116 protein-coding genes, 1 tRNA gene and 1 pseudogene (1 of these 118 running past the window's edge) are annotated in these 111,484 nt (G+C 56.2%); 45 read left to right on the top strand and 73 right to left on the bottom strand.

What is annotated here, in order from left to right:
* Positions 1-253 precede the first annotated feature (253 nt).
* Both msrQ and msrP read right to left on the bottom strand, forming a co-directional pair.
* On the bottom strand, positions 254-868 hold the full coding sequence (gene msrQ / locus ACR0M3_RS11750) for a protein-methionine-sulfoxide reductase heme-binding subunit MsrQ (RefSeq protein ID WP_480587089.1): 615 nt from the start codon (positions 866-868) through the stop codon (positions 254-256).
* Positions 869-872: 4 nt separating this feature from the next.
* The gene (msrP, locus tag ACR0M3_RS11745; protein ID WP_480910864.1) at positions 873-1,775 is read right to left on the bottom strand and encodes a protein-methionine-sulfoxide reductase catalytic subunit MsrP; all 903 of its coding nucleotides are present in this window, start codon (positions 1,773-1,775) and stop codon (positions 873-875) included.
* Positions 1,776-2,154: 379 nt separating this feature from the next.
* On the opposite strand from msrP, the gene ACR0M3_RS11740 reads away from it, so the two are divergent.
* Together ACR0M3_RS11740 and ACR0M3_RS11735 are read left to right on the top strand one after the other, a co-directional pair.
* Positions 2,155-2,970, top strand: a complete 816-nt coding sequence (locus tag ACR0M3_RS11740) for a cyclase family protein (RefSeq protein ID WP_480910859.1) — start codon at positions 2,155-2,157, stop codon at positions 2,968-2,970.
* Between the two features lie 97 nt (positions 2,971-3,067).
* Positions 3,068-3,691 (top strand): class I SAM-dependent methyltransferase, encoded by a 624-nt coding sequence (locus ACR0M3_RS11735; RefSeq protein WP_480488071.1) that lies wholly within the window; start codon positions 3,068-3,070, stop codon positions 3,689-3,691.
* Between the two features lie 52 nt (positions 3,692-3,743).
* Here ACR0M3_RS11735 and clpB read toward each other — a convergent pair whose 3' ends face one another.
* Both clpB and ACR0M3_RS11725 read right to left on the bottom strand, forming a co-directional pair.
* Positions 3,744-6,362, bottom strand: coding sequence for an ATP-dependent chaperone ClpB (clpB, locus tag ACR0M3_RS11730; protein WP_480910856.1), 2,619 nt, complete (start codon positions 6,360-6,362; stop codon positions 3,744-3,746).
* 125 nt (positions 6,363-6,487) lie between these two features.
* Positions 6,488-6,805 carry a hypothetical protein gene (locus tag ACR0M3_RS11725; RefSeq protein ID WP_209599181.1) on the bottom strand — a complete coding sequence of 106 codons (318 nt, stop codon included), beginning with the start codon at positions 6,803-6,805 and terminating at the stop codon, positions 6,488-6,490.
* 140 nt (positions 6,806-6,945) lie between these two features.
* Here ACR0M3_RS11725 and pyrF point away from each other — a divergent pair, with 140 nt between their 5' ends.
* Both pyrF and ACR0M3_RS11715 read left to right on the top strand, forming a co-directional pair.
* Complete coding sequence (gene pyrF, locus ACR0M3_RS11720; RefSeq protein WP_480483957.1) at positions 6,946-7,650, top strand: orotidine-5'-phosphate decarboxylase; 705 nt, start codon at positions 6,946-6,948, stop codon at positions 7,648-7,650.
* Between the two features lie 350 nt (positions 7,651-8,000).
* On the top strand, positions 8,001-9,254 hold the full coding sequence (locus ACR0M3_RS11715; protein WP_480483956.1) for a DNA polymerase IV: 1,254 nt from the start codon (positions 8,001-8,003) through the stop codon (positions 9,252-9,254).
* Positions 9,255-9,256: 2 nt separating this feature from the next.
* Here ACR0M3_RS11715 and ACR0M3_RS11710 read toward each other — a convergent pair whose 3' ends face one another.
* A complete protein-coding gene (locus ACR0M3_RS11710) occupies positions 9,257-10,117 on the bottom strand; it encodes an N-formylglutamate amidohydrolase (RefSeq protein ID WP_267365028.1) in 861 nt (286 codons plus the stop codon).
* A 149-nt stretch (positions 10,118-10,266) separates the two neighbouring features.
* On the opposite strand from ACR0M3_RS11710, the gene ACR0M3_RS11705 reads away from it, so the two are divergent.
* Together ACR0M3_RS11705 and ykgO are read left to right on the top strand one after the other, a co-directional pair.
* Positions 10,267-10,341: transfer RNA gene (locus ACR0M3_RS11705), tRNA-Val, on the top strand.
* A 90-nt stretch (positions 10,342-10,431) separates the two neighbouring features.
* Entirely contained in the window at positions 10,432-10,557 is a 126-nt protein-coding gene (gene ykgO / locus ACR0M3_RS11700; protein ID WP_008755722.1) for a type B 50S ribosomal protein L36, read from the top strand.
* A 65-nt stretch (positions 10,558-10,622) separates the two neighbouring features.
* Here the strand turns inward: ykgO and ACR0M3_RS11695 are convergent, their stop codons facing one another.
* Complete coding sequence (locus ACR0M3_RS11695; protein ID WP_480474865.1) at positions 10,623-10,946, bottom strand: SemiSWEET transporter; 324 nt, start codon at positions 10,944-10,946, stop codon at positions 10,623-10,625.
* Between the two features lie 281 nt (positions 10,947-11,227).
* On the opposite strand from ACR0M3_RS11695, the gene ACR0M3_RS11690 reads away from it, so the two are divergent.
* From ACR0M3_RS11690 to ACR0M3_RS11680, 3 genes are all read left to right on the top strand, one after another.
* Positions 11,228-12,244, top strand: coding sequence for a Fe(3+) ABC transporter substrate-binding protein (locus tag ACR0M3_RS11690; RefSeq protein WP_480483955.1), 1,017 nt, complete (start codon positions 11,228-11,230; stop codon positions 12,242-12,244).
* Between the two features lie 117 nt (positions 12,245-12,361).
* Positions 12,362-12,916, top strand: coding sequence for a helix-turn-helix domain-containing protein (locus ACR0M3_RS11685; RefSeq protein ID WP_480474863.1), 555 nt, complete (start codon positions 12,362-12,364; stop codon positions 12,914-12,916).
* Positions 12,913-13,434, top strand: a complete 522-nt coding sequence (locus tag ACR0M3_RS11680) for an N-acetyltransferase family protein (RefSeq protein ID WP_480474862.1) — start codon at positions 12,913-12,915, stop codon at positions 13,432-13,434. Before ACR0M3_RS11685 ends, ACR0M3_RS11680 begins: the two co-directional genes overlap by 4 nt.
* 16 nt (positions 13,435-13,450) lie before the next feature.
* Here the strand turns inward: ACR0M3_RS11680 and ACR0M3_RS11675 are convergent, their stop codons facing one another.
* Positions 13,451-14,251, bottom strand: a complete 801-nt coding sequence (locus ACR0M3_RS11675) for a phenylalanine 4-monooxygenase (protein WP_480910852.1) — start codon at positions 14,249-14,251, stop codon at positions 13,451-13,453.
* Positions 14,252-14,370: 119 nt separating this feature from the next.
* Between ACR0M3_RS11675 and ACR0M3_RS11670 the strand changes: the two genes are divergently transcribed.
* The gene (locus tag ACR0M3_RS11670) at positions 14,371-14,829 is read left to right on the top strand and encodes an Lrp/AsnC family transcriptional regulator (protein ID WP_480494575.1); all 459 of its coding nucleotides are present in this window, start codon (positions 14,371-14,373) and stop codon (positions 14,827-14,829) included.
* A gap of 151 nt (positions 14,830-14,980) precedes the next feature.
* Here the strand turns inward: ACR0M3_RS11670 and ACR0M3_RS11665 are convergent, their stop codons facing one another.
* A complete protein-coding gene (locus tag ACR0M3_RS11665; RefSeq protein WP_480910849.1) occupies positions 14,981-17,773 on the bottom strand; it encodes a bifunctional aconitate hydratase 2/2-methylisocitrate dehydratase in 2,793 nt (930 codons plus the stop codon).
* A gap of 203 nt (positions 17,774-17,976) precedes the next feature.
* Positions 17,977-19,314 carry a serine hydrolase domain-containing protein gene (locus ACR0M3_RS11660; protein ID WP_480910847.1) on the bottom strand — a complete coding sequence of 446 codons (1,338 nt, stop codon included), beginning with the start codon at positions 19,312-19,314 and terminating at the stop codon, positions 17,977-17,979.
* Positions 19,315-20,116: 802 nt separating this feature from the next.
* Between ACR0M3_RS11660 and ACR0M3_RS11655 the strand changes: the two genes are divergently transcribed.
* Complete coding sequence (locus tag ACR0M3_RS11655) at positions 20,117-21,484, top strand: SNIPE associated domain-containing protein (protein ID WP_480910845.1); 1,368 nt, start codon at positions 20,117-20,119, stop codon at positions 21,482-21,484.
* 322 nt (positions 21,485-21,806) lie between these two features.
* Here ACR0M3_RS11655 and ACR0M3_RS11650 read toward each other — a convergent pair whose 3' ends face one another.
* The 3 genes from ACR0M3_RS11650 to ACR0M3_RS11640 all read right to left on the bottom strand — a co-directional run bounded on the left by ACR0M3_RS11650 (position 21,807) and on the right by ACR0M3_RS11640 (position 23,510).
* Positions 21,807-22,172 (bottom strand): hypothetical protein, encoded by a 366-nt coding sequence (locus ACR0M3_RS11650; protein ID WP_480910843.1) that lies wholly within the window; start codon positions 22,170-22,172, stop codon positions 21,807-21,809.
* Between the two features lie 448 nt (positions 22,173-22,620).
* Positions 22,621-22,926: a hypothetical protein gene (locus ACR0M3_RS11645; RefSeq protein WP_480910869.1), complete on the bottom strand. Its 306-nt coding sequence runs from the start codon at positions 22,924-22,926 to the stop codon at positions 22,621-22,623.
* A 320-nt stretch (positions 22,927-23,246) separates the two neighbouring features.
* Positions 23,247-23,510, bottom strand: coding sequence for a type II toxin-antitoxin system RelB/DinJ family antitoxin (locus tag ACR0M3_RS11640; RefSeq protein WP_480910842.1), 264 nt, complete (start codon positions 23,508-23,510; stop codon positions 23,247-23,249).
* Between the two features lie 375 nt (positions 23,511-23,885).
* Here ACR0M3_RS11640 and ACR0M3_RS11635 point away from each other — a divergent pair, with 375 nt between their 5' ends.
* Both ACR0M3_RS11635 and ACR0M3_RS11630 read left to right on the top strand, forming a co-directional pair.
* Positions 23,886-24,503: a hypothetical protein gene (locus ACR0M3_RS11635; RefSeq protein ID WP_480910840.1), complete on the top strand. Its 618-nt coding sequence runs from the start codon at positions 23,886-23,888 to the stop codon at positions 24,501-24,503.
* Positions 24,500-24,769, top strand: coding sequence for a type II toxin-antitoxin system YafQ family toxin (locus ACR0M3_RS11630; RefSeq protein ID WP_480910838.1), 270 nt, complete (start codon positions 24,500-24,502; stop codon positions 24,767-24,769). Before ACR0M3_RS11635 ends, ACR0M3_RS11630 begins: the two co-directional genes overlap by 4 nt.
* Positions 24,770-25,053: 284 nt before the next feature.
* Here ACR0M3_RS11630 and ACR0M3_RS11625 read toward each other — a convergent pair whose 3' ends face one another.
* The 6 genes from ACR0M3_RS11625 to ACR0M3_RS11600 all read right to left on the bottom strand — a co-directional run bounded on the left by ACR0M3_RS11625 (position 25,054) and on the right by ACR0M3_RS11600 (position 28,485).
* The gene (locus ACR0M3_RS11625) at positions 25,054-25,530 is read right to left on the bottom strand and encodes a DUF411 domain-containing protein (RefSeq protein ID WP_480910836.1); all 477 of its coding nucleotides are present in this window, start codon (positions 25,528-25,530) and stop codon (positions 25,054-25,056) included.
* 93 nt (positions 25,531-25,623) lie between these two features.
* A complete protein-coding gene (locus tag ACR0M3_RS11620) occupies positions 25,624-26,133 on the bottom strand; it encodes a c-type cytochrome (protein WP_480910834.1) in 510 nt (169 codons plus the stop codon).
* Complete coding sequence (locus ACR0M3_RS11615) at positions 26,120-27,019, bottom strand: c-type cytochrome (RefSeq protein ID WP_480910832.1); 900 nt, start codon at positions 27,017-27,019, stop codon at positions 26,120-26,122. Before ACR0M3_RS11615 ends, ACR0M3_RS11620 begins: the two co-directional genes overlap by 14 nt.
* A 9-nt stretch (positions 27,020-27,028) precedes the next feature.
* Entirely contained in the window at positions 27,029-27,622 is a 594-nt protein-coding gene (locus tag ACR0M3_RS11610; RefSeq protein WP_480910830.1) for a c-type cytochrome, read from the bottom strand.
* Positions 27,623-27,676: 54 nt separating this feature from the next.
* Positions 27,677-28,138 (bottom strand): hypothetical protein, encoded by a 462-nt coding sequence (locus tag ACR0M3_RS11605; RefSeq protein WP_480910828.1) that lies wholly within the window; start codon positions 28,136-28,138, stop codon positions 27,677-27,679.
* Positions 28,139-28,218: 80 nt separating this feature from the next.
* Complete coding sequence (locus ACR0M3_RS11600) at positions 28,219-28,485, bottom strand: helix-turn-helix domain-containing protein (RefSeq protein ID WP_170575216.1); 267 nt, start codon at positions 28,483-28,485, stop codon at positions 28,219-28,221.
* A 197-nt stretch (positions 28,486-28,682) separates the two neighbouring features.
* Here ACR0M3_RS11600 and ACR0M3_RS11595 point away from each other — a divergent pair, with 197 nt between their 5' ends.
* Positions 28,683-29,210: an RNA 2'-phosphotransferase gene (locus tag ACR0M3_RS11595; protein WP_480910826.1), complete on the top strand. Its 528-nt coding sequence runs from the start codon at positions 28,683-28,685 to the stop codon at positions 29,208-29,210.
* A gap of 207 nt (positions 29,211-29,417) precedes the next feature.
* Here the strand turns inward: ACR0M3_RS11595 and ACR0M3_RS11590 are convergent, their stop codons facing one another.
* Both ACR0M3_RS11590 and ACR0M3_RS11585 read right to left on the bottom strand, forming a co-directional pair.
* On the bottom strand, positions 29,418-29,744 hold the full coding sequence (locus ACR0M3_RS11590; protein ID WP_170575221.1) for a hypothetical protein: 327 nt from the start codon (positions 29,742-29,744) through the stop codon (positions 29,418-29,420).
* Positions 29,745-29,953: 209 nt separating this feature from the next.
* On the bottom strand, positions 29,954-30,256 hold the full coding sequence (locus ACR0M3_RS11585) for a YciI family protein (RefSeq protein ID WP_480910824.1): 303 nt from the start codon (positions 30,254-30,256) through the stop codon (positions 29,954-29,956).
* 88 nt (positions 30,257-30,344) lie between these two features.
* Here ACR0M3_RS11585 and ACR0M3_RS11580 point away from each other — a divergent pair, with 88 nt between their 5' ends.
* A complete protein-coding gene (locus ACR0M3_RS11580) occupies positions 30,345-31,220 on the top strand; it encodes a LysR family transcriptional regulator (RefSeq protein ID WP_480910822.1) in 876 nt (291 codons plus the stop codon).
* A 116-nt stretch (positions 31,221-31,336) separates the two neighbouring features.
* On the opposite strand, the gene ACR0M3_RS11575 is transcribed toward ACR0M3_RS11580, so the two are convergent.
* The 8 genes and pseudogenes from ACR0M3_RS11575 to ACR0M3_RS11540 form a co-directional block, all read right to left on the bottom strand.
* On the bottom strand, positions 31,337-32,134 hold the full coding sequence (locus tag ACR0M3_RS11575) for a hypothetical protein (protein WP_480910821.1): 798 nt from the start codon (positions 32,132-32,134) through the stop codon (positions 31,337-31,339).
* Positions 32,135-32,430: 296 nt separating this feature from the next.
* Positions 32,431-32,781, bottom strand: a complete 351-nt coding sequence (locus ACR0M3_RS11570) for a hypothetical protein (RefSeq protein ID WP_480910819.1) — start codon at positions 32,779-32,781, stop codon at positions 32,431-32,433.
* A gap of 236 nt (positions 32,782-33,017) precedes the next feature.
* On the bottom strand, positions 33,018-33,638 hold the full coding sequence (locus ACR0M3_RS11565; RefSeq protein WP_480910817.1) for a phosphoribosyltransferase: 621 nt from the start codon (positions 33,636-33,638) through the stop codon (positions 33,018-33,020).
* A 371-nt stretch (positions 33,639-34,009) separates the two neighbouring features.
* The gene (locus ACR0M3_RS11560) at positions 34,010-35,314 is read right to left on the bottom strand and encodes a hypothetical protein (RefSeq protein ID WP_480910866.1); all 1,305 of its coding nucleotides are present in this window, start codon (positions 35,312-35,314) and stop codon (positions 34,010-34,012) included.
* A 144-nt stretch (positions 35,315-35,458) separates the two neighbouring features.
* Positions 35,459-35,803 (bottom strand): annotated as a pseudogene (locus ACR0M3_RS11555) (TniQ family protein); the annotation flags it as partial.
* Complete coding sequence (locus ACR0M3_RS11550; RefSeq protein ID WP_480910815.1) at positions 35,804-36,781, bottom strand: TniB family NTP-binding protein; 978 nt, start codon at positions 36,779-36,781, stop codon at positions 35,804-35,806.
* Positions 36,778-38,739: a Mu transposase C-terminal domain-containing protein gene (locus ACR0M3_RS11545; RefSeq protein ID WP_480910813.1), complete on the bottom strand. Its 1,962-nt coding sequence runs from the start codon at positions 38,737-38,739 to the stop codon at positions 36,778-36,780. Before ACR0M3_RS11545 ends, ACR0M3_RS11550 begins: the two co-directional genes overlap by 4 nt.
* Positions 38,736-39,443, bottom strand: a complete 708-nt coding sequence (locus tag ACR0M3_RS11540) for a hypothetical protein (protein ID WP_480910812.1) — start codon at positions 39,441-39,443, stop codon at positions 38,736-38,738. Before ACR0M3_RS11540 ends, ACR0M3_RS11545 begins: the two co-directional genes overlap by 4 nt.
* A 477-nt stretch (positions 39,444-39,920) precedes the next feature.
* On the opposite strand from ACR0M3_RS11540, the gene hsdR reads away from it, so the two are divergent.
* The 4 genes from hsdR (at position 39,921) to ACR0M3_RS11520 (ending at position 47,009) form a co-directional block, all read left to right on the top strand.
* Positions 39,921-43,277: a type I restriction-modification system endonuclease gene (gene hsdR / locus ACR0M3_RS11535; protein WP_480910810.1), complete on the top strand. Its 3,357-nt coding sequence runs from the start codon at positions 39,921-39,923 to the stop codon at positions 43,275-43,277.
* Complete coding sequence (locus tag ACR0M3_RS11530; protein ID WP_480910809.1) at positions 43,274-44,779, top strand: class I SAM-dependent DNA methyltransferase; 1,506 nt, start codon at positions 43,274-43,276, stop codon at positions 44,777-44,779. The genes hsdR and ACR0M3_RS11530 overlap by 4 nt, the downstream gene beginning before the upstream one ends.
* Positions 44,776-46,272 (top strand): restriction endonuclease subunit S, encoded by a 1,497-nt coding sequence (locus tag ACR0M3_RS11525; protein WP_480910807.1) that lies wholly within the window; start codon positions 44,776-44,778, stop codon positions 46,270-46,272. The genes ACR0M3_RS11530 and ACR0M3_RS11525 overlap by 4 nt, the downstream gene beginning before the upstream one ends.
* Positions 46,273-46,673: 401 nt before the next feature.
* Positions 46,674-47,009: an HNH endonuclease gene (locus ACR0M3_RS11520; protein ID WP_480910805.1), complete on the top strand. Its 336-nt coding sequence runs from the start codon at positions 46,674-46,676 to the stop codon at positions 47,007-47,009.
* 180 nt (positions 47,010-47,189) lie between these two features.
* On the opposite strand, the gene gyrB is transcribed toward ACR0M3_RS11520, so the two are convergent.
* Both gyrB and ACR0M3_RS11510 read right to left on the bottom strand, forming a co-directional pair.
* Positions 47,190-49,607, bottom strand: a complete 2,418-nt coding sequence (gene gyrB, locus ACR0M3_RS11515; RefSeq protein WP_480539388.1) for a DNA topoisomerase (ATP-hydrolyzing) subunit B — start codon at positions 49,605-49,607, stop codon at positions 47,190-47,192.
* Positions 49,608-49,721: 114 nt separating this feature from the next.
* Positions 49,722-50,294: a TetR/AcrR family transcriptional regulator gene (locus ACR0M3_RS11510; RefSeq protein ID WP_480488096.1), complete on the bottom strand. Its 573-nt coding sequence runs from the start codon at positions 50,292-50,294 to the stop codon at positions 49,722-49,724.
* Between the two features lie 100 nt (positions 50,295-50,394).
* Here ACR0M3_RS11510 and ACR0M3_RS11505 point away from each other — a divergent pair, with 100 nt between their 5' ends.
* Positions 50,395-50,961: a carboxymuconolactone decarboxylase family protein gene (locus tag ACR0M3_RS11505; protein ID WP_480773996.1), complete on the top strand. Its 567-nt coding sequence runs from the start codon at positions 50,395-50,397 to the stop codon at positions 50,959-50,961.
* Here the strand turns inward: ACR0M3_RS11505 and recF are convergent.
* The 6 genes from recF to mutM form a co-directional block, all read right to left on the bottom strand.
* Complete coding sequence (gene recF / locus ACR0M3_RS11500; protein ID WP_480910862.1) at positions 50,958-52,055, bottom strand: DNA replication/repair protein RecF; 1,098 nt, start codon at positions 52,053-52,055, stop codon at positions 50,958-50,960. The two genes, ACR0M3_RS11505 and recF, sit on opposite strands and share 4 nt — an antisense overlap.
* Before the next feature lie 59 nt (positions 52,056-52,114).
* Positions 52,115-53,236, bottom strand: a complete 1,122-nt coding sequence (dnaN, locus tag ACR0M3_RS11495) for a DNA polymerase III subunit beta (protein WP_267363127.1) — start codon at positions 53,234-53,236, stop codon at positions 52,115-52,117.
* 224 nt (positions 53,237-53,460) lie between these two features.
* Positions 53,461-54,846: a chromosomal replication initiator protein DnaA gene (gene dnaA, locus ACR0M3_RS11490; RefSeq protein ID WP_209507181.1), complete on the bottom strand. Its 1,386-nt coding sequence runs from the start codon at positions 54,844-54,846 to the stop codon at positions 53,461-53,463.
* 554 nt (positions 54,847-55,400) lie between these two features.
* On the bottom strand, positions 55,401-55,664 hold the full coding sequence (gene rpsT, locus ACR0M3_RS11485; protein WP_039541017.1) for a 30S ribosomal protein S20: 264 nt from the start codon (positions 55,662-55,664) through the stop codon (positions 55,401-55,403).
* 225 nt (positions 55,665-55,889) lie between these two features.
* Positions 55,890-56,666: an enoyl-CoA hydratase gene (locus ACR0M3_RS11480; RefSeq protein WP_267363125.1), complete on the bottom strand. Its 777-nt coding sequence runs from the start codon at positions 56,664-56,666 to the stop codon at positions 55,890-55,892.
* A 66-nt stretch (positions 56,667-56,732) separates the two neighbouring features.
* Complete coding sequence (gene mutM / locus ACR0M3_RS11475) at positions 56,733-57,584, bottom strand: bifunctional DNA-formamidopyrimidine glycosylase/DNA-(apurinic or apyrimidinic site) lyase (RefSeq protein WP_480910803.1); 852 nt, start codon at positions 57,582-57,584, stop codon at positions 56,733-56,735.
* 86 nt (positions 57,585-57,670) lie between these two features.
* On the opposite strand from mutM, the gene ubiE reads away from it, so the two are divergent.
* Together ubiE and ubiB are read left to right on the top strand one after the other, a co-directional pair.
* Positions 57,671-58,423 (top strand): bifunctional demethylmenaquinone methyltransferase/2-methoxy-6-polyprenyl-1,4-benzoquinol methylase UbiE, encoded by a 753-nt coding sequence (gene ubiE / locus ACR0M3_RS11470; protein ID WP_480910801.1) that lies wholly within the window; start codon positions 57,671-57,673, stop codon positions 58,421-58,423.
* Between the two features lie 3 nt (positions 58,424-58,426).
* Entirely contained in the window at positions 58,427-59,956 is a 1,530-nt protein-coding gene (gene ubiB, locus ACR0M3_RS11465) for a 2-polyprenylphenol 6-hydroxylase (protein ID WP_480910800.1), read from the top strand.
* A 96-nt stretch (positions 59,957-60,052) separates the two neighbouring features.
* Here the strand turns inward: ubiB and ACR0M3_RS11460 are convergent, their stop codons facing one another.
* Positions 60,053-61,228: an acetyl-CoA C-acyltransferase family protein gene (locus tag ACR0M3_RS11460; RefSeq protein WP_480488107.1), complete on the bottom strand. Its 1,176-nt coding sequence runs from the start codon at positions 61,226-61,228 to the stop codon at positions 60,053-60,055.
* Between the two features lie 116 nt (positions 61,229-61,344).
* On the opposite strand from ACR0M3_RS11460, the gene ACR0M3_RS11455 reads away from it, so the two are divergent.
* The 5 genes from ACR0M3_RS11455 (at position 61,345) to ACR0M3_RS11435 (ending at position 66,026) form a co-directional block, all read left to right on the top strand.
* Entirely contained in the window at positions 61,345-61,908 is a 564-nt protein-coding gene (locus ACR0M3_RS11455; protein ID WP_480539398.1) for a helix-turn-helix domain-containing protein, read from the top strand.
* A gap of 110 nt (positions 61,909-62,018) precedes the next feature.
* Positions 62,019-63,203, top strand: a complete 1,185-nt coding sequence (locus ACR0M3_RS11450; protein WP_480483939.1) for a glycine C-acetyltransferase — start codon at positions 62,019-62,021, stop codon at positions 63,201-63,203.
* Positions 63,204-63,217: 14 nt separating this feature from the next.
* Complete coding sequence (gene tdh / locus ACR0M3_RS11445; RefSeq protein ID WP_480870617.1) at positions 63,218-64,246, top strand: L-threonine 3-dehydrogenase; 1,029 nt, start codon at positions 63,218-63,220, stop codon at positions 64,244-64,246.
* A 64-nt stretch (positions 64,247-64,310) separates the two neighbouring features.
* A complete protein-coding gene (locus ACR0M3_RS11440) occupies positions 64,311-65,195 on the top strand; it encodes a tryptophan 2,3-dioxygenase (RefSeq protein WP_480559414.1) in 885 nt (294 codons plus the stop codon).
* Positions 65,196-65,198: 3 nt separating this feature from the next.
* Positions 65,199-66,026 carry an alpha/beta hydrolase gene (locus tag ACR0M3_RS11435; RefSeq protein ID WP_480910798.1) on the top strand — a complete coding sequence of 276 codons (828 nt, stop codon included), beginning with the start codon at positions 65,199-65,201 and terminating at the stop codon, positions 66,024-66,026.
* A gap of 66 nt (positions 66,027-66,092) precedes the next feature.
* On the opposite strand, the gene infB is transcribed toward ACR0M3_RS11435, so the two are convergent.
* The 6 genes from infB to pip all read right to left on the bottom strand — a co-directional run bounded on the left by infB (position 66,093) and on the right by pip (position 73,399).
* Positions 66,093-68,579 carry a translation initiation factor IF-2 gene (gene infB, locus ACR0M3_RS11430; RefSeq protein WP_480488111.1) on the bottom strand — a complete coding sequence of 829 codons (2,487 nt, stop codon included), beginning with the start codon at positions 68,577-68,579 and terminating at the stop codon, positions 66,093-66,095.
* 8 nt (positions 68,580-68,587) lie between these two features.
* Positions 68,588-69,211, bottom strand: a complete 624-nt coding sequence (locus tag ACR0M3_RS11425) for an RNA-binding protein (RefSeq protein WP_480488113.1) — start codon at positions 69,209-69,211, stop codon at positions 68,588-68,590.
* Positions 69,212-69,233: 22 nt separating this feature from the next.
* The gene (gene nusA / locus ACR0M3_RS11420; protein ID WP_480488115.1) at positions 69,234-70,853 is read right to left on the bottom strand and encodes a transcription termination factor NusA; all 1,620 of its coding nucleotides are present in this window, start codon (positions 70,851-70,853) and stop codon (positions 69,234-69,236) included.
* Positions 70,853-71,443 (bottom strand): ribosome maturation factor RimP, encoded by a 591-nt coding sequence (gene rimP, locus ACR0M3_RS11415; protein ID WP_267363111.1) that lies wholly within the window; start codon positions 71,441-71,443, stop codon positions 70,853-70,855. Before rimP ends, nusA begins: the two co-directional genes overlap by 1 nt.
* Before the next feature lie 160 nt (positions 71,444-71,603).
* Positions 71,604-72,425, bottom strand: a complete 822-nt coding sequence (locus tag ACR0M3_RS11410; RefSeq protein ID WP_480910796.1) for an ABC transporter substrate-binding protein — start codon at positions 72,423-72,425, stop codon at positions 71,604-71,606.
* Positions 72,422-73,399, bottom strand: a complete 978-nt coding sequence (gene pip, locus ACR0M3_RS11405; RefSeq protein ID WP_480773988.1) for a prolyl aminopeptidase — start codon at positions 73,397-73,399, stop codon at positions 72,422-72,424. Before pip ends, ACR0M3_RS11410 begins: the two co-directional genes overlap by 4 nt.
* A gap of 48 nt (positions 73,400-73,447) precedes the next feature.
* On the opposite strand from pip, the gene ubiG reads away from it, so the two are divergent.
* Positions 73,448-74,194 carry a bifunctional 2-polyprenyl-6-hydroxyphenol methylase/3-demethylubiquinol 3-O-methyltransferase UbiG gene (gene ubiG, locus ACR0M3_RS11400; RefSeq protein WP_480773987.1) on the top strand — a complete coding sequence of 249 codons (747 nt, stop codon included), beginning with the start codon at positions 73,448-73,450 and terminating at the stop codon, positions 74,192-74,194.
* A 3-nt stretch (positions 74,195-74,197) separates the two neighbouring features.
* Here the strand turns inward: ubiG and ACR0M3_RS11395 are convergent, their stop codons facing one another.
* Genes ACR0M3_RS11395 through ACR0M3_RS11380 form a run of 4 tightly spaced genes read right to left on the bottom strand, consistent with a single transcriptional unit; the run spans position 74,198 to position 76,541 of the window.
* Positions 74,198-74,638 (bottom strand): MarR family winged helix-turn-helix transcriptional regulator, encoded by a 441-nt coding sequence (locus ACR0M3_RS11395; RefSeq protein WP_267363106.1) that lies wholly within the window; start codon positions 74,636-74,638, stop codon positions 74,198-74,200.
* 12 nt (positions 74,639-74,650) lie between these two features.
* Positions 74,651-75,481: a carbon-nitrogen hydrolase family protein gene (locus tag ACR0M3_RS11390; protein WP_480910794.1), complete on the bottom strand. Its 831-nt coding sequence runs from the start codon at positions 75,479-75,481 to the stop codon at positions 74,651-74,653.
* Positions 75,481-75,738, bottom strand: a complete 258-nt coding sequence (gene grxC / locus ACR0M3_RS11385) for a glutaredoxin 3 (protein ID WP_480546226.1) — start codon at positions 75,736-75,738, stop codon at positions 75,481-75,483. Before grxC ends, ACR0M3_RS11390 begins: the two co-directional genes overlap by 1 nt.
* A 38-nt stretch (positions 75,739-75,776) precedes the next feature.
* Positions 75,777-76,541: a double zinc ribbon domain-containing protein gene (locus ACR0M3_RS11380; protein ID WP_480910792.1), complete on the bottom strand. Its 765-nt coding sequence runs from the start codon at positions 76,539-76,541 to the stop codon at positions 75,777-75,779.
* Between ACR0M3_RS11380 and ACR0M3_RS11375 the strand changes: the two genes are divergently transcribed.
* Both ACR0M3_RS11375 and hemH read left to right on the top strand, forming a co-directional pair.
* Positions 76,522-77,352, top strand: a complete 831-nt coding sequence (locus ACR0M3_RS11375) for a methyltransferase domain-containing protein (RefSeq protein WP_480910790.1) — start codon at positions 76,522-76,524, stop codon at positions 77,350-77,352. The genes ACR0M3_RS11380 and ACR0M3_RS11375 overlap by 20 nt on opposite strands.
* A gap of 57 nt (positions 77,353-77,409) precedes the next feature.
* Positions 77,410-78,459 (top strand): ferrochelatase, encoded by a 1,050-nt coding sequence (hemH, locus tag ACR0M3_RS11370; protein WP_480910788.1) that lies wholly within the window; start codon positions 77,410-77,412, stop codon positions 78,457-78,459.
* A 160-nt stretch (positions 78,460-78,619) separates the two neighbouring features.
* On the opposite strand, the gene ACR0M3_RS11365 is transcribed toward hemH, so the two are convergent.
* Both ACR0M3_RS11365 and ACR0M3_RS11360 read right to left on the bottom strand, forming a co-directional pair.
* Positions 78,620-78,802, bottom strand: a complete 183-nt coding sequence (locus ACR0M3_RS11365; protein ID WP_117870963.1) for a hypothetical protein — start codon at positions 78,800-78,802, stop codon at positions 78,620-78,622.
* A 139-nt stretch (positions 78,803-78,941) separates the two neighbouring features.
* Positions 78,942-79,541 (bottom strand): L,D-transpeptidase, encoded by a 600-nt coding sequence (locus tag ACR0M3_RS11360; RefSeq protein ID WP_267363097.1) that lies wholly within the window; start codon positions 79,539-79,541, stop codon positions 78,942-78,944.
* Between the two features lie 169 nt (positions 79,542-79,710).
* Between ACR0M3_RS11360 and dalA the strand changes: the two genes are divergently transcribed.
* Positions 79,711-80,226 (top strand): divisome-associated lipoprotein DalA, encoded by a 516-nt coding sequence (gene dalA, locus ACR0M3_RS11355; protein WP_267363096.1) that lies wholly within the window; start codon positions 79,711-79,713, stop codon positions 80,224-80,226.
* Between the two features lie 55 nt (positions 80,227-80,281).
* Here the strand turns inward: dalA and ACR0M3_RS11350 are convergent, their stop codons facing one another.
* The 7 genes from ACR0M3_RS11350 to ACR0M3_RS11320 form a co-directional block, all read right to left on the bottom strand.
* Positions 80,282-80,746 carry a PTS sugar transporter subunit IIA gene (locus tag ACR0M3_RS11350; RefSeq protein WP_267363095.1) on the bottom strand — a complete coding sequence of 155 codons (465 nt, stop codon included), beginning with the start codon at positions 80,744-80,746 and terminating at the stop codon, positions 80,282-80,284.
* Between the two features lie 57 nt (positions 80,747-80,803).
* On the bottom strand, positions 80,804-81,367 hold the full coding sequence (hpf, locus tag ACR0M3_RS11345) for a ribosome hibernation-promoting factor, HPF/YfiA family (RefSeq protein WP_480474777.1): 564 nt from the start codon (positions 81,365-81,367) through the stop codon (positions 80,804-80,806).
* Positions 81,368-81,619: 252 nt separating this feature from the next.
* On the bottom strand, positions 81,620-82,378 hold the full coding sequence (gene lptB, locus ACR0M3_RS11340; RefSeq protein WP_480474775.1) for an LPS export ABC transporter ATP-binding protein: 759 nt from the start codon (positions 82,376-82,378) through the stop codon (positions 81,620-81,622).
* The gene (locus ACR0M3_RS11335; RefSeq protein WP_480483925.1) at positions 82,378-82,869 is read right to left on the bottom strand and encodes an LptA/OstA family protein; all 492 of its coding nucleotides are present in this window, start codon (positions 82,867-82,869) and stop codon (positions 82,378-82,380) included. Before ACR0M3_RS11335 ends, lptB begins: the two co-directional genes overlap by 1 nt.
* A 3-nt stretch (positions 82,870-82,872) precedes the next feature.
* Entirely contained in the window at positions 82,873-83,472 is a 600-nt protein-coding gene (gene lptC / locus ACR0M3_RS11330; protein ID WP_267363092.1) for an LPS export ABC transporter periplasmic protein LptC, read from the bottom strand.
* A gap of 11 nt (positions 83,473-83,483) precedes the next feature.
* The gene (locus ACR0M3_RS11325; RefSeq protein WP_480773983.1) at positions 83,484-84,452 is read right to left on the bottom strand and encodes a KpsF/GutQ family sugar-phosphate isomerase; all 969 of its coding nucleotides are present in this window, start codon (positions 84,450-84,452) and stop codon (positions 83,484-83,486) included.
* Positions 84,449-85,063 (bottom strand): ribonuclease D, encoded by a 615-nt coding sequence (locus ACR0M3_RS11320; RefSeq protein WP_480832873.1) that lies wholly within the window; start codon positions 85,061-85,063, stop codon positions 84,449-84,451. The genes ACR0M3_RS11325 and ACR0M3_RS11320 overlap by 4 nt, the downstream gene beginning before the upstream one ends.
* 133 nt (positions 85,064-85,196) lie before the next feature.
* On the opposite strand from ACR0M3_RS11320, the gene ACR0M3_RS11315 reads away from it, so the two are divergent.
* The 8 genes from ACR0M3_RS11315 (at position 85,197) to ACR0M3_RS11280 (ending at position 92,361) form a co-directional block, all read left to right on the top strand.
* The gene (locus ACR0M3_RS11315; protein ID WP_480546232.1) at positions 85,197-85,454 is read left to right on the top strand and encodes a metal-sensing transcriptional repressor; all 258 of its coding nucleotides are present in this window, start codon (positions 85,197-85,199) and stop codon (positions 85,452-85,454) included.
* A 3-nt stretch (positions 85,455-85,457) separates the two neighbouring features.
* Positions 85,458-86,777, top strand: coding sequence for an MFS transporter (locus ACR0M3_RS11310; protein ID WP_480910785.1), 1,320 nt, complete (start codon positions 85,458-85,460; stop codon positions 86,775-86,777).
* Positions 86,778-86,829: 52 nt separating this feature from the next.
* Positions 86,830-87,258, top strand: coding sequence for an Lrp/AsnC family transcriptional regulator (locus ACR0M3_RS11305; protein ID WP_267363085.1), 429 nt, complete (start codon positions 86,830-86,832; stop codon positions 87,256-87,258).
* 72 nt (positions 87,259-87,330) lie between these two features.
* Positions 87,331-88,029: a transglycosylase SLT domain-containing protein gene (locus ACR0M3_RS11300; RefSeq protein WP_480773981.1), complete on the top strand. Its 699-nt coding sequence runs from the start codon at positions 87,331-87,333 to the stop codon at positions 88,027-88,029.
* Between the two features lie 9 nt (positions 88,030-88,038).
* On the top strand, positions 88,039-90,126 hold the full coding sequence (gene flhA, locus ACR0M3_RS11295; protein WP_480773980.1) for a flagellar biosynthesis protein FlhA: 2,088 nt from the start codon (positions 88,039-88,041) through the stop codon (positions 90,124-90,126).
* The gene (locus tag ACR0M3_RS11290) at positions 90,123-90,896 is read left to right on the top strand and encodes a flagellar biosynthetic protein FliR (RefSeq protein WP_480832867.1); all 774 of its coding nucleotides are present in this window, start codon (positions 90,123-90,125) and stop codon (positions 90,894-90,896) included. Before flhA ends, ACR0M3_RS11290 begins: the two co-directional genes overlap by 4 nt.
* Positions 90,893-91,981: an EscU/YscU/HrcU family type III secretion system export apparatus switch protein gene (locus ACR0M3_RS11285; protein WP_480488133.1), complete on the top strand. Its 1,089-nt coding sequence runs from the start codon at positions 90,893-90,895 to the stop codon at positions 91,979-91,981. The genes ACR0M3_RS11290 and ACR0M3_RS11285 overlap by 4 nt, the downstream gene beginning before the upstream one ends.
* The gene (locus ACR0M3_RS11280; protein ID WP_480539419.1) at positions 91,978-92,361 is read left to right on the top strand and encodes a hypothetical protein; all 384 of its coding nucleotides are present in this window, start codon (positions 91,978-91,980) and stop codon (positions 92,359-92,361) included. The genes ACR0M3_RS11285 and ACR0M3_RS11280 overlap by 4 nt, the downstream gene beginning before the upstream one ends.
* Before the next feature lie 34 nt (positions 92,362-92,395).
* Here ACR0M3_RS11280 and ACR0M3_RS11275 read toward each other — a convergent pair whose 3' ends face one another.
* Genes ACR0M3_RS11275 through ACR0M3_RS11235 form a run of 9 tightly spaced genes read right to left on the bottom strand, consistent with a single transcriptional unit; the run spans position 92,396 to position 96,934 of the window.
* Positions 92,396-92,896: a flagellar basal body-associated protein FliL gene (locus ACR0M3_RS11275; RefSeq protein WP_480832863.1), complete on the bottom strand. Its 501-nt coding sequence runs from the start codon at positions 92,894-92,896 to the stop codon at positions 92,396-92,398.
* Between the two features lie 9 nt (positions 92,897-92,905).
* On the bottom strand, positions 92,906-93,637 hold the full coding sequence (gene flgH / locus ACR0M3_RS11270; RefSeq protein WP_480483916.1) for a flagellar basal body L-ring protein FlgH: 732 nt from the start codon (positions 93,635-93,637) through the stop codon (positions 92,906-92,908).
* Complete coding sequence (flgA, locus tag ACR0M3_RS11265; RefSeq protein ID WP_480483964.1) at positions 93,637-94,053, bottom strand: flagellar basal body P-ring formation chaperone FlgA; 417 nt, start codon at positions 94,051-94,053, stop codon at positions 93,637-93,639. The genes flgH and flgA overlap by 1 nt, the downstream gene beginning before the upstream one ends.
* Complete coding sequence (gene flgG / locus ACR0M3_RS11260) at positions 94,053-94,838, bottom strand: flagellar basal-body rod protein FlgG (protein ID WP_480483915.1); 786 nt, start codon at positions 94,836-94,838, stop codon at positions 94,053-94,055. The genes flgA and flgG overlap by 1 nt, the downstream gene beginning before the upstream one ends.
* Before the next feature lie 21 nt (positions 94,839-94,859).
* On the bottom strand, positions 94,860-95,570 hold the full coding sequence (locus tag ACR0M3_RS11255) for a flagellar hook-basal body complex protein (RefSeq protein WP_480910781.1): 711 nt from the start codon (positions 95,568-95,570) through the stop codon (positions 94,860-94,862).
* Positions 95,570-95,842, bottom strand: a complete 273-nt coding sequence (locus ACR0M3_RS11250; RefSeq protein ID WP_480488141.1) for a flagellar biosynthetic protein FliQ — start codon at positions 95,840-95,842, stop codon at positions 95,570-95,572. The genes ACR0M3_RS11255 and ACR0M3_RS11250 overlap by 1 nt, the downstream gene beginning before the upstream one ends.
* 4 nt (positions 95,843-95,846) lie before the next feature.
* Positions 95,847-96,137, bottom strand: a complete 291-nt coding sequence (gene fliE / locus ACR0M3_RS11245; protein WP_480773976.1) for a flagellar hook-basal body complex protein FliE — start codon at positions 96,135-96,137, stop codon at positions 95,847-95,849.
* Between the two features lie 11 nt (positions 96,138-96,148).
* Positions 96,149-96,535, bottom strand: a complete 387-nt coding sequence (flgC, locus tag ACR0M3_RS11240) for a flagellar basal body rod protein FlgC (protein ID WP_480520033.1) — start codon at positions 96,533-96,535, stop codon at positions 96,149-96,151.
* Positions 96,536-96,547: 12 nt separating this feature from the next.
* On the bottom strand, positions 96,548-96,934 hold the full coding sequence (locus tag ACR0M3_RS11235; protein ID WP_480587263.1) for a FlgB family protein: 387 nt from the start codon (positions 96,932-96,934) through the stop codon (positions 96,548-96,550).
* Between the two features lie 87 nt (positions 96,935-97,021).
* On the opposite strand from ACR0M3_RS11235, the gene ACR0M3_RS11230 reads away from it, so the two are divergent.
* From ACR0M3_RS11230 to ACR0M3_RS11205, 6 genes are all read left to right on the top strand, one after another.
* Positions 97,022-98,359 (top strand): FliI/YscN family ATPase, encoded by a 1,338-nt coding sequence (locus ACR0M3_RS11230; protein WP_480910779.1) that lies wholly within the window; start codon positions 97,022-97,024, stop codon positions 98,357-98,359.
* 88 nt (positions 98,360-98,447) lie between these two features.
* On the top strand, positions 98,448-99,302 hold the full coding sequence (locus ACR0M3_RS11225) for a flagellar motor protein MotB (protein WP_480910777.1): 855 nt from the start codon (positions 98,448-98,450) through the stop codon (positions 99,300-99,302).
* A gap of 91 nt (positions 99,303-99,393) precedes the next feature.
* Entirely contained in the window at positions 99,394-100,689 is a 1,296-nt protein-coding gene (locus ACR0M3_RS11220; RefSeq protein WP_267366907.1) for a flagellar hook protein FlgE, read from the top strand.
* 33 nt (positions 100,690-100,722) lie between these two features.
* A complete protein-coding gene (gene flgK / locus ACR0M3_RS11215) occupies positions 100,723-102,174 on the top strand; it encodes a flagellar hook-associated protein FlgK (RefSeq protein WP_480900044.1) in 1,452 nt (483 codons plus the stop codon).
* A 2-nt stretch (positions 102,175-102,176) separates the two neighbouring features.
* A complete protein-coding gene (locus ACR0M3_RS11210) occupies positions 102,177-103,184 on the top strand; it encodes a flagellin (RefSeq protein WP_480910774.1) in 1,008 nt (335 codons plus the stop codon).
* Positions 103,181-104,275, top strand: coding sequence for a flagellar basal body P-ring protein FlgI (locus tag ACR0M3_RS11205; protein ID WP_480488149.1), 1,095 nt, complete (start codon positions 103,181-103,183; stop codon positions 104,273-104,275). Before ACR0M3_RS11210 ends, ACR0M3_RS11205 begins: the two co-directional genes overlap by 4 nt.
* A 53-nt stretch (positions 104,276-104,328) precedes the next feature.
* On the opposite strand, the gene ACR0M3_RS11200 is transcribed toward ACR0M3_RS11205, so the two are convergent.
* The 8 genes in view from ACR0M3_RS11200 to ACR0M3_RS11165 are tightly spaced (at most 55 nt apart) and all read right to left on the bottom strand, a layout consistent with a single transcriptional unit that may run on beyond the window.
* Positions 104,329-104,973: a DUF1523 family protein gene (locus ACR0M3_RS11200; protein WP_480910771.1), complete on the bottom strand. Its 645-nt coding sequence runs from the start codon at positions 104,971-104,973 to the stop codon at positions 104,329-104,331.
* Between the two features lie 10 nt (positions 104,974-104,983).
* The gene (locus tag ACR0M3_RS11195) at positions 104,984-105,250 is read right to left on the bottom strand and encodes a hypothetical protein (protein WP_480910768.1); all 267 of its coding nucleotides are present in this window, start codon (positions 105,248-105,250) and stop codon (positions 104,984-104,986) included.
* A 1-nt stretch (position 105,251) separates the two neighbouring features.
* Positions 105,252-106,589, bottom strand: a complete 1,338-nt coding sequence (locus ACR0M3_RS11190) for a DUF6638 family protein (protein ID WP_480910766.1) — start codon at positions 106,587-106,589, stop codon at positions 105,252-105,254.
* On the bottom strand, positions 106,586-107,044 hold the full coding sequence (locus ACR0M3_RS11185) for a hypothetical protein (RefSeq protein ID WP_480488156.1): 459 nt from the start codon (positions 107,042-107,044) through the stop codon (positions 106,586-106,588). Before ACR0M3_RS11185 ends, ACR0M3_RS11190 begins: the two co-directional genes overlap by 4 nt.
* A complete protein-coding gene (locus ACR0M3_RS11180; protein WP_480832849.1) occupies positions 107,041-108,972 on the bottom strand; it encodes an AAA family ATPase in 1,932 nt (643 codons plus the stop codon). Before ACR0M3_RS11180 ends, ACR0M3_RS11185 begins: the two co-directional genes overlap by 4 nt.
* A gap of 55 nt (positions 108,973-109,027) precedes the next feature.
* On the bottom strand, positions 109,028-110,149 hold the full coding sequence (locus ACR0M3_RS11175) for a hypothetical protein (protein WP_480910763.1): 1,122 nt from the start codon (positions 110,147-110,149) through the stop codon (positions 109,028-109,030).
* Positions 110,139-110,561, bottom strand: coding sequence for a hypothetical protein (locus tag ACR0M3_RS11170; RefSeq protein ID WP_480483899.1), 423 nt, complete (start codon positions 110,559-110,561; stop codon positions 110,139-110,141). Before ACR0M3_RS11170 ends, ACR0M3_RS11175 begins: the two co-directional genes overlap by 11 nt.
* Before the next feature lie 2 nt (positions 110,562-110,563).
* Positions 110,564-111,484, bottom strand: partial view of a hypothetical protein gene (locus ACR0M3_RS11165; protein WP_480483898.1) — the 3' portion only. Its footprint extends 159 nt past the window's final position; only the last 921 of its 1,080 coding nucleotides appear in the window; its start codon lies beyond the right edge, outside the window — the gene reads right to left on this strand; its stop codon occupies positions 110,564-110,566.

Genomic DNA, 111,484 nt, shown 5'->3' with positions numbered 1-111,484 from the left:
TCAACCGTCTTTCCAGTCCGTCAGGCCAACCTCAGTTGCGCCGGTGAAGGGGGTTCTAAGTATTACTCTCAAAACCCGCAAGCGGAAAATGCACGAAAACAAAAGAAAATGCCGATTTCAAAAATAATTATTTATTTTCAATATGTTAACCATCCACAATCAGGCGGAAGCGCGCCGGAATCGTCGAAAACACAGATGGGGTTCCGCACTTTATCGCCTTGTTTACAATGTTACTCACAGACTCGCTTCCGAGTCAGGCAGAATCTGCTGTGTTGGACTGGAGTGACAGGCTTGGAATCGGCAACCTAAGGGCAAGAAGGATGACTATAGCTGCCAAATAGATCAGCGGCTCGATCTGAAACCCTTTTGCCAGCATCACGTAATGCAGGCCGCCCAGCAAAGCGGCCGGGTACACCAGCCAATGCAGCCTGCGCCAACGCGGCCCCAGTCGGCGCACCGACCAGTTGTTGGATGTTGCCGTCAGAGGCAACAGCAAAAGAAACGCCCCAATTCCAACGGTAATATAAGGACGCTTGAGGATATCCGCCCAAATCTGGCTGGGAAGCTGAACGTCCAGAACCAGCCAGACAAGGAGATGCAGGCTGACATATACAAAAGTCAGCACCCCAATGGCCCGACGGAACTTCACCAGGTTCAAGCCCACAAATCGGCGCAAGGATGTGATGGCCAGCCCGGCAATCAGCAACTGTAAAGCCAGTTCGCCGTAGCGGTGTTCCAGCGCCTCAATCGGTTCGATTCCCAAACCGCCAGTCAGGCCAAGATAGAACAGCCAGGGCGCGGGCAGCGCGCCCATCAGATAAACGGCCCATACCGGAATACGCCGGAGTGTCTGATTGATGGCCTGCATGATTCTAGTAGTTCCTGGCCAAATCCATACCTTCATAAAGGCTGGCGACCTCTTCTTCATAACCGTTGAACATCAGCGTCGGTTTGCGCGAGGCAAACAGGCCGCCGCCGATTTCACGTTCGGAGGCTTGCGACCAGCGCGGATGATCAACGTTCGGGTTTACATTACTATAAAAACCGTATTCTCGCGAATTGGCCATATTCCAACTCGTGGGCGGCTCTTCTTCAACAAGCGTGATCCGGACAATCGACTTGATCGATTTGAACCCGTATTTCCACGGTACGACCAGACGCAAAGGCGCGCCGTTCTGATTTGGAATCGGCTTGTCATAGATACCAGTGGCCATGATCGTCAGCGGATGCATCGCCTCGTCCAGGCGCAAACCCTCGCGATAGGGCCATTCCAGAATGGGATAGCGCGTTCCCGGCATCTCATCCGGGCGGTAGGCCGTTTCAAACGCCACGTATTTCGCGCCGTCTTTTATCCCAGCCATGTTCAGAAGATCGGCCAGTTCGAATCCGATCCATGGAATGACCATCGACCAGGCTTCAACGCAACGGAACCGATAGATGCGTTCTTCGATCGTCATCTCGGACAGGATGTCCTTGAAATCATACTCACCGGGACGATCGACCAGACCGTCAATCTGGACGCTCCAGGGTTCGGTCACCAGCGTATGCGCATATTTCGCCGGATCGTCTTTTCCGGTCCCGAACTCATAGTAGTTGTTGTAACTCGTGATCTCTTCCCACGTGTTCGGCTCCAGCGCATCCTGCGCCGCAGCTGGTTGGCCCATTGCCGCCAAACCAACACCCGCCATCCCGGCCATGACCTGCCGCCGGTTCAGGAACGCCGCCCGTGGGGTGACGTCGGCATGTGTCATTGTATTGGTCCAGCGATGCGCCATCTGGGTCTCCGTCATATTCGTTTATCATTACAGACTTAGGGTGCTGATAGCACAGACCCATGGAAACAGGCGTCACGTTTGAGCGACGTGATTGTAACGTTCCGATTGGCGACAGGCCCAGACAGGCGGATTGTGCCGCGCTCTGTCCGCTTTCAGCGGTTGTCACGACCTGAGCCAACTCTCAGTGCTCGAACATTTCGTTGGGGATATACGGTTCACTCAGAGCTGGCTCTGAACGGAGGACAACAGCCGGGTTGTCTGCCTACAGTCTTTACAACTGCGGGTCCAAAACTGCACTCTGTCAGACAGGCACCATACGCGATCAACAGTGTGGCGGGCCTGTTTTTGCAGCCGCGTGGCCGCAATGGGAGGACGAAAAATGTGTGATATCTGTGTAATGAACGCCGTAAAAGACAGGATGCTATCCCGGCGTGGGTTCTTCAAAGCCGCGGCGGCATCGGGTGTTGCAGCTGCCGCAACCGGGGCTATGGCACCGGCCACACTGGCCGCGGGGCATGGCGGTGTCCAAGACATGACCCACACGCTCAGCCCGGATTTCCCGACCTGGGGCGGAGAGCCGGGTATCTCGGCCGAACAGGCATTCAATTTCGCGGAGCACGGATTCAATCTGTTCAATTTGTCAATCAATGAGCATACGGGCACGCATATAGATGCCCCGCTGCACTTTTCTGCGGATGGTGCATCGGTCGATGAAATCCCGGTCTCAGATCTGGTTGCACCACTTTGCGTGGTCAATATTGCAGCCCGCGCAGCAGAAGACGCCGATACGCGTGTCACCCCGGATGATTTGAGAGCCTGGATAGCCGCCAACGGTGACATCCCCGACGGGGCCTGCGTCGCCATGCACTCGGGATGGGCCGGCAAAACCGCTACGGACGCGTTCCGCAATTTCGACGGCGAAGCGCAGCATTACCCGGGCTTTCACGTTGAAGCTGCGCAGATGCTGATGGAGGAAACTGGGGCGCGGTCAATTGCCGTTGACACCTTGTCACTAGATCACGGCATGTCTGCGGATTTCGCCACCCATTATGCCTGGTTGCCTTCTGGCCGGTTCGGAATCGAATGCCTGGCCAATCTGGATCAGGTACCCGCGTCAGGCGCAACACTTGTTATTGGCGCACCGAAACACGCAGGCGGCACCGGAGGTCCGGCGCGGATACTTGCGCTGATCTGATGAAACTGACGTTTGGCGAAACTGGCCCGCTTTCTTCAGTGGGTCAGTTTCCATCTGCGCATTCCATGAGTGGTAGGCACTGAGAGCAAGCCAGCCAATGGGCAAGACCAAGTCTGACACCACACGGCGCTATGATACCGCTGCACCAAAATGGCGGGATAAGATGCGTGCTCTTGGTTATTACGATGCGTATCTTGGTTTTCTGTCAGCAAGTCAGCTCGCGACAGAGCATAACAGTCGGGTTGTTGATATCGGTGCCGGGACGGCCTCGTTTGCAGAAGCCTGGGTCGCTATTCACGGGTCACCCGTCGAAATAACCCTTCTCGAACCCAGTCAAGCCATGTTGAAACAGGGTCAAAGCGCGTTACAGGCGCGGGGTGTCGAGCCAAGACTTGTGCAGGGATTGTTAGGGTCTGTCGTTCTGGAACCTGCTAATGTGGCACTGGCTGCGCATGTCATCGAACATTGCCCCGATCCGTTGCGCGCACTTGAGAAGATTCACGATATGATGCGCCCTGGCGGTCGTTTGTATCTGGTGGTGTCAAAGCCGCATTGGTGCAATGCAATCATCTGGCTGCAATGGCGCCATCGCACATTCGGCAGAGAAGAAATTCTGGGACTATTGCACAAAGCTGGCTTTGAATGCGAAAGCGAGTACTCATTCCCCGCAGGCCCACCATCCCGGACAAGCCGGGGAATTTTGGCGCGTCGAAGAGCGTAGATGCAGACAAAAAAGACCCGCCAATGCGGCGGGTCTTCCGTTTGTGCCTAAATCAATGCACCACTGCATCATCCGGGCGGGGCCGTTCCGACGTCCCCAACCGGTCACCGATGATCAAGCCATCAGCCCCGGCGGTGACCGGGACAACCTCACCATCCTTGATCTCACCGGCCAACAGCGCTTCGGCCAGCGGGTTCTGCAGGGCGCGCTGAATCACGCGTTTCAGCGGGCGGGCTCCGAAGACAGGGTCATAGCCTTCATTGGCCAGCCATTCCTTGGCACCATCGTCCAGGGCCAGTTCGATCTTGCGGGCCGCCAGGCGCTTTTGCAGACGCGCCATCTGGATATCGACGATGCCATCCATATCGGCCCGCTTGAGGCGATCAAAGATGATCGTTTCGTCCAGACGGTTCAGGAACTCGGGCCGGAAATGTGCCCGCACCGCATCCATCACGTCACGGCGTGCCTGCGCGCTGTCCGCGCCATCGGGCAACTGGCTGAGCGCCTGAGACCCAAGGTTCGACGTCAGGATGATCAGCGTCTGCTTGAAGTCCACGGTGCGGCCCTGACCATCGGTCAGAACGCCATCATCCAGAACCTGCAACAGCACGTTGAACACATCCGGGTGCGCCTTTTCGACCTCGTCAAACAGCACGACCTGATAGGGCCTGCGCCGCACGGCTTCGGTCAGCACACCGCCTTCGTCATAACCGACATAGCCCGGAGGAGCCCCGATCAGACGGGCAACCGCGTGTTTCTCCATGAACTCGGACATATCGACACGCACCATCGCGCTGTCGTCATCGAACAGGAAATTCGCCACGGCCTTGGTCAGCTCGGTCTTACCCACGCCGGTCGGCCCGAGGAACAGGAACGATCCCAACGGGCGGCCTTCGTCATTCAGACCCGCACGCGCACGGCGCACGGCGTTGGCGACGGCAGTCACCGCTGCATCCTGACCGATCACGCGGGAATGCAAAGCGTCTTCCATCCGCAGCAGCTTCTCGCGCTCACCTTCCAGCATTTTCGAGGTCGGGATACCGGTCCAGCGCTCCACGACGGAAGCAATCTGTTCAGGGCGCACCGTTTCCTCGGCCATCATACCATTGCTTTCGGCGTTCTCGGCCTCGGTCAGCTTTTTTTCAAGCTCGGGGATGACGCCATAGGACAATTCCCCCGCTTTGGCGAGGTTGCCTTCACGCTTGGCGATCTCAAGATCAGCGCGCGCCTTGTCGAGCTGTTCCTTCAGGTCACGGGCCCCCGCCAGCTTGTCGCGTTCGGCCTGCCATTGTGCTGTCATCTCGGCGGATCGCTCCTGCAAATCGGCCAGGTCCTTTTGCAAGGTTTCCAGACGATCTTTCGAGGCCGCGTCATCTTCAAGCTTTAGCGCCTCTTCCTCGATCTGCATCTGCAGGATGTTCCGGTCGAGTTGATCAAGCTCTTCGGGCTTGCTGTCGACCTCCATCCGCAAACGCGATGCGGCCTCGTCGACAAGGTCGATGGCTTTGTCGGGCAGAAAGCGGTCAGTGATATAGCGGTGCGACAGGGTCGCCGCTGAAACAAGCGCTGAATCCGAGATGCGCACACCGTGGTGCAGTTCGTACTTTTCCTTGATGCCGCGCAGGATGCTGATCGTATCTTCGACTGTCGGCTCCTGTACCATTACAGGCTGGAACCGGCGCGCAAGGGCAGCGTCTTTTTCTACGTATTTGCGATACTCATCCAGCGTGGTCGCACCGATACAATGCAGTTCACCCCGGGCAAGCGCAGGCTTGATCAGGTTGGCCGCATCCATTGCACCGTCCGATTTCCCGGCACCGACCAGCGTGTGCATCTCGTCGATGAACAGGATGATCTCACCCGCGGCTTCAGTCACCTCGGTCAGAACGGCCTTGAGGCGTTCTTCGAACTCGCCACGGTATTTCGCGCCAGCAATCAAAGCACCCATGTCGAGCGCCAGCAGCTTCTTGTCCTTCAGCGATTCAGGCACATCGCCGTTGATGATACGCAGGGCCATACCTTCGGCGATCGCGGTCTTACCGACGCCGGGCTCACCAATCAGAACCGGGTTGTTTTTGGTGCGACGCGACAGAACCTGCATCGAACGGCGGATTTCCTCATCCCGACCGATGATCGGATCAATTTTGCCTTCGGCTGCAGCCTCGGTCAGATCACGCGCGTACTTCTTGAGCGCGTCATAGCCTTCTTCCGCCGACGCGCTGTCAGCGGTGCGACCCTTGCGAATGTCGTTGATCGCCTCGTTCAGTTTTTGCGCTGATACGGCTCCGGCGTCCAACGCATCCTTGGCCTTGGACTTCACCATGCACAGTGCCATCAGAACACGTTCGACAGGGACGAAGCTGTCGCCCGCTTTGGTAGCTATTTTTGTGGCCTCGTCCAGAACCTTGACGGTCTGGCCGTCCATGTAAATCTGGCTGGCGTCGCCGCTGACCTTAGGGATTTTCCCCATTGCCGCGTCCAGCGCCTCAACCACGCGGTTCGGTGCACCGCCCGCGCGCGAAATCAGGTTACTGGCCAACCCCTGATCGTCATCCATCAATGCTTTGAGTATATGTGTGGGCTCCAGCCTCTGGTGCCCCTCGCGCAGCGCAATGGTCTGCGCCGCCTGCACGAATCCCCGTGCCCGCTCGGTGAACTTGTTCAAGTCCATGATATTCTCCTTTTCCAAGCGCCCCGTTTTGACATGCCCGCCTGGCAGCACATGTCGGTCGAAGCCTCACATTCAATCTGGGAAATATCTTCGGTGGTTCAAGAGGCTAAAACACAGAAATCGACCTATTCGCGCTGGATGGTATAGACTGAATAACCACCGGTCTCGGCGACCTGAACGGCACCCAGATCATTCACCAAAGATTGGGCTGCCGCACTTCCCGTCGGGCAAGAAACCAGATCTGCCGTATGGTCCAGGAAATTGCCGGTAAACGCCGTTTCACCAGTAAGTTGACACCAATCATCCTCGGACCTGTAACCACCAACCAAACGCAAATCGTCATTGGTCGGCACAGGTGCAGCCCCTGTATCCGTCTCCTCGGGCGGCGTTTCATTACATGCGGCCAGTGCAATCAACGCGCCCAACAAAACCAGCTTTTTCATTTGTCGCCCCTTATTTTGAATTCGAGTTTTCAATACAGAGCACGATAACACGATTTGAAGCTGCCTGCGCGGCTTAGCAGATGGACAGAGCGGCCCGAAGCCGCTAGGACGCAGACGTTTGCCAAAAAGGAGCGCCCCCCATGTCTGATGACCGCCTGATCGTAGCCCTTGATGTTCCCAACGCTCTGCAAGGGTTGGCCATGGCAGAACGTTTGGGGGACAGTGTTTCTTTCTATAAGATCGGGCTGGGTATGCTGACCGGTGGCGGGCTGGCATTGGCCAACGAACTGAAACAAGATCACGGCAAGCGCATCTTCCTGGACATGAAGTTGTTCGACATTGGCAATACAGTTGAGAATGCCGTGCGGGGATTGGCGCAATTCGATCTGGATTTTCTGACCGTGCATGGTGACCCTCATGTGGTGCGCGCCGCCAAAGAAGGTGCTGCGGGTAAAGACCTGAAGATCCTCGCCGTAACCATCCTGACCTCGCTGAACCGCGACGATCTGGACGCAAGTCTTTTGAAACCTGGTGATGTGCAGGATTTGGTTGTCGAACGCGCGGCCAAGGCCTTTGAAGCCGGGGCTGATGGCGTTATCGCCAGCCCGCAAGAGGCCGCCCTGATCCGGGCTCTGCCACAGGCTGAAGGGCGTCTGATCGTAACCCCTGGTGTGCGCCCGGCTGGCGCAGCGCTTGGTGACCAGAAACGTGTAGCATCCCCTGCAAGCGCTATTCAGGATGGCGCTGATCATATCGTTGTCGGCCGCCCGATTTATCAGGCAATAGACCCAAAAGCCGCTGCTGAGACCGTTCTTTCCGAACTAAATTCTCTCAAGGTGTGCTAAGACCACTTGGCCTTTTCAGGTGGGTTTTGCGTTGGGTTTTCCGCGCAACAAGTTGACCTTAGGTCACTTTTTGACAAAACCGCGCCAAATCGTCTCTGTGCCAGAAAACACACATTCAAAACCCGAGTTTTCTCGGCACAACCTTCATCCTATCGAAACCAAGGATTTTCAGAGATTCTGAAGGGGAAATACTCCCCAACGAACCGCTTCTTCCTGAGGTTCGTTACTTCCCCCCGCGATGTGCGGGGGGTCTTCTTTCCAAATCACCCCATGTCAGCAGGGCCTTTGATCCAGGATCACAGGTGATATAAAGAACGTCCAAGCCAACTGCGGAACGCATGAGGACGCAGATGCCCGGTCTTTGCCGAGATTGCCTGACCACATTGTCAAACGAACAACGCTGTACTGCCTGTGGCAGTCCGCGGGTAAAGACACACCCGGAACTGTTTGACTTGTCGATTGCCCATATGGATTGTGACGCCTTCTATGCCTCGGTTGAAAAACGTGACAACCCGGAACTGGCGGACAAACCGGTTATCATTGGCGGCGGCAAGCGCGGCGTTGTTTCAACTGCCTGCTACGTTGCCCGTATTCGCGGCGTCCGGTCGGCTATGCCCATGTTCAAGGCCCTGCAACTCTGCCCCGAAGCCGTCGTGATCAAGCCCCGCATGTCCGTCTACGCTGAGGTGTCGCGCGACATCCGCGCGATGATGGATGAATTGACACCCGTGGTCGAACCCCTGTCGCTGGACGAAGCCTTCATGGACCTGTCGGGAACCGAACGTCTGCATGGCGCGCCGCCGGCCGTCATGCTGGCGCGTCTGGTCAAGCGCATGAAGGATGAAATCGGTGTCACCGGCTCTATCGGATTAAGTCACAACAAATTTTTGGCCAAGGTCGCTTCGGATCTCGACAAACCGCGCGGATTTTCAGTGATTGGCAAGGCGGAAACGGCAGAGTTTCTGAATGACAAACCCGTACGGTTGATCTGGGGCATTGGCCCGGCTGCGCAAGAAGCGCTGGACAAGGCAGGGATCAGAACTTTCAGTGATTTGCTGCGTTGGGATCAGGAAGCGCTGACCGCGCGGTTCGGCTCAATGGGATATCGCCTGTGGCACTTGGCTCGGGGTCAGGACAAGCGACGCGTATCGGCGCATGAGCCGATGAAATCCATCAGCAACGAGACGACATTTTTCGAAGATACGTCGAGCCTTGATATTCTGGACGGTCATTTGTGGCGGATGGCCTTGAAAGTTTCGGACCGCGCCAAGGCAAAGGATCTGGCTGGTCGGGTTGTCACGTTGAAACTGAAGAAAGCCAATCACAAGATCCTGACGCGGCGCGTAGCCTTGCGGGATGCGACACAGATTGCCGACCGGATTTACCGCACGGCCCGGGGCCTGTTCGATCAGGTTGGCGATCAGGGGCCATATCGATTGTTGGGCTGTGGTTTGTCCGACCTTTGCCCGGCTGATCAGGCGGATATTTCCGGCGACTTGCTGGATCCGGATGCTGCCCGCAGATCCAAGGCCGAACGGGCCACGGACGAGATTCGCCAGCGGTTCGGGGCCGAAGCAATCATGAAGGGCCGTGCGCTGCGCTGAAGCTACTCCGCCGCCAGACGCTCTGGGCTCGCACCCAGGCTGGAAATCTCGCGAACCACCTGCCTGAGCAGCTTCGAGAACGCCATGAAATTGGCATTGGGCGCGATTTTTTCTTCGTCCATGTACAAAGCGCGATCGATCTCGATCTGTACAGCGTGCTGCTGGCGACCGGGACGACCATAGGTTTGCGTCACATATGCTCCGGCAAAAGGCGCATTGCGTGCCACGTTGAGACCCGCTGCCGCGAAAGCGGCTTCAATGATATCGACGACCTCTGACGACGCGGACGCGCCAAACCGGTCGCCCAGCACGATCTCGGGCCGCCTTCCGCGCGCAGTGCCCGCCATGGCCACCGCCTCGTGCGGCATCGAGTGGCAGTCCACCAGAATTGCCTGTCCGAACATCTCGTGTGATTCGGCCAGCAGGGATTTCAACCGCGCATGATAAGGGCGCCAATAGGTGTCGATGCGCAGCCGCGCTTCGTCCATGGTAAGTTTGCCGCGATAGATTGCCCGACCGTTGGCAACTACGCGGGGAATCACCCCCAGCCCTGACGCGACCCTTGGATTATGCCCGTGCCTGCGGGCACCGCTGATCAAGGCCGGGTCAAGCTCATCCAGGCTGCGGTTCAAATCCAGATAGGCACGCGGCATGGCCGCCTTGATCAAAGGGGCACCGTTTTCCGCCGCGGGCGCGAACAGCTGATCAACAAAGGCGTCTTCTGAGGATCGAATCACGCTCCGGTTCAACACGGACCGGTTCAGAAATGCCTCAGGATACTCCCGCCCGCTGTGTGGCGATGAAAAAACCACGCACGAGGTGCGGTTTTCGGGCATATCCAATACATAGGCTGCGCTTTGCATGATCCCTCCGTGTTCGTAATCAACATAGACCGGAAAAATTGTTCTTCCAAACCCCTTGAACCCTTTTGCGACTCCTTTTATAGACCCCGCTACCGGCGCGGGGATCCGCGCCCCATTTCGTTATGGGGCAAGGCACGCAAAGGGAAAGTGGGCGGTTAGCTCAGCGGTAGAGCACTTCGTTGACATCGAAGGGGTCACAAGTTCGATCCTTGTACCGCCCACCATCGTTTCACTGTTCCGGTTGTCCGGGGCACCCGAGTAACCCAGGCGCTGGCCACGTCCTTGATGAAGGCGCCGCAGATTGGAGACAGACCATGAAGGTCAAGAACTCGCTCCGCTCGCTCAAGAACCGGCACCGCGACTGCCGGATTGTGCGTCGCAAAGGCCGCGTCTACGTGATCAACAAGACGCAGCGCAAGTTCAAAGCTCGTCAGGGCTAAGAACTGCACATCACTGCTTAAAGAAACCGCACCTTCGAGTGCGGTTTTTTTTGTTCTACCCGCGCCTAAAATGTAATCCCTGCATGGATCAGAATGCCCACGACCATAAGAAAGTTCAGAACCATCGAAATCCCGTTGCCGACATAGATTGGAAGCTTTCCAACAACCAAGCCGTAAGCAAACCAAAGCAGGGACAAGGCGGTATATAGCGACCAAGACAACAAGGATTGTCCCGAGGCATGGTGCGAATGCGTCAAATACAGCTTCACGAGCTGTGGCAGTGTGGCAAAAGGACCAACCACGCCAACAAAAACCATGAACCCTTCAAAGCGCGACATCCAATGGCCAAGGTTAGATTTCTCCAATTTTTCAGCCAGTGTTTCGGGCATATCTCACGTTCTTCCTTTAAGTGAATAAGACGGCATGTTCTTTTTCTCGGACAATCTGTCTTGCCAAAATATCCGCTAGAAGCGCTTGGACCAAGTCCCTCGACCACGTTACCACCAACCTTCCCCCCTCGTATGCCTTCAGAGCATCGCATATTGAACGTCACAGCGACCTTTTGACCAAGTAAATCAGTCGGATTTACTTGCATCCCGCCCAGAATCGTATAATTGAGAAAATCAGTCGGATTAATGACCGACCCGAAATTCAATTGTTGAGGCACACAATGCTGAAATCCACGACCTGCCTGGCCGCCGCACTGTCGGCTCTGATCGCAACCTCTGCCGCCGCCGAGGGCGAACTGAACCTCTATTCGTCGCGCCACTATGACACCGACGAACGGCTGTATACCGACTTTGAAGACGCAACCGGCATCAAGATCAACAGGATCGAAGGCAAAGCGGATGAACTGATTGCCCGGATGGAAGCGGAAGGCGCGAACTCACCTGCCGACGTGATGCTGACCGTGGACACGTCGCGTCTGGCGCGGGCCAAGAATGCAGGTGTCCTGCAATCAATCGACAGCGCTACACTGGAAGAGCGCATTCCAGCCAATCTGCAGGACAGCGACAATCAGTGGTTTGGTTTCTCGCAACGCGGTCGGATCATCTTTTTCGACAAGGAAAACGTGACCAACCCGCCGGCCACCTACGCTGATCTGGCAAAACCGGAATACAAGGGAATGGTCTGTATCCGGTCTTCGACCAACACCTACAACCAGACCCTGCTGGCATCGATCATCACACATGAAGGCACTGAGGCCGCCAAGTCCTGGGCCGAGGGTGTTGTCGCCAACATGGCGCGTGACCCGCAGGGCGGTGACACCGACCAGTTGCGCGGCATCGTTTCGGGCGAGTGTGACATCGCGGTTTCGAACACCTACTATTTCGCGCGCTCCATTCGCACAGACGTCAAAGGCTTGTCCGCAGACCGCGATATGATCGGCTGGGTCTTCCCGAACCAGGACAGCTATGGCGCGCATATGAATCTATCCGGTGGTGGGGTCGCCGCGCACGCACCCAACAAGGAAAACGCGATCCTGTTCCTTGAGTATTTGGCCAGCGATCAGGCGCAGAAATACTTCTCGGCGGGAAATGACGAGTTTCCGGCAGTTCCAAATGTCGAACTGGCCGAGTCGGTCAAGGCGTTGGGTGAATTCAAGGCAGACGACGTGAACCTTTCAGACGTTGCAAAGAACATCCCCGAAGCGCAGAAGATCTTTAACGAAGTTGGCTGGAAGTAATCCTTCTTGGCGCTGACTTCTTGAAAAGGATGCGGATTGTCCGCATCCTTTTTCGTTGATATGTGATGTTTATTTGTATATTTTCTCATATATGAGAATTTTTTTCACGAAGATGTAATGCCTGACACCCTGTCAAACCGCCTTGCCAATCGCCTGAGCGAACTGCGCCGCGGGCGTGGTTGGTCTTTGGATTACCTTGCCGAACACAGCAGGATCAGCCGCGCCACCTTGTCCCGTATGGAAAAAGGGGATGTCAGCCCAACAGCCGACAATCTAGGCCGTCTGTGCGCTGTATACGATCTGCCGATCTCACGCCTGCTGATGATGGTTGAAGACAGCTTTGACCCCAAGGTTCCATTCGAACGCCAGACCGAGTGGCGCGACCCCGAAACCGGCTTCACCCGCCGTGCTGTTTCACCACTTGCAAATGGATTGAACGCCGAGGTTCTGGAATGCCACCTTCCCCGGGGCACGGTCATCACCTACGAAGTGCCACCTAAATCGGGGCAAGAGCATCATCTGATCTTAATGGACGGTGCGCTTACTCTGACGGTTGATGGAACTCCCCACGCGCTGAACGCCGGGGATTGCCTGCGCTACCATCTGTCGGGACCGACCCGGTTTGAAACAGGGGCGTCGCGTGGTGCACGTTACCTGCTGGTGCTTATATGATCACGCGCCTGACCGATAACGATTTTGACGCGGCGCTGGATGACCTGGCTGAAATCCTGCATGCCTGTGTTCATGATGGGGCCAGCATAGGTTTCATACTTCCGTTTACCCTGAACGATGCGCGTGCGTACTGGCAACAAAACGTACAGCCCGGTCTCAGGTCAGGTAAGCTGGACTTGTTCGTTTCGTATGACGGTCCCCGCATTGCAGGCACCGTTCAACTGATCCCGGCGGCAATGCCCAACCAACCCCACCGCGCCGACGTGGCGAAACTTCTGGTCCACCCCAACGCCAGACGGCGGGGGTTAGGCCGATCCCTGATGAATGCGCTTGTTCTTCGGGCGCGAGAGGTGGGGCGCACGATGCTCGTACTTGATACGCGCAGCACCGATCCCTCGCGGCTGCTTTATCAAAGCCTTGGGTTTCAGATCGCGGGGGAAATACCGAATTACTGCCGGAACCCATTTGAACCAAAATTCGAGCCCACAACCTATATGTACAAAAACCTTGACGCTTGAAAAGACGCAGCCCCCGCTACTCGGCGGCGGTTACCTTTTCGGGAAACTTGTTCGGCAACAGCCCGAGGCTGCGCGCACGACGAACATCTGCCAGCAGGTCCCGTTCGGCGGCCTCAAACAACTCTTCAGGGTCATCCAGAACAAAATACCCCATCTGGTGCATGTCGATCCGGTAGGGTGTTCGCAGAATCGTCAGAACGTCAAACGGGTCACGATCGGGTATGTCGCTGGTCACGGCATAGACCAGTTCTGTCGGCGACGACGCCAACCCTGAACCCAGCGCCTTGATCTGACCGTTCTGGCGGCGCAGGCCAAACTCGATTGAAAACCAGTAGAGCCTGATCAACCAGGCATAATCCGCGTCATCTGCCTGCTTTCCGGCTAGCCCGATGGCGTGGCTGAACGCGGCAAAACGTGGATCACTTAACAACGGTGTATGTCCGAATATCTCATGAAAGATATCCGGTTCTTCGATGTAGTCGAAATCTTCCCGGGAGCGGATGAAAGAGGCGGCCGGAAAAACCCGATCCGCCAGCATCCCGAAAAACGTCTTGAACCCAATCAGCGCCGGAACCGGCTGCACCCGCCAGCCGGTCAGGTCCAGCAACCGTTTCGAAATTTCCGCACAAGAAGGCACTTTGGTCTTCGGCAGGTCCAGCCGCACCAAACCGCTTAGGTACTCCGGTGCCATATAGCGCCGAACATTTTCTTCCTGTGCCGCGTAAAGATCAGCCCAGACCGCATTCTCTTCGTCTGTGTAGGTAATGTGGCCATGTTCATCCGCCAGTTTGGCGACATACTTCGTCGATTTGGGCATCAGCATCCTCCTGCATGAGATCAGGATACCTCAACTCACACGGAGAATTTGTTTTGATATTCTGAGTATCGCCCGTATTATGAACGAAACATTCCGAGATATTGCCATTTGCGGGTCAAATGCTTCACCCTGCCGACATTGATATTTTGCGAGAGCTTCAGGCCAGTGGACGCCTGTCTATGCAGGAACTGGCCGACCGGACCGGGTTGTCGGCCTCGCAATGTTGGCGCCGCGTCCGTGACCTTGAATCGTCCGGGGTGGTTTCAGGGTATCGCGCGCAGGTTTCTGCCAAGGCTGTAGGCTTGAATGCCATCGCCTATGTCCACGTTGCACTGAAAGACCATCAGGAAAACAGCATCTCGGCGTTTCTTCGTCTGGTCGAGACCGAGCCGCAAATCGTTGAGTGCGCCTCGATCACCGGGGATCATGACTTTATCCTGAAGGTCTACGCCAAAACCCCCGAGGATCTTGAAGTCTTTATCATGCAGCGCCTGTTGAAATCAGGGCTTGTCCGCGACACCCGCAGCAACTTTGTGCTTCGCCAGACCAAGACCCGCGGCCCTTTACCCATTCTTTGACAGGGTCCGACGAAACGGAACCTGAGCGGATGTGTCAGGTGCATAACCCATCCTTGCTAAGACGAGGTGTCGAAAGGCTGGGAGTGTCATTCAGTTGGAAAAGCCCGGCCACCGCTTATTGGCGGCCGGGCTTACAAGGTTCAAAACGTCTTCAGAAGTGAGCCGATTTCGCGGTCGCGGGTTTTTCCATCGGCGGTGCAAACTTGGTCAAGTCGATCCCCTTTACCGCCGACTTGTATTCCTCGGCGGTTGGGGTCCGGCCCAATATGGCCGAGAGCACGACAACCGGTGTCGACGCCAGCAGGGACTCACCCTTTTTCTCATCCGAGTCTTCAACAACACGACCCTGGAACAGGCGCGTGGATGTCGCCAGAACGGTATCGCCTTTTGCAGCCTTTTCCTGGTTCCCCATGCAAAGGTTGCAGCCGGGCCGCTCAAGGTACAGGATATTTTCATATTCCGTACGTGCCTTGTTTTTCGGGAACAGATCATCGAATTCAAAGCCCGAGTATTTCTGGAGAATGCTCCACTCGCCTTCTTCTTTCAGCTCATCAATGATGTTGTAGGTTGGTGCCGCAACAACCAGCGGGGCCTTGAACTCGACAGTGCCCTGTTCCTCTTCAAGGTTCTTAAGCATCTGCGAGACGATAATCAGATCGCCCTTGTGCACCATGCACGACCCGACAAAGCCCAGATCGACCTTCTTTTCACCCTTGTAGTAGGAAACCGGGCGGATCGTGTCGTGGGTGTAACGCTTTGATACGTCAGCATTGTTCACGTCAGGATCGGCTATCATCGGTTCGTCGATCTCATCCAGATCAACGACGAGTTCGGCAAAATACTTGGCGTTTTCATCAGGTTTCAGGGCCGGCTTTTCACCCGACCTGATTTCCGCGATCCGCGCATTCGCCTTGTCGATCAGACCTTGCAGCGTCTGGGCTTCGTTTTCCATACCCTTGTCGATCATGATCTGGATGCGGCCTTTGGCGATTTCCAGAGATTCAATCAGCGTGTCATCTTCGGAAATACAGATCGACGCCTTGGCCTTCATCTCGGCCGTCCAGTCGGTAAAGGTGAACGCCTGATCCGCCAGCAAGGTGCCGATATGAACTTCGATGATCCGGCCCTGGAAGACGTTGTCACCGAATGTCTTCAACATCTGCGACTGGGTGGCGTGAACCACATCGCGGAAATCCATATGGTCTGCCATCTGGCCTTTGAAGGTCACCTTAACCGATTCAGGGATCGGCATTGTGGCTTCACCGGTGGCCAGCGCCAGCGCAACGGTGCCCGAATCCGCGCCAAACGCTACGCCCTTGGACATGCGGGTGTGCGAGTCGCCGCCAATGATGATGGCCCAGTCGTCCACGGTGATGTCGTTCAGCACCTTGTGGATTACGTCTGTCATCGAATGGTAAACACCCTTGGGATCACGCGCAGTGATCAGGCCAAAGTTGTTCATGAATTTCATCAGTTTAGGAATGTTCGCCTGCGCCTTTGCGTCCCAAACCGACGCTGTGTGGCACCCGGACTGATATGCGCCATCAACTATGGGCGAGATCACTGTTGCCGCCATAGCTTCCAGCTCCTGCGCGGTCATCAGGCCAGTGGTGTCTTGCGACCCAACGATATTGACCTTAACCCGAGCGTCCGAACCCGCGTGCAGAACCTTTCCGTCAGCCACGCCAACCGCGTTTTTGTTGAAGATCTTCTCGACAGCTGTCAGGCCCTGACCCTCGTGTGAGATTTCCTTGGACGGAGCAAATGCAGATTCCAGCGCAACGCCAAGGGTTTCGGCCGCAAATGTCTGCAGCTTCTTCCCAAAGACAATCGCGTAAGAGCCGCCAGCCTTGATGAATTCGACCTTTTGCGGCGTGAAGGACGACGATACATCGACAAGCTCTTTATCGCCTGCTTCGTTGTAAAGCTTCTTGTCCTTTGTGTTGATGGTCAGAACGGTTCCGGTCTCGACCGAGTATTTCTGTTCAAGGACAGGGCTTTCGTCGTTGTTCAGAATCGGGTTGCCGTCGTCATCCAGCTTTTTGACCCAGTTCTTCAGGTCAATGCCGATACCTCCGGTCACACCAACGGTGGTCAGGAAGATCGGTGAGATTCCGTTTGTTCCCGCGACAACTGGTGCGATGTTCACAAAAGGAACATAAGGGCTGGCTTGCGTTCCGGTCCACAAGGCGACGTTGTTGACACCGGACATGCGCGACGACCCGACGCCCATGGTCCCTTTTTCGGCGACTAGCATGACGCGTTTGTCCGGGTGTTGTTTCTGCAAATCCTGAATCTCGGCCTGCGCCGCCGGTGTGATCATGCATTTGCCATGCAATTCCCGATCCGCACGAGAATGCGCCTGATTGCCGGGCGACAGAAGGTCGGTGGAAATGTCTCCTTCGGCCGCGACATAGGTCACAACCTTGATTTCCTCTTCGATGTCAGGCAGCCGGGTAAAGAACTCGGCCTTGGCATAGCTTTCCAGAATGTCCTTTGCGATCGCGTTTCCGGCCTCAAAAGCAGACTTGAGGCGCTGGGTATCCGCATCATACAGGAACACCTGCGTTTTCAGCACCTCTGCCGCCTGATTTGCGATCGACGCATCATCGCCCAGCGCCAGATCCAGCAGAACCTCGACCGAGGGGCCGCCTTTCATATGTGACAGCAGCTCGAACGCGAAGGCCTGCGAGATTTCTTCGACCGAGGCTTCACCCAATATGATCTCTTTCAGGAACTGTGCCTTTTCACCAGCTGCGCTGGTTGTCCCCGGCAGCGTGTTATAGATGAAATAGGTCAAAGACTCGGCGCGGTGAACGTTGTCGAGATCCTTGATTTGCTCGATGATTTCCTGAAGCAGCACACCGTCTTCAATGGGTTTGGGGTGCAAACCTTGCTCTTTGCGCGTCTCAATCTCGTTCAGGTATTCTGTATATAGGCTCATGACGGTTCCGACCATTTAGCTGGTGCGCTGGCGGGTAACAAACCAGCGCCTTAATTTTGTATGCCGCGGTATACTAAATGCCTACAACTTGCAAGACACTCTCCTGCGACCCTGTGTCCTGATCGAGGATGTATTTGTCGAAATACCCGCCAGTCAGGCGTGATCTGTCTGTCGCGGCCAACAGGTTTTTGCACCCTGGCACGCTAGCTTCCAGTTGCGGAAATCAGTTCCTTGGCCAGCGGCAAGGATGAGTAACCCAGCCGGGACGGCGTCAATCCCAATCGCACAATCACCATATCATGAGAGGGGAAAATACCGATGGACTGACCATCATGCCCCTGCAACCAGACCGCATCTTCAAAAGGTGGCAAATCTCCGGGTGCTTCCAGCCAAAGGTGGCCCTTGGCGTATTTGCCATCCGAAGCATCAACCGGTTCGAACATCCAGTTCACATAACCTTCTGGTAATATCCGAGAGCCCTTCCAAACCCCTTTTTGCAGCAAAAGCTGCCCGTACCGGGCCCAGTCACGCGCCGTCGCATACATATAACTGGACCCGATGAAGGTATCGCTGACATCCGTCTCGATAACCGCCGATGTCATGCCAATCGGCGCAAATAGCGCGTTGTGCGGATAGCTCAGCCCACCGTCGCCCAACTTGTCCTGCCAAACCCGAGACAGCATCGTGGACGTGCCCGAGGAGTAGTTGAAGTCCTTTCCAATACTGGATTCAGCAACGCGCCCGGCAGCAAATTCGGCCATACCGTCTCGGAGATACAGCATGCGTGTTACGTCTGAAACGTCGCCGTATTCTTCATCCCATTGCAGCCCGCTTGTCATCGCCAGCATATCAGCAACGGTAATGTTGCGCCTTGCGTCGTCGGCCCAATCGGGAAAGCTGTCGACAAGCGTATCTGACAAGCTCATTTGACCCGCTTCAATCAAGGTGCCGATCAACCCGGCCGTAACTGTCTTGGTCATGGACCAGCCCAGTAACGGGGTATCCGCATTAAACCCATCTGCGTACCGTTCAGCAATGATGCGCCCGTTTCGAACCACCACAACTGCGCGATATCCTTCGCCGACCAAACTGTCATTCGACATTACATTCTGAAGCTTCGGGTCTTGGGACAAGGCAACGTCATTCCCGTTTGGCCATAGTCCTGCTGGCAGCGGATCAGGCGCTGAAAGTGTCTGGTTGCTCAGATCAGCCTCATGAACATTTGTGCAGCCAAGCCCCTGACGAAACTGCGATCTCGCGGGTGCAAAAAACCGGAAGATCCGCGCTTTCACAGTCTGCGCTTCCCGATCCACCTCTATTGAGATTTGCCCCAGCAGAGGGTGGCCGGGTGCTTGCACGTCCACAGCCAGAACTTCGTCAGGATCCCGTCCAGCAATGAAAACGTTCGAACAGACAATCTTGGCAGAGTAGTTGGTTCCCACCTTCAAAAGATCCGGGGGTGCGAACCAAAGGTAGCCAATCAAAGCTACCCCGCCCAGAACCACCGCACTGCCGGTCATTTTTAGTACTTTGCTGAACATCCGCCGCAACCATTCCTGCCGCTACCTCGCCCGGCAAAGGTTAGAAGCAACCGAGCAGGCTTTACCACAGTTTCGTTACGTCGACTGATAGGTCAGAGCCCGCACGCTGAAGCATGGCCAGTGCCATCCAAGATGCACATCGCTCGATCAGCAATTGCACAGATCGACTTCAGCCCCAAACAGGTAGCACGTTGGTCTTTACACCGTGTAGGACGCCGCGAACACGTTCGCGCTCCCTTTCGGAAACATTGAGAAATTTCGCTGGTTGCCGCCCAAAGGAATTCGCGACGATCGCTCAAAACAATTCGCGGTCTGTTTTCACTCACGAACGCCCAAGAGAGCAAACGAATATCGTCTTTGCGAGACTCACAAACGGCCCCATTTCCTTTGATTCATACCCGAAAGGTTAGGACGTGAAAAGATGATTTTATAAGTTTTTTGAGACACTTGTGGAGTGACCTCAGCCGCGATTCTCCTGGTCGACACTTGACAAAAAAAGGAACGGTCTCTTCAGTTTCGTCGACGAGGATCAAGTGGTTTACAGGACTGGCGATAGAATCCGCGCAACTTGCGAGACCTGCGGCGGGGCGAGAGAGACAGAGCTCCAAAAACGCGTTGTTCCGGATGCCGTCCAACGGGTCAGGGAAGTGGCTGTCTAACTCGGGTCAAGTCGGGAATCCCCCACAAAGGCAAAGACGTTGGTTTTCAATAGGAATTCTGTTTGCAGCATGCGGATGGTGTGGATACCCTTTGAGTTGTGCCGCTGCACCCTCTTTTCAATTCAAAGCTTTCAGGAAGTTTCATGGACCCTTTTGCACTTGCCGCGCTCGCCTGGATTTTGAGCGCACCTCTTTTCCTCATCCTCTGGCTTCTGGCACGCAAGAAACTGAAAAAAGCATCCCATGAAATCGAGGAACGGGATGAGGAGGTAAGCGCTGTCAAAGCCAAATACTCGGCGATCATTTCCATCGAGGACGAAGTAGAACGCCTGAAAAAGCAGGCGACCGAGTTGGACAACGAGATTCAAGACACACGCACCACGTATTCGGAAAAGCGCAAACTGTTGGATCGGTTGAAGGAACAGGTGGCGGTTTACGATGACCGCCTGGCGTTTGCCGAACTTGGTGTCTATGAACCCCATTTCGATTTTGGAGACAGCGAGGTCTACAAGGAGAAAATCAAGGAGATACGCGCCCGTCAAAAGGCGATGGTATCGGCCAAGGAGGCGACCATCTGCCCTACGGACTGGACTGTCGAAGGCAGTCGGGCAAAGGGGCAAACCATGATCAATCGTCAGTCTCGTTTGACCATGCGCGCTTTCAACAACGAGTGTGAGGCGGCGATTGCGAACACGCGTTGGAACAATGTGGTCGCCATGGAAAAGCGAATATTGAATGCTTCGAAAGCGATCTCCAAAGAGAACACCTCCATGAATCTTCACATCAATGAGGAATACGTGGCGCTCAAAATTGACGAGTTGCATTTGACCCATGAATACCGTGAACAACTGAAGGCGGAGAAAGACGAACGCGCCGAACTTGCTCGGGCGGAGCGTGAAGAGAAGAAGCTTCTCGCGGAGGCACGAGCCGCTGAGAAAGAAGAGCGGAAATATCAGGAGCTGCTCGAAAAAGCGCGCAACGAAGCCGGTGGCGGTGAGACCAGTGAAGCCATGCAGATGAAAATTCAGGAGCTTGAAACTGCCTTGGAACAGGCTCACGCGAACAGCGAGCGCGCCCGTGCCATGGCCGAGATGACAAAGTCCGGATACGTCTATGTCATTTCTAATGTCGGTTCATTTGGGGAGGACCTGGTCAAAATCGGCCTGACCCGGCGCCTTGATCCCAACGATCGGGTTCGCGAGCTGGGTGATGCCAGCGTGCCATTCGGCTTCGACACGCATGCGATGATCTATTCTGAAGGGGCACCGGCACTGGAAGCGGCGCTCCACAAGGAGTTTGCGGAGCAACGCGTGAACATGGCGAACATGAGAAAAGAGTTCTTTCGCGTTTCGCTTGATGAGGTGGAAGACGCTGTGGCACGACTCGCACCCGATGCTGAATTCTTCAAAGATCGCGAAGCTCAGGAATGGCATGAAACCATGGCGCGACGGAAGGAGAAGCTGATGAAAGTCAGCAACTCAGAGACAGACGAGCTGCCTGCCGAGATATGACATCAAAGGTTCCGGTTACCCTACAATAAATTCATTGTAGGGTAAAAGGATGTTCAAGTATCGCACGGCAACCGGAACAACCGCCTGAACTGACCTTTTGGGACCTCTAAAAGCGAACCGGCCTCCAACCTCTGTGGATCAACCAAACTCAAGCCCATCGGCAATAAGACCTATTGGTGTGGTCGACACCAGGTCAGCAAAGTAGTCATCGATCAAGGTATCGGTGATCACAATGACCATCTCAGAGATCTGACATCCCGCCACAGGACAATCGTTGTGGCTGCGGTTACGAATGTGTTTTCTACCGCAATTTCCTCGAGATTCATGCGCATCCCGCGTCCTTCAAAACTCTCAGCATCTCCGCCTTTTCGTCTGCGCTCGCGGCTTCATCCCGCAGCATGATCTCAAAGGCGTCACGACGTTCACAAATGATCGAGATGCCGATCGCAGGAAGCGCAGCTTCAATGAATGTCCTCGCTGACGGTATGACACTCGAGTCGACGCGCATAACGATAAACGAGGATACAGAATTTCGGTCCGATCCGGCGTGCTGTTCGAAACTGACATGGGCGCCATCAAACCTATCTTTGACAATGTCGTATAGCACCCGCAGTTTGTCAGCGCGCCTCTCGATAGCCAGCCGATCCTCCTCCTTAAGCTCCCTAATTTTGATTTCTTTCATATTCATCTGATCCTCCCCGCTTGCGTCTCCGATCCCAGCACCAGAAACTCGGCGCCTTGTGAATACGGCCCACATTCAGGAGTCACGTGCGCCGAATTCTCCACAAATGCATCAGCCCAGATCCCATATTCTTCCTCTTTAGTAGGCTCATCAGGTGACAACGCATTGTGCAACGCAGATGCGACGCATTCTCTGGCAGCTTTACGCAACAAACGATCTTCGGTTTCCCGTCGCCCCAAGAGCTTTTTTGCATGGTCATCACACATACGAGAAATTTTACTCGTGGCTCTCGGCAACAGCAAAAGGGCTCGGAGTAACCACGTGGTAGGCTTTTGTTTTACAACAATTCTTTTTCTGGAAGCTTTTCCAAGACAACCCGATTTTTGGATTTCTCGGGGGGCGTAGCGTAACCAAGGCTTGTGAGAAATGATGGAGATTCCCGGCCCGCCGTCACTCAGGTCTCTCCGTGATTGCACTCTCGGAGCTGGAACAACCCCAGAGCACTCACGACTTCGCGCTTCGTCGCATCAGTTCGCTCGCGGGCCCGCTCAGTGCCGTTCCGGATAACATTCAGAACATAATCGTGGTGTTCAGACAAATGCGCCCGCTGCTCGCGGATGGGTGCAATGAACGCCTGCAATATGTCTTCCAACCGTGCCTTGATCTTACCATCGCCAAGGCCGCCGCGTTGATAATGCGCCTTGATATCTGCCAGATCATCATTGGCCTCATCAAAGGCATCCAGATGGGTGAAGACCACATTGCCCTCGACCTGACCGGATCCTCTATACGCAAGTGGTTTGGGTCCGTGAACATGGCCCGGACGGCGCTACGGATCTCGTCGGGAGACGCAGAAAGCGAAATCGCATTGCCTCCGGACTTGGACATTTTCGCCTTTCCGTCAATCCCTGGCAGCCGGCCGGATTTGGGAATGACAGCGCACGCTTCAGGCAGAACCACCGCGCCTGCGGTTGCATTTATCCTGCCCTTGCTTCATTCACTCTCATTAAGACATGGGCAATGCCACAATAGGTGAGCGCTCAAATGCTGCCTTTCATGTTCTCTATTGAACCGTGTTAGCTATCCCTCTTCGTCGTTCAAATCCCGGAACAATTCATCGACTGTCCGGAAACTCTCCACATCTCCGTCCAGCGCAGCCTGCATCGCTCGCTGGGTTTCAACATTCGGAGCTCTAACCTGAAACGGCATCGCTTGTTCCTCAACGATACGGATCAACGTGAGCCGAATAGCGTCTGAAACAGAAAGCCCCATCTTGTTAAGGACAGAAACGGCTTCTTTTTTCAGCTCAGGATCAATGCGCGCCCGAACAACTTCTGTGGGCATATTAGCCCCTCCAACTTGTAGCTACATTGTAGCCACACAAATGCACCCCGATCATCGCGAAGTCAAGAGGTTTTACCCCTTCCCCCACACCCCTTTCCCGTGAGCACATTGAGAACAAGCAGCACGCTGAGGACTACGAGCACACATGAGCACTGTGTCAAAAACTTTAACCATCTGAAAACAAACATTAAAATCGAATATCAAATCTACATCTATTGCAAGTATGCCGCCGAGATGCATTAGCTGTTGAAACTCAAGTATATGAGTTGTTGGAGATCGTGCACTTTACTGATCCCGAAAAAATATCTAAATCATTGTTTTTTATATATTTTTACTTCATTACTGAATTCAGTTCGAAAAATTGGAGGCCCAAAGATGGCAACAACACGAGAAGGGCGAGAAATCGCTAAGAAACAGTTGGCGATGCGGGACAACCTGTGGCCGGGGGTGGAACCACATTTGTGGCACCGACTGGCCAACAAAGGCTTCGCCACGATTCCGAAAACCTTTCCCATGATCCTAAGAATTATGGATGAAATGACGAGCGGTGCACCTGTTTCTTCCACGTATCAAACGCTTTGGTGCAATACGTGGGACAACTCTTACGTCGTCATCGGCAAGGCTTCTTATCTGGCCTATGCATCTGGGTTTTCGGGTCAGCGGGCTGAACACACTTGGTCCACGCGTATGAAGAAACTGCACGAGCTACGTTTCATCGACATCAAACCAGGAAGGGCGGGTCCAATTACGAATGTAATCATTTGGAACCCGCACCTCGTGTTGCGGTGGCATCATCAACTGAAAACGCCCGGCCTATTGGAAGCGAGCTATAACACTCTTCTCGAATGGGCTTACGACATTGGGGCCAAGGACATGACAGATGACATGGAAACCATCCCTGAGCCGGGTGTCGTTCCTCCGCCCGCACCTGAAAAAAGTGCCAACAAGAAGAAGCCCGTGCTCCGCCGTAGGAAGAAAGCCGCCACGAAATGAAAGCAGTAAAACGCACCACGAAGTTCAAGAAGGACTACAAACGCGAACTGAAACAGCTCGCCGAACTGGATAACCTTCTCAGGCCAATAATTGAGAGCCTTGTGCAGGGGGATGCGCTGCCGGTTCGCACGAATGACCACGCGCTTAGCGGAAATTGGAAAGGTTTCCGCGAGTGCCATGTGAAACCCGACTTGCTGCTAATCTACACCATGACTGAAGAGAAGCTGTCCCTTATTCGCCTTGGCTCCCACAGCGAGCTATTTTGAGCGGTAACGGGACTAATTCTACATGGTCGGATGATTGCCCGTCACTCAACCGCAGATCGCTTCACATAACACCCGTTCAGCGACGTTCCCGGTTCGTTACGGTGGCGGGGTTCCCGCCGGGGTTGCGCGTTTCATCCCCTGCCTGACCCGTCAGCAGGCCAGATTTCGGAACAGCAAAACCGGACGCAGGCAGCGAAGACAACTCACATGAGCTGCCCGAGATGACGCAAGAAAGGGCGGGCCAGGAGACCCGCCGTTGATACCCACAAACCGGATGCCGCGGTTCAGGCCGCCGCGTAGTGACTGAACACCTCCGTCGAGCCATCCTTGCGGATCAGGAAGACCGAATAGGCTTCCCGCTCACTCTCCGGCCCCATGCCGGGTGAGCCAAAGGGCATGCCGGGAACGGACAGACCAATCGCATCAGGGCGCTCGGCCAGAAGTCGCCGGATATCGGTTGGCGGCACATGGCCTTCGATGACGTAGCCCTCGACCAGTCCGGTGTGGCAGGAGGCCATCTCCTCCGAGACACCCTTGGTGGCTTTATATTGAGACAAGGTCTCCCAGGAGGCGTTCTGCACCTCCATCTCGAACCCGTCGCGCTGCATGATGTCGATCCAAGCACCGCAACACCCGCAGTTCGGGTCCTTGAGGACCTCTACCCGCGGCTTGGCAGTTGCCAGAGCAGGCGAGGCCAGAGCGATGCCGGAGGTTCCGAGGCCAGCCAGGAAGAGGCGGCGGTCGAGTGTCGGGGTGGTCATGTCATTTCCTTTCCGTTTTCGCGCCTGCGGTGTGACGATGGATCTTGTGACCGAAACCGCGGGCAAGTGTCATGATATGTGTCAAGCGGGCGGTCATGAGCCGCCCTGCATCTGTTCGCTTTCAGTGCGCACCGCCTGCATCTCGCGGATGCGCTCGGGCCAGGTGGATTTGATATAGGCCAGGATGTCCCAGATCTGCTTGTCGCTCAGGCTGTCGCCAAATCCCGGCATGCCGCTGGCAAAGTCAGACACGCCACGGGCTTCCAGCGCTGCTTCACCACCCTGTTTGGTGTAGTCAAACAGCAGCGCATCCCCGTGGTGCCATGTATGGCCGGTCTCGTCATGCGGCGGAGCAGGCAAGGTGCCGTCCTCATTTGGAGCGCGCCAATTGGGCTGCCCCTCCAGTTCAGCGCCGTGGCAGGAGGCGCAAAACTCTGCATAGAGCACCGCGCCCTCGTCAACATCGGACGTTTTCGGTTGCACTGACGGTCCTGCCTGCGTGCCTGATGGCGCGAGCCACGCGACCGCAGCACCGATGACGACAATCCCGGCCAGGACAAATGCAAAGATGGATCCGGTTTTTATTGCCTCATCCCCCTTCATGTTCGTCCATCAGATAGGTCGCGATCGCCGTCCGGTCGGCCTCGGTCAGGAAACTTGTGCCGTAAAGCACGACTTCCCCCATGGACCCGCCAAAGGCATCCCCTTCGGGCGTGATGCCGGTGCGCAGGGCATAGGCCAGGCTGGCCACGTCCCATCCCTTGCCCGCCAATGTCAGGTGATCGATGGCTGGTGCTTTCTCACCGCCTGGAAGCGCATCGCTGCCCTGGAAGCGCTCTGTGTCGGATTTGCGCGCGCCTGCGAAGTTGCGTCCCGTATGGCAGGCCGCGCAATGGCTGGCCCCTTCGACCAGTTCGCGACCGCGGTTCCATACCGCGTCCTTACCCGCCAACGGTCCTGTCCGTGGAGGCTGAAGATAGGCGGCCCGCCAGAGTTTCAGCCCCCAGCGTTGGTTGAACGGAAAGCTCATCTCGGGCGGGCGAGACGGTGTAGCGACAGGTGGCACGGTCTGGAACGCGGCCCAGAGATCGGCAATCTCCTGATCCGAGAAATTCGCATAGAAAGGATAAGGGAAAGCCGGGTAATAGGCATGCCCGTCAGGCGAGACCCCTTCGCGGACGGCGCGAGTGAACTGCGCCTGAGTCCACCCTCCAATCCCGTGGTCAGAGTCGGTGGTGAGGTTCGGCGAATACAGCGTGCCAAACGGGGTTTCCAACGCCATGCCACCCGCCAGTGGCGCTCCGCCTTTCGCGAAATCGGTATGACACGCGATGCAGCCGGAAGCGCGGGCCAGATAAGCACCGCGGTCGACATCCCCCTCCAGGGTGATGGGCGCGAGAGGCTGGCCGATCGGCCAAGCCATCAGGCCGGCAACGCCAACAGCGGCGATAACCGCGCCAGCCAGCCCCAGACGATAGAACATACGCATCGTCCTGGCCTATTTCTCGACCCGAAAGCGTGTATGGCAGGCCGAACAGACCTGTCCCATCATGGTGAAAACCCCGTCGGCCGGCATCTGCGACATATCCATCGTGTCGAATTCTGCGGCGCCACCCATCATGCCACCCCCAATCATGGTGCCACCCATCATTGAGCTGCCCTGACCGCCCATCATATCGCCGACAGCTGGCGTTTCGCCGGCCATCATCAACCCGTTTTCGGAAGCTTCCGCCAATCCGTCTGCCATCACACGCAGCTGATCGGCCAAGGTCGAAAACGCCTCCCAGTCCTGCCAGATCTCTGGCTTCGCCTCGGATGGTGCATCAAGGCTGCCTTCGGGGAACAATTTGGTGAGCGCCTCGCCCGCATGGCGGCTGATATCCTCCGACCATTCGCGCACAACGGTTGCATCATAATCGACCTGCCCCCGCATCATCGGCGTCAGCACTTTCATCGCCTCTTTCATCACGCCCATGCCATCCATGCGTTCTTTGACAACGCCGGTAGCTCCGCCATGCGCAAACACCGATTGGCTGGCCACAGCCAGAACGGACGCAGCCACCGCGCCCAGCAACAGTTTTTCAGTTTTCATCGGATTTCCCCGTCTGAGTTATCTCATCACGCAAAAGGCGTGTGCGGATACGGATCAGATCAGGGATTTGGGTGGGGGCGGATCAAAATTCGAAACAACCGGGATGCCCTTCGTCGCGCGCGGCAGTCCATACCGTTCACTGCATCCGAATAAATCCGCAGTCAGAACTGACTGCTGAACGATCGCAGGGCCGCTGCAGAACGCCCCACCGTGACAATGGCCCTGGTGGTCCTTTGCAGCATGTTCAGCGTGCGTTTGAACTTCGACAGGCACCACGGAGGGCTCATGTTTTCCATGGGCCTCAGCAACACCGCCGGACAAAAGCAGAGCAGCGACGAACACGCCGGCCGCGACGAGCATCAGCCCGATCCATCTGCGATTGTCCAAAAGCACTGCTCCGCTCATCCCATTGTCTTGTTTCAATTCTCTTACCGAGGCGATGATGTTCTCAACATCCGCGCTGGTCAAGTCTTTGACCAGCGGCAACTCGCCGAACCGACACCGATGCGCGTTCACGCGCTTCTATCCCCTTGCGTTGATCCCGAGACCGGCAGTGATGTCTGCTCCGACCACTTCCATTCGGCGGCCCGTCATGATCAACGCCCGGAATGCTGCCGACAAGACGATTTATAGAGCTCCACCTCATTCTCGGAAGGCAGATCACCGGACGGTGCCTCAAGCCGATCGATCTGTTCGACGGAGAGTCCCGAGGCATCCGCCAGCGCGTCTTTCGTGAGCCCCGCCAGCTTTCTCAGTTTCAAGAGCTCCAGGGCAAGGTCCGTCTTCTCCTGGTTTTGTGCGAGAAACTCTTTGAGTTCTGGCCTCTCCTCCAGGATCTCCTGCTTCAGTTCTTCGACGCTCATACTGCTTCCTTTCCCAACCAACCCCTCGAAATCGATGCCATGCTACCAAAAATTGCCTGTCCGGGCACCCTTTGCAGCGTCATCGCCATACCCGCCAGACAAGGGATACGCGTAAAGCCGGTCAATCTCGCCAATCGCATGTTGACACATCCGGGCCGGAACCGTCCAAATGCAGCGAAAATTCGGAAGCGCCGATCATGTCGAAACAAAGCAAGACCTTATCACGGATTCTGAGACACGAGCCCGAACTCGTGGGCTTGTCCCTGATGCCGGGCGGATGGGTGCGTATTGACGATCTTTTGCGGGGGATGAAACGCATCGGTCAGCCACTGAGTGTCACAGAGCTGCGCAAAATCGTCGAGGATAACGATAAACGACGGTTCACGCTTTCGGAGGATGGAACTCTTATAAGGGCCGCCCAAGGGCATTCCGTTGAGGTCGATTTGGGTCTCGAAGCCGTAGCGCCGCCGGAAACCCTGTATCATGGCACTGCCAGATCAAATCTCGACAGCATATTCAGCGAAGGTCTGAAACCAGGTAGGCGGCAACAGGTCCACCTTTCTCCTGATCCTGAAACCGCTGAAAAGGTAGGGCAACGGCACGGGAAACCGACCGTCCTTCGAATAGAAACTGGCAGTATGCATCGGGATGGTTATGCGTTCTATCGGGCGGACAATGCGGTTTGGTTGACGGATTTCGTTCCAGCGCAATACCTGGGTTTCTAATCCGACCGCGATACTTGCAAAACGGACGGGCAGCTGAACCCAGCGGGCTTACTGAATGAACATGGTGATGGAGGGCAACGGTCCTGAGCAATCCATCTATGAAACAATGGTTGTCGCTCACCACAAGCACAAGCTGCACTGTTGAGATCGGCAATGCATTGGCAATGATACAAGCCCCGTCAATTGCTTGCCCTTGGCAACCAGAAATCAAGCATCCTCCTCACCCTCGGTCGTTGCATCGGTATCTGTCTCGATTGCCTCCGTTAGAGCATCCCTTTTGGGTTTCAGCTCGCCTGGAACGTCGAAATTTGGGTGGCGGCCATCCTCAATCCTTTCAAGAATGGCACCCACTGCTGAAGCGGCAACAGCTTCTTCAGCCACTGCTTCTGCGCTGTCACGACACCAAACATTTGATCTTTTGATTTTCTGTTTCAGCAAATCGTCCAGACAGCGCTCCAATTCGTCTGCAGGAACAAACTTGCGCAGAAGTGCAATCAGGTCGGCGCGGCTGAGAGATTGGAGCTTGCTGTCCATTCTGAGACCATAATCCAAAACGAGGCCCAGAGCCATGTTTGGTAAGGACTTCGCCAGAAGCCGACGGAGCCAGGCGGCGGCTGAAAATTGCAGATACCGCCCGTTGATATCTCATGCAAAAAGTGACCTGGACGAAATCAACAGTCGCCGTGTGTTCTGCCGCTCATGCTGGCAATCGGAACTGAATAGTAGACGGTCCCTCACAAACCTCAGGAAGAGATCAGCCCCCTTCCGTCCCGGTAAACCTGCTTCCAGGGCAGAATGGAAAAGGAGGCCCTGAGACCCGTCGGCCAAAACGGATCGGCGTGGATCAGCTTCACGACCTCACTTTGATCCTCTGCCTCAACGATCCAAAGACCATCGCGCCCTCTGTTCTCGCCGTCCGTCAGGGGTCCGGCGGCTTCCACGGCCTCGGCGTTGTCTTCGAGGAAAGCTATATGCTCCTTCATGAGAGCCGCCCGAATACCGGGATCGGCATCCGTGGCATCTTCAAACAGGACTATGAATTTCATTGCGGACCCTCACTTTGCTGTGCCGAGTGATTATGGCAGGGCAAAGTTGCTGTTTGGCAAAGCCCCTTTGCCAATCTATTCTGCAAGAATGCAGGCTCATGATTGGGATGATTTCAAATATCTGCTCGCGCTGCACAGAACGGGCACGCTGTCAGACGCGGCGCGGCGGTGCGGTGTGAATGAAACGACGGTCGCACGGCGTTTGAAACGGCTGCAACAGGCGCTGGGAGTGACCCTCTTTGTCCGAAATGAAGTGGGTCGCCACCAGTTGGCGGAAGCAGCGCAGCAAATACTCGATCACGCTGAAACCATGGAACGCGAAAACACGGTGCTAAGAGAGCATCTGGACCAGTCCTCCGGCCAGGTTGGAGGCACGATCAGGATCAGCGCCGTTCCCGTGATCATCAATCACGTCATTCTGCCTCACCTCGGAAAGCTGGGCGACAAGCATCCACACCTGACCGTCGAGCTGGTTCCTGAAGCACGAAACATAGACCTGACAAAACGAGAAGCTGATCTGGCCATCCGTTTCTCCCGCCCCGAACAGGGCGGTTTGGCGACAAAAGCCCAAAAACTCGGCGGACTTGAGTTTGATGTGTTTTGCGGATCGCAGCTGACACCAGAACAGCAGGATAGCGCTGACTGGATTTGCTATGACGACGCATCCGCCTCCCTTCCGCAGGCGCGATGGACAGAGGAACTTCGCAAGCACCTCAAACAGCGCCCAAGCAGTTTCCGGGTTTCGGACATCGATACCGCTCTGGAGGCGGCGGCCCGAGGCTATGGGAAAGCTGTCCTGCCGAAGCTGGTCTGCGGCGCGGACAAAAGGTTTCGTTGTATCGGCGCAGAGCCGTCGAGATCGGGTATGGCACGGGATGTGTGGTTGTTATCTCACGCTGACGATGAGGCACGTTTGTCAGTCAAAGCAGCCAAAACCTGGCTGGCCAAGCTGCCGTGGATTTGAGCGGATATTTTTGCTAATTGCGAGGCATTCTCCCGACATAGAACGCGTGAGGGATGCGTATCCGTAAAACAACCCCATAACAGGAGAGGCCAGGTAGGCCTCTCCTGTTCTTTGTGTCATGCAGCGCGGCGCCTTCTATCACGCTCTTCGATCAAAGGTTTGATCGACCGCTCTGACATATTGAACTCTGGGTTTGGGCTACTATTCAAATAGCCCTGCACATACTCCGGAGAGTGAGCGTGGAACCCTGAATAAAGCGCAGCAGCAATCAGATTGGTGTTGCTGACATAGCTCTCTGAAAGCAGAACTTCCCCAGGCAAAGAAAACGCAAGTTTTTCGGCGATGTGTTTCAAGCCGTAACTTGTGTGACGCATGTTTGGATTCTTGAGTGGTTTGATGCACGAGGTGAATGCCAAGGCTTGAAGAAATTCGCGCTGAGGTTGGATCTGCATAAGATCTATCCGGCGCTCACTCAGGTCATTTTGGATTGCGTTTTGCACAGCGCTCCACCGCTCTTCGATGGGCAACCCCGCGACGATCTGCTCGCGTTCGTTTCGCTTAGGCTCCAAACACCCCAACCCAAAACCCCAATTGTGAAGAAGTGGGTTTTCCCGGGCAACTTTCGGCCGAGCGGCTGTCGCGAGCACGGCATAAAGGTCGAAAGCTGTGAAACTGTGTCCACGCTCGTTTGCGAATTCAGATGCTGCGGCAGGGTCCAGGTCAAACTCAATCTCACTCCCACGCGAATTGGTCAGAGACGCCTTAAGCGATGCCAGGGTCCTAAAGCCGCATCCTCGGGCCAAAATTTCAAGACGATGTGTAGGCGAAATGGCCCGATGATGCAGCTCGGCAGCCGCTTTCAGTAGCGCCAGGTCGGTTTCGCAAAAATGGAATTTGATCTTCGTTTCGATCATAGCCGTTCTCCAGGGAGTCGCAGTCGCCGATTACACACAACCCAGGATCTGATTGATCGAAGTTGTTTAGCTTTGTGTGATTGAAGTCCAACCACCAAGAATGAAAGAAGGTTTGACCCGGCGACAGGTCAGGGGTTCACCCAACGCCGAATATGGACTTGATGCCTGCCGGGAACAAGATAGCTTACAAAAAATTTCACAATTGCAACACTGATGTATGGTTTCAGTGTTCGTCGCAGATCCCCAATTGAGACCAAGGGCAATCAACTCTAAGGATGAGTTGAAAACGTAATTCATTACCCCTGAGCACCCTCAGGAGCGTCGATGCATATTTCCACAAGATCCGCAGCAACCTGAAGCTTGCCGAGCGCCCTTTGCACACACCCAGCGGCAACGGCTAGGCCTGGCACAAATACAATCTCTACAATCCCGAGATGATGATCAAAATCGTCGATATTTACCGCTTCTCCCATAATTGGATAGGCGGCGGCATGACAAAGGAAACCCCAGCGATGAAATTGGGGTTGGCCAAAGGCAAGGTTAGCGCGAAGGATCTGTTCTCCTGATGTCAATTCACCAGCGCTTTTCTGAAGTCGTAGCATACGATCTTTTTGCGAAACGGGCGCAAAAAAGGAAAGGGAGAGCAATTCAGCTCTCCCTTAAAAACTTGATCAGCCGATACCTAATCCGATGGTATTCCCGCTTAGAGGTTGGCCCCATCATGACGTTCTCGTCGGCGCTGGCTCGGACCTACCGCACCTTGCGGAGCGGAGTATTTTTAACGACCGTGAGGCATACGCACGGTCAGGCATTCGCCCTATTGATCTGTAAGATACGCCCAGCTTAGCGCAGATTCAACAAAAAAGTGCTAACAACTCATGGATCACCTGAGTCCGCTAAGAAGGCATATTCCCTGCTCAACAGTTGCTCCCTGGCTTCTTAAAACTTCGGCACAGCATCTCATTGAAGTCCCAGAAGAATACAAATCATCGACAATCAAGACCTTTTCTCCGGCCAGTTTCGGGACAGACCCATTCACACGAAGGGGGTTGAAGAAACCACGGAGCCTGGGATGAATGTCTTTCATCACAAAAGACGCAGATGGCGGAAGCTTTCGGATTTGGGATAGGGAAACGCGGTATCGCTTCCTAAGTGGTTTCGATGAAATCGTTGGGGGATTCGCAGCAGCATCCCTCAGTATTTCATCGTTGGTTTTCTTCTGAAGAAATCCAAAGGTCATATGTGGAACACCACACCAATGTGAGCATGCAAGCGAAAGATCATTACTCAATGAGTGGCTCGAAGGAACTCCCATTATGTAGTTTGCGTCTATACGATCCGAAAACTTTTGAAAAATGGTCTCTGTCCGGTCAAACAACAGGAATTTCCTGTGGCAAGGCGGAATCGAATAGTCAAAAATGTCCTTTAGAGCATAGATAAGGGGATTTCCGTCTCCATCGTTTTCCCTGGCCTTCTGGCGCCGATAGAAGCTAAAGATTTCCATCTCATGACGCCGTTTAAGCGTTGGATTGGTGGTTAGAGATGTATTCAATCTTTCTTCGTGTCTCGCGTCAAAGAGAATTAGTCTGCTCTTACTTATACTTAGGCCCAACTTGTCCCTCTTGGAAAAACTGATAAATCATCTCTGATCCTTTGAAATTTCTACCGGGAACCTATGGTCAAACCCGTAAAAAATGAAGGCAATAAATAAAGAAAATCACCCTCCAGCCGGTTAGCTGAAGGGTGCAACAAATTTGGTAAAGGGCTGGTCCCCAGCAATGCTTTTTGTCGTGGGCTCTTTCTTGTTTTGGCTTCCTATGTCAGCCATTTTAGTCCCTAATCACAAGGTTTTCCGCACAGCAGAATGACAAAAGACTACTGAGATTGTCGAGCGAACACCAAATCAGCGATCCTAACCAGAGCGCCTCGGTTGGTTGTGCCAACCGACTTCTCACCAATGAGATTGATGCCGGCAGTTTCCATACGTTTCCTGAGCGCTTTTCCTGACGACCCTTGCTGGCGGGCCAAATCAGCCACCGGGATGAATTCTCTTTGAAAAGCACACAAATCCTCTGGGGATACCAGGAATTTCTCTTTGGACGCATGTGATGACGTAGCTGATGCAAGAAGCCCGAGCCTGCACCAATGAACAACCACTTCTGGCTTCCATCCTGTGATCTCTGCGACCTGATGCGCAGTCCACTGAACGGCCATAGCACTGGGCTGCAGCGCGCGAGTGATATCATCGACCGCAAATCGGAAGTCACCCAATCTGCTGTCCTGATCTGCAAAAGCGGGCGCAATGGCTCCTTCGGAAATGCGCTTGTAGAACGCGAGAAGCGCCGACCGATCCGTCGTTCTGCGAAGATTGATGTCTCGGAAAACTACTGCTTCTCTGTGACATTCACCGCGGTCCCCTATGCGAATTTGGTCTTGTATAGCTTTCAGTTTTCTCAGATCGAAAGGACCACCCACCAAGGCAGGCAACGCATCGGCGTCCTCACGCACAACCATTCCGGCTTCCTGCATGAGATTGAACTGATTTTTGCCAACGGCGAGGAACGCCATTGCATCTTTCGCTGAGAGGAAGTTATCCCGACCTGCAATCAGAACCTCCACTTCGTCTCGAGACACCATGGTATGTTTGTGTCCGTAGCCTGATGTTGATTGACGGCCACGGAGCGCGCCAGCAGCAACAGCTGCCACAACGCGTTCTGCTCTCACACCAAGCTGCCGACTTGCCTCGGCCGCGGAGATCCATGCTCGGTCACCCGATACACCGACCGAGTAGGAGCCTTCAAAGTGCTGACCAACAGTCTGGTGAAGTCGATCATGGAACGGCTTATAGGCTTCGCCCCGGAAGGCCATCAAACGCTGATACCATTTGCCTAACTGCGCTGGAGCGCTGTTTGCGGATATATCTCCCTCAGCGAGACGAATACGAACGTGCTCATCGAAGCCTGAGGGCCAGTTCTGAAACAGAGGTTCGGCAAGGCGAAGAAACGATCTCGCCTCTTCCAGGTTTTTGGGCAGCGGTGTTTTGCCCTTCTTCCCGGTTCTTGTTTCAGCGGATCCAGTAGCTGCGAAATAGACAAAAGACGCCAAATCGTTCGGGGCATCATCGCACCACGGCCCGAAACCAAACGCGATAGATGACCTGCATCTCCCAGATGCGAACAACTCACTTATCCAGATTTCAAAGGGATCGGCCTCTACCGCCAGCCTGTCTGAGAGGTCCTGACCGCACTCACATGTCTGCAGACCGCCGGTTTTTGTCGTTATGACGGCGTCACAACGAGGGCATGTCTCTTCCAGTCGCGTGTGGTGAGTGGGGCAGGCGCTGACCAGGCAATGCCGCCAGGATTGCCTCCAGAACCTGTTCTCCTTGAGGCAAATCGGACAATATGGATCTATGTGCGTGCGCTGGAAACGCCACTGCAGAGTTCGCTGCGTCGCTGGTTCCGCCGGCGCGATCGCCTCCAGTTGGTGGAGTGGGACACCGAGCTTATCAGCTACCCTGGGCAGGGCTTCCACCATCGGGCGGCCATATGGCAGCCCAAGGAGCCCGAAAAATTCCGACACATGCAGGTAGCCATGTTCGCGTGCCTCGCGGCGAAGGAAACCGACAAGGCTCTCATCGGGTTCAGGTGTAATCGATCTGGGGGGCACCTACCCGGTCGCTCCGACAGCTTCCAGGTCACTGACAGTGTTTGGCTCAACCGGAAGTTCCGCTTCGTGCATGACTGCTACGTAGGATCTGGCCAATTGGGTGTCAGTTGGGAGTTCTGGTTGGAGGAACCATTCCGGCATAGCCTGAACCTGAACCAGTTGCCTCGCGGCTCGAACAACGTCCTGAAACGTCATCACCTTGTCCTTCATGACGGCCGAAGCGCCCTTCAAGATACGGAGCACTTGCCCAACGCGACCGCCAGACAACCCGTAGAGCCGAACCGCCATTTCACCTTCATCGAAATCGATCTTAACGTCGCATTGACCCAATAGGTCAAAGATACTGAAGACAGCCTCAGAATAGGCCATCCGGTCATCTTCGCTGCTCCAGGAATATGGGAGGATGTGGACTGTTTTCAGCGATCGCTCGCGGAATTGCTCGTTTTCATCGATGATCTTCTGAAACTTCGGCAATCCCGCCAGGATCAATATTACCCCGGCATCGTCTATCAGTCGCTTGAAATGGTCGCCCGTCGCGCGCGCCGAGAGGTTGGCACCGGTTTCCGCACAATGATTGCATTCATCCAAAGCAATGATCTCAAGCCCCTCGTCGTGCACGTTCTGAATCAATCGCGTTCGCAGATCGCCGATACGCTCACGTGGCCCATAGGAGTAGCCGAACGACCGCAGCATGGTGCGATACAAATCCAGATCATTGGGTTTCGCAGGAATGGTCTCAAGTCCGAAGTTCGGGGATGGGACCGTCTTTCCCGGACCTTGGGTGGTGCGCTTCAGAGCATCCTGGAGATCATGAAGAAGATCAGTCTTGCCGCATCGGGTTGGTCCAAGCAGTGGAATGATTGCACCTGTTTGATGCCGGGCCAATTTGACGGCACTGAGCATCTCATCGAAGCTGTCCTGATATGCGCGATGCCGGATACGGATATCCAGCAGGCTCGGGTCAAACTTGCTGGTCACGGCTTCGATCTCCGTTCGATTTGCGGCAGTGACTTGGGTCGGGAAAGCATGGTTCGAGTGTCATTCGAAATGTCACCAATAGCCTGTTCAATTTCTTCCGTGGCTGTATGGGGCGTTTTCGAGTTCTCGATGATCTCTGCGTCCCGCCTACGCTGAGCGTTCTTTTTCACACGCTGCTTGCGTTTCGTGCCCGATGGTTTGTCTCCATGGTGGAATTTTTTGGCTATCGCCGCCAGAACCCTCTGCCCCGACAGGAATTCTTCGGGATCCGGTGCTAAAGTTTTTCGGATCCGCTTCAACTCAGATAATGAGATGGCTGGCATGAAGGCATCTTTGGCGGAAACAATGATCATCGTTTGATCACTTGGGTGAATGACCCCAATGGCGCGGATATCTGTTGGATCATGACGGATGGAAAGTTCCTGGCCACCGCCGATCTCTTCGAACAGCTTCCGAAGAGCGCTCGACGAATATTGGATGCGCTCGAACTCGATACCATATCGATGCAGTTTGCGAGTGGCACGGCCACCGAAAAACATCTGGTTCATTTGATCGGGTGTAGGTGGCTCGGGGACAAAGAAATCCTCACTCAGCCTTTGAGCACATTTCAGGGGACTTTCTGTGGTCCTCAGCGCGGACTCAATTCGGCGCTGCGGGGTCGTTGCAAAGACGTCGTGCCGCCATCTCTGCATGACGGTCTCAAACTCCTGAAATGTGAGCCGCGCCTCTTTCATCGCCTTTTTAATCCGGTCTTTACCCTTTATTTCGGCAGTGACGGTTGCTCCAGGCAGAGTGGTTAGGAACATATTCAACGTCCTGAAGAACCGCTCGATGAAAGGCTTGCCTTGTGGGGTTCCAGGTAGGTTCGGATTCAACTCAAAAAGAGCAGCTTTGACGGCACTTTCGATAACATCCCCTGAGTTTTCGCTGCCCTGGTCCGTCACGACATCCATTGGGCGCCCGTAATATGGAAACCTGTTTTCGATTTCGAACTCGTCAAAGAATCTGTCTGACTTGGGCAGCATCATTTCCTTCAGAGTCTGGACAGTCAGAACGGACGCCGGTTCTTTCAGGCTGAGTTGCATGCCGACGCACATTCCTGTCGCGCAATCAATAGCCGCACAAACCCATGGTCGGCTCACTGTTCCTTTGTCGTCGACAACAACAAACAGGTCGACTTGAGTGCTGTCCATCTCCACGCGTTCGAATGGCCTTTCTACTCGCGCAAAGTGACCCGCTTGCAAGAGCCGCATTTTAGCCTCGTGACCGCCGACGCGTGTTTTCACAACATCGGCGTGCGGCAGGCTGCGGATGATCCGATCAACAACCTTTTGGCCATGCGGTTGAGGTTCGATGTCATAGTTGGCACAGCGCTCAAGATAAACAGCCCGGGCATCTCTCCAGACTGCCTTCGCCGTTTTGCGGTCCGTTTTCAGATACTGCTCTTCCAGAATATCGAGGACAATTTCTTCGAAAAGCGCATCATTGCGAGTAGTTCTATTTCCGGATCGGTAACGGCCATCTTCGAGGCCAACGTCACCTTGCTCACGATGTGCCTTTATCCATTTCTGAATTGCCCGGACGCCAGGAAACCTTTCTGCATGCTTTGCGAAACGCAAATCCGCAAGAAAGTGCTTACGCATCAATATGATCCGCTCTTCCCAATTGAAGCCATCTTGCCTCAATCTCTCGGCCATTTTGATGACTTCAGATCGAAACTGAGCGTTCAATCGCTCTTCGCTACTTATGTATCGACCAGAAGCTGATGCCTGTTCATCAGGCGCAACATTGCCACGCGAAATTTGAAGCCGGAAATCTTTGTCGGATATCTCGTGAACCACGCCCTCAGGCGATTTGAGCTGCACTGCAGACCGCCCGACAACTCGACCGATGACTTCATGCTGAACCCCATCGATGCCAATCTGGCGCCCGTCATATTTTTCGATCATCTCTGTCATAGCGCAAGGATCTCCAGATGCGCAGTGCTTCCACCCGCGGCCACCAGGGGTGTTTTGGGGCCGAGGTCTTGGTTCTGGATGTCGAAAGCAAGGATACCGGTCAGGATAGATCGAATGATGTCGCTTTGACTGAGACCAGTGGCACGCATTGCGTCGGCGAAAGTGAATGGACCCTCTCCAAGGTTGGCAATCGCAGATGCAGGTGCATTTGACAATTTTTCCCCGGCATACGGTCTCATGTGTTTGGCGTTTAGCGAGAGCGTTTCTGTGAGGATCTGTTCAGTTATCAAAAGCAACTGGTGACCAAATTTAGCCAGTTGAGCGGGCAACTTGAGGTAGTCAGGATTGTCCGCAATGAAAAAAGCGCTTTTTGTCTCGACGAACACGTGACCGCCACAGTTGAGGGTCAACTTGAGATCCGGAGTAAACGCGCGTGGCGTTGTGCCGGAGCCTGCATATTCGAGCGTCAGATCCTCCTTCGTCGCATAGGTCTTCCCGGTGTCCAGATCGAAGGTCAGCGGTTGCGGGCGGATTTTCTGCACGCGCGGATCAATCATGGCCAAATACGTCGCTGCTGATTCAAACCGGCTTTCCGTCTGAACAATGCCGTCCAGCTTGTGTCCAGACAGGAAGTTCGCCTTTTGGTTCTTGCCGCGTTTGTGAATCCGGCGGGCGGGAGTGAGTGCGTCAGGATCGATTTTCATTCCACGGCACATGCACAAGCAACGCTGGGAGATCAAGAAAAGAATGTTTTACAGTGAGTTAACGAGGACGAAACGGAAAATTCTGGCCCAGAATTTTCCGTTCTGATTTTTGCGATCACTGCTTTCCAAGGGTTTTTCTGAATCCAAGGGGTGGCAGTATACACTGTCCGCAAGACGCCTTTTTTGACGCCAAACAGCACCATTTCCTCGTAAATCGAACAAAATTTATCAAAATCGAATCGCTGTTACTGCCTCGGTCAGTCGTTGAAGGGTGGCGAACGACAATCCTGAAAACGGTAGAAATTCATCATGGCCGGTGTTTGGAAATGTGGGGATGCGCCAAACGTTGTCATCTGTTGGCCACGGCGAACGAAAATCACTCTCTGGTTGCGCTCCTACAGTTGCATGGACTGCCATATCCGGTAGGTTCCAGTCTGTATTCCACTGTTCTGTATTTCCGGGAAGGTTGATACCCGTTTGAATGTATATATCAGTCAGAACTTCTCGCACCTTGAGGAAATTGATCCACCTCTGGCAAAACTCGCAACATTCGCCGAGTGCTATTTTGTAGATGACGCAAACACGGCTCTGGTGAAGACCAGACAATTCGCTGAGCGTTTGGCCATGGTCATTGCGGATAGCGCCGGGCTGCTACCCCTCCAGAACGAGACGTTAAACAATGTCCTGAAAGAAATCAGCCGGGAGCAAGTTGCGCCTCGAGAAGTTACGGACCTCCTTCATCGCCTCCGGCTCGGAGGAAATGCAGCAGTCCACGGCTACGACGGAGAGCGCAGGCAAGCGTTCGAAGCCATAAAACTGTGCCACCGGCTTGGTGTCTGGTTACGTGCAACAGTAAAGAATTCGCCTGGCTTAACCATGGCCTTCGCGCCTCCTAAAGTTGCAGACAATGACACTGAAGATCTCCAGACTCGCGCCGCTGAACTCGAGCAACTTCTTCAGGAAAGATCATCTGAGGCTGAAATTCACAAGCGAGCCCTCGAGCGGGCACAACAAGCTGCACTTGATGCCGAAGAGCGGGCTCGTCTCGCAGAAGAAGAACGCGCAATTTATGAAACATTGGCTGAAGAAGCCGAAAGACGCGCCTCAAAAGGTCCAAAGCCCAAGCGACAAACAGACAAAGGGTTCATTTCCGCTGCCTTCTCTTCTGCGAAGGATATGGATTTTGATGAGGATGACACTCGCCTATTGATCGATGAACAGTTGAAGCAAACGGGCTGGGAAGTCGATAGTAGTAAGCTGAGGTTCTCGTCAGGAGCCAGACCGGAGCGCGGTCGAAATTTGGCCATTGCAGAATGGCCGACATCATCGGGTCCGGCTGACTATGCCCTATTCATAGGTAAAACACTCGTCGGTATCGTAGAGGCAAAGAGGAAACGAAAAAACGTTTCCGCGGCACTCGACGCGCAGGCGACACGCTATTCGCGTGACGTCCAAGCTGACAGCAGTTTTGAATTTGCAGGAGGCCCATGGGGTGACCACAAGGTTCCCTTCATATTTGCCTCCAATGGCCGAAGCTACTACCCGACAATACCGACGCAGAGCGGAATCTGGTTCCGTGACACACGTCTGGACCGAAACGCCGCCAGAGCGCTGGAGGGTTGGATTACCCCGGAAGGCTTGAAAGAACGTCTGGAAGTGGATCGTGAAACGGCAGAACAGGAGCTCAAATCTAAGCCGTTTGATTTTGGGTTCGAGTTACGTCCCTACCAGATCAACGCAATCAAAAAGGTCGAGGAGGCGGTCGCAGATAACAAGCGGCGCATGCTTGTTGCCATGGCTACAGGCACTGGCAAGACGAAGTTAGCAATTGCGATGATCTACCGCCTGCTCGAGGCAAAGCGCTTCTTGCGAGTCTGCTTTGTGGTCGATCGAAGCGCATTGGGCGAACAGGCAGAAGGCGCTTTCGAAACCACTCGGATGGTAGGTGCAAAGACGTTTTCGGAGATATTCGGGTTGCGCGGCCTCGACGAGAAGGAAATTGGGCGCGATGCAAAGATCCACATTTGCACTGTGCAGAGCCTTGTGAAGCGGGTTCTTGAAAAAGACCCCAGTGAACGCCCTCCAATTGACCAGTATGATTTGATCCTGATCGATGAATGCCATCGCGGCTATTTACTCGATCGGGAGATGAGCGATGCGGAAGCAACATTTCGAGATCAGGACGATTATGTTTCGAAGTATCGCAGAGTGGTCGAGTATTTTGACGCTGTGACCGTCGGGCTCACCGCCACGCCAGCATTGCACACGGCTCAGATATTCGGCGATCCAGTATTTAGATACAGCTATCGCGAAGCAGTTATCGATGATTGGTTAATCGACCATGATCCTCCGCATCTAATTACAACCGCGCTTAGCGCCGCTGGAATTCAGTTCGAAAAAGGCGAGACCATCGAAGCACTTAATCCCGAAACGGGAGAGATCGATACTGCTGAGCTTGAGGACCGCCTCGATTTCAACGTTGAACACTTCAATCGCCGTGTCCTATCTCCGGAGTTTAACAGGGTCGTCTCAGAGGAATTGGCGAGCCGCATAGATATCTTGTCCCCAGACGCGGGTAAAACACTTGTTTTTTCTGCTTCTGATCGCCACGCAGATGAAGTCGTGGATCAGCTCAGGAAAGCCTACAGGAACGAAGGGATCGAGATTACCGACGACATGATCGCCAAGATCACTGGGTCCGTGGACAAGCCCGGTGAATTGATACGTAAGTTCAAAAATGAGGCTGATCCGCGGATAGCTGTAACGGTTGATCTGCTATCGACCGGGATCGATGTTCCCGCGATTAAGAACCTGGTTTTCCTCAGGCGAGTGAACTCGCGCATCCTCTATGACCAGATGATCGGACGCGCGACCCGCAAATGTGACGAAATCGACAAGGAAACTTTTCAAATCTACGACGCAGTGGATCTCTATCCCAACTTGCAAAGCATGACCGAGATGAGACCCGTGGTGGTCAACCCTTCAGTCACATTTGAGACTCTGTTCGAGGGGTTCGAAGCTTCCGAAGTGGATGACCACAAAGACGAGATACTCGATCAAATCATAGTTAAAATGGCGCGTAAGATCCGGAAGATGAATGAGGATCTGCGAAACCAATACACCGCACAGGCAGGTGAAACCCCGGAAGAAACCCTGAAGCGATTTCGAGAGGGGCCGTCTAAGGATGTTCAAGCCTGGACGAAGGCTCGACCTGGGCTTGGCGCGTTTTTCGACTTCCAGGGCGATCGCGGTGCACCGCCAATCCTCCCAATCTACAAGGGCACCGATACTGTCACCGGCGTTACGCGCGGCTACGGTGACGGTGTCAAACCCGATGATTTTATCGACGCGTTCAGCAGTTTTATCCGCGAGAACGCCAACAAGATCGCGGCCCTCAAACTTGTTGTAACTCGCCCCAGAGACCTCACACGTGACAGCCTTCGGGAATTGCGGCTCGCTCTCGACGCACAGCACTTCACCGAAAGCGCTCTTCGCACCGCGTGGCGCGACAGTAAAAACGAAGATATCGCCGCGTCTATAATCGGTTTCATCCGGCAAGCGGCGCTCGGTGATCCTCTGGTGCCTTTTTCTGAGCGGATCGATGCCGCGATCCGGAGAGTCGCAGCTCGTCACAAGCTTGGTGACGTCCAAATGCGCTGGCTTTCTCGTATCGGAGATGAGATGAAGACGAAAGTTGTCGTTGATCGCGAGGCGTTCGACGAACCACCATTCGCACAACAAGGCGGCTATAAACGCCTCAATAAGATGTTCGACGGGGAGCTTGATGTTATCCTCGACGAAATCAAACAAGAAACATGGGAGCCCGCCGCATGAGTGCCACGCAGGACATTGTAGCCAAACTCTGGAGCCTCTGTAATGTCCTGCGCGATGACGGTGTAACCTATTCGGAATACGTGACTGAGCTCACCTATCTCCTCTTCCTGAAGATGATGGAAGAAACCGGCCAGGAGCGGCGAGTGCCCGAAGAGTATCGCTGGGCGGAAATCGCACGCCGGGAAGGTATGGATCAGCTTTCTCACTATAAGCGGGCGCTCACAAATCTCGGTGACCCGGATGAGAAAGACGATCAGGGAAAACGCAAGCCGCCTAAAGACCCTTTGGTTCTCGACATTTTCACCGACGCACAGACGCGCCTGCGCAAGCCTGCAAACCTCAAAAGCCTCACCACGGCCATCGACGGCCTGAACTGGTTTGATGCGCGTGAGGAGGGCTTAGGCGACCTCTACGAGGGCCTTTTGCAAAAGAACGCCGAGGACAAGAAGTCCGGTGCGGGACAATATTTCACGCCCCGTCCGCTGATCGACTGCCTGATCCGATTGACCAAGCCTCAACTTGGTGAGCGAATCCAGGATCCTGCGGCCGGCACCGGCGGATTTATTGTCGCCGCACATCGTAAGATTTTTGCAGACAACAACGAACTCTTTGGCCTTCCAGAAGGCGTCGCTGAAAAGCAGGTGCGCGAATGCTACACGCTTGCGGAGTTGGTCCCCGACACTCATCGATTGAGTATGATGAACCTCATGCTCCATGGGATCGAGGGAAATGCGCAATCCATGGATACGCTCACCGCAGACGGAGCCAACCTGCCCAAGGCCGATCTGATACTCTCAAATCCGCCGTTTGGAACCAAGAAAGGCGGGGGGCGCCCAGCGAGGGATGACTTCTCAACGACCGCCGAGACCTCAAACAAACAGCTCGCCTTTGTCGAACATATCATTCGCGCACTCAAACCCGGTGGGCGGGCTGCGGTGGTGGTCCCAGACAACGTTCTGTTTGAAGATGGCGTCGGTCGCCAGCTGAGACAAATGCTAATGAACTGGTGCGACTTACACACGATCTTGCGCCTACCGACTGGTATTTTCTACGCACAAGGTGTCAAAACCAACGTCTTGTTCTTCACACGCAACGCGAATGGGACCGAAAAGGACGGCACTCAGAATGTCTGGGTCTACGACATGCGGGCCGACGCGCCCTCATATGGTAAAACCCGGCCATTGCAAGCAAACGATTTCGAGGATTTTGAAACGGCTTATGGCAGCAGTCCCATGGGCAAGTCAAAACGCCGGGATCAAGGCGAAGAGGGTCGCTTGCGTCGTTTTTCTCGTCAGGAGATCACAGCTCGAGGCGACAATTTGGACATCTCATGGCTACGGAATCGTGATGAAGAAACCGAGGACGGATTGACCGACCCCGACGACATTACCGCTGCAATCATGGGACATTTGCGCGAAGCTACGATAGAGATCGAAGCACTTATGTTAGAACTTGAGGAAGAAAAAGGCGACCTCGAACTTCATGAAGTTGCCGCCGAATGACTGAGCAAGCTGAGAAAGGTGAATGGCCGTGCGACGACACGCCAATCAGTTGGGCTTGGGTGGATTTCAAGACTGCATGGACAGACTTCACTCACAGTAAGAAAAAGGTCAAGCAACGGGAATACTCTGAGAGCGGTAAGCTACCAGTTGTTGATCAAGGGGACAGCCTGATCGGAGGCCATACCGACGACGTTTCAATGAAAAATGACGTCGAGCTACCCTGTGTCATCTTCGGAGACCATACACGAGCTGTGAAGTTCATAGATTTTGAATTTGCACAGGGTGCTGACGGCGTAAAAGTTCTAAAGCCAGGCTCGCAATTTGATCCTCAGTTTGCTTTTCAAGCACTGCGTTGCGTCAAGCTGCCCGACAAGGGCTACAGTCGGCACTTCAAGTTTCTCAAAGCGACCAAGTTTCCAGTTCCTCCGCTCCCGGAACAGCGGCGAATTGTGACGAAGCTGAACCGGATCTCAGAACGCTCCGCCGCCGCCCGCGACCACCTCACCCGCGTCACCACCCTCGCCACCCGTGCTAAACAGGCAATCCTTGCTTTCGCGTTTCGAGGTCAACTGACATCTGAATGGCGGTCATCAAAGGATTTCCAAAAGATTGGAAATGAGATGGTGGAAGACTTGCGCGAGCAACGTCGTGCATGGTGGATTTCTGAAGAGCAAAATAAACGCGAGGCAAAGGGCCAATCCACGTCTCCAGGCGCTTGGACAACGAAGTATCGTGCTCTGGAAGTATTGCGCGCAGAAGGCGCTGTTTTCGATGTCCCAAAGAGTTGGGCGTGGGTCGCCTCAGAGGAAGTCGTCGCACCGGGCGCCGAAATCGTCTATGGCATCGTTCAACCCGGCCCGAAGCTGGATGAAGGCGTTCCATATGTGCGTGGTCTGGACATTGTTGATGGTGTCATAAAGACTCATCAACTTCTTAGAACCAGCCCTGAAATCGCTCTGAAATATGCACGTGCTTCTTTGACAGAAGGCGATATCCTTCTCGGTATTATCCGCGCAACAAAAGTTGCTGTCGTCCCCAAAGAAATCAACGGTGCGAACATTACTCAGGGCACGGCGCGTTTCCGTCCTTCAAACTCTATCAGGACTAAATTCCTGGCGAGGTGGCTCGAGGGCCCGGACGCTCAGAAGTGGCTTCACTCAAAATATCGGGGTATTGATATGCCTGGGCTTAACCTGCGCGACGTCAGAAGATGCCCTGTGCCGTTGGCACCCATTGAGGAACAAGACGAAATCATTCGCCGCATTGAAACGGCTTTTGCCCGCATAGACCGACTGACTGAAGAAGCCAGCCGCGCCAGTCATCTTCTTGATCGTCTGGATGAGCGTCTGCTGGTCAAAGCCTTCCAGGGTGAGCTTGTGCCGCAAGATCCCGATGATGAGCCCGCAGAGGCTCTCCTTGAACGTATCCGCGAGGCCAGAGCCGCGGCTCCCAAGCCGAAACGCGCCCGCAAGAAGAAGGCTTCTGTCGATTGACGATGGAGTATCGCAGCGCCCCTCTTACCGCTTCTGCGCTCAAGCCAAGGGTTCTTCGAATAACCATCACGCCTTTCGTCGATCAACTGCCGCTGGATGCTCGCGGAGGCTCATCAAAGAATGAGCCTGGGAAGGCTCTTACGCTCCATTGGCGGGATCAACAGGTTGAATGCGACATACCAGTCCACAATGAGACTGGACACCCGAGGGGCTTTCTCAGGCATCGCGGTGAGTTCACAAAGTCCTTTTTCGAGGAAGCCGGTGCTGAAATTGACGACGTCGTCATTTTCGAAGTGCTCGGCCCATATGAATATCGGCTACATTTGGAGAAGCCTGATGGTCGGCGGATATCGGGTCAAGACGTCGCCGCGGAAATCGAAGAGCGTGCCCGGAAATGGGCCTTGCGAGAAACCCGACCTGATCAGCAGAGCTTTCGTCGCGCCATCGCTGCGCGCGATGGTCTGAAATGCGCAATCAGCGGATGTGCCATACCTGAGGTTTTGGATGCAGCACATCTGGCACCTCGCTCACCTGGCGGCTCGGATGACCCGAGTAATGGGCTTATCCTCAGAGCGGATCTGCATCGCTTGTTCGACAACGGCCTACTGACAATTCAATCCGATGGAACGGTCACAATTGCCGAACGCATTGATGACCCCAACTACCAAAAGCTTGAAGGGATTGTCGCGAAATCTGGCGCTGATCTGAGCAATCTCGCGATCCGTGATCGTCGTTAGAAAATTCACAGCCACAAGATGAAATTCAACGGTGCCGGCAAAGCCGACATCCGTTTTCTTCATATCCTCAGAATTCGATGAAATTTGGGGCCGATTTTGCTCTAACCCAGAGGTCGTCCAGACGCACCAGCGCGAACGATTATGGGCGTCGCGAACGATTATGGGCGATCCTACACACCGTCAGAAATCCAGATTCTCGACGCTCAAAGCGTTTTTCTGGATAAATTCCCGACGAGGTTCGACAACATCACCCATTAGCTTGGTGAACAGATCGTCGGCTTCCACCATATCGTCTACGCGCACTTGAAGCAGCGTGCGTGCATCCGGGTCCAAAGTTGTTTCCCAAAGCTGGTCGGGGTTCATCTCTCCCAGACCTTTGTAGCGCTGCAGGGACAGGCCCTTTTCCCCTTCTTCCAGAATGGCGCGCAACAGGTCCAGCGGACCGTGGATCAATTGGCTACGATCACGGCGGATCAACGTGGCCGATGTGTTGTAGACCTCTTGCAGGCTTTGGGTGAAGCTGCCTGTTTTGCGGGCCTCCCCCGACCGCAGCATCGGGCCGTCCAAGGTGCGAACCTCTTCGACACCACGCAGAATGCGGGCCAGGCGAATTCCGTGATCCTGCGTGATCCGGCCCTGCCAGCCACGCTCATACTCCAACGCGATCAGATCCAGACGGGCGGCAACCTTGTCAGCCACCCCTTGCAGGTCGGCGTCCACCGCACCCGGCACAAAGGCACCGGCAACGGCTGCCTGTTCCAGAATGTGGCGCGGGTAGTGTGTCGGGAAGGCGTCCAGAACACGCTTCAACTGTCGCGCTTCGTCCACCACGCGGGCCAGATCCTGACCAATGATCTCTTCGCCCGATCCCAGTTTCAGCACGGCACCCTCGATCCCCTGATTGACGAGATAATCGTCCAGCGCCGCCTGATCTTTCAGATAAACCTCTGATTTACCGCGCGAAACCTTATAAAGTGGCGGCTGCGCGATATAGAGATACCCACCTTCGATCAGCTCAGGCATTTGCCGGTAGAAGAACGTCAGCAGCAGGGTCCGGATGTGCGCACCGTCCACATCCGCGTCAGTCATGATGACAATCTTGTGGTAACGCAGCTTTTCGATGTTGAACTCATCGCGGCCAATACCCGTGCCCAGCGCCATGACAAGATTGCCAATCTCCTGCGAGGACAACATCCGGTCAAACCGCGCGCGTTCCACGTTCAGGATCTTACCGCGCAGCGGCAGAACCGCCTGAGTCAGCCGGTCACGGCCCGTTTGCGCCGACCCTCCGGCTGAATCGCCCTCAACAAGGAAGACTTCGGTTTTGGAGGGGTCCTTTTCGGAACAATCCTTCAGCTTGCCCGCCAGATAGTTCACATCCATCGCCGTTTTGCGGCGGGTCAGTTCACGCGCCTTGCGCGCGGCCTCGCGTGCCAGCGCAGCCTCGATGATCTTGCCGACGATCGCCTTGGCCTCGGTCGGGTTTTCTTCAAACCACTCGGCAAGTTTTTCGTTCATCAGACCCTCAACCGCCGGACGAACCTCGGAACTGACCAGCTTGTCTTTGGTCTGTGACGAGAATTTCGGATCAGGCACTTTGACCGACAGCACACAGGTCAGACCTTCGCGCGCGTCATCACCGGTAAAGCTGACCTTTTCCTTTTTCGCGATCCCGCTGGACTGCGCGTAGTTGTTGATCGTCCGGGTCAGGGCACCTCGGAAACCCGCCACATGGGTACCGCCATCGCGCTGAGGTATATTGTTGGTGAATGGCAGGACAGATTCGTGATAGCTGTCGTTCCACCACATTGCGATTTCCACGCCGATATCGTCGCGCTCGCCCTTGATATAGATCGGCTCGGACATGGCGGGGGTTTTGGACCGGTCGAGATACTTAACGAATTCCTTGACCCCACCTTCATAGAACAACTCGGTTTCCAGCCGTTCCGCCGGACGCTCGTCAATCAGGATGATCCGAACGCCCGAATTCAGGAAAGCCAGTTCGCGCAGGCGTTTTTCCAATGTCTCGAATGAGTATTCGAGGTTCGAGAATGTATCGGTCGAAGCCAGAAACCGCACTTCTGTTCCTGTCCGGTCTCCGCATTCACCGACAACCTTCAGGTGCTCAGCGGTTTCGCCACCTTCAAACCGCGCGACATGCTCTTTGCCATTGCGCCAGACACGCAGTTCCAACCAATCCGAAAGCGCGTTCACCACGGAAACACCCACACCGTGCAGGCCGCCCGACACCTTGTACGAATTGCTGTCGAATTTTCCGCCGGCATGCAGTTGGGTCATGATGACCTCGGCCGCCGACACGCCTTCTTCCGGGTGGATGTCCACCGGAATACCACGCCCATTGTCGCTGACCGAAACACTGGAATCGGCGTGAATTTTCACCGTCACATGGTCAGCATGACCCGCCAGAGCCTCGTCAATCCCGTTGTCGACAACCTCATACACCATATGGTGCAGACCCGAGCCATCATCCGTGTCCCCGATATACATGCCGGGGCGTTTGCGAACTGCCTCCAAGCCTTTGAGAACCTTGATAGAATCTGCGCCGTATTCTTGAGGGGCCTGTGCGTCTTCGGACATTCAGTCAGTACCTATATTATTTTGGTAACTTATACGTTTTCTGGTAGGGATTGTCACGCCATCCCCCAATATTTTGTGGTTTTCCGGATCGTTTTTTGCCGCCCCGAGAGGGGCTCACAAACGATCGATATCAGACGCGATATCCGCTGCAATTTGCGCCGCATCAACGTCTGTGCGTTCAGCGGACAAGCGCAGCCCCAGAATGTCTGACTGATACCTGGCCGCCAAACGATCCGGATCACGTCCCGCCCCGATTTCACCGGCATCCTGAGCCTTGCGAAACAGATCAGCGAAACAGTCTTTCATTTCCGCCATGTAATGCGCCGCCTGATCCGCAAGGTCATGATCCTTCGCCTTCAACTCGGCATATGTCTTTGCCAACATGCAGGCCTTTGCCGGGGTCTCGGCTGCTTCGATCACCAATCGGGGCTGTGCTTTCAGCGCCTCCTTCGGACCCAGTCTCTCAGCCAGGGCCTTTAGGCGCGCCAAACCTTCTTGCGTATAGCTTTCCAGCGTCAGCGCATAGAGCGCATCTTTCGACCCGAACGCCGCATAAAAACTGCCGGGCTTCAGCTTCAGTTCCCGCTCCAGATCCTTCAGCGATGTACCAGCCCAGCCCTGACGCCAGAAGATATCCTTCGCCTTCGCGATCAACACGTCACGATCGTATGCGGGTTTGCGGGGCATCAGCATCACCAATTCTTGAACGTTCACTCAAATATATACTTGAGCGATCACTCAAGAAACCCTAAATACGACCCATCGCGCCAGAAACAGGAGTTCCGACATGGCCAATTTCCCGTCTCACGACCTCGAAACCGCGCCTGAAGCATCCAAACCGCTGCTGCAAAAGTCTCAGGCCGCTTTTGGTCGCTTGCCCGGCCTGCATAGGGTCATGGCCGAAAGCCCTCAACATCTGGAAGGCTACCAGATTTTGCACGGCCTGTTCCTGAAAACCGATTTCGACAATGATGAGAAAACCGTCGTCTGGCAGACCATCAATGTTGAAAACGAGTGCCACTACTGCGTGCCCGCCCACACAGGTATCGCCAAGATGATGAAGATATCGGATGAGATCTCGGACGCCCTGCGCAATGAAACCCCGCTGCCTTCAGCCAAGCTCGAAGCACTGCGCACCTTCACCCTAGAAGTGATGGAAACCCGCGGCAACCCGACCGAAGATCAGCTTCAGGCGTTCTTTGATGCGGGTTATTCCCATCGCGCGGTTCTGGATGTCGTGCTGGGTCTGGCCCAGAAAACCATGTCGAACTACATCAACCACATGGCCAAAACCCCGGTGGACGAGGTTATGCGCGGCTTTCTGTGGGAACGTAAAGTCAGCGAACCGGCCTAAGCAGTCACGACCGAACCCTCATCGCTTTCGGTAACGATCAGCGTCTGGGCCCGGTCGCCCAATTCCGCAAACAGTTCAGGCCCGGTACCGGTCATCCAGGCCTGAGCGCCCAGCGCGCAAATCTCGTCATAAAGCGCTGCACGCCGCCCAGCATCCAGATGCGCGGCCACTTCATCCAGCAGAACGATCGGAGGTGCGCCCAGCATTGCCGCAAGCGCCCGCGCATTGGACAGGATCAGCGACACCAAGAGCGCTTTCTGCTCACCAGTGGAACACTCCCTTGCCGGCACGCCTTTGGCCGCGAACACACCGTACAGGTCGGACCGATGCGGCCCCACCAGGGTCCGGCCTGCTGCCAGATCCCTGAACCGGCTCTCGCCCAACGCGTCTCGCAAATCTTCCGCCGTCTCGGGCATTGCGCCTTCGGTTTGCACCAATTCCAGTTCGGCCGACGGAAAGACTGTTTCCGCCCTATCCTGCGCTGCCCGCAGAAGATCCAGCGACCTCAACCGCGCGGTATGGATGCGATGCCCCGTCTCGGCCAACTGCCCTTCAAGCGCGGCGTACCAATGCGCATCCCTGATCTGCTCTTTCAGAAGGCGGTTACGTTCGCGCATCGCTTTTTCATAGATCAGCGATGCTTCAGCGTGGGCTGGGTCAAAACTCAGCGCGATACGGTCCAGAAACCGACGGCGCCCTTCCGCCCCTTCAATCCACAGACGGTCCATTGACGGGGTCAGCCAGACAACTCGCGCAAGTTTCCCCAGATCGATCTGCGTCGCCGACTTGCCATCAATTCGCACCTGTCGCGCTGCGCCGCCCTCGGACCAGGTTTCGATCTCAAACCGCTGCCCCTGAGCGTCCAGCAACCCAGACAGTTTCCAACCCAACGCCTCGGGCCGTCGGGTCATCTCGGCTGCACTCGCCCGCCGCATTCCGCGACCGGGTGAAAACAACGACACCGCTTCAAGAAGATTGGTCTTCCCGGCCCCATTTGGCCCGTGAATAGCAACGGGACGTCCGTCCAGAGACAACCGCGCCAGCTTATGAGATCGAAAATGCGAGACCGTAAGCTCGGTCAGGGCCAATCCCATGACCCCTCCCTTCATCTTTTCAAAAATACTCCCGCCGGAGGCATCGCGCGTCCGCGCGATCAGACGCGCATCGGCATGACGACGTATACAGCACTCAGGTCGTTGCCTTCACGCATCAATGTCGGGTCACCAGCCGAGTTGAACAGGAAAACTGCATTCTCACGATCCACCTGAGACGCAATCTCCAACAGGTATTTGGCGTTGAACCCGATCTCCAACCGCTCATCCCCGTAAGCGACAGCCAATTCTTCCTCGGCGGCGCCACTGTCGGGTGCATTCACCGACAAGATCAGCTTGTCGCCTTCCAATTGCAGCTTCACTGCCCGCGACCGCTCCGACGAAACAGTTGCCACGCGATCCACGGCCTGCGCGAATTCAGCAGCATCCACTTCAAGCTTGCGGGTGTTTCCTTGCGGGATAACGCGTGTGTAGTCGGGGAAGGTGCCGTCAATAACCTTCGACGTCAGCGTGATATCCGGCGTGGCAAAGCGTACCTTGGTTTCACTGACCGAAACGGCGATATCCATCTCGTCGTCATCCAGCAGCTTGCGCAACTCGCCCACTGTTTTGCGGGGCACGATCACGCCCGGCATATCCGCCGCGCCATCCGGCAAATCTGCGTCGATCCTCGCAAGCCGGTGGCCATCGGTGGCCACACAACGCAACACTTTTCCACCCTCGGACCCATCTGCCACATGCATGTAGACACCGTTCAGATAGTACCGGGTCTCTTCGGTCGAGATGGCGAATTTCGACTTGTCAAACAACCGGCGAAGCAATGCCGCCGAAGCGGTGAAATTCGATTGATACTCAGACGATGCCATCACCGGAAAATCTTCCTTCGGCAGTGTCGCCAGCGAAAAATTCGACCGCCCCGCTTCAACTGTCAGCCGTCCAGCGGCGCTGTCAGCAGTCAGTGTCACCAGCGCACCGTCGGGCAGTTTGCGCACAATCTCATGCAGGGTTGTTGCCGCAACGGTCGTCGCGCCTGCCTTTTCGACCTGTGCGGGTGCCTTATCGACCACTTCGATATCCAGATCGGTGGCACGGAACTGGACCTGATCGCCTTCGGCCTCGATCAGGACATTGGCAAGTATGGGAATGGTATTGCGACGTTCTACAACGGACTGGGCCTGCGAAACGGCCTTAAGAAGGGTGCCGCGTTCAATGCTGATCTTCATACCCTCAATTCCTCTGACTTGCGTACCGACATGGGCGGGACTGGCACGTTAGCGGTTCCACCCCGAGGCACAAGGATTTTTTACGGATTTCTGGGTTGGAATGCAGCAACCGTCAAGTGCGGCGTGCCCAACGGGCCTCAGTTCTGGTGCAACCGTGGATTATTACGCACAAAAAACGCCCCGGAACAGAGGCCCGAAGCGTTCCTTAGCGCTGCTGGCCCGGTTCAGGCTTCGAGAGACCTGCGTAGCATTTCCACGTCTTCAGCGATCTGGCCATCGGTCAGTTTCAGCTCTTCAATGCGCTTGACGCCATGCATGACCGTGGTGTGGTCGCGCCCGCCGAACCGACGGCCGATCTCTGGCAGCGATCGGCTGGTCAGCTGCTTGCAAAGATACATCGCCACCTGACGGGGGCGCGCGTAGGATCGCAGGCGCTTGGGACCGATGATATCGGACATGCGGATGTTGTAGTATTCGGATACTTTCCGCTGGATTTCTTCAACCGTGATCTTGCGCTCGGATGCGCGCAGGACATCTGCCAGACAATCCTGCGTCAGCTCCATGTCGATCTCGCGCCCAACCAGCGAGGCAAAGGCAAACAGACGTGTCAGAGCACCTTCCAGCACGCGGACATTGGTTGAGATTCGATGGGCCAGAAACTCAAGAACGCCATCCGCAATCGTCAGATCAGGATAGGAGCTGCTGTATTGCTGGACCTTGTTTTGCAGAATGCCCAGGCGCAATTCATAGTCGGTCGGATGCAGGTCAACGACCAGACCACATTGCAGGCGCGACTTTACACGATCTTCCAGATCCTTGATTTCGCCCGGGGCGCGGTCGGCCGAAATGATGATCTGCTTGTTCTGATCCACCAGCGCGTTGAACGTATGGAAAAACTCTTCCTGAGTAGAATCCTTTCCGGCAATGAACTGCACGTCGTCGACCATCAGCACATCGACCGAACGGAACAAATGCTTGAAATCCATCATCCGGCGTTCCCGCAGGGCCTGCACGAAGCGATACATGAACTGTTCGGCTGACAGGTACAGGACATTCAGTTCCGGATGCTTGGTTTTCAGCTCCCAGGCAATGGCGTGCATCAGGTGGGTCTTACCCAGACCCACTCCGCCGTACAGAACAAGCGGGTTGAATGTGACCGGGCCACCTTCGGACACGCGGCGCGCGGCAGCATGGGCCAGCTCGTTGGGTTTGCCCACCACGAAACTGTCAAAGGTGAAACGCGAATCCAGCGGCGCGGCCTGCAACGACTCCAAAGCGTTCTGCGCACTATCCGTAGCGACTGTGGGTACCGGCTCTGGCCGAGTTTCGGCGACCACCTTGGCTGCGGGCTTGGGGCGTGCGGGCGAGTTGGCGGCAACACGGAAATCCAGACGCTGAACGGTTTCCCCAGCCGTATTCAGCTCGTACAAGATAAGGTCCGCAAAATTCTGGCTGACGTAATTCCCCATAAAGTTCGTTGGCACGGAAAAAACCGCCACACCATCCTGCAGCTCTTTAAATTCCAGAGGCTCGATCCAAGTGGTGAAATTATTCCGACCGACAGCCTTCAGCAATTTGTTACGCAGTAGTCCCCATTTCTCTTGTGTCATTCAGCGCCTCACGCATCCCATTCTTGTTGGCCTGTCGGCCTTATCATACGAAGCCGGTTGCCCGGTCTTGTATTCACACGCCCAAAGGGAACCTATCGCCAAACCTAACGGTTTGGCGGGATTGCCCCTGAAAGTTCGGTGCACCCGGATTTTCGACGCTCAACAAAAAATGAGCGTCCCGAAACTCGGGCTGCACGTCACAATCTCAATTTTCAGACAGGGCCGAGAATCCCGGATAACCCGGACTTCGCGGCAAATCGGCAGCCCAGCTTGCGCCAGTCGTCGACGAATGTTTCCTGATCGATCTGATGCCCGTCAGTCCGATCGAGTAAACAGCCTGTCCCCCCAAGCGAGTGAATCGCTGACATCAGTGGTAGCAACTTGAAATGGGGCGCGGCAACGAAACTCTGATATTGACTCGGGTCTTTGGTCGAAAGAATCTCTCGGTTTCGTGAAGGCGCGGTATTCCGGCAACACGAAAAAAGCGCCGCAATGCGCAGCGCCTTTGACATTAGTTCAGCCTTGCTGACTTGACCTAAGGTAACCCTCAGGCTTTAGCCCAGAGCTTTGACCCGGGCCGACAGGCGCGACATTTTACGCGCGGCAGTGTTCTTGTGGAACACGCCTTTGGTGACGCCGCGCATCAGCTCAGGCTGGGCGGCGCGCAGTGCTGCGGTTGCCGCATCTTTGTCACCGGATGCAATCGCTTCTTCGACTTTACGCAGATAGGTGCGGATGCGCGAACGACGCGCTTTGTTAACAGCGAAACGCTTTTCGTTCTGACGGGCGCGTTTCTTTGCCTGGGGCGAATTTGCCATGTGTCTCTGACCTTCGTTCGGTACGGTTATCAAGGGTTGCGCGCCACGGATATATCCGCACCGGATCAGAAATCACGAGTGTGAGTCGGGCCAAGCGGGCCGCACGCGCATGTATTGCGGCGCTCAATACCGAACATTTCAAGGATTGCCAAGCCGATTCTTGGGGCTCACAAATCGGGTAAAGAAAAGGCGGGCATAGCCCGCCTTTCATTAGTCTCTTGCGTTTTACTTGTCGCGAAACTGCGCAGCCCGCTTTTCAAGAAACGCCGCCATGCCCTCTTTCTGGTCCTCGGTGGCAAACATGGAATGGAAGACGCGACGCTCAAACAGCATTCCTTCACTCAGCGGAAGCTCGTAACTGCGATTGACCGCTTCTTTTGCCGCCGCTGCCGTCAGTGCCGATTTCTCGGCTATTTTTTGCGCCGCACCGACGGCTTCCTCGATCAGCTTCTTGGCCGGTACGACCCGGCTGACCAAACCAGCGCGCTCGGCTTCGTCCGCGTCCATAAACCGACCAGTCAGGTTCATGTCCATCGCCTTGGACTTGCCGACAAAGCGCGTCAAACGCTGGGTGCCGCCCAACCCGGCTATGACGCCAAGGTTGATTTCAGGCTGGCCGAATTTTGCAGTGTCCGCCGCAATGATGAAATCGCAAAGCATTGCCAACTCGCATCCCCCACCCAGAGCATAGCCCGCAACCGCGGCGATGATCGGTTTGCGAATCGCCAAAACCCGGTTGTTTGCATCAGCAAAAAGGTTGGTGGTGTAGACATCGACAAAGCTCATCTCGGACATTTCCCTGATGTCCGCGCCTGCGGCAAAGGCCTTGTCCGATCCGGTGATGACGATGCAACGCACCTTGTCGTTGCTGTCCGCCTCTTCCAGCGCGGTACACAACTCACCCAGCAACTGGGAGTTCAGTGCATTCAACGCATCCGGTCTGTCGAGTTTGATTAAGGCGACGTGGTCTTCGATTTCGACGATGATCGTCTCAAAAGCCATGAGAAAAAAGCTTCCGGTTGTTCCGTTCAGTTACGAGTCCTTACCACGCGAATTCTCTGGATCAAGCTATCTTTGGCATTGCGCACAGTAGAAGGATGAGCGACCGGACTGGGTGATTCTCTGGATCAGACCAGTGCAACCTTCGGTGCGGCAGGGCTTTCCTTCGCGACCGTAGACATCAAAGCTGTGCTGAAAATATCCAAGTTCTCCATCAGCTTGGCGGAAATCCCGCAGGGATGATCCGCCTGCTTCGATCGCGTCCTGCAACACCCTCCGAATGATGGGAACCAGCGATGCGACACGTGCCGCAGATATTTGCCCTGCTTTGCGACGTGGCGACACCTTGCCGCGATAAAGTGCCTCGCAAACATAGATATTCCCCAATCCGGCAACGATTCCCTGATCCAGCAGAGCTGATTTGACAGGGGTATTCCTGCCTTTGAATGCTTCAATCAGGTGTTGCTCATGGAAATCATTACCCAAGGGCTCTGGTCCCAGAACCGCCAGAAGCTTGTGATCTTCGGCCGTGGCTGTGGGCAGTAGGTCCATCGCCCCGAACCGGCGTGGGTCGTTAAAGGTGATACGCGCCCCGTTGGCCATGTGAATAACAACATGGTCATGTTTCTCAGCGGCAGGATGTTCGCGCAGGAAATGACCCAGTGGGTCCCCTGACACCGTCATTCGCCCCGACATCCCCAGATGTATCAACAAGGTCTCGCCACTGCTGAGATCGGCCAGGATGTATTTCGATCGCCGCCTTAACCGATCCACCCGCTGCCCGGTCAGCCGTTCTGCCATGCGTTCGGGAAATGGCCAGCGCAAATCCGGGCGGTTCACATCGGCGCGTTCTATCACTATGCCCTCCATCGCGGGAACAAGACCCCGTCTTACTGTCTCGACCTCGGGCAATTCTGGCATTACAGGGCTCCTATTCCAAAGGGCCGCATTGTACCCCGCTTCCAGAGCCCTATAACAGAAGCGAAATTCGACAAACGGCAAGGCTTATGTCCGACAACAGCGACAACACCACTCATTTCGGGTTCGAAACCGTACGCGAGGCTGACAAGGCCGGGCGCGTGCAGGGCGTGTTCAACTCGGTCGCCTCGAAATATGACGTGATGAACGACGTCATGTCGATAGGTATCCACCGGGTCTGGAAAGACGCGATGATGGACTGGCTGGCACCACACCCCGGTCAGCGTTTGCTGGATGTTGCAGGCGGAACCGGTGACATTTCCTTTCGCTTTCTGAAACGTGCAGGCTATGGCCATGCCACGGTTCTTGATCTGACAGAACCCATGCTGATCGAAGGCCGGCAACGCGCAGAAGCCGACCAGATGGCCGACAGCCTGAACTGGGTGGTGGGCGATGCCATGGCCCTGCCATTCGAAGACAACACCTTTGACGTCTACACGATTTCTTTCGGCATCCGGAACGTGACCCGCCCGCAAGAGGCCCTGAACGAAGCCTTTCGCGTGCTGAAACCCGGTGGCCGCCTGATGGTGTTGGAGTTCAGTCAGCTTCCCAATGACGGGCTGCAGAAGCTTTATGACCTCTACAGCTTCAATGTCATTCCACGCATGGGAAAGCTGATCGCGAATGATTACGACAGCTATCAGTATCTGGTGGAGTCGATCCGCAAGTTCCCCGATCAGGAAACCTTCCTGAACATGGTCCGAACTGCTGGCTTCGAAAACGCGAAATTCCGCAATCTCAGCATGGGTATCGCCGCGCTGCATTCCGGCTGGAAGATCTGACGCATGCGTGGTCCCCACAACATCATCCGCCTGATCCGTACAGGCGCAACGCTTGAGCGCACCGGTGCCATGAACGTGGTCCTCGACGCGTTCGAGGCGCCAAGGGCTATCCGGTTTCTTGCCCACGCTCTAGGCAAACCGTTTTGGTGGCTGGGGTACAAGGGCGACCCGGAAATGCCGCCTGCAACACGTGCACTCACCGCTTTGGGCCCGGCCTACATCAAGTTTGGTCAGGTGCTTTCGACGCGCCCGGATGTAGTAGGCGATGAACTGGCTGTGCAACTTCGTGTTTTGCAGGACAAGCTGCCGCCGTTCTCGAAAGCCGTGGCTTTGGCCGAAGTGGAAAAGGAACTGGGGCAGCCTGTTGCCGAGATATTCTGCGATTTCAGTGAACCCATTGCAGCCGCGTCCATTGCTCAGGTCCACAAAGCCAAACTTGTTAGCACGGGCGAGGATGTCGCCGTCAAAGTTCTGCGCCCAGGGATTGAGCGCGCATTTCGCAAGGACGTGGACGCGTTTTATTTCGCCGCTCGCATAGTCGATTTGTTTGCGCCCGGTGCTCGCCGATTGCGTCCGATGGAGGTCATTGAACATTTCGATGGCGTTGTACGGGGTGAACTGGATCTGCGTCTGGAAAGCGCTGCTGCCTCGGAATATGCGGCCAACACAAAAGACGACAAAGGGTTCTGGCTGCCGCCTATATTGTGGTCACTGTCGGCACGGCGCGTGATGACACTCAGCTGGGCCGACGGTGTTCCATTGGGTGAAAATGACGCACTGGACGCCGCTGGCCACGATCGCCGCGATCTGGCTGAACGTGTGCTGCGCCTGTTCCTTCTTCACGCCCTGCGCGACGGCTATTTCCACGCCGATATGCATCAGGGCAACCTCAAGGTCGCCGCCAACGGTGATATCATCGCTTATGATTACGGTATCATGGGCCATATCGACGAATACACGCGCCGGGTCTACGCCGAGATTCTGTTCGGTTTCATCCGCCGCGACTACAAGCGCGTAGCCGAAGTGCATTTCGAAGCCGGTTACGTTCCTGCACACCAGGACGTCGATGAATTCGCCCGCGCCCTGCGTGCGGTTGGTGAGCCCATCTTCGGTATGGATGCCTCGCATATTTCGATGGGCCGTTTGCTAAGCTATCTGTTCGAAGTGACAGAGCGTTTTGGCATGGAAACCCGAACCGAGCTGATCCTTCTACAGCGCACGATGGTCGTGGTTGAAGGCGTTGCCCGGTCACTGGACGACCACATCAATATCTGGGAAGTTGCCCGCCCCGTGGTCGAAGATTACATCAAACAATCCATCGGCCCGCGCGCCGCGCTTCGTGACTTTGCCAAAACCGCTATGGTTCTGGCACGCTTTGGTCCGCGCCTGCCGACATTGGTCGAAAACGCGTTGATTGCACAGACGCACAAAGAAGAACCGGAAAACTCGGGTCTGTTGCCAAAAATCCTACCCGCCGCTCTCGGTGCGGTTGCCGGCGCAGCCATAGTTCTGTTGATCACTACACTCGGCTGATTGTGATCCGCAGGTTCATCTGGCTAAAAATATCCTCGGGGGGAATCGCGCCTTGCGCGATGGGGGGCAGACAGCCCCCCTTTGCCCAGACCCGGATCAGAGCCGCTCGATGGCAATGGCGATCCCCTGACCGCCACCAATACACATGGTGATCAACCCTTTTGATCCGCCTGTGCGCTCCAGCTCATAAAGCGTCTTCATGGTAATGATGGCGCCCGTCGCACCGACAGGATGCCCCAGCGCAATCGCACCTCCATTCGGGTTCACCTTCGCTGCATTCAACCCAAGCTCCTGGTTGACGGCCAGCGCCTGCGCGGCAAATGCTTCGTTGCTTTCGATCACATCAAAGTCTTCCACTGACAAACCCGTCCTCCTGAGCAGGTTTTGCACAGCCGGTACCGGGCCAATACCCATGACTTCGGGGCGCACGCCAGCATGTGCATATCCGATCACGCGCGCTTTTGGCTTCAACCCGGCCTTTTCCGCCGCGTCTGCCGTTGCCAGCACCATCGCCGCCGCACCGTCGTTGATGCCCGAGGCATTGCCCGCCGTCACACGCCCATCTTTCTTGAACACTGGTCGCAACCCGGCCAGCGCATCGGCTGTCGTCGCTTTGGGATGCTCATCAACTTTGAAATCCACCATGTCGCGCTTGACCTTCACCTGAACGGGCACGATCTGGCTTTCGAAATATCCGGCTTCAATTGCGGCTGCCGCGCGGGTCTGGCTGGTCAGGGCGAAGTCGTCCATCTGTTCACGGCTGATCTGGTGTTCATCGGCAACGTTCTCGGCCGTCACACCCATGTGCCCTGTGCCAAAGGGGCAGTTCAACGCACCCAGCATCATGTCCAGCGAAGTGACATCACCCATTTTCGCGCCCCAGCGTGCCTGTGGAACAATGTAAGGGCTGCGCGACATGCTTTCTGCGCCACCTGCCACAGCGAAATCGGCATCGCCAAGCATCAAGGACTGCATCGCCGACACTATCGCCTGTGCGCCCGAGCCACACAGACGGTTTACATTCATCGCAGGGGTGCCATTCGGAATCCCAGCCTGCATCGCGGCAACACGCGACAGGTACATGTCCCGAGGCTCGGTATTGATGACGTGGCCAAATACAACATGCCCGATTTGCGCACCTTCTACCCCTGACCGTTCTAAGGCCGCTTCGGTGACCACCGTCGCCAGATCAATGGGTGCGGTTGACGCAAGTGCGCCACCGAAAGTTCCAATCGCGGTGCGCGCACCATCCAGCAATACGATGTCTGTCATGTCTTTCTCCTCTTGGAATCGTCGTCAGTATGCACATGCAGCATGATCCTGTCCTATAGGACGTGCCGTCACGGATGGAATTGACAAGCCGGGTCCCAACACGCATGGATTCCGTCATGACGGAGAATACAGACGATATCCTGAACCTTTTGCCTGCTCGCCTGAAAGAAGCACGCCGGGCCAAAGGACTGTCGCTGGAAGCAGTCGCAAACCTGAGCGGCGTATCCAGATCCATGGTAAGCCAGATCGAACGCGGTGAAAGCAGCCCGACGATCTCGACCCTCTGGAACCTGACCCGTGCATTACAGGTGGATTTTGCCGGTCTTCTGGAAGGATCAAAAGCCAGTGATCAGATCGAGGTGCTGCGCGCGTCCGAAGTGCCCAGCATCGACAATATGGGGCAGAACTGCCGCATTCGCATCCTGTCCCCACCGGAAGAGGCCGGTGGTCATGAGGTTTATGATATCGAGTTCGACAAAGGCGGGGCCTTGAACAGCCAGCCGCATGCGCGCGGCGCGCGTGAGCAGCTGACCGTGCTGGAAGGCGCCGTCAAAATTAAATCGGGCAGTGCCGTGTCGGATCTGAGCCAAGGGGACACCGCCCGCTATGCCGCGGATATCGTGCATTCCATCTCAGCCAAAGAACCAGCGCGGGTGTTTTTGATCGTAAAGAACGCCTGACGTCAGCAAATTTCCGCCTTCACGGAAAATTCTCCTGTATATTGAAATTCCCCTATTTGGGAAATTCATCCGCTATGTTAGATGTGCGACTCAGTTGAACGGAGGTCGCCATGGCAGATGCATTCCTGTCCCACATCACGGACACACTCGCACAGATCGAATCCGAGGGGCTGTATAAACGCGAACGAATGATCACCTCGCCTCAGGGCGGTGAGATTACGGTGGGCGGCAAACGGGTGATCAACCTGTGCGCCAACAACTATCTGGGTCTTGCGGATCACCCCGCGCTGATCGAGGCCGCAACAAATGCGATGGGTCCGAAAGGATTCGGCATGGCCTCGGTCCGGTTCATTTGCGGAACGCAGGATATTCACCGTGAACTGGAACAGCGGTTGGCGATATTCCTGAACAAGGATGATGCGATCCTGTTCGCGGCCTGTTTTGATGCCAATGGCGGGTTGTTCGAACCGTTGCTGGGGCCTGAAGATGCCATCATTTCGGACAGTCTGAACCACGCCTCTATCATTGACGGGGTGCGGCTGTGCAAGGCCAAGCGCTATCGCTATCTGAACAATGACATGAACGACCTGGAAGCGTGGCTGAAGCAGGCGCGCGAGGATGGCGCGCGTCATATCATGATCGCAACCGATGGCGTGTTCTCGATGGATGGCTATTTGGCCAACTTGCCGAAAATTCGCGAACTGGCTGATAAATACGATGCCATCGTCATGGTCGATGATTGCCATGCAACCGGCTTCATGGGCCCGCGCGGCGCCGGAACACCGGATCACTTTGGTGTTGATGTCGACATTCTGACAGGAACTTTGGGCAAGGCACTTGGGGGGGCAATCGGCGGCTACATCGCCGGGCCGCAGCCAGTGATCGACCTGCTGCGGCAGCGGGCGCGGCCCTATCTGTTCTCGAACTCGCTGCCGCCATCCATCGTCGCCGCAGGGCTTGAGGCGATCCGCCTGGTCGAAGAAGGCGACATTCTACGCGCGCAGTTATTCGGAAACGCAAAGTACTGGCGTGCCGGTCTGGAAAAGCTTGGCTTTGACCTTTTGCCCGGTGAACATCCGATCATCCCTGTCATGCTGGGCGATGCAACGCTGGCACAAGAGATGGCCGCCAAGCTGTTTGACGAGGGCGTGTATGTCTCGGGCTTCTTCTTTCCTGTTGTTCCCCGCGGGCAGGCGCGGATCAGAACGCAGATGAACGCCGCCCTTACGCGGGACGAACTGGACCGCGCGCTGGCGGCCTTTGGCAAGGTCGGCAAGGAACTGGGGGTGATCTGATGCGACCCAACACGATGAAAGCGCTGGAAAAGTCGAAACCTGAAGAAGGGTTGTGGATGGTACAGGCCCCGGTCCCTGAAATCGGGCCTGATGAAGTACTGATCAAGATCAACAAGACCGGAATTTGCGGTACCGACATTCACATCTGGAACTGGGATGAGTGGGCCTCTCACACCGTTCCGGTTCCGATGATCACTGGTCATGAGTTCGCCGGGGAAATCGTCGAGATTGGGCGCAACGTCACTGGCCTGGACGTTGGGCAGCGCTGTTCCGGCGAAGGGCATCTGATCGGCACTGAAAGCCGTCAAAGCCGCGCAGGCAAATTTCACCTCGACCCCGGTACGCGCGGGATCGGGGTGAATGAACAGGGCGCGTTTGCGCAATACCTGAAATTGCCTGCCTTCAACGTTGTTCCCCTGCCGGACGATATCCCGGATGAGATCGGGGCAATCCTTGATCCGCTGGGCAATGCTGTACACACCGCGCTCAGCTTTGACCTTCTGGGCGAGGACGTCCTGATCACCGGCGCAGGACCCATCGGCATCATGGCCGCCGCCGTTGCCCGCCATGCAGGCGCCCGCAATGTTGTGATTACAGACATTAACGCCGAACGGTTGAAACTGGCGGAACATGTGGTGCCGTCGGTGCGGACCGTTGATGTTTCCAAACAAGATTTGCACGATGTCATCGCACAGCTTGGAATGAAAGAAGGCTTTGATGTGGGGCTTGAAATGTCCGGCTCACAAGCCGCGCTTGACCAGATGGTCGAGGCGCTTGTGATGGGTGGGAAAATCGCCCTGCTGGGGATACCGCCGGGGAAATCTCCGGTCGACTGGTCGCGTATCGTTTTCAAGGCGATCACAATCAAGGGTGTCTATGGTCGCGAGATGTTCGAGACCTGGTACAAGATGATCGCCATGCTGCAAAACGGTTTGGATGTGTCCCGCGTGATCACGCATCGCTTTGAGGTTGATGATTTTGCGGATGGATTTGCCGCGATGAAATCCGGCCTCTCTGGCAAGGTTGTCCTTGACTGGACCTAACCCGCTGGAAAGTTACGAACTCAACGCCTAGACAGGTGCAAGGATCGCACAAGGGAGGCATGAGATGGGCGAGAACAAAGACGATCGTCTATTGCAAAGAGGTGTCGAAGACACTCTGGTCACTGATTTCGCCGAGACACATCGCAAAAGCTATGGAGATTTTCTGCAACTCAAAACACTGCTGAATCTGCAAAAAACTTTTCAGGACCCCGCGCAGCCTGACGAGATGCTGTTCATTATCATCCATCAAGTCAGCGAACTGTGGCTGAAACTGATGCACCACCAACTGGTCGAGGTGCGCCGTTTTCTGCAACAGGACGAGTTTGGCCCAGCCATGAAAAACCTCGACCGCATCAAGGCCATTCAACGGCAGTTGATTGCGGCTTGGGAAACCCTGCTGACCATGACACCTGCCGACTATATGACTTTCCGGCAGGCTCTCGGCAACTCGTCAGGGTTTCAGAGCTACGGCTACCGGCAGATTGAGTTCATTCTTGGCAATAAGGATGCCTCAACACTGAAGGTCCATGCGCATGACCCAGAGGTGATGGAGATGCTGAATGCCGCACTGACCAAACCGTCACTTTATGACGAAGTGTTGCACATGTTGGCCCGCCAAGGATTCGATGTGCCCAAAGATCTGGTTGAACGCGACTACGCCCAACCCTATTCCGGCGATTCGCGCGTGGTAAAAATCTGGGTCGAGGTATTCCGCAACACTGAAAAATACTGGGACCTTTATGCTTTGGCCGAAAAACTGATGGATGTGGAAAGCCTGTTTCAACGCTGGCGCTTTGATCATGCCACCGCAGTTGAGCGCGTGATCGGGATGCAACCCGGCACTGGTGGCTCAAGCGGCGTGGCCTTTTTGCGAAAGGCGCTAGAGCTGCGGTTTTTCCACGACCTTTACGACGTGCGCACCGAATTGATGTACAGCGGGCAGACCTAAGACATGTTGTATCGAGGATTTTCGCAATCCGAGCTGGAGCGGGAGTATTCCCCCAGCACAATGATCGGTGGCGACCTGAGCCCTTATCTTGCCAGTTATGAAGCACTGAGCGCTCAGGCGCGGGCCGACTTTCCGGTACGGGAAAATCTGGCTTATGGTGATAGCCCCGTACAAGTTCTGGATTTCTTTCCCGCTCGCGATGACAAGGCACCTCTGCACGTCTTCATTCACGGCGGGTACTGGCAGGCGCTCAGCCAGAATGAATCGTCTCTGATGGCACCGGGTCTGGTAGAACACGGGCAAGCTTTTGCGACTGTGAACTATACGCTGGCACCCGATGTCCGGATTGGTGGCATGATCGATGAATGCCGTGACGCGTTGCTTTGGCTGGCGGCCCAGGCGGAGGAGCTGGGATTCGATCCGTCGCGGATCACCCTGTCAGGTCACAGTGCAGGCGCGCATCTGGCGGCGATGGTGATGGCAACCTCATCAGATGCCCTTGCCAAAGCGGGGCTTCGGGTGCGGGATGTGATTTTGATCAGCGGTATATACGACCTGGAACCGATCAGCCTGATGTCGGTGAACGATCCGCTGCAACTGACGCCGGTCGAGGTCAACGATCTGTCACCCATCCGCAATCTGCCCCGGCCCGGTCCTCGATACCATGTTTCGGTAGCCGAACGGGATACAGGTGAGTTCATTCGCCAAAGCCGCGACTATGCTGAAAGGCTGCGAAAGGCCGGACACTCTGTCAGCTTTATGCTCGCGCAAGGAATGCATCATTTCGATATCATCATGCATTCAGATGCGTTTCTGCCCCAGACAAAATAAGCGCTTCGGTAAAAGAAAACAGCGGCCTAAGGGGGCCGCTGTTTTTCGTTTTCATCCTTTGCCGGGCTAGTCCAGCGTGCGGGTGACTTCTTCGCGCTCGAAGATTTCGATCACGTCGCCTGCACGGATATCGTCGTAGTTTTCGAACGCCATACCGCATTCCTGACCCGACTGAACCTCGGCCACTTCGTCCTTGAAACGCTTCAGCGTCTTCAGCGTGCCTTCGTGAATCACCACGTTGTCGCGCAGCAAGCGGACACCGGCAGAACGACGCGCCACGCCTTCGGTGACCAGACAGCCAGCAACCTTGCCAACGCCAGTAACCTTGAAGACTTCGCGAATCTCGGCGTAGCCAATGAACTTCTCGCGAATTTCGGCGCTCAACAGGCCGGATGCGGCTGCTTTTACGTCGTCTACGAGGTCATAAATCACCGAGTAATAGCGAATCTCGACGCCCTTCTGGTTTGCGGTATTCCGTGCTGAGGCATTGGCCCGCACGTTGAAGCCAAAGATTGGAGCGCCCGACGCTTCAGCCAGACCGACATCCGTTTCAGTAATGGCACCAACACCCGAATGCAGAACGCGCACGCGTACTTCTTCGTTGCCGATCTTCTCCATTGCCTGAACGATGGCTTCCGCCGAACCCTGAACGTCTGCTTTCATCAGAATGGGCAACTCGGTGACGTTTTCGTCTTCCTTTGCCTTCTGCATCAACTGTTCAAGGGTCGTTGCGGCACCAGCGGCAGCGCGTTTGTCCTTGGCGGCCTGTTCACGGTAGGCGGCGATTTCACGGGCTTGTGCTTCGGTCTCGGTCACGTTCAGAACATCGCCTGCTTCAGGCGTACCGTTCAGACCAAGAACCTCAACGGGAACCGACGGGCCAGCTTCCTTGACGCGCTCACCCTTGTCGTTGATCAGAGCACGGACCTTACCATACTGCTCACCCACGACAAAGATATCGCCCTGACGCAATGTACCGTTCTGAACCAGAACCGTAGCGACCGGGCCGCGGCCCACGTCCAGCTGTGCCTCGATCACGGCACCCTGGGCAGCGCGATCAGGGTTGGCTTTCAGTTCCAGAATCTCGGCCTGCAATGCGATGGCTTCCAGCAACTCGTCCAGACCTTGACCGGTGATGGCAGACACTTCTACGTCCTGAACCTCACCCGACATTTTCTCGACGATCACTTCGTGTTGCAGCAGATCGGTGCGCACTTTGTCCGGATTTGCATCATGTTTGTCGATCTTGTTGATCGCCACGATCATCGGCACCTTGGCTGCCTTCGCGTGATTGATCGCCTCAATTGTCTGCGGCATGACCGCGTCATCGGCAGCGACGACCAGAACCACGATGTCGGTCACCTGGGCACCACGCGAGCGCATCGAGGTGAAGGCCGCGTGTCCGGGTGTATCCAGGAAGGTCAGCGTCGAGCCGCCATCGGTTTTCACCTGATAGGCGCCGATATGCTGGGTGATGCCACCGGCCTCACCAGCCACAACACGCGCATCGCGGATTGCATCCAGCAGCGATGTTTTCCCGTGGTCGACGTGACCCATGATGGTGATGACGGGCGGACGAGGCTTCAGATCGGCTTCGCTGTCTTCGACCTCTTTGATGACGTCCTCAACATCCGAATCAGAGACGCGGGTGACCTTATGGCCAAACTCTTCGATAATCAGCTCGGCAGTATCAGCGTCGATGGTCTGGTTCTGCGTGACCATCATGCCCATCTGCATAAGTGATTTGACCACGTCAGCCACGCGCTCGGCCATACGGTTGGCCAGTTCCGAGACCATGATCGCCTCAGGCAGTTGTACGTCGCGGATCACCTTTTCCCGCTCGACCGAACCGCCCATGGCTTTTTGACGGGCGCGTTCCTGCTTGCGCTTCATCGCTGCCATCGACCGCTGGCGGCTGCCTTCGTCACCGGTGGCCTGACCCAGTGTCAGCTTGCCCGAACGACGGTTGTCTTCACGACCCTTGCCACGACCGCGCTGTTCGCGTTCGCGATCCTGCTTGCGAGGTGCGGCAGCAGGCGCAGGTTTGCTGGCCGGGCTGCGTGCAGCTTTGGCTTCTTCAGGGGCCGGCGAAGCGGCAGCAGCAACAGCGGCACGCTTGGCTTCTTCTTCAGCCTCCACGCGCTTGCGCTCTTCATCTTCGGCTTTCTGACGCGCGCGCTCTTCCGCTTCACGCTGCTCGCGTTCTTTCGCTTCCTGTTCCGCGCGGCGGCGCACGCGCTCTTCTTCGCGTGCCTTTTCAGCGGCTTCGCGTTCAGCGGCCTCTTCGACCTCGCGGGCCTTGGCAGCCTGCAAAGCCTTCATACGGCGCGCCATTTCCGCGTCGGAAATACCTGCGGGACGACGCGACGGATCACCCGAAGGGGCGGCACCGCCACCCGGCTTTGCCGCGCCCGGCTTGGGGACCACCACGCGCTTGCGTTTGGTTTCCACCACGACATTCTTGGTGCGTCCGTGGCTGAAACTCTGTTTCACATTTCCGGGGCGTGCCCCGCCACGAAGACCCAATGTCTTTTTGCCGTCACTATCGCTCATAAAGCTTCTTACCCTTCCGCGCGGCCCTTGCCGCCGTCATCCGTTTCGCGCAAGCCACGCAGGCGCTGCGCTTCCTCTACAACACGTTTGGCGAGTCCGCCAGAGGCCAAGGCCGCATGAATCACCGTTTGGCGCCCAAATGCCTGCCCTAATTCGTCTGCCGTCAGCCAACCGATGTATTTTCCGAAGTGCGGCGTACTGAGCTTCGACTTGCCGCGCCCCGATCCATCAGTGGCCTGAATCAGCACCTGAGCCTCTTCCCGGTCCAGCCACGACTTGACCTTTTCATACCCGGCAACCGCGTCGCCGGACTTGCGCGCCAGACTGAGCAACTCAATCACACGGCGCGCGATCTGCTTTTCAACTTCTGTCGCGAGGTTCTGAGGCACAGTCACCTGTGCCTTGAACCCCCGCGCAAACAGTTTCTTACCAATGGCCTTGTCCAGCGCAGCACGATCCGCCGCCACATAAACGCCCCGTCCCGGCAACTTTGCCGCGACATCCGGAAAGACCTGACCGTCCGGGCCCGTCACAAAGCGGATCAAGCCATATTTAGGCTGAACCTCGCCTGTGGCGATGCACTTGCGTTCGGGTCCGTCAGACCGATCCTTATGGACGCCACCGCGACCCATACGCGCCACCCGAGACCTGAGATCAGGCCTCGACCTCCTCGTCTGCTGCGTCGCCGTCGATGTCTTCTTCCGCCTGCTCCAACTCGGCCGGATCAACCCAACCCAACAGGATACGCGCAGTCATGACCATGTCTTGTGCTTCTTCGAGCGTGACGCCAAAGGGCTCCAGCACGCCATCATCCTTGACGCGTTCACCGTCGACCGTGGTCCAGCCACCGGCCAGTTCCCAGTCTGCACAGGTTGCGAAATCTTCCAGCGTCTTCACATCGTCCTTGGCCAGCGCCTCTACCATCTGGGGGGTCAGGCCTTCGAATTCAATGAGGCTGTCCTCGGCACCCAGTGCGCGCGCCGCATCCAGAGCGGCTTTGGCCTGGGCTTCCAGGAACTCGCGCGCCCGGGTCTGAAGTTCCTGCGCAGTGCCTTCGTCGACGCCGTCAATGACCAGAAGTTCATCAATCTCGACATAGGCAACTTCTTCGAGGTTGGTGAAGCCTTCGGAAACCAGCAATTGCGCAAAGAACTCGTCCAGATCCAGACTGTCCATGAACAGTTTGGTACGAGATTCGAATTCCTTCTGACGACGCGCCGATTCTTCAGCTTCGGTCATGATGTCGATATCCAGCCCGGTCAGCTGGCTTGCCAGACGCACGTTCTGACCGCGACGACCGATTGCAAGAGACAACTGCTCTTCCGGAACGACAACCTCGATCTTGCCTGCTTCTTCGTCCAGAACAACCTTCGAAACCTCGGCAGGTTGCAGCGCGTTCACCAGGAAGGTCGGTTGGTCTTCGTTCCACGGGATGATGTCAATCTTCTCTCCCTGCAGTTCGTTCACAACGGCCTGCACGCGGCTGCCGCGCATACCAACGCAGGCGCCAACAGGGTCGATCGAGCCGTCATACGAGATCACGGCGATTTTGGCGCGTGAACCGGGGTCACGGGCCACGGCCTTGACCTCGATGATACCGTCATAGATTTCCGGCACTTCCATCTTAAACAGCTCGGCCATGAATTCTGGTGCGGTACGCGACAGGAAGATCTGGTGGCCACGCACTTCGCGGCGGACTTCCTTGATATACGCGCGCACACGATCATTCGGACGATAGCTTTCGCGACCGATCTTGTCATTGCGGCGCAGAACAGCCTCGGCACCGCCGAGATCGACGATAACATTGCCGAATTCCTCGCGCTTGACGGCACCGTTGATGATGGTGCCCGCACGATCCTTGAATTCTTCATACTGACGATCCCGCTCGGCTTCGCGGACCTTTTGCAGGATCACTTGCTTGGCCGACTGCGCCGCGATCCGACCCATTTCGACCGGCGGCACTTCTTCAACGAAAACGTCACCGACCTGCGGATCTTCCATGTACTGCTTGGCTTGTTCGACGGTGAACTCGGCCTGATAGTTCTCAAGCTCCTCATCCTCGACCACGGTGCGCACACGGGTGAAGGTCGCCTTGCCGGTCTTGCGGTCGATGGACACGCGGATGTCCATCTCGGCGCCGTAGCGACTCTTGGCGGCGCGGGCGAGCGATTCCTCCATCGCTTCGACAACCAGACCGGGGTCGATCATCTTTTCGCGGGCCACGGCCTCGGCAGTCTGCAGCAGCTCCAGCTGGTTGGCTGAGGTAATTGCCATCAGTTCGTCTCCTCTTCGGACCCTTCGGTCTCAATCTCGTCGAAAGCGTTTTCGTTCAGGGCACCGGCGTCCTTGCGCTGGCGCAGCATTTCCTTGATCAGGTCATCGGTCAGGACCAGCTTGGCATCACTCAGCCAGTCGAATTGCAGGCCGATGGTGATCGTCTCGGACCCTTCGGGGATATTGATCAGAACCTCTTCCCCTTCAATCCCGGCCAGTTCCCCTTTGAACCGGCGGCGGCCATCGATCAGTTCAGAAGTTTCGATCTTGGCCTCATACCCCTCGAAAGTCTCGAAATCCTTGAGGCGGGTCAGGGGGCGGTCGATACCGGGGCTGGACACCTCAAGCGTATAGGCGTCAAGGATCGGGTCCTCGACATCCAGGGTGGCGCTGACCGCATTCGAAATCTCGGCGCAGTCATCCACTTCGATGCCGCCTTCGGGTTTGTCAGCCATGATTTGCAGCGTGGTCTGCTTACCACTCATCAGCCGGACACGGACCAGCTCATACCCCAGATCTTCGATCACCGGGGTGATGATCTCGGCAAGTCGCCGGTCGATGGCAGCTTTGGCTATCAGGTCGTTTGTCATCAGGTTCTCTACCCTGTCAGTCGGGCACAAAAAAACGGGCGCGCGGCCCGTCGAATTTTCCGGTGGAGCCTTGGACCAGAAGTCCAACGCACCGCTGTTGAAACTGCATATACGCAGGATGATCCGAGTCTGCAACCCCCGACAGAAGTGTCACCCGAAATTACACGATCCACCACCGTTCAGCGATACGACCGTCGTCCAGAACCGTGCGTCCGGCAATCTGCCGCGGCAATCCCACCGCCCCAGAGACGGCCAGTGCCATATCGGTCTCGGAAGGATAGTAGCGAAGACTGCGCGTACCGCGGATCTCTGACGAATCGGGGAAGGCGGCGACATCGACATAGCCATCACGCAATGCCTCGGCGCGGACACGGGCATCGGGAATAACGATCACTTCGAATGCATCGACCCAACCGGCCTGACCGTCCTTGTAATGCCCCAAAACACGGCGACCCAGGAAATGCCGCCCGTCTTCGGCGCGTTCGACACGGTAGCAACCCGTGCCATTGGCGTTGTGTAGCGGCGTGACGCCTTCGCCATTGCGGGCAATAATAAAACGACTGTCCGCCAAAAGGAATGGAAGGCCCGGATTTGCCTCGGCCAGTTCCAGCCGCAAACGGTTGGCAGTCAATGCCTCGGTATGCCCGACCTCGGCCAATACGGCCGCAACATCTGCGATGTCCAAAAACGCGCCGTCGTGGAACACCGCATCGTTGCGCAGATCAAAGCTCCAGACCCTCGCATCGGCGTCGGTTTGCCAGCCCGTCGCAAGCTCGCCCCGCAAAGTGCCATCCGGGGCGATCTCGGTCAGCGTGTCGAAAACCGCACCGCGCGCCACCTGCTCAAGACTGTCGTCGCGCGGTACGGCCAATCGCAGCGTGCCGCCTTTCTCAGGTTTGTCCGCCAGGGACGCGCCTGTCGCGGCAAGCAGCGCGGCGGCGGCACCCGAGGCAAACAAGGCACGGCGGTCGATGCGTGTCATGCCAAACCCTCCGCTACGCGATCCATGATCCGGATGAGTTCTGCGCTGATCCCGGGTTCAGAAAGCGCATGACCGGCCTGACGTACCATCTTGATCTCGGCATTCGGCCAGCGTTCGCTCAGCGACCAGGCGGCCTGCGGCGGGCAAATCATGTCGTATCGCCCCTGCACGATGTGACCCGGGATATGAGCAATCCGGTCCATTTGATTTAGGATCTGCCCATCCGTTTCCAGGAACGCCTTATTGTAGAAATAGTGATTCTCGAGCCGGGCAAATGTACGGGCGTATTCGCCGGGGCTTTCGCCCACTGATCCGTTCGTGTGGATCGACGCCAGCGCATTTTCCCAGTGCGACCATGCCCGCGCATACAGGGTCTCGGTCGCGCGGTCCCCCGAGAACAGGCGTTTATTGTAGGCGGTGATGGTGTCCTTCAGCTCCACCTCGGGCAACAGTGAGGTAAATTTCTGCCACTGTTCCGGCCAGAAACGTCCCGCTCCGCCGCCATAAAACCAGTCAAGTTCAGCGTCAGTTGCCAGGAACACACCGCGCAGCACCAATCGGCTGACCCGGTCTGGATGCGACTGCGCGTAGATCAACGCAAGGGTCGCGCCCCAGCTGCCGCCAAAAGCAATCCATTCATCAATCTCGAACAGGTCGCGCAACCGTTCAATATCGGCCACCAAATGCCATGTCGTGTTATTTTCAACCGAAGCCGTGGGGCGAGACCGGCCACACCCACGCTGATCAAATAGAATCACCCTGTAGGCCTGTGGATCAAAATAACGCCGCATTGCGGGGCTGCAGCCACCGCCTGGGCCGCCATGCAGGATCACCACCGGTATGCCTTCGGGGTTGCCGCATTGTTCCACATAGATACGGTGCCCGTCGCCCATATCGACCATACGCTGGTCGAACGGATCGATCGGCGGGTACAGATATTGAACTGCGCGCTTTTGGTCCGGGTACTTGTCCATTATGGCCCTATATAGTCCTTAAGCGTAAAAGAGCATACGGAGACAGGAATGCAAGCGCATCCGAACACGGTGGATCCATCCGAGATCGCAAAATTCGAAGCGATGGCGGCGGAATGGTGGGATCCTCATGGGAAATTCAAACCGTTGCACATGCTGAATCCTTGCCGTTTGGATTATATCACACAGCAGATTGCCGGTGAATTCGACCGCGATCTGAAAGCGCGAAATCCGTTCGAAGGGCTGCGCCTGCTGGATATCGGTTGTGGCGGTGGTCTGCTAAGCGAACCCATGGCACGTCTGGGGGCCGAGGTCGTCGGGGCCGATGCCGCCGGAGGCAACCTGCCTGTTGCGCGTATCCATGCCGAGCAATCCGGTTTGGAGATCGACTATCGCCACACCACAGCCGAAGACATGGCCGCCGCAGGTGAGCAGTTCGACGTGGTCCTGAACATGGAAGTGGTCGAGCATGTGGCCGACCCGGAGGGCTTCCTGACCGCCTCGCAAAAATTGCTCAAGCCGGGCGGGCTGCTGATCTGCTCAACCATCAACCGCAACCCGAAATCCTATGCCATGGCCATTTTCGGGGCCGAGGTCGTCATGCGCTGGCTGCCGCGCGGCACGCATGAGTGGAACAAGTTCATCACCCCTGATGAGTTGTTCGACCTGCTGCGTCAGGCCGGGATGGACCCGGTGGACCGCAAGGGGTTCGTCTTCAACCCGATCCTCTGGAGCTGGTCGATCTCGGACCGGGACTTAAGCGTGAACTATGTGACGGCGAGTGTGAAACCGGGCTGAGGGTTATTCCCCTTCCAGCTGTTTTCTCAGATCGCGCAGCACTGGCAGTGTCGACCGAACACGGTCGTCCCCCAACTCTCCGACCACGCGGTTGATCAACGGAGCAATCGAGGAAATCGCCTGATCCCGCGCGCGTTTACCGGCGGGGCTGATCGCGACCATCTTGCGGCGGGCATCGTCCCAGTCGGGGCGGATGTGGATGTATCCGGCCCATTCCAGCTTGGCCAAGGTGTTGGTCATCGCTCCTCGGGTCACGTGGAACGTGTTGGCCAGCTGCGCCGGGCTACGCTCATCCGCGACAAAAGCCAGGTGGTTCAGAACCGAGAAATGCGAGATTTCCATGCCCTTGGGCAGCACCCGGCTAAGCCGGTTCCGCAATAGCTGGTCGGCGGTCAGGATCTCGCTGAACAGCGTGACCGCAAGGGCATTGGTGTCGTCTGTCATTGTTCCGTTCTGTCAGGGTCCGTCGAAGGAACGGCGGTGGTGCAGTGAAGGGACACGTCGCCGTGCCTCAGTCACAGAACTATCATCCAAATCGAAAATGTGAATGCCTGGATCGGTCCCTGCGTCGATCAGCACCTTTCCCCACGGGTCGACGACCATGCTGTGACCGTGAGTATAGCGTGTTTTACAGCCGGTTTTTGGATGTTCCCCTGTTTGGGCCGGGGCCAGCACCCAACACCCGGTTTCGATTGCACGTGCGCGCAGCAAGGCTTCCCAATGCGCGGCACCTGTGACCGGCGAGAACGCGGCCGGGACGGTCAGAATGCGCGCGCCCGCCTGCGCCAGTGCCGCGTGCAAATATGGAAAGCGGATATCGTAACAGATGGTCAGACCAACCTTGCCGAAATCCGTTTCTGCGATAACCGCTTTTTCGCCTGGGCGGTAATTCTTTGATTCGCGGAACGTCTCGGTCTCGGTGACCTGCACATCGAACATATGGATTTTGTCATACCGCGCCACGATCTGACCTTGCGGTCCGATCATAAAGCAACGATTGGCAAAACGACCGTCATTGTCATGAGTCTTGAGCCCCAACGAGCCGATCAGAAGCCAAACACCCAGATCAGCAGCCTGTTCGCGCAGGCCCGTCAAAGTGATGTCATCTTCTTCATGTTGTAAAACCGCGCGCTGCCGTGTGGTGCTGGTCGAAACGCAATTCGTAACCTCTGGCGTCAGAACAAAGCGGGCGCCCTGTTCTGCCGCTTCGGCCATCATACCTCGGACCATCCCGAGGTTTTCTGCCGGATCGTCCGACGAGGTGATTTGCAGCAGCGCGGTTTTCATCAGGCCGCGAGCAGACGGTCAAGCTTGCCCTGACGCTCCAACTCGTACAAATCATCGCAACCGCCGACATGCGTGGCGCCGATGAAAATCTGCGGCACCGTGCGTTTGCCTCCGGCACGTTGAATCATTTCAGGTTTGCGTTTGGGGTGCATCAGCACGTCGATCTCCTTGAACTCGACACCTTTCTGCTTCAGCAGGCGTTTGGCTGCATGACAATACCCGCACAGTGGCGATGTATAGATCTCTATCGACTTCATTTTCCGTTCCCTTCGGATTTCGCGCAATCTTGGGCGAATTAGGCATCCTTGGCAACGCGCGCCAGAGCCAACACGAAAATATGATTTGCCCCCGCCGCCTGACAGGCACGAGTGCATGCGGCCAGTGTTGCCCCGGACGTCATCACATCGTCCACCAGCAAAACGTTCCGGCCCGTCAGATGGCGGGCATTTCGGGGGTGAAGGCATATCGCGTCGCCCAAAATCTGTGCCCGCTCGGCAGCTGTTTTGCCGTCCAGTACCGGCGTCTTGTTTTTGCGAATCAACAGATCGGGCACACATTCCAATCCTGTCTCGCGCGCCAGGTTCTGCGCCAACAGTGCTGACTGGTTGTATCGCCTTTTGACCAATCGTGACCAATGCAATGGAACCGGAACAATCACCATATCCGGTCGCAACAATGGGCGCCCTGCCTGCACCATCCACTGCGCGGCAGGGCGGGCCAGTTCGGGCCGATCACCATGTTTCAACGCCAGGATCAGTGACCGCGCCTTGCCGTCATACAAAAGCGCGGCGCGTCCTGCCCTCCAGGGGCGCGCGGTCTTCAGGCAATCATCGCACTCGGTCCGAAACTCGTCCTGCCCCCCGATCAGGGGCAGACCGCAACTTTCACAGACCGTGCCGCCAATGAATGGCGTTTCCCGCCAGCATGGGCCACACAGGCCAAAATCGGACTCGGTCAGGTCGCCGCACCCCATGCAACGTGGTGGATAAATCAGCGCAAGTGCGGTTTGAATCCGTTGCGCGATGCGATACTTGCCAGCTATGAAACTGCCCGAACCCACTGCACCCTCACTTTTTGACCGTGCCGCCATTCTGCGTCATCGCAGCCGCGCGCAGGATGACGCCCTTTTTCTGCACCGCGCCGCGATGGACGAGGTTCAGGATCGGCTCTCCATGGTTAACAAAACCTTTACGGCGGCAGCGATCGTGACGGCATACCCGCAGCTTTGGACGGACGCGTTTCCCGAAGCCTCGATCATTGCGGATGACGACGTGCTGGCACTGCAACCCGGCGTACATGACCTTGTGATCCACGCCATGACACTGCACTGCGCAAACGATCCGGTGGGTCAGTTGATCCAATGCCACCGCGCGCTGAAACCCGACGGGTTGTTGCTGGTTGTTTGCCTGGGTGGCGAAACGCTGCACGAATTGCGCGCGGCGTTGGGTCAGGCCGAGATTGACGTTACCGGTGGCCTCAGCCCCCGCATCGCCCCGATGGCCGGGTTGCGAGACATGGGCGGTTTGTTGCAGCGGGCAGGTCTGGCCTTGCCAGTCGCAGACTCGGTGCCGCTCACGGCTGAGTACCGTGACATCTGGCACCTGATGCACGATCTGCGGCATATGGGTGAGGCCAATGCGTTATCCGGGCGACTGAAACACCCGACCAAACGCGCAGTATTTGAGGCCGCGCAAAACATCTACGCGTCTCATTTCACCACAGAGTCGGGACGTCTGGCAGCCACGTTCGAACTGATCTGCCTGACCGGATGGTCCCCCCACGACAGTCAACCCAAACCACTGCGTCCTGGGTCGGCGCAAGCACGTTTGGCTGACGCCTTGCGCACGGACGAGGGCAAACTGCCCGATTGACGCGCGACCAAATCCCCTTATTTCAGGCCCTAACGCAAGAAATTCAGGAAGCCTCATATGTTTGATGCCACGCGACCCGCTCACGCTCCTACGGATCACCCCAAGATCAGGATGGGGCGCGTCGGCATATTGCTGGCCAATCTGGGCACGCCGGACGACTACACATATTGGCCGATGCGCCGATATCTGAATGAGTTTTTGTCGGACCAGCGTGTCATCGATTATCCAAAGTGGAAATGGCAACCGATTCTACAGGCGATCATCCTGACCAAGCGACCTTTCAGTTCCGGCGAGGCTTACAAATCGATCTGGAACCAGGAAAAAGGCGAAAGCCCGCTGATGACCATCACCAAGGACCAGACCGCCAAGCTAAGCCAGACGATGCACGCACGATACGGTGATCAGGTCATGGTCGATTTCTGTATGCGTTACGGCAACCCGTCGACCAAATCCAAAGTGCGCGCGATGGTAGCGGCAGGGTGCGATCGCATCTTGTTTTTTCCGCTTTACCCTCAATACGCTGGCGCAACGACGGCCACCGCCAACGACCAGTTCTTTCGCGCACTGATGGACGAAGCCTGGCAGCCCGCGACGCGAACCGTTCCGGCCTATTTCGATGAACCCATCTATATCGATGCGCTGGCACAGTCTGTTGAACGCGCATACGAGGCTATGGAGACAAAGCCCGACATTCTTGTCTGCTCATATCACGGGATGCCCGAGCGGTATCTTCAGCAGGGCGATCCCTATCACTGCCAATGCGCTAAAACGACGAGGCTGTTAAAGGAGCGGCTGGGCTGGACAGATGATCAATTGGTATCGACCTTCCAGTCGCGCTTCGGCCCCGAAGAATGGTTGAAACCTTACACGGTGGATCACGTGGCCGACCTGGCGAAGCAAGGCAAAAAGAACATTGCAGTTATTGCCCCGGCGTTTTCTGCTGACTGCATCGAAACGCTTGAAGAGATTAACGAAGAAATCAAAGAAAGCTTCGAAGAAGCAGGCGGGGAGGCGTTTACCTATATATCATGCCTTAACGATAATGATGCCCATATCGCGGCACTTGGAAAAGTGATCGAAGACAATCTGTGCGGGTGGCTGGAGTAAAGCGTTTACAGAACGCAACCCGCATTTCCTATGAGAACGTTAGGCTCGGCTTGATACTGGCCTGTCAGTATCCCCCGGCGCGCAACAGGCTTGAAGACCTGTTGGAATTAAAAAAGGCGGTGGATTGCTCCACCGCCTTTTTCATGAATTCCGTGTCGGATTAGCTTGCAGCAACAGCAGCAGCAACAACGACCAGCAGGATCAGCGGCAGCAGAATGCCCTGCGACGAACCCTGAGTTTCTTCAACAACAACTGGTGCTTCAACAACCGGCTCTTCCAGGTTGCCAGCATATGCAGTCGAAGCTGCTGCAGTCAGAGCTGCGGCGAGAACGAGTTTCTTCATATTAACCTCCAGAATTTGCACGGCTCCAATATCCAGAGCCGCACATCTAAGACTTACCTCGTAGTTTTTTCTAATCAGCATTAGAGCGGGAATGCAATTGCAACTTGACCGGTGAGCGGGTTCGTACACGAAAATGTCGTCAAATTAGCAACACTTGCGTGCCAACCTTCGCCATCGAAAACAGCTCGGCGATGTCTTCGTTGAAAAGGCCGATGCAGCCGTTCGAAGATCTGCGGCCGATTTTGCGTGTATCGTGCGTCCCGTGAATGCGATAATACTTCCAGCTCAGGTATAAAGCGTGTGTTCCCAATGGGTTATCAGGACCCGGAGGAATGTAGTCCGGCCATTCCGGATTTCTCTTCTTCATCGAAGGCGTTGGAGACCAGCTTGGGCCTTCGACCTTGCGGATCACACTGGTGCGCCCGCGCCGGGTGAGTTCTTCGGTCAGCGGAACCGACGACGGGTACAATTTATAGACTGTTTGGTCATCCGACCAGTAATGCAGCGCTCTTGAGACGGTGTCGACCAATATGGCGCCATTTCTGGTGTTCGAGAAATACGGTTGCCAATCCAATGCCCGGAACCCGGATACGTTGCGTCGAACTGCCGGTTCGGTTTCGGGTGCAGGGCGCAGCGGGTCGCCCGGGATATATTGCGCCAGTGCCGGTGTAGCCAGAGTGGCGGTAGCCCCTGCCAGAAACCCCCTGCGGGTGGGCGAATGAATGCGCTTTTTGACCATGACGACGGGTCCTGTGTTTAGGTGAGGTCTGAAATCAGAGGCATTCTATTGCCAGAATGCTTCAGTCGCAAACCAAACCGGCAGAATCACGCAAGTTGTGGCCATTGCGCGTTTGCTCAGAACAAGCAGGCGCGCTATGCCCTGTTGAGATACAATAATCAGGTCGAACATGACGCGCATCGTTTCTTTACTGTTGATTTGCTTTGTCGCGCTTGCGGCATGTACCAACACTGGCTCAACCACTCTGGGATCTGATGGTCGCCCATTGCCGACTGTGTACAAGATCCGCGGCAATCCGGAAAAGCTACAGTTCCGCATGCTTGATTCGGTCAATGCTTTGCGTCAGGCTCAGGGGTTGCAGCCCGTACAGCTGAACGCGCAGCTGAACGCAGCGGCAGCGACACATTCGAAGGATATGTCGCGGCAGAACCGGCCCTGGCATTTTGGGTCAGACGGTTCATCACCGATCGACCGGGCAGCGCGTGTCGGCTATTTCGGAACGTTCCTGGGGGAAGCCATTTCCGAAACCTACGAGACCGAGACGGAAACACTTGCCGCATGGATGCAGGAACCTGGACCAAGGTCTGTCATCATGGACGCCAAAGCCACCCAAATGGGATTCGCCTGGCATCAGGAAGGCGGTGGTAAAATCTGGTGGACGCTGGAAATGGGAACCGGTGGTTGATCCGGTCAAATGAAAAGAAAAAAGCCCCCGGTTTTCGGGGGATTTTTTTTGTTAATCAGGCGGCTTGCATAGACTGCGCCTCGGTCAGGATCGCATAGAGCTTTACCGGATCGGGGTTCGCCCGAAGTTTGGTGCAAACCGAAGTATCCCGCAATGTGCGAGACACCAGCGCCAGAGCTTTGAGGTGATCAACGCCCGCCTCTTCCGGTGCAAACAACGCGAAGGCAATGTCCACAGGCTGGCGATCAACCGAACCGAAATCGATCGGCTTCTCAAGCATGACAAAAACACCTGAAACCGAATCAAGATCGGGCAGGCGCGCATGTGGCAACGCCACACCATGGCCGACACCGGTCGGTCCAAGGCTTTCCCGCTCCAGCAGGAAATCAACCGCTTCCTGAGGATCGATACCCAGCGTCGCCGCGGCGACGTCACCGATTTCCTGAAACAGCCGCTTCTTGCTGGAAGCCGCGGACAAAACACGCACCGCTTCGGGCTTCAGTATGCTCGAAAGCTCCATGATCACGCTCCATGGCACGCACCCGCATCAGCGGGCGCGGCCCCGTATCCTTGCCTGTTACGGATCAATCCAGCCGATATTACCGTCATCGCGACGATAAACGACATTCAATCCGTCCTTGTTTTCATTTCTGAACACCAGTACTGGCGCACCGGCAAGTTCCATTTGCATAACGGCCTCTCCGACGCTCAAAGATGGGATTTTTGTTTCCATCTCGGCCACAATCATTGGCTGAAGCGATTCGGGTTCATCGGCCGACTCCGATTCGTTAGAAGCGAGGATATAAGAGGACGCCCCAAAGAGTTCAACCGGTTCGACCCGATCCTTGTGGTGGTCCTTCAGGCGACGCTTGTAACGACGCAACTGTTTTTCCATTTTATCACAGCATGCCTCAAATGCCGCGTAGATCTCGGTTGCATGGGCCTTGGCCTGCGCCGTCAGGCCAGTGGACAGGTGCACTGTTGTCTCGCATACATATTCATGCGCCGAACGGGAAAAGACGACGTTTGCATCCGTAGGCCGCTGCGCATATTTGCCCACGACCTCATTCAGTTCGGTCTGCACGTGTGTCTGCAACGCCGCACCGATGTCGATCTGTTTTCCGCTGATTTGGTAACGCATGTGATCTCCTTCACAATTCACACCCATTCTGACGCCGCGAAACGCGGCGAGCTTGTTTTTATCGGGTGGGGGGTAGAGACATTTTCCGCGGTTGCCTTGTTTCCAGCCCTTCGAAGAAGGGACATCGAGATCCAGACTGGAACCGGGTAAATGCCATAAGCCAATTGAGGCAAGAGACGAGGGAAGAGTCAATCAAAACAGATGTGTATATACGCGATTTCCGCCATGCAATTGGCACAACTCCGCGCAAGGTTATGAAATGCGGAAATTCTCGCCCAGATAGACGCGGCGCACATTCTCGTTTTCGACAACCTCATCAGGTGTGCCGGACATCAAAACCTGACCGTCATGCAGGATATAGGCCCGGTCGACAATTTCCAGCGTTTCCCGGACGTTGTGATCGGTGATCAGCACACCAATACCGCGTTTTTTCAGATCCGCGACCAGATGGCGAATATCCCCAACACTGATCGGGTCAACGCCTGCAAACGGTTCATCCAGCAGCAGGTATTTGGGGTCTGCGGCCAAACAGCGCGCGATCTCAACACGGCGGCGCTCGCCGCCTGACAACGCCAGAGCCGGGGCCCGGCGCAAGTGTTCGATCGAGAAGTCAGACAACAGCTCTTCCAAACGCTCTTTGCGCTTATGCGCATGAGAGACCGTGATATCCAGAACGGCAGCAATGTTGTCCTCGACGCTCATGCCGCGAAAGATCGACATCTCCTGCGGCAAATAGCCGATCCCCATCCGTGCCCGCCGGTACATCGGCAAAGTAGTCACATTCTGGCCGTCGATCGTGACTTTTCCCGCCTCTGGGAACACAAGGCCCGCAACTGAATAGAACGTTGTGGTTTTACCAGACCCGTTCGGCCCCAGCAGCGCCACCACTTCGGACCGACCCAACGTCATCGAAACATCGCGGATCACCGTCTTTTTTTTGTAGGACTTCCGCAGCTTCTCGATGCGCAGCCCGGAACTGCCCTCGGTCAGTTTCAGATCGGGACGCGCCATCAGTTGTTTCCCTGCTGCAAGATCGTTTTGACCCGCCCGGTCATTGTCGCAGTGCCCGATGTCAGGTTGGCGTTCATCTGATCGCCACTGATGATGCTGGGGCCCTGTGTCAGAAGGACATTGCCCTTCATGACAATCTCACCCGAGCCGATCTTGTATTCAGCCCAGTCGCCTTCCGCTGCATCCGGCGGGCTGACCAGAACCACATTCTCGGTGGCCTCCATTCGCTCGATCGCCGAGCGTTCCTGATTGTAGATAACCAGCACGCGTTCGGCTGTCAGTCGCATTTCACCCTGTACGACGATGACATTCCCGATGAACTCGGCCGATCCGTCCTCTTGATTGACGTTCAGGGTTTCCGATGTCACCTCGACCGGCAGGCTCGGATCGGCATTCGCGGACCCAAAAGCCACCTGCGCCTCTTGCGCAGTCACGGGCGCGGCGCCCGCGATCAAGGCGAGGCACAAAGGAACAAATCGAAAATCGAACACAAGTTATCTTTCTGCTTTTTCAGGCTCGTATACCAGCTTCACACCATCTGTAAAAACAATATGGACCGGCCCGTCCGTTTTTTCAGTGCCAAAGGTCATACGCCCCGCGGAAAAGTTACCGATCGGACCGGTTCCGTTCACCTGCCCCGGCGTATCGCCCCGGACTTCGTCCAACGAGGTATTGAGCAGATCCGTCGTGACCTTGAGCCCATCCGCCGTGGTGATGACCACGTCACCAACAAAGGTTGCTGTTCCACTATCCGGACGGATCAGGCCGGAATTCGAATCCAGCGTAATTGTGCCGCCATTGAGCAGCCCAAAGCGGCCGCGAAACTCGGAAGCGGTCGGAACCGACGCCTCGGTGCCCTGCGTGGCTTGCACCGCCTCGATGTGCACGGTCTCTCCCTTGCGGGTCGTTCCGCGGTAATCCGGCCGCGTTACCACCTGTTGTGCCAGTCTCTCATCAATGTCTTTCTGCGCGAAAGGCACGGAAACGTTTGTTTCGATACTGCGGGACAGCAGGAATACCGTGGACAACATCACAATAGCCGCAAGCGGCAACAGCACCTTCAGGAACTGCACCATGCGGGAATACCTGTCCACTTCAGCCTCCCTCAGCCCAGACCGACGCGCAGGCAGTCGTGGATATGAAGCAGCCCCAAAGCCTGACCTGATGTCGCCTCGTCAACCACGAAGAGCGAGGTGATCTTACGGTCATTCATGATTGCTACCGCTTCTTCCGCCAACGCATCCGGGGATATGGTTGTGGGGTTGGGGGTCATGACCTGCTCGGTCGTTTTGTTCAGCAGCCCATCCATGTGGCGCCGCAAGTCACCGTCTGTAATGATCCCTGCCAATTGACCCTGCGGGTCTGTTACGCCAGCAACACCAAACCCCTTCTGGCTGATTTCGATCAGCGCATCGCTCATCGGAGTATGTGCCGCAATCAGAGGCAGGGCCTCTCCGACATGCATCAGATCCTGTACTGTGCTCAGCCGAGCACCCAGTTTGCCGCCGGGATGGAAGGCACGGAAATCCTCGGGCCGGAAATCGCGGTATTTCATGAGGGCAATCGCCAGTGCATCCCCCATGGCAAGGGTCAGCGTTGTGGAGATCGACGGCACCATACCAAAACCGCAGGCCTCGCCCATCGACGGGATCAGAAGATGTACGTCGGCCTGTTTCATCAATGTGCTGTCAGGTTTGCTGGACAATCCAATCAGCGGAATGCCAAAGCGGCGCGTAAAGGCCAGCAGATTGGCAAGTTCCGGTGCCTCGCCCGAATTCGAAATCGCCAAAACCACATCACCCTTGGAGACCATGCCAAGATCACCATGGCTGGCCTCGGCCGGATGCACGAAATAGGCAGGCGTTCCGGTGCTGGCCAGCGTGGCCGCAATCTTGTGACCTATGTGGCCTGACTTGCCGATACCGCTGATTATGATGCGCCCGGTGGCCTGAAGGATCAGCTGCACGGCTTCAGCAAAATGCGCGTCCAGACTGTCGGCAAGTACGTCCAGCGCGCGGGCTTCGTCAGTCACCACCTGACGGGCGGTTTTCAGGAATGCTTCGGTATCGGTCATGAGTGCGCAAAGATATCCGTTTCGGGCCAACCGGCGAGGTCCAGTTTCGCACGCATCGGTAGGAAGTCAAAACAGGCCTGCGCCATTTCAGTCCGATCCTCGCGAGCCAGCCGAATGTTCAGCGCATCGCGCAGCTGATGCAGATAAAGAACGTCAGACGCAGCGTAATCCAATTGAGCGTCCGTTAATGAGGTTGCGCCCCAGTCGCTCATCTGTTGCTGTTTGGAAATATCGACACCGATGAGTTCCTGACACAGGTTCTTGAGCCCATGCCGGTCGGTATAGGTCCGCACCAGGCGGCTGGCAATCTTGGTGCAATAAACCGGCGCGGCCAGAGCACCAAATGTATGGTACATAGCGGCGATGTCGAAGCGCCCGAAATGGAACAGCTTCAGAATGTCAGGGTTTTCCAGCATGGCACATAGGTTCGGCGCCTCAGTCTGGCCTTTTTCCACCTGCACGATATGGCTGTTGCCGTCACCACCCGACATCTGAATCACGCACAAGCGGTCCCGATGTGGGTTCAGACCCATGGTTTCACAGTCAATGGCCACAACAGGGCCCAGATCCAGCCCGTCCGGCAGGTCGTTTTTGTACAAATGGTTCGCCACCCGACTATTCCTTTGTGCGGTATCGCCTCCGAGATAGGCGGTTTGGTCCATAAACTCAACGCCGTCCAAAAGTCACGGGCAAATCCCCGCAACAAGATTGACAATATCCTCATGGGGGGGATAGGGATACATCATGACAAATGTACCCCGCGAGTCGCATCCGCATATCACGGCAAGGCTGAAACGGGCCCACGGGCATCTGGCAAAGGTCATTGCCATGCTTGAAGGTCAGGCGCCCTGTTCTGACATCGCCCAACAGCTGTTTGCCGTTGAAAAAGCGGTCACCAACGCCAAGCGCGCCTTGATCCATGATCACATCGACCATTGCCTGTCTTCCGATGGCGATAGCGGCGGGATCGAGGATTTCAAAGCCATTACGAAATACCTCTGAACCATGCTGAGCATTCTAAAAAACCGGACCTACCGCCACCTGTTTGCTGCCCAGATCGTCGCCCTGACCGGAACCGGGCTGGCCACAGTCGCGCTTGGGCTGCTGGCCTTTGATCTGGCCGGAGACGCTGCTGGCCTTGTGCTGGGCACCGCGCTAACGATCAAGATGGTGGCCTATGTCACCGTGGCCCCCCTGGCCGCTGCATTTGCCGAGCGGCTGGACCGTCGGAAAATGCTGGTTCTTCTGGACCTGATCCGCGCCGCAGTCGCTGTATGCCTGCCTTTCGTGACCGAGGTCTGGCAAATCTATGTGCTGATCTTCGTGCTACAATCCGCCTCGGCGGGCTTTACGCCCGCCTTTCAGGCAACAATCCCGGACGTGTTGCCGGACGAAAACGAATATACCCGCGCTTTGTCACTGTCACGTCTTGCCTACGACATGGAAAGCCTGCTGAGCCCGATGTTTGCCGCGGCTCTTCTGTTGCTGGTCAGCTTCAACAGCCTGTTCTGGGGCACAGCGCTGGGATTTGTTGCTTCGGCATTGCTGGTGGTCTCGGTCGTCCTGCCCTCGCCCAAGCCCAGCAAACCACGCGGAATCTATGACCGCACGACACGCGGAATTCGCATCTATCTGAAAACGCCCCGGCTGAGGGGGCTGCTTGCGCTTAATTGGAGCGCCGCAGCGCTGAGTTCGATGGTAATCGTCAACACAGTGGTCATCGTGCGGGCCACCCTTGGCCTGTCAGAAAGCGCCGTGGCCATTGCACTGGCCGGATTTGGCGGCGGGTCGATGCTGGCGGCGTTTACTCTGCCCCGACTGCTGAATCGGATTGAGGATCGCAAGGTTATGCTGTCCGGAGCCATTCTTGCGTCGGGCGCTATGGCCGTCGCCTCGGTTCTGACCGCGACGATCCCGCTTACGCTGGGTGTCCTTGCCGTTTTTTGGGCTTTTACTGGCTTTGGATTTTCTACAACCCTTACGCCTTCGGGTCGTTTGTTGACCCGTTCCGCCCATCCCGAAGACCGCCCCGCTGTCTTTGCTGCACAGTTTACTCTGTCACACGGCTGCTGGCTGGTGCTGTATCCGCTGGCTGGGTGGATAATGACCGTTTATGGGCCGACTGTTGCGCTCGGCAGTATGTCTATTCTGTCCGTGGCAGGCGTGATTGTGGCAGTCAGCCTTTGGCCGCGTGACGATCAGGAACCGGTTGTTCACACTCACCCCGATCTGCCAGCCGATCATCCGCATCTGGCCGGGGCCGGCCCGCACGCGCACCCGATCATAATCGACGACCTGCACCCACGCATACCGCGTGAGCCTTGAGAAAGGATGTCCATCTGATCTAAACCCGGACTTACCGCAAACCGGAGCCCCAATGGACCAGCTTGACCGCCGTATCATCGCCGCCCTGCAAGCCAATGCACGTGCCTCGACCACGCAGATCGCGGCCTCGCTGGGTGTGGCCCGCACGACTGTGCATGAACGGATCAATCGTCTGGAACATCGCGGCGTAATCACCGGATACACCGTGCGCCTTGGGTCCACGGAAGACACGCCCAAAGTGCAGGTCATCGTCATGCTGGAAGTGCAGCAGAAGGAAACCAACCGGATCCTTAAACGGCTCGAGGCTTATCCCGAGGTCAAACTATGCCTGTCGATCAATGGTGAATTCGATCTGATGCTGACCGCAGATGCCCCGAGGCTGGAGGATCTGGACATTCTGGTGGACGATCTGGCGAAGATCCCCGGCGTCCTGCGCACCAATACAAGCGTTGTTTTCGGGCGCAGGATCGACCGAAACTGAGGCTGCGATAACTCTCTGTAAACCGATCGGCGGCTAGCTTGGCCGGGAACACCAGAATCCCGGACCGGCAGAATGCCAATTCGCAGAATACCAATTGCTTTCATGATACTGCATGTGCTGTTGGCGCAGGTGGGTTCTGCCATGCACGCAGCACCGACAGGCGGGCTTTGTGATCAGGCCGCGCGCCGTGCGGCACTGTCCGAAGATGTTCCGCTGGACGTGCTGCGCGCCATAACTCGCGTTGAAACCGGGCGAACAGTCGACGGGCTGTTGCAGCCCTGGCCCTGGACAATAAATGCCGAAGGTCAGGGGTATTGGTTCAAGTCCGAGGCCGAGGCCAAGGCCTATGTTTTCAAAATTTTCAAAGCGGGCTCTCGCAGCTTTGACGTCGGGTGTTTCCAGGTCAATTATCGCTGGCATGGTAAGGCCTTCCGCTCGATCGATGCGATGTTTGAGCCGGATGCGAACGCAACCTACGCCGCCCGCTTCCTGAAAGACCTTTATTTCGAACTTGGTTCGTGGCCTGCTGCGGCCGGGGCGTATCATTCCCGCACGAATGCTCTGGCCGAGGCTTATCGTGGTCGGTTCCAGACAGTGATGGCTCAATTGGACAACCCGCCCTCGCACGGGTTTTCTGGCAAGTCACGCGATCCGTTCACAAGGGCCGGAACGCCCTTGATTCCGGTGCTAGTGGCTTCACCCGCCACCACTGCCTTGGGCTCTCTGGTCCCGACCAATAGCACAGCAACTGCTTTCATCCCTTTCAATTAGGAAACCTGCGTGCCCCAGATTGACATCCGGTCCCTGTTTTCGCCCACTGTCCTGTTGGCACTGGCGCTGATGACCGTCATCGTCATGATGATCCTGCCCATGCCTGCCTGGGTGCTGGATGTGGGGCTAGCCGCCTCTTTCGCGCTGGCCATCCTGATTTTCACTCTGACGCTGTTCATCGAACGTCCGCTGGATTTCTCGTCCTTCCCAACGATCCTGCTGGCATCGCTGATGCTGCGCCTGTCGCTGAACGTCTCGTCGACCAAACTGATCATCGGTCAGGGGCATACTGGACCCAACGCAGCTGGTGACGTGATTGAAGGGTTCGCCAATTTCGTCATGGGCGGCAGCATCTTTCTGGGTCTTGTGGTTTTCGGCGTACTGCTGATCGTGAATTTCATGGTCATCACCAAAGGGGCCGCCCGTATGGCCGAGGTCGGCGCGCGCTTTGCCTTGGACGGGATGCCGGGCAAGCAGCTTGCCATCGACAGCGACATGTCAGCCGGGGCCATCGACCATCAGCAAGCCAAGGAACGGCGGGAACGCGAACAGCAGGAAACGACATTCTTCGGCTCGCTCGACGGTGCGTCGAAATTTGTCAAAGGTGATGCCGTTGCTGGCCTTCTGATCACTCTTTTGAACCTTGTTATGGGTTTGGTCATGGGGGTGATCGTGCACGGAATGCCGGTGGCTTCGGCGTTCGAGACTTATGCAATCCTGACCGTCGGTGATGGTCTGGTCTCGCAGATCCCCGCGGTTATCATCTCGATTGCCTCTGCATTGCTGCTGGCGCGCGGCGGAACACAGGGTGCCACCGACAATGCCATTTTCTCCCAACTTGGGCGTCATCCGGCTGCGCTGTCTACCGTGGCGGTTCTTATGGTCCTGTTTGCGCTGGTGCCCGGCCTGCCTTTCCTGCCGTTCATCCTCGGTGCAGCTGTACTTGGTTATGCGGCCTACAGAATTCGGAAAAAGCAGAAAGAAACAGATCCGTCATTGCATTCGCAGGCGACCGAAACCGAGGTGTCGGTCTCGCAGGCTATTGGTGATATTCTGGACCTGGATGACGTGCACCTTGAATTCGCACCCGATCTGGTAAGCTTGGTTTTGAATCCCGGAACTGGGTTGGATGCCCGCATTGCCAATATGCGCAACTACGTGGCGTCTACCTTCGGATTGATCCTGCCCGAAATTCGCCTGACTGATCGAGCCGACCTGCCAACCGGAACCTACGTGATCAAGGTTCAGGGGGTCGAACAGGCGCGCGGCGTTCTGAACCCCGATCTGGTTCTGGCTCTGGTTCAGGACGGGTTCGATCTGTTGCCCGAAGGCAATGACGTGACCGAGCCGGTTTACGGCGCGCCTGCCCGCTGGATCCTGCCCAAACATCAGGAGGACGCAGCGCTGAACGGGGCCACTATCGTCTCACCGCCCGAGATCCTGGCCACGCATCTGCTAGAGATTATCAAGCAGAACTTCTCGCGCTTGCTGACGTTGAAATCCCTGCGCCGCCTGCTGACCGAAATGACCCGCCTGAGCGACCCAGTTCGGGCTGAGGCAAACCGCAAGTTGCTGGATGAATTGATCCCCGACAAAGTGCCAATGGACACATTGCACGCCGTTCTGCGACTGCTTCTGGAGGAACGGGTTTCGATCCGGAACATGGCCCTGATCCTTGAAAGCGTTGCCGAAGCACGGCTGACAACCACCCAGCCTGAAGGCATCTGCGAATTGGTGCGCCAGCGTCTCGGATTTCAACTGGTCGCCGATATGAAGCGTGAGGATGGCTCGATCCCGCTGATCCAACTGGCCCCCGAGTGGGAGGAAACGTTCACCACCTATCAGGTCGACGCGCCCAGCGCCGGACTGGATGTCGCGCTACCGCCGAACCTGTTTAACAAGCTGGCCGACGGCATGGTCAGCAGTATCGCCAGATCTGCTGATAACGGTTTGTTTCCTGCTGTCGTGACCTCGACCCGGCGACGCCGGTTGTTGCGTACGATCATGCATGCGCGCGGCGTTCCAAACCCGGTCCTTTCTTTTGAGGAAATCGGGTTGGAAGCCAAACCCGCGCTGGTAGGAACTGTTCCCGCGTGATCGCTCTGCCGCCAGAATTGTTGACGCAGCTGGTCGAACCGCTCTGGCAGGCCTTCGCGGTTTTTCTGCGCGTCTCTGCTTTGGTTTCGCTGCTGCCTGCTTTCGGCGAGCGCAGCATTCCAACACGGATGAAACTGGGGATATCCGTCGCCTTTACCCTGATCATTTTTCCGGCAACCCAACCTTTGGACCTGTCTCTCAACCTGTGGACGCTGGGGCGGTTGGTTGGGACAGAAATCCTGATTGGGCTGGCGCTTGGAACCGGGCTGCGGCTGTTTGTTTTGGCGCTGCAAACCGCCGGATCCATTGCCGCGCAATCCACGTCATTGTCGCAATTGCTGGGTGCGGCGGCCACTGATCCTGTTCCGGCAATGGGATACCTGCTAACGATCGCGGGGCTAACGCTTGCCGTCATCATGGGCTTGCACGTACGGGCCGCGCAATTCCTGATCCAGAGTTATGCCCTATTCCCCATGGGGTTGGTGCCAAGCTCGGCAGATTTGTCCCATTGGGGAGTGCGACAAATCTCACGCAGCTTTGGGTTGGCCTTCTCGCTGGCAACGCCATTCGTCATCGCCTCGTTGATCTACAATCTTGCACTTGGGGTTATCAACCGGGCCATGCCGCAATTGATGGTCGCCTTCGTGGGCGCGCCAGCAATAACGTTTGCCGGGCTGTTTCTGCTGTTTGCGGGCGCACCATTGATCCTCTCTGTTTGGTCTGACGCGCTGATTGCCTTCTTCATGAACCCGATCGGAGGCCAGCGATGAGCGGTGCCGATGACGACAGCGACAAGTCATACGAGCCGACGCCGCAAAAGCTCCAGAAAGCCCGTGAAAAGGGTGAAGTTCCCAAGTCCAACGACTTGTCGGTTGTTGCGGCATATACCGGACTGCTGATCGCATTGTTGGCGGCAGGGCAGTACGCGGTCGCGCAATTGGGAACTCTGTTCATGGTCCTGATCGACCAATCCGACCAGATCGCGAACCTTCTGAACATGGGACCTGCGACAGCGACGGTTGCCGGAATTCTGAGTGGCGCGTTACCACCCATTGCCGTGCTTTTCTGCCTGCCCGCGGTGGCCGTTCTGCTAAACCTGATTGCCCAACGCACGCTGGTGTTCGCCCCCAGCAAACTGAAACCAAAGCTTTCGCGGATTTCCCTTGTTTCGAATGCCAAAAACAAGTTCGGGCGCGGTGGCTTGTTCGAGTTCGCCAAGAGTGCAACCAAACTGGCGATTTACAGCCTGTGCCTCGCACTTTTCATCAAGTCGAATCTGGCCGAAATTCTGTCTGCCAGCGCGGCCCCGGCAAAGTCATCCATACTGCTGATGATGAACCTGTTGTTTCGCTTCCTGTTCATTGTGGTTGCCATCGCACTCGGCATCGGCGTTATCGACTTTCTGTGGCAATACGCCGAGCACATGCGCAAGAACCGCATGTCGCGCAAAGAGATCCAGGATGAAACTAAGGACGCCGAAGGCGACCCGTATGTAAAGCAACACCGCCGTCAACGTGCACAGGAGATCGCCTCGAGCCAGATGATGGCAGATGTTCCGGGCGCGGATGTTGTTATCGTAAACCCCACCCATTTTGCCGTTGCACTGAAATGGACCAGGGCTACTGGCAGCGCACCTGTTTGTGTTGCCAAAGGTGTGGATGCAGTAGCCGCTTCCATCCGTTCTGCTGCGGCTCAGGCCGGCGTTCCGATCCGCTCGGATCCTCCGACGGCGCGTGCGCTTCACGCAACTGTCGACATCGGGCAGGAGATCTCCGAAGAACATTTTCGCCCCGTTGCCGCTGCAATCAGGTTCGCCGAAGCGATGCGGAAACGTGCAAAGGAGCAGATCCGATGAAGGACACTCAGTTAAGCGGGCTGGACAAAATAGCCGACGTCGCTTTCCAGAAGCAATTTCAGACACTCCGCCCAATCCTCGAGGCCGAGGCCAGAATTCAGAACCAATTGGCGAAACTGGATCATCAGCTTGACCAGGTGCGCAAAGCCAGCGGTTGGACAGAAGGATATCAGATATCCGGGGCCGACATTCTTTGGAATGGCTGGGAATCTGCCACGCGCCGCGCGTTGAACATGCGACTTGCCCAAACGCGCGCTCAGAAACTGGCCGGTCTGGAGTCGCTCAGAATTGCGTTTGGCCGCAAACAAGCCGTCGCAACCCTGCGGGAGCAGCAGCTGAAAAGCCATCGGCAGGCCGTTGCCCGAAAGCAAACCCGTTAATGCTGACCGGATCCGTACCGTGAAGCGACCTTCGTCAGGTATCTTGACGGTTCACGCTCATGATCAGCACTTTTGAAACATCTTCACCCAGCTCTTTTTTCGCCACTTCCAACAAGGACTTACGCAAGACATCCAGATTCCGGGATTCTGTGAACGTCCCATCAAATCCCCCGGTGTTTGCGTGATCAAACAGAACCTGAAGAAAGCCATCCCGCAACTTGGGCTCAATGGAATAAAAAGTTTCTTCAATTGCTGTGTTCGCCTCAAGGCTGAGGGACAAAGTGACCATCGCTTCGATTTCGTCATCCCCAACCACCGGAACGACAAAATGTTTGGTCAACTTTAAGTACCCATAGGCGGACTTTTTTTCCTTGGACTTTTCAGACTTCTCGTGACCGGCCTTCTCTTCTTTTGCCACTTCTTTTTCGGCGGCTGTTTTGTCGGGCTTGCCCGAAGGTGACAGAAACAGCCCGGCACCGACACCCGCACCCAGGCCGACAATCAGGAGAACGACTGGAACCAGTTTTGCAATCACGGTCGCACCTCAGAATGGCAAGAGTGAATCAAGAACTTGCTGGCCGTATCGGGGTTGCTGGACATCCGTAATCTGACCTCTTCCACCATAAGACACCCGCGCAGAGGCGATCTTGTCGTAGGTAACTTCGTTTTGACGCGAGATATCCTGAGGGCGGACATACCCGGCCACCAAAAGCTCGCGCAGTTCAAAATTGACCCGCAACTCCTGCGAGCCGGAAATCGAAAGAACCCCGTTCGGCAGAACATCCAAAACCGTCGCGGCGACACGCAGGGTTAGTTTCTCGTTTCGCCTCACAGATCCCCGCCCGGAACTTGTGGAATCCGCTTCGATGGACACGGCTTCATCCAGCGATGCCCCGTCAGGTAAGTGTTTTTGCACGCGCTGGGGCAAACCAAAGAGGCCAGGAACCTCAAGGTTTTCCGAGCCTGATCTGGACCGTCTGGTGTTGTTTGATATCTCAGCTTTTTCATCCAACTCGATGACTACAGTCAGAATGTCACCTTTCTTGATCGCCCGCTGATCGCCCAGCAAGGATTGCTGCCCTCCGCTCCAAAGAGATGAGCGGTCAACGGTGCGTTGTGGTTGCGTGTGCAAAGGCAGACCCGGCCACAGCATGGCAACCTGCTCGGGAGATTCTTCGTTTGGTGTAAAACTCGGGGGCTTGCCAAGATGATCCAGACGACCACACGCGGCCAAAGACAAAGCTATGAGAAGGAGAGTTTTCGACAGTCCGGTCATTACTTAACCTCGACTTGGCCATCCGCGCGGATTTGGCCGGTTACAGTTGTTCTGGACGACAGGTTCATGACCCGGATGCGATCCCCAGCAGCGCCACGCCCCAAGGCGCGGCCTTCCGCGGTTATCGACAAGGCTTGGCGGTCGAATATCAGGACGACCAGATCGTTGCGGTCAACGATGGCGGGGGGGCCTACATCAACTTCTCGGACCGGCCTGCCGGGATACAGTGCCACCCGCGCCTCTTGCCCGATCAGAAAATCAGGGTCAGTCACCGCACCTAGGACATCCGTCGGGCTTGTTTTCAAGTCAGTTGCAGAAATGATTTCTTTGGCCCGGATCGTGCGGGTTGGAACCACAATGTCAGCTTGTGCTGTGATTGGAGCCAGTAGTGCCAAACATATGCCGATCCCTCGCATCATCGCACCTGCGTTGTCGCGCTCATCATTTGATCCACAGCCGAGATGACTTTGGCATTCATCTCATAGCCGCGCTGCGCCTCGATAAGTTCGGTTACCTCGCGCACTGCGTCGACCGAGCTGTCTTCCAGATAACCCTGCCGCAATGTGCCCAGCCCATCACTTCCCGGAGTTCCCAGCACCGGGGCACCCGACGCCTCGGTCTCCTTGAACAGATTGCTGCCAATGGCTTCCAGCCCCTTGGCGTTCGAAAAGCTGGCAAGGACAAACTCACCCAGCAACTGCCCCTCGGGAGAGTCGTCGAAATAAGCATAGACCTCACCCGCGGCATTGATCGAAATTGACCGTGCGTCGTCGGGAACGGTGAGTTCCGGCGAAACCGCATAACCATCGGAGGTTACAATCAGACCCTCTGCCGACCGCTTGAGGCTGCCGTCACGCGTATACGCGGACTGACCGCTGGGCAGCGTGACTTCCAGATATCCGCGCCCCTCAATCGCCACGTCCAGATCACTGCCGGTGGCTGACAAAGCACCTTGTTCCAGTTGCACGGTAACAGCTGCGGGCCGCACACCCAGACCAAGTTGAATACCCGTCGGCAATACTGTTCCGTCCGAGGCGTTTACGGTTCCGGCGCGCGCCATCTGTTGATAATGCAAATCGGCAAATTCGGCCCGACGGGCATTGTAGCCGGTGGTGTTCATGTTTGCCAGGTTGTTCGAAATCGTTTCGACCCGCATCTGTTGCGCGGTCATTCCGGTGGCGGCAATTTTCAGGGCTCGCATGTCAAACTCTCCTTTTACCGTTCAGCGCATCAGCGCCTTGAGCGCCCCGCGCACGCGTTCGTCTTCGCTGTCAAGAAAGCTTTGTCCCAGCTCATAGGCGCGCTGGATTTCCACCAAGCGGGTCACCTGCTGAATGGCATTGACGTTTGAACCTTCGAGAAAGCGATGCAAAACAACGGGTTCATCAACCGGGTTTATCGCACCATTGGCACGAAACCGCGTATTTCCTTCGCGGATCAGCTCCTGCGGATCAGCGACATTGAAAACGCCCAACTGGCCCAGAAATTGGCCGTTGACACTCAACGTCCCATCACTGCCGACATCAATCGTAGCTGCATCGGGTGGGATAAAGACCGGGGCACCGTTGGCATCCAGAACACGCGCACCATCCATCGCAACCAGATCGCCTTCGGCATTTGGCGAGAAGCCGCCCGCACGCGTCAGCCGGTTGCCATCCGGGGTTTCAACCATGAAAAACCCGTCCCCTTCGATGGCGAAATCAAACTGCCCTCCGGTTTTCGTAAGCACACCTTGTTGCAACGATGTGTTGCGCGCCTCGGCCCGGCTCATGGAGAGGGACGGATTGTTCGGAATGTCGCGCACGTATTCCGAAAACACCAGCCCCTGCTGTCGATATCCGGTCGTGTTTGCGTTTGCGATGTTATTCGCCACCAGCCGCATTTCATTCATCAGCCCGGACTGGCGGGACAGGGTGACGTAAGCCGTGTCCATCAGCGGCCTCCTGCAATCAAGGGAACAAGCGTTCCGGTAAAAAACGTAACAAGGGTCTGAGTCATGAACCCCATCGAAATCCAGAACACGATGACAATGGCGATCAATTTGGGAACGAAGGTCAGGGTCATCTCTTGTATCGAGGTCAGCGCCTGGAACAGACCGACAATCAGGCCAGAAACCAGAGCAACGGCAAGGATCGGGACGGATGTAATGACCGCAACCCACAACGCCTGACGAACGATGTCATAGAAAAGCCCTTCGCTGAGCATCGGGTCAGACCGGCATTCTTAGGATTTCCTGATAGGCTTCGACCACTTTGTTGCGGACGATCACTGCGGTTTCTACCGCAAGTTCGGTCTGGGCCAGCGCCTGAACAAGTGCATGGGGATCAGCCTGACCGACCATCGCAGACTGAGATATCTGTTCGCTGTGTCTCAGCGTGGCTGCAAAGTCCTGAAAGGTCGCTCTCAATCCTTGTGCCGCCCCGCCATGATCGGGATCGGCCTGTGTGGCAGAGCGTGCGCCGGCATAATTCTGCGCGGCGTTCAGTGATCGGATATCCATTCTGGCTGTCCTTATTTTCTGAGCAATTCCATCAGCGACGACGACATCTGCCGCGTCTGATCAAACATCTTTAGGTTGGCCTCATAACTGCGCTGGGCTTCCCGCGCGTCCGCGATTTCAATCATCAAATCGACGTTTGAGCCCTGGTAGTGACCACTTTCATCTGCCAACGGATGACCGGGGTCGTAGATGCGGCTCAGCGAACGCTGGTCAAGCGTCACACGGCCAGCCTGCACCATGTCCCCACCGTTTTTCTGCACGGTTTCAAACGGTACGGTTTTGCGTCGATAGCCGGGCGTGTCCGCGTTCGAGATGTTTTCGGACACATGCCGCAACCGCGCGGATTGCGCGCGCAAAGCACTGGCTGACGCAGCAAGGGAATGGGAAAAATCGCTCATACCTGTCGCCCCTTATCCGCGACCCAAACTGGTGCGCAGAATGTCCATTGAGGATTTGTAGATCGCCAGCGCTCGATCATGCTGTCGTTTGACCTCGACCGATTTAAGCATCTCTTCCTCAAGCGACACACCATTGCCATTGGGATCACCTGATGGGACAGCTTCAACCTCAGCCCAGTTTTGCGCACCCATACGGCCGTGCAGATGGCCCGGCCGCGTGGCGTCCATGGTCACGTCATGCCCGGTGGTTTCGAAAGCTTTCTGAAAGGCCTCGATATCGCGCGGCTGATAGCCCGGCGTATCGGCATTCGCCATGTTGCGTGCAATGACCGCCTGCCGTTGCCCGGCATGGGTTGCCATTGCGTACGCTGTCTTAAAGACGTTCAGGTCATAGAACATCGGGGCTTCTCCCTCGATCAATTTCAATCAAGGCTTAACCCTGATTCCTTTAGAAACCGTTTTCAGAACTCAGTTGGAGACTCCACGATGTCTGATCTCGACCCGGTACTTCTGAAACACGAACTCGACAGGATGACCGCAGTCCGTCACGTGGGGCTGGTCACCGGCGTCGCGCAGGGTCTGATCGAAATCGGTGGTTTGAACACGCATGCCCGGGTCGGGGATTTGCTGACATTGCGGCGGCGCGTCGGGTCCGATCTTGCGGGCGAGGTGCATCATGTCGGTTCTGGCCATATCAAAATGCTCCCCAATGCGGCCCCCGATGGGGTCAGCCTGGGGGATCGCGTCTACCTTGACCCATCACCGGATTTTGCACCGGGATTGCACTGGCTTGGACGGGTAATCGACCCCTTTGGCAGGCCCTTGGATGGAAAACCGCTGCTGAGCGGATCGCAGACGCGCGATATCATGCAGGCCCCTCCACCAGCCGTGGCACGCAAACCAATGGGGCAGAGGATGGCCACCGGCTTGTCGGTTCTCAACACTGTGTTGCCCGTCGTACGCGGGCAGCGAGTGGGGTTGTTTGCCGGGTCGGGTGTCGGTAAATCGACCCTGCTTTCCACACTGGCCCGGTCCATGCAGTCCGATGTCGTCGTAGTCGCTCTGATTGGCGAGCGCGGACGCGAGGTGAATGAATTTGTCGCGCAGGCCATTGGCCCCGAAGCCATGAAACGCACAATCGTGGTCGCCGCCACCTCTGACCAGTCGGCATTGGCGCGCAGGCGGTGTGCCTGGTCGGCCATGTCGACAGCCGAGTATCTGCGGGATCTGGGTCTGAACGTTCTCTTTCTGGCTGATTCCGTGACCCGCTTCGCCGAGGCGCATCGTGAAATCGCTGTTTCTATGGGGGAATCCCCGTCTTTGCGGGGATATCCACCCTCTGTCACCCCCCTGATCGCCAGTCTTTGCGAACGCGCAGGTCCCGGAACGCAGGAACAGGGGGATATTACCGCGGTATTCAGCGTTTTGGTGGCCGGCTCGGACATGGATGAACCCATCGCTGACATTCTGCGCGGCGTTTTGGACGGGCACATTGTGCTCAGCCGCGACATCGCCGAACGGGGGCGTTTCCCGGCCATTGACGTCAGCAGATCTGTGTCGCGGAGCCTGCCGGGAGCCGCATCCGAGGCCGAGAACCAGATGATCACAGAAACCCGAAAACTCGTGGGCAGTTACGAGCAGTCCGAAGTGATGATCAAGGCCGGGCTGTACGCCGAAGGGTCTGATCTGCTGCTGGATCAGGCCGTTCGCGTTCACGAGGAATTGGACGCCTTTTTTGCCAAACCGGAAGCTGAGGGAATCGAAAACAGTTTTGATCGCTTGTCATTGATACTGCGCCGTGCATCGATCAGCTTGCCACGCTAGGCAGAATTCCAAACAGTTTTAAGTATTAAGGCCACCTTAAGACCTGCGCTGCTAGGCAAAAAGTCGGGTGATAATATAGGTGGTGGAGATGGGTGCGCAGACCAATGTGGCGCCAATCATCATCAAGAAGAAGCGTGTGTCGGGTGGTGATGGTCACCACGGCGGTGCGTGGAAAGTTGCATATGCCGACTTTGTCACGGCCATGATGGCCTTCTTCATGTTGATGTGGCTGCTGAACGCGACAACTGAACAGCAACGCAAAGGGTTGGCGGATTACTTCGCCCCGACAATCCCTCTGAGCCCCGAATCCGGCGGCGGAGACGGTGCTTTTGGCGGCGACAGTATGTTGTCGGAAAAGACATTGCTGCGGAATGGTGCCGGGGCCAGCACCAAACACGCAACTGAATCCCGTCAGGCACGCGGGTCAACCGGTTTGGATGCCATCGGTGGTGGCAAAGGTGACACCGAAGACTTCTCGACGCTTGAAGCTCAGCTTTTGGGGCGAACCGGTGAAAGCGAGGTGTCGGATAAGCTTCTCAGGCATATCGTGACACGCGTCACCGACGAAGGATTCGTTGTTGAGCTATTCGATACGGACACCCAGCCACTGTTCGACCCCGGTTCCGGGAAACCAACCGGGATCTTGCGGGCGCTTGCTTTGATCATAGCGCGTTCTTCGGATCTCGTGACCAACCCGATTGCTGTCAAAGGCCATGTCAGCGCATCTCCTGTTGTGCAGGTTCGCAATACCACCTGGGATCTGTCCACTGCCCGGGCGCAATCAGTCCGCCAGCTGTTACAGGACAAAGGCGTAGCGGCAAGCCGGATGGATCGCGTCACAGGTCATGCTGACCGAAAACTCTTCACCGACAATCCGATGGCGGTTCGGAACAACAGAATCGAAGTGATATTTCTGCGGCGACCCTATCTGCGGCGACCCTAAAGGATAGAACGCATTTTACCTGTTAGCGCGCTGTTAAGGGGCAGCGCGTTACCTGTTGCATCGAAGCTTGACGCAACAGAAGGGCGCGCCAATGACAATTTCCTCTTCGCTGAATGCCGGTGTGGCGGCGTTGAAGGCCAACGCCAACAGGTTGGCAACGATTTCCGACAACATCGCAAACTCTTCGACCTACGGATACAAACGAGTGGAAACTGACTTTCATTCGATGGTCACGTCTGGCCAGGGTGGCAGTTACTCGGCAGGGGGCGTGCGCACGACCAGCCAGCGCATGATTGATCAGCGCGGATCACTGGTGACCACCAGCAACTCTACCGATCTTGCAGTGCGCGGACGCGGCATGTTGCCGGTACGATCCAGCTCGCAGGTCGGCGCAAATTCGAACGAGATGTTGCTGACGACCACGGGTTCCTTCCGGACCAACGACGAAGGATATCTGGTGACCGAATCCGGCCTTGTTCTTTTGGGATGGCGTGCTGCGGCAGACGGGTCCATCCCGCCCGTTCCACGCGACACGCCCGCCGCGCTTGAACCAATTCAGTTGAGCGTCAACCAGTTGTCCGGTGCCCCGACGACAAAGATGAACCTGCGTATGAACCTTCCCGCAACAGCAACAGATGCGGGTGCGCCGGGCGACACACAGCCTTTATCGGTCGAGTATTTCGACAATCTTGGGAAATCCGAAAGTATTGATATTCAGCTGATCCCGACCGTTCCCGCAACTGGCAGCAGCAATGAATGGACCATGGTTCTGCGCGATTCAGCATCCGGTGGCGCGATTATCGGGGAATACACTTTGACCTTTACCGATAATCGAACGGCTGGTGGTACGCTGGCCAGCGTCACTCCTGTATCCGGTGGCGCTTACGATCCGGTAACCGGCAGTGTCATGGTCAATGTCGCTGGCGGCCCGATGGAGGTCAATATCGGACTGATCGGCGATTCCGATGGCATTACTCAGCTGTCCGACACCTTCGCGCCAGTTTCAATCACGCGGGATGGCTCTGCCGTTGGTACGATGACCAGCGTTCAGGTCGATGAAAGTGGCTATGTCTATGCATTCTACGATACCGGCGTCAGCCGCCGAATGTTCCAGATCCCGCTGGCCGATGTTCCTAACCCCAATGGCCTGACGGCACTGGACAGTCAAACCTACGCGCCATCCCGCGAAAGCGGCACGTTCTTTCTGTGGAACGCGGGCGAAGGCCCAACCGGTGATATCGTTTCCTTCGCACGCGAAGAATCCACCACGGATGTGGCAACCGAGCTGACATCCCTGATCCAGACACAACGCGCCTATTCATCCAGCGCCACGGTGATCCAGACGGTGGACGAGATGCTTCAGGAAACGACCAACCTGAAGCGCTGATCCAGGCACTGACCAAAGGAAAGGAGCGGCCTCATGAATATGTCGACGGCACTCAATAACGCATTGGGCGGGCTGACAGCGGCCAGTCGCGGGGCCGCTGTAGTGTCGGGGAATATCGCGAATGCCCTGACACCGGGCTATGCGCGCAGGTCCCTTGAACTGGCGACAAGCCCCATATCTGGCAATGGCGTGCGTACGGTTGGAGTGATCCGGCATCAGGACCCGGTTCTGACGGCCAACAGACGGTCGTCAGACGCCGAGCTTGCCTTTCAATCCGCCATTTCGGATTTCCGTTCACGGTTCGAAAACTTTGTCGGAACAGCAGACGGCACGCCATCCCTTGCCAGCCGTATGTCTGCCTTGGAAAACAGCTTCATCACCGCAGCCAGTCTCCCCGACTCGATCGAAAGGCTTGATCAAGTGGCGCGCGCGGCGCGCGATCTTACGGCAGAGCTTAACGCGGCTTCTGAGGGTGTGCGACAGGCACGCTCGGACGCGGACCGCAAGATAGGCGCTCAGATCGAAAGCCTGAACCTGGTTCTGAAAGATATCGAAGTTCTGAACGCAAAGATTCCGGCCATTCAAAATTCCGGCGGCGATATCGGGGCCTTGCTGGATCAACGGCAAGTCCTGATCGATCAGGTCAATACTTTGATCCCAGTCAACGTTGTGCCACGTGCCAACGATCAGGTATCGCTCTATTCAGACGGCGGTTTGATACTTCTTGAAGGTAAGGCGTCCGAGTTCACCTTTTCCACGACCGGTGAGACGAAACCCCACATGACGGTTGCAAATGGTCTCCTGTCCGGATTGGCTATGAACGGCAACCCGGTACGCACCAGCAGGGACACTGCGCAAATCCGTGGCGGCGCGTTGATGGCCCAGTTTTCAATTCGCGATGAATTGGCGGTTGAGGCGCAGCTGCAGCTTGATACCGTTGCCCGCGATCTTATCGAACGATTTGAAACGCCGGGCTTGGATCCCACGGCACTTGCGACAGATCCCGGTCTGTTCACAGACAACGGAAATCGGTTCGACCCGACAATCTTTGTCGGGCTGTCATCGCGCATTTCGGTGAATTCGGTTGCGGACCCCGACAACGGCGGGAACAGCTGGAAGCTCCGCGCCGGGCTGGGTGCCGCAACGCCGGGCGATCCCGGACAAGCGTCGCAACTGCGTGCTTTCGGTTCCATTCTGAATGATGCGCGCACCGTACCTGGCGGGCTGTTTGGCACTGGAAACATGCGCGCCGCCGAGTTGACCGAGGCGCTTATGTCGAAAGCCGGGGCGCAATCTCACGCTGCAGAGCAGCGGAAGGTTTTTGCCAGCAACAGCCAACAACAAATGTCACAGATTGAGGCCGAACAAGGCGTCGATACGGATCAGGAATTACAGCGCCTCATGCAGATCGAGCAGACATACGCAGCAAACGCGCGTGTCATCTCGGTCGTCGATGAGCTTATGGAAACGCTTCTGAGGTTATGAGCATGAACTTGACTGCTATCGGCGATCTGGCGCGCGGTATGACCCTTCGCACCCGCGCCACTGAAATCAAAACACAGATTGAAACCCTCTCTTACGAGATGTCCACCGGCAAAGTGCAGGATATATCTGGTCGGCTTGGCGGAGATTACTCTCAGATCCTGGATCTGGATCGCTCGCTTGCCAGGCTCGACGCCTTTGGCATCGCCACAGCCGAAGCGGCCCTGTTCACGGATGCCATGCAGTTGAGCCTGAAGACATTTGGAGATTCGGTTGGCGAAATGACCGCGTCTCTGTTGACCTACGGAACGGCCAATCAGCCGGTAAATCATGCGCAGGCGTCAGATCATGCCAGGAATGAGCTCGACACGATGGTATCGGCGCTCAACACGCGAGTTGGTGGGCGCAGTCTGTTTTCGGGTACAGCCACGGATGTCTCGCCACTGCCCTCGACTGACACGCTGTTGGCTGCGTTGAAGACACAACTGACGGGGGCTGTGACCGTCGCCGACATACGCTTGGCTGCCGACACATGGTTCAACAGCCCTGCCGGGTTTGACGCCATGATTTATCAGGGCGCGAGCACCACACTCTCTCCTATGCAGATCTCGGAAAATGAAAGCGTTACGCTGCCACTCACGGCAACCGACCCGGCATTCAAGGCGGCCCTAAGGGATGTTGCAATAGCGGCATTAGCCACCGACAATACGTTGGCTCTTTCTTCCGACCAGCGCACCGCCCTGTTCACCCAGCTGGGCGTCGATCTGGCCAACGCACAGGATGCCACGGTAAACCTGCGGGCCCAGGTCGGCAGCGCCGAGGCCCGCATCGAACAGGCCGCCACGCGAAATTCGATGGCCCGAACCAGTCTGGAATTCAGCCGGAACGAACTGATCGCGGCCGATCCTTATGAAACAGCGGCGAAATTGCAAACGGTGCAGTTTCAGTTGGAAAGTCTCTATTCGGTAACCGTTCGCAATGCGAACCTTTCGCTGGTGAATTTCCTGAGATGAGGGCGCTGATACTTCTCCTGATCCTTGTTCCCGGTATAGCCTGGGCGGGGGCGATCCGCCTCAAGGACCTCGTGGATTTCGATGGTGTCAGAGGCAATGATCTTGTGGGTTATGGCCTGGTTGTCGGTTTGAACGGAACCGGTGACGGATTGCGCAACTCTCCTTTCACCGAAGAGATCATGTCCAACATCCTGGAGCGTTTGGGTGTCAACGTAACGGGCGAGGATTTCCGGCCCAAGAATGTGGCAGCGGTTTTGGTGACAGCCAGTCTGCCGCCTTTCGCCAGAGTCGGCGGCCAAATTGATGTAACGGTTTCGGCGATAGGCGATTCAAACAGTCTGTTGGGTGGGACACTGGTTATGACCCCGCTAAACGCAGCAGACGGGCAAATCTATGCGGTTGCACAAGGCACAATCCTTGCAGGTGGCGTTTCCGCTGAAGGAGAGGCTGCGTCGATCGTGCGTGGGGTACCAACCTCGGGTGTGATCCCGTCCGGCGCGCGTGTTGAGCGTGAAATTGAGTTCGACTTGTCAACTTTAACCCAAATGCGCCTTGCGTTGAGAGAACCCGATTTCACCACGGCCGCGCGTATCGAATTCGCCATAAACACCGAGTTCAACAGAGCTGTGGCAATCATGCGCGATTCAGGCACGGTTGAACTCAACATTGCTGCAACTCAGGCAGTGTCGACGGCCCATGCCATTGGGCGTATCGAGAATATTCTGGTCGAGCCGGAAGCAAAGGCGCGTGTGGTGGTCGATCAGCGGTCTGGCACCATCGTAATGGGGCAGGAAGTCCGGATATCGCGTGTGGCTGTCTCTCAGGGTAATCTGACCCTGACAGTTCAGGAAGCACCGATTGCCGTGCAACCAAACCCGTTTGCCAGGGGCGAAACAGTGGTCGTTCCGCGCACTATTGCAGGGATCGAAGAGGAAGAAGGAACCGGCCTTGCCGAAATCCCCGAAGCTACGACCCTGTCCGAGGTTGTCGCAGGCCTGAACGCGCTGGGGGTATCACCCCAGGATATGATCGACATCTTGAAAACCATCAAAGCGGCGGGCGCCTTGCACGCAGAATTTGTTGTCAGGTAGCCGATATCTTTGGTCCGACGGGCGTGCCACAAACACGCCCGTGACGTTAAGGCCTATTTCGATTTCCAGCTGTCCAGCCAGCGCTGAAATCTGTTTCGGCGTTCTTCAATCGCGTCACCGGCAGCATAAAAGCCGTCTTCCACATTCTCGATCATCGGATCAATTCGGGCCATTCGGAACCTGCGCCAGCGCACCCAAACCGCCCAGACCAGCGCGGCGAAAGTTGTCAGGAAAATGATGTTGAACCAGGGAATGACCTGCGCATCCGGCCCTTCCACATGTTTGATGAAAATGGCGTTGGGAAAGATCGACATGAACTCGTTGCGCCACCCGTAATGGGTCACGACCACCCATTTCGGGTTTTCCTTGGTCGATTTCGCATCATTGGCTTCGGTGTAAAGGTTCGCCGTGTCGAACTTGAAGTAGGGTGGCCACCCCCACCCGGTGTCTTCGTTTCGGTACACGATCGGCTTGCCATTTTCGCGCACAGCCTGAATGAATTGCACATCCCGGTTGGACAGGCTGGTGGATTGGTCTTCGGGTTCGGACCAGAAAATCCGGGTCCAATCGGTCAGGTCCTGACGCTCTTCGTAGGTGTTGACGATCCGCACGACATCGTGCTGCGGCAGGGAATACTGCAGGATCGCCCCAACCGTGACCCAGAAGATGATGATAATTGCCCATTTGACATAGGCCATGCCGTTACCCTCACATATAATTCACGACGTAGATCAGCGCGGCAATCGCCACCCAGGGCACAATATAGACACCCAAAATCAATTTGCGCCGGAACGAATTATCATAGACGTGCAAACCACGCGCGACAAACGCTTCTTTGTTGCCGGATTTGCCTTTCTCGTCCCACCAGGTTTCCAGCTTCTGCCGCCTGACACTGCGCGAATAATAAGACAGCGCGAAATAGGCAATCGTCTGAACAACCAGCAGGATCAGGAACAGGCGCATCGCTCCGAACATTTCAATTCCTCCCGACCGCACCCCATGGGCCAACGCGCGAGATGACCTCATCACTGACCCTGTCTTCACCGCTCATATCCGGCTCATGGCCGAACAGCGCGGCACGGGCCCCTTGCTTGTCCACCTGATACTCGCGCGCGAGGAAGTCGGCAACATAGGCTTTCTTGCTCTCGGACCATCCGGAATAGGTGCTATAGAACAGCACTTTGTGGCAGATGAACATCTGGCGTGGATCCAGCGGGGCCAATTCGGCCAGCAGCATATTCACCAGATCACGGTTCGGCGTGTAAGCGGCGCGCAAAGTGTAGAAATAAGCCGGATGATCCGACGTGATACGCGGCCACGGCCCCCCATCGCTTGCCCAGCGCAGCAGTTGCGCAAGGCCGTGATAGGCTTCGGGCAAGCGATCCGAGTGATTGCGCGCCAAGCGCCGCATATCGCTTCGGTCCAGCCCGGTCAGGTCGACATCCGCATCCGCCGCCGCATCGACAGTCAGGAAATCCATCTTCTGCTGCAGGATCGCAGCGGCGTCTACGCCGCGCGCTTTGACGATGGGTTCGACCAGATCGTTGTAATCCAGAAACTTGGCAATCTGGTTTCGCTGCGACCGGTCAAAAACATATTTGATCGGCAAATCGTCAGGCTTGTCTCCCATGCAGATCGCCGCCGGGTGGTCCAGATCCGGGAACAGGTACAGCCCGCCGAAATGCGCCGTCCAGAAATTGCGTTGCTCAAAATCCGTGTGGCGCAGATGGACGGGGTTGCGCGTGACATCGCCGGTTTCTTTGGCGGTCTCGATCATCCTGGCGATCAGCACATCGTCGAACCAGGCGTCCTCGGCGGTTTTGAAGCGTTCGACCATACCCGCCAATTGCTGCGCCTTGCGCAAGGTGCCGCCTGCGGTGTCGGCCTCGATCTCGATCTTGCGCAGATTGAACAGATCGCGGGGACTGCTGAGCTTGAAGACCGAATTCACCAGCTCTCCGGCCACGGCATCGGTGGCGGTCAGGGCAAACAGCTGCGCCTCGTTCATCTCGATAAACTCGCGCAGGATATCGCGCGAGGTCGAGAATTTGACGTTCAGCAACGGTGCGCGTTTCTGCTCGGTCGTCAGCAGGATAAACTGCCGGTTGACCCCGTTGGGGTTAAGGTAGAGCTCGTCCTCCAGCTCAATCCCCACCTCCGGCGAATAGCCCGAGATATCGACATGGAAATCCCTCAGCGCCGTGGTCTTGCCCGCCAGATGCTGCAGCGCGCGGTTATACCGCTCGACTAAGGCCGGGCTGGAGATGTGGACGAGGTTGCCGAACATCAGGCCTTTTTCGATAAGGCGGATCATTGGCGCTCTTTCTGTTGGGTAATCGTTTCTTCGATGTTCCAGAGAAATTCTTCCTGTTGAGCCATTCGGACCAAATTATGTTTCGAAAACATGTCACTATTGCCGGAACGTCGACGGCTGATCGAAAGCGTTGCCAGACAAAACAAGAGACTCAAGACCAGTATTGCCCACACTCCAACAATTCCGGACATAATAGAAACAAGAACAATGAATATGGAAACTGCCCACATGCTTAGAAAGTAGTCTAAGCTCTCTACACCTCCCGTCAAAACGATTGATACCACTACTGGGACAAAAGGGATGATTGTGAAAAACAAAGCCACAGTAATCAATACTGCGCGAAGCCTAAGTCGATTTAGTTTTTCTGAACCTGTTTTTCCTGTCCACCAGCCAACAAGGCAGGACACCACCATGCTGGAAACGACGAACATAAAAACTTCCAGACCGCCGGTCACACCTTCCCCTCCAGATACCGCCGCTTGGCCTCTTCCATCCGGCCCATCTCGCGGACGGCGTTTTCGATTGCGACCTCATCGCTCTTGTCGGCATAGCGGAACTCGCTGTCGGCGTAGCGGTTGATTTCCTGCATAACCATCTCGACCGTGATCGGCTGGCGCAGATCCTCGATCATGGCCTTCTTGGTGTCGTAGTCGCGGAACAGGAACAGGTCGGGGTTCTCCATCCATTCGTCGGGCAGTTCGAAATCCATCGCGCGGACCTTGACCGCGTCGGTGATGTTCTTGATCGCGCGGCCGGTGAACCGCTCATCCGCCTGCTGGATCGCCTTGAGGTATGTGCCCAGCTTGGCGATCGTGTCCATTTCGCCGATCTTGCCAGACACCCGGTCATAGACCTGCAGCAAAGCGTCCTCATGCGGGCGGGAATGGCTTTCGAAACTGGCGGCGACGGCCTTTTTGATTTCCTGCGCGGCGTAAGCCTCGTGTTCGCCCAGCGGGATGTCGTGGTTGCGACCCATCAGCAGGTGCAGGATGTCGATGTAATCCTCGCGCGTTTGCGGCCCGTCCACCAGAAACCGCGCGCCCGCCCGCTGGCGCAGGGCGTCGTCCACATTCTCGGGGTAGTTCGAAAACATACCAAAGGTGCAGTTGCCGCGCACGACGGTGTTGGCACCGGCAAAGCTCTCCATCAGAACGGCGGTGATCTCCAACTGCCCGGCTGACGACTGCCGGTCACCGCGCTTACCCGCCAGCTGGTCGATATCGTCGATGGTGCCAAAGCCGATGACCGAGGGGTCGATGATCGTGTTGATAAACGCCTTGGCGTTCTGGCCGGATTTGCCCTGATAGCTGTCGATATTGTCGGTGCTCAGGTTCTGATAGCGGAACGGATAGCCTGCGTTCTGGCAATACTCGTTGATCAGCCCGGCCATCATCTGGATCAGCGTGGTCTTACCGGTGCCCGGCTTTCCGTCACCCATGAAGGTAAAGATGAACCCGCCAAGTTCCGCAAACGGGTTCAGGCGGCGGTCGAAATCATAGGCCATCACCATCTTGGCAAGCTTCATCGCCTGATATTTGGCGATATGGTTGCCGACCACTTCGTTCGGCTTCTTGAACGTCATGGTCAAGGTGGTGGATTTGGCCTTGGAGGCCGGCTCGAACCCCCGGATCGTCAGATCGTCGGCTTCTACATGCCAGGCTGCGTTCTGGAACGGGGCCAGGTAACCTGCGGATCCTGCGCGCAGGGCTGACTTCTCCATCAGTTGCTCGGCATAGGCACTGGTGGCGGCGATCAGGTGGGCATCGTCCGAGGCGTATTTGGCCAGCGTCTGGTCCAGTTCCCACAACGCGCCGTGCAGGGCAAGTTGGCCGTTGTCTGTCAGGACCTCTTCGATCTCACCAATATCAACCGTGGTCTCACCCAGATGCGAGGACAACAGATAGGCCAGCGCATTGCCGAACGTGTGCATCGTGATCAGCGCTTCGGCTGTCAGAACCTCCGAAAACTCGGTCTTCCGCGCGGCGGGCAGATCCCCGGCAAGGTTTGCGCGTTTCAGATCCGCAAGCGGGGTCTGTTCCGCATAAGTGTCGGCCACGGCCAAAGCGATTGCGATGGCGCGGCGGATCGCCTGTTGTGCAGTTGCCTGCGGCGGCGAAACCAAGGCGTCACCATCGTCCGAGGCTTCGATCCTCTCAACCAGATGCACCCCGTCTGCGCGCACGGTCCGGCGTGTCACCAACCCCGGTGTCGTCGAGCGAAACCGCCGACCAGTCGAAACACCTGGTGAGCGTTCAACGGTAGATTCCACGGCTTTGGCGATCCGCGGCGCGTGTTCGAACCCGTTCAGCAAAGCGGTCGCTGCCGGATAATGCTTGCGAATGTCGTCTTCGCGCAATTCCATCTGATCTGACGTCAAACTCATCTAACAAACCGCCCTTGCTTCATCTTTTCAAAAATACTCTCGCCGAAGGCGAAAATTAGTACCTCAATACCTGCCCGGCATTGCTGACGACGAACTTGCGCACATCTGCAAACCCCGGCGGGTTACGTTCGGCCAGCACCTGAAACGGGCGCTGTGGCAGGATGATCGACCGTTGGGTGCGGGTGGCGCCGGTTTCGGCCCCCTGCCCGCCGAAAGGATCCAGCGCAAAGACCTCGCGCTCGACAGTTGAAAACCAGCCGGCGCGCTCCTCGATGACCTCTTCGCTGTGCAGCTCTTCGGTGGTCCAGGCCAGCGCCCAATCCTGTCCTTGAGGCGATTGCGCATCTTCCAGCACTTGCCGCAAGGGGCCGGATTGTTCGGTAAACGCCGAGGAATACATCGGACCCACATGGATGCGACGCAGGTGTTTGGGGTGCAGGTCGTCGAAATCCTGATCAAAGCCCTTGGCGATCGTCACCAGTTTCAGCCCACCCAAGGATTGCGCCATCAGATGTGCCTGCACTTCGGGCCAGCGGCGTTGGTCCTTGGGCAGGGCGGTTTTGCCTGTGTCCTCCAGCTGCATCAGATAGATGACGGGCAGGTTGACCTGACTGTCATAGACCGCCCAGTGGATCATGAACTTGCGCCGCTCGCCCTCATTCCCGATCCAGTGACATTCGGGATCGTTGCGCGCCCAGAACAGCTGACCTTTCAACAATTCCTCGTAATAGAGCCTTTGCGACAGCGCAAATTGCAGCTTGGTTGGAATTTCCCGGTCGCCAATGATCGTGCGGACCATGTCGGTTTTCAGGTCATCTTCCGAGGGCATATTCGCCAGATGCACCTGCGCCTGCTGCGCGTCATTGGCCATGGTCAACAACTCGGCCGCCACCGGAAAGCCGCTGTCGCGCTTGTCCATGGCGAGGCTGCCAAAGAACCGCCCCGTATCGCGCCCAACCAGCAGGTATTTCATGCTAAGCGCGCGAAAGGTGTAGAGCAGCCCCGAGAGGTAGCGTGACACGATCCGCACCTCTTGCTTGCTGATCGCGCCCTCGGCCTCCATCGTCGCCGCCACGCGCAGGAGGTGGACGGTGATCACCTCGAATTTGCGGAAATAGCGGCGCGAGGCGAACGTGTCGGTCAGGCCAACATGGTCTTTGTTGGGGTCAGCTACCAATTGCTTTCTCCCACAGTCTAAGAAAGTCCGCAGACGCTACCTGGCGCTGTTTGCGAACAGAACCAAGCAAATCCGCTGGAGAGAAATGGTGAGCGCGCTGCCAGATAATTCCACATTTCTGAATTATGCCAACATAAGCAGGGCCCACAAACCTCGCTACTTGCCAAACGAGAAACGCCAAAGAAATTGGCGACAGCAATATTAGTGAAATTCCCATGGCAGTTTCGTTGCCACCGGTAATCCAAAACGTAACCGCAAAGCTAATGGCAAATGCCACCATCAAAGGTAGCGCAAAGAGAAAGTACCACCCCCCGATATATGCCATCGCAAGCACTGCACCGAAGATACCATTAACCCAACGAAGGGGCGACCAACCAAACTGCTCTGACCGGCTTTTTTTCAATCGGCCCAAGCTCAACCCCCATACAAATTCTTATCATGCTTCTCGACAATCGAGGCAAACCGGCGGGCAAAGCGTTCATCCGCCTTGGCCTTTTTCTCAAGCACGTCGCGGGCAAACACCATGTGGTCCTCGTGCGCCTCAAGCATGTCGGCCATTTTCTGGTTGGTCGCGGTGCCGATGGCGGCCATCGCCGTCTGCGCCTCTTGATCCGTCTGCACACCGATCTCGTTGATGCGGTGGGCCACGTCCTGCTGCTGCGCGGTTTTCAGCGATTTGGTCAGGGCGTCATACAGCACCACGCGCTGCTGCGTGTCCGTCTGCAGCTTGTTGATCAGCACCATCTGCGTCGCCGCCTGGTTCTGGAGTGAATCGACCCAAGTCTTACCCTTTTCGATATAACGCTCCAGCGTCTGAGACTTGGCCAACTTGACCTGCTCTTCCTGAACCTTGGCGTTGTATTGCTTGTTCAGCTCGGCCAGCTGAGTTTCCAGCTGGGTGCGCGCGGCGGCGTCCTGTTCGACACTGATCTTGTTTTCCAGCGTGATAATCGCCGGGTCCATGCCCTGGATCTCGGCCCGCAGTGCTTCCAGTTCGGCCACGGTTGCCTCGCGATCGTCCAGCGTGCCTGTCAGGTTATCCTCGACCTTTACGCGTTGCTCTTCCAGCACAGTCAGCTGCCCTTGTAACAGCTTCACGATCACATCGGATTTGGCGATCAGGTCCTGCAATTTGTCGTCGATATTGGCCGTTCGCATCCGCTCTTGCCGGAGCGACTCGGATTTTCCCTTGGAAAAGATGCCGACAAACGACTCCCACCCGGTTTTCGAGCGCATCTCGTCGAAATCCTTGGAAAACGCGTTGGTAACATCGTCCAGACCCATGATCAGCTCGGCGATGTTGGCGTTCATCACCTCGGTGTGGGCGTGAACATC

The organism is Ruegeria sp. O5, from assembly GCF_056535105.1.
This window is presented reverse-complemented; position numbering and strand designations above follow the sequence as displayed.

Excerpts from the sequence above, each read along its gene's own strand:
- msrQ (WP_480587089.1), bottom strand. The coding sequence starts at position 868 with ATGCAGGCCATCAATCAGACACTCCGGCGTATTCCGGTATGGGCCGTT.
- msrP (WP_480910864.1), bottom strand. The coding sequence starts at position 1,775 with ATGGCGCATCGCTGGACCAATACAATGACACATGCCGACGTCACCCCA.
- ACR0M3_RS11740 (WP_480910859.1), top strand. The coding sequence starts at position 2,155 with ATGTGTGATATCTGTGTAATGAACGCCGTAAAAGACAGGATGCTATCC.
- ACR0M3_RS11735 (WP_480488071.1), top strand. The coding sequence starts at position 3,068 with ATGGGCAAGACCAAGTCTGACACCACACGGCGCTATGATACCGCTGCA.
- clpB (WP_480910856.1), bottom strand. The coding sequence starts at position 6,362 with ATGGACTTGAACAAGTTCACCGAGCGGGCACGGGGATTCGTGCAGGCG.
- ACR0M3_RS11725 (WP_209599181.1), bottom strand. The coding sequence starts at position 6,805 with ATGAAAAAGCTGGTTTTGTTGGGCGCGTTGATTGCACTGGCCGCATGT.
- pyrF (WP_480483957.1), top strand. The coding sequence starts at position 6,946 with ATGTCTGATGACCGCCTGATCGTAGCCCTTGATGTTCCCAACGCTCTG.
- ACR0M3_RS11715 (WP_480483956.1), top strand. The coding sequence starts at position 8,001 with ATGCCCGGTCTTTGCCGAGATTGCCTGACCACATTGTCAAACGAACAA.
- ACR0M3_RS11710 (WP_267365028.1), bottom strand. The coding sequence starts at position 10,117 with ATGCAAAGCGCAGCCTATGTATTGGATATGCCCGAAAACCGCACCTCG.
- ykgO (WP_008755722.1), top strand. The coding sequence starts at position 10,432 with ATGAAGGTCAAGAACTCGCTCCGCTCGCTCAAGAACCGGCACCGCGAC.
- ACR0M3_RS11695 (WP_480474865.1), bottom strand. The coding sequence starts at position 10,946 with ATGCCCGAAACACTGGCTGAAAAATTGGAGAAATCTAACCTTGGCCAT.
- ACR0M3_RS11690 (WP_480483955.1), top strand. The coding sequence starts at position 11,228 with ATGCTGAAATCCACGACCTGCCTGGCCGCCGCACTGTCGGCTCTGATC.
- ACR0M3_RS11685 (WP_480474863.1), top strand. The coding sequence starts at position 12,362 with ATGCCTGACACCCTGTCAAACCGCCTTGCCAATCGCCTGAGCGAACTG.
- ACR0M3_RS11680 (WP_480474862.1), top strand. The coding sequence starts at position 12,913 with ATGATCACGCGCCTGACCGATAACGATTTTGACGCGGCGCTGGATGAC.
- ACR0M3_RS11675 (WP_480910852.1), bottom strand. The coding sequence starts at position 14,251 with ATGCCCAAATCGACGAAGTATGTCGCCAAACTGGCGGATGAACATGGC.
- ACR0M3_RS11670 (WP_480494575.1), top strand. The coding sequence starts at position 14,371 with ATGCTTCACCCTGCCGACATTGATATTTTGCGAGAGCTTCAGGCCAGT.
- ACR0M3_RS11665 (WP_480910849.1), bottom strand. The coding sequence starts at position 17,773 with ATGAGCCTATATACAGAATACCTGAACGAGATTGAGACGCGCAAAGAG.
- ACR0M3_RS11660 (WP_480910847.1), bottom strand. The coding sequence starts at position 19,314 with ATGTTCAGCAAAGTACTAAAAATGACCGGCAGTGCGGTGGTTCTGGGC.
- ACR0M3_RS11655 (WP_480910845.1), top strand. The coding sequence starts at position 20,117 with ATGGACCCTTTTGCACTTGCCGCGCTCGCCTGGATTTTGAGCGCACCT.
- ACR0M3_RS11650 (WP_480910843.1), bottom strand. The coding sequence starts at position 22,172 with ATGAATATGAAAGAAATCAAAATTAGGGAGCTTAAGGAGGAGGATCGG.
- ACR0M3_RS11640 (WP_480910842.1), bottom strand. The coding sequence starts at position 23,510 with ATGCCCACAGAAGTTGTTCGGGCGCGCATTGATCCTGAGCTGAAAAAA.
- ACR0M3_RS11635 (WP_480910840.1), top strand. The coding sequence starts at position 23,886 with ATGGCAACAACACGAGAAGGGCGAGAAATCGCTAAGAAACAGTTGGCG.
- ACR0M3_RS11630 (WP_480910838.1), top strand. The coding sequence starts at position 24,500 with ATGAAAGCAGTAAAACGCACCACGAAGTTCAAGAAGGACTACAAACGC.
- ACR0M3_RS11625 (WP_480910836.1), bottom strand. The coding sequence starts at position 25,530 with ATGACCACCCCGACACTCGACCGCCGCCTCTTCCTGGCTGGCCTCGGA.
- ACR0M3_RS11620 (WP_480910834.1), bottom strand. The coding sequence starts at position 26,133 with ATGAAGGGGGATGAGGCAATAAAAACCGGATCCATCTTTGCATTTGTC.
- ACR0M3_RS11615 (WP_480910832.1), bottom strand. The coding sequence starts at position 27,019 with ATGCGTATGTTCTATCGTCTGGGGCTGGCTGGCGCGGTTATCGCCGCT.
- ACR0M3_RS11610 (WP_480910830.1), bottom strand. The coding sequence starts at position 27,622 with ATGAAAACTGAAAAACTGTTGCTGGGCGCGGTGGCTGCGTCCGTTCTG.
- ACR0M3_RS11600 (WP_170575216.1), bottom strand. The coding sequence starts at position 28,485 with ATGAGCGTCGAAGAACTGAAGCAGGAGATCCTGGAGGAGAGGCCAGAA.
- ACR0M3_RS11595 (WP_480910826.1), top strand. The coding sequence starts at position 28,683 with ATGTCGAAACAAAGCAAGACCTTATCACGGATTCTGAGACACGAGCCC.
- ACR0M3_RS11590 (WP_170575221.1), bottom strand. The coding sequence starts at position 29,744 with ATGGACAGCAAGCTCCAATCTCTCAGCCGCGCCGACCTGATTGCACTT.
- ACR0M3_RS11585 (WP_480910824.1), bottom strand. The coding sequence starts at position 30,256 with ATGAAATTCATAGTCCTGTTTGAAGATGCCACGGATGCCGATCCCGGT.
- ACR0M3_RS11580 (WP_480910822.1), top strand. The coding sequence starts at position 30,345 with ATGCAGGCTCATGATTGGGATGATTTCAAATATCTGCTCGCGCTGCAC.
- ACR0M3_RS11575 (WP_480910821.1), bottom strand. The coding sequence starts at position 32,134 with ATGATCGAAACGAAGATCAAATTCCATTTTTGCGAAACCGACCTGGCG.
- ACR0M3_RS11565 (WP_480910817.1), bottom strand. The coding sequence starts at position 33,638 with ATGGAAATCTTTAGCTTCTATCGGCGCCAGAAGGCCAGGGAAAACGAT.
- ACR0M3_RS11545 (WP_480910813.1), bottom strand. The coding sequence starts at position 38,739 with ATGACAGAGATGATCGAAAAATATGACGGGCGCCAGATTGGCATCGAT.
- ACR0M3_RS11540 (WP_480910812.1), bottom strand. The coding sequence starts at position 39,443 with ATGAAAATCGATCCTGACGCACTCACTCCCGCCCGCCGGATTCACAAA.
- ACR0M3_RS11530 (WP_480910809.1), top strand. The coding sequence starts at position 43,274 with ATGAGTGCCACGCAGGACATTGTAGCCAAACTCTGGAGCCTCTGTAAT.
- ACR0M3_RS11525 (WP_480910807.1), top strand. The coding sequence starts at position 44,776 with ATGACTGAGCAAGCTGAGAAAGGTGAATGGCCGTGCGACGACACGCCA.
- gyrB (WP_480539388.1), bottom strand. The coding sequence starts at position 49,607 with ATGTCCGAAGACGCACAGGCCCCTCAAGAATACGGCGCAGATTCTATC.
- ACR0M3_RS11510 (WP_480488096.1), bottom strand. The coding sequence starts at position 50,294 with ATGCCCCGCAAACCCGCATACGATCGTGACGTGTTGATCGCGAAGGCG.
- ACR0M3_RS11505 (WP_480773996.1), top strand. The coding sequence starts at position 50,395 with ATGGCCAATTTCCCGTCTCACGACCTCGAAACCGCGCCTGAAGCATCC.
- recF (WP_480910862.1), bottom strand. The coding sequence starts at position 52,055 with ATGGGATTGGCCCTGACCGAGCTTACGGTCTCGCATTTTCGATCTCAT.
- dnaN (WP_267363127.1), bottom strand. The coding sequence starts at position 53,236 with ATGAAGATCAGCATTGAACGCGGCACCCTTCTTAAGGCCGTTTCGCAG.
- dnaA (WP_209507181.1), bottom strand. The coding sequence starts at position 54,846 with ATGACACAAGAGAAATGGGGACTACTGCGTAACAAATTGCTGAAGGCT.
- rpsT (WP_039541017.1), bottom strand. The coding sequence starts at position 55,664 with ATGGCAAATTCGCCCCAGGCAAAGAAACGCGCCCGTCAGAACGAAAAG.
- ACR0M3_RS11480 (WP_267363125.1), bottom strand. The coding sequence starts at position 56,666 with ATGGCTTTTGAGACGATCATCGTCGAAATCGAAGACCACGTCGCCTTA.
- mutM (WP_480910803.1), bottom strand. The coding sequence starts at position 57,584 with ATGCCAGAATTGCCCGAGGTCGAGACAGTAAGACGGGGTCTTGTTCCC.
- ubiE (WP_480910801.1), top strand. The coding sequence starts at position 57,671 with ATGTCCGACAACAGCGACAACACCACTCATTTCGGGTTCGAAACCGTA.
- ubiB (WP_480910800.1), top strand. The coding sequence starts at position 58,427 with ATGCGTGGTCCCCACAACATCATCCGCCTGATCCGTACAGGCGCAACG.
- ACR0M3_RS11460 (WP_480488107.1), bottom strand. The coding sequence starts at position 61,228 with ATGACAGACATCGTATTGCTGGATGGTGCGCGCACCGCGATTGGAACT.
- ACR0M3_RS11455 (WP_480539398.1), top strand. The coding sequence starts at position 61,345 with ATGACGGAGAATACAGACGATATCCTGAACCTTTTGCCTGCTCGCCTG.
- ACR0M3_RS11450 (WP_480483939.1), top strand. The coding sequence starts at position 62,019 with ATGGCAGATGCATTCCTGTCCCACATCACGGACACACTCGCACAGATC.
- tdh (WP_480870617.1), top strand. The coding sequence starts at position 63,218 with ATGAAAGCGCTGGAAAAGTCGAAACCTGAAGAAGGGTTGTGGATGGTA.
- ACR0M3_RS11440 (WP_480559414.1), top strand. The coding sequence starts at position 64,311 with ATGGGCGAGAACAAAGACGATCGTCTATTGCAAAGAGGTGTCGAAGAC.
- ACR0M3_RS11435 (WP_480910798.1), top strand. The coding sequence starts at position 65,199 with ATGTTGTATCGAGGATTTTCGCAATCCGAGCTGGAGCGGGAGTATTCC.
- infB (WP_480488111.1), bottom strand. The coding sequence starts at position 68,579 with ATGAGCGATAGTGACGGCAAAAAGACATTGGGTCTTCGTGGCGGGGCA.
- ACR0M3_RS11425 (WP_480488113.1), bottom strand. The coding sequence starts at position 69,211 with ATGGGTCGCGGTGGCGTCCATAAGGATCGGTCTGACGGACCCGAACGC.
- nusA (WP_480488115.1), bottom strand. The coding sequence starts at position 70,853 with ATGGCAATTACCTCAGCCAACCAGCTGGAGCTGCTGCAGACTGCCGAG.
- rimP (WP_267363111.1), bottom strand. The coding sequence starts at position 71,443 with ATGACAAACGACCTGATAGCCAAAGCTGCCATCGACCGGCGACTTGCC.
- ACR0M3_RS11410 (WP_480910796.1), bottom strand. The coding sequence starts at position 72,425 with ATGACACGCATCGACCGCCGTGCCTTGTTTGCCTCGGGTGCCGCCGCC.
- pip (WP_480773988.1), bottom strand. The coding sequence starts at position 73,399 with ATGGACAAGTACCCGGACCAAAAGCGCGCAGTTCAATATCTGTACCCG.
- ubiG (WP_480773987.1), top strand. The coding sequence starts at position 73,448 with ATGCAAGCGCATCCGAACACGGTGGATCCATCCGAGATCGCAAAATTC.
- ACR0M3_RS11395 (WP_267363106.1), bottom strand. The coding sequence starts at position 74,638 with ATGACAGACGACACCAATGCCCTTGCGGTCACGCTGTTCAGCGAGATC.
- ACR0M3_RS11390 (WP_480910794.1), bottom strand. The coding sequence starts at position 75,481 with ATGAAAACCGCGCTGCTGCAAATCACCTCGTCGGACGATCCGGCAGAA.
- grxC (WP_480546226.1), bottom strand. The coding sequence starts at position 75,738 with ATGAAGTCGATAGAGATCTATACATCGCCACTGTGCGGGTATTGTCAT.
- ACR0M3_RS11375 (WP_480910790.1), top strand. The coding sequence starts at position 76,522 with ATGAAACTGCCCGAACCCACTGCACCCTCACTTTTTGACCGTGCCGCC.
- hemH (WP_480910788.1), top strand. The coding sequence starts at position 77,410 with ATGTTTGATGCCACGCGACCCGCTCACGCTCCTACGGATCACCCCAAG.
- ACR0M3_RS11365 (WP_117870963.1), bottom strand. The coding sequence starts at position 78,802 with ATGAAGAAACTCGTTCTCGCCGCAGCTCTGACTGCAGCAGCTTCGACT.
- ACR0M3_RS11360 (WP_267363097.1), bottom strand. The coding sequence starts at position 79,541 with ATGGTCAAAAAGCGCATTCATTCGCCCACCCGCAGGGGGTTTCTGGCA.
- dalA (WP_267363096.1), top strand. The coding sequence starts at position 79,711 with ATGACGCGCATCGTTTCTTTACTGTTGATTTGCTTTGTCGCGCTTGCG.
- ACR0M3_RS11350 (WP_267363095.1), bottom strand. The coding sequence starts at position 80,746 with ATGGAGCTTTCGAGCATACTGAAGCCCGAAGCGGTGCGTGTTTTGTCC.
- hpf (WP_480474777.1), bottom strand. The coding sequence starts at position 81,367 with ATGCGTTACCAAATCAGCGGAAAACAGATCGACATCGGTGCGGCGTTG.
- lptB (WP_480474775.1), bottom strand. The coding sequence starts at position 82,378 with ATGGCGCGTCCCGATCTGAAACTGACCGAGGGCAGTTCCGGGCTGCGC.
- ACR0M3_RS11325 (WP_480773983.1), bottom strand. The coding sequence starts at position 84,452 with ATGACCGATACCGAAGCATTCCTGAAAACCGCCCGTCAGGTGGTGACT.
- ACR0M3_RS11315 (WP_480546232.1), top strand. The coding sequence starts at position 85,197 with ATGACAAATGTACCCCGCGAGTCGCATCCGCATATCACGGCAAGGCTG.
- ACR0M3_RS11310 (WP_480910785.1), top strand. The coding sequence starts at position 85,458 with ATGCTGAGCATTCTAAAAAACCGGACCTACCGCCACCTGTTTGCTGCC.
- ACR0M3_RS11305 (WP_267363085.1), top strand. The coding sequence starts at position 86,830 with ATGGACCAGCTTGACCGCCGTATCATCGCCGCCCTGCAAGCCAATGCA.
- ACR0M3_RS11300 (WP_480773981.1), top strand. The coding sequence starts at position 87,331 with ATGCCAATTCGCAGAATACCAATTGCTTTCATGATACTGCATGTGCTG.
- ACR0M3_RS11285 (WP_480488133.1), top strand. The coding sequence starts at position 90,893 with ATGAGCGGTGCCGATGACGACAGCGACAAGTCATACGAGCCGACGCCG.
- ACR0M3_RS11280 (WP_480539419.1), top strand. The coding sequence starts at position 91,978 with ATGAAGGACACTCAGTTAAGCGGGCTGGACAAAATAGCCGACGTCGCT.
- flgH (WP_480483916.1), bottom strand. The coding sequence starts at position 93,637 with ATGACCGGACTGTCGAAAACTCTCCTTCTCATAGCTTTGTCTTTGGCC.
- flgA (WP_480483964.1), bottom strand. The coding sequence starts at position 94,053 with ATGCGAGGGATCGGCATATGTTTGGCACTACTGGCTCCAATCACAGCA.
- flgG (WP_480483915.1), bottom strand. The coding sequence starts at position 94,838 with ATGCGAGCCCTGAAAATTGCCGCCACCGGAATGACCGCGCAACAGATG.
- ACR0M3_RS11255 (WP_480910781.1), bottom strand. The coding sequence starts at position 95,570 with ATGGACACGGCTTACGTCACCCTGTCCCGCCAGTCCGGGCTGATGAAT.
- ACR0M3_RS11250 (WP_480488141.1), bottom strand. The coding sequence starts at position 95,842 with ATGCTCAGCGAAGGGCTTTTCTATGACATCGTTCGTCAGGCGTTGTGG.
- fliE (WP_480773976.1), bottom strand. The coding sequence starts at position 96,137 with ATGGATATCCGATCACTGAACGCCGCGCAGAATTATGCCGGCGCACGC.
- flgC (WP_480520033.1), bottom strand. The coding sequence starts at position 96,535 with ATGAGCGATTTTTCCCATTCCCTTGCTGCGTCAGCCAGTGCTTTGCGC.
- ACR0M3_RS11235 (WP_480587263.1), bottom strand. The coding sequence starts at position 96,934 with ATGTTCTATGACCTGAACGTCTTTAAGACAGCGTACGCAATGGCAACC.
- ACR0M3_RS11230 (WP_480910779.1), top strand. The coding sequence starts at position 97,022 with ATGTCTGATCTCGACCCGGTACTTCTGAAACACGAACTCGACAGGATG.
- ACR0M3_RS11225 (WP_480910777.1), top strand. The coding sequence starts at position 98,448 with ATGGGTGCGCAGACCAATGTGGCGCCAATCATCATCAAGAAGAAGCGT.
- ACR0M3_RS11220 (WP_267366907.1), top strand. The coding sequence starts at position 99,394 with ATGACAATTTCCTCTTCGCTGAATGCCGGTGTGGCGGCGTTGAAGGCC.
- flgK (WP_480900044.1), top strand. The coding sequence starts at position 100,723 with ATGAATATGTCGACGGCACTCAATAACGCATTGGGCGGGCTGACAGCG.
- ACR0M3_RS11210 (WP_480910774.1), top strand. The coding sequence starts at position 102,177 with ATGAACTTGACTGCTATCGGCGATCTGGCGCGCGGTATGACCCTTCGC.
- ACR0M3_RS11205 (WP_480488149.1), top strand. The coding sequence starts at position 103,181 with ATGAGGGCGCTGATACTTCTCCTGATCCTTGTTCCCGGTATAGCCTGG.
- ACR0M3_RS11200 (WP_480910771.1), bottom strand. The coding sequence starts at position 104,973 with ATGGCCTATGTCAAATGGGCAATTATCATCATCTTCTGGGTCACGGTT.
- ACR0M3_RS11195 (WP_480910768.1), bottom strand. The coding sequence starts at position 105,250 with ATGTTCGGAGCGATGCGCCTGTTCCTGATCCTGCTGGTTGTTCAGACG.
- ACR0M3_RS11190 (WP_480910766.1), bottom strand. The coding sequence starts at position 106,589 with ATGATCCGCCTTATCGAAAAAGGCCTGATGTTCGGCAACCTCGTCCAC.
- ACR0M3_RS11180 (WP_480832849.1), bottom strand. The coding sequence starts at position 108,972 with ATGAGTTTGACGTCAGATCAGATGGAATTGCGCGAAGACGACATTCGC.